General features: G+C 39.4%; 113 protein-coding genes and 2 pseudogenes (2 of these 115 cut by a window edge). 69 read left to right on the top strand and 46 right to left on the bottom strand.

Annotated elements, in window-relative coordinates; all coding sequences use genetic code 11:
* A protein-coding gene (locus tag F902_RS12145; protein WP_005203803.1) for a bile acid:sodium symporter family protein crosses the window boundary here: on the bottom strand, positions 1–858 show its 5' portion. Its footprint begins 15 nt before the window's first position; the window shows 858 of its 873 coding nt (coding positions 1–858); it begins with the start codon at positions 856–858; the stop codon falls past the left edge of the window.
* Positions 859–1,600: 742 nt separating this feature from the next.
* Between F902_RS12145 and F902_RS12140 the strand changes: the two genes are divergently transcribed.
* From F902_RS12140 to F902_RS12115, 6 genes are all read left to right on the top strand, one after another.
* Entirely contained in the window at positions 1,601–2,662 is a 1,062-nt protein-coding gene (locus F902_RS12140; RefSeq protein WP_005203802.1) for an HlyD family secretion protein, read from the top strand.
* Between the two features lie 25 nt (positions 2,663–2,687).
* The gene (locus F902_RS12135; RefSeq protein ID WP_005203801.1) at positions 2,688–4,235 is read left to right on the top strand and encodes a DHA2 family efflux MFS transporter permease subunit; all 1,548 of its coding nucleotides are present in this window, start codon (positions 2,688–2,690) and stop codon (positions 4,233–4,235) included.
* Between the two features lie 156 nt (positions 4,236–4,391).
* The gene (locus F902_RS12130; protein ID WP_005203800.1) at positions 4,392–5,213 is read left to right on the top strand and encodes a hypothetical protein; all 822 of its coding nucleotides are present in this window, start codon (positions 4,392–4,394) and stop codon (positions 5,211–5,213) included.
* The gene (locus tag F902_RS12125) at positions 5,210–6,796 is read left to right on the top strand and encodes a GH3 family acyl-acid amido synthetase (protein ID WP_005203798.1); all 1,587 of its coding nucleotides are present in this window, start codon (positions 5,210–5,212) and stop codon (positions 6,794–6,796) included. The genes F902_RS12130 and F902_RS12125 overlap by 4 nt, the downstream gene beginning before the upstream one ends.
* A complete protein-coding gene (locus tag F902_RS12120; RefSeq protein WP_005203796.1) occupies positions 6,793–8,124 on the top strand; it encodes a TolC family protein in 1,332 nt (443 codons plus the stop codon). Before F902_RS12125 ends, F902_RS12120 begins: the two co-directional genes overlap by 4 nt.
* Positions 8,124–9,290, top strand: coding sequence for a hypothetical protein (locus F902_RS12115; protein WP_005203790.1), 1,167 nt, complete (start codon positions 8,124–8,126; stop codon positions 9,288–9,290). Before F902_RS12120 ends, F902_RS12115 begins: the two co-directional genes overlap by 1 nt.
* 72 nt (positions 9,291–9,362) lie before the next feature.
* Here F902_RS12115 and F902_RS12110 read toward each other — a convergent pair whose 3' ends face one another.
* From F902_RS12110 to F902_RS12100, 3 genes are all read right to left on the bottom strand, one after another.
* Positions 9,363–9,833 carry an SRPBCC family protein gene (locus tag F902_RS12110; protein ID WP_005188300.1) on the bottom strand — a complete coding sequence of 157 codons (471 nt, stop codon included), beginning with the start codon at positions 9,831–9,833 and terminating at the stop codon, positions 9,363–9,365.
* Positions 9,811–10,170: an ArsR/SmtB family transcription factor gene (locus F902_RS12105; RefSeq protein ID WP_005203788.1), complete on the bottom strand. Its 360-nt coding sequence runs from the start codon at positions 10,168–10,170 to the stop codon at positions 9,811–9,813. Before F902_RS12105 ends, F902_RS12110 begins: the two co-directional genes overlap by 23 nt.
* Before the next feature lie 86 nt (positions 10,171–10,256).
* Positions 10,257–11,156: a DMT family transporter gene (locus tag F902_RS12100; RefSeq protein WP_005203786.1), complete on the bottom strand. Its 900-nt coding sequence runs from the start codon at positions 11,154–11,156 to the stop codon at positions 10,257–10,259.
* A gap of 89 nt (positions 11,157–11,245) precedes the next feature.
* Between F902_RS12100 and F902_RS12095 the strand changes: the two genes are divergently transcribed.
* From F902_RS12095 to F902_RS12075, 5 genes are all read left to right on the top strand, one after another.
* Positions 11,246–12,118 carry a LysR family transcriptional regulator gene (locus F902_RS12095; protein WP_026057452.1) on the top strand — a complete coding sequence of 291 codons (873 nt, stop codon included), beginning with the start codon at positions 11,246–11,248 and terminating at the stop codon, positions 12,116–12,118.
* A gap of 247 nt (positions 12,119–12,365) precedes the next feature.
* Positions 12,366–14,570 carry an OsmC domain/YcaO domain-containing protein gene (locus F902_RS12090; RefSeq protein WP_005203784.1) on the top strand — a complete coding sequence of 735 codons (2,205 nt, stop codon included), beginning with the start codon at positions 12,366–12,368 and terminating at the stop codon, positions 14,568–14,570.
* A 280-nt stretch (positions 14,571–14,850) separates the two neighbouring features.
* The gene (gene copM, locus F902_RS12085) at positions 14,851–15,162 is read left to right on the top strand and encodes a CopM family metallochaperone (protein WP_005203782.1); all 312 of its coding nucleotides are present in this window, start codon (positions 14,851–14,853) and stop codon (positions 15,160–15,162) included.
* A 107-nt stretch (positions 15,163–15,269) separates the two neighbouring features.
* The gene (gene fdx, locus F902_RS12080; RefSeq protein ID WP_005203780.1) at positions 15,270–15,611 is read left to right on the top strand and encodes an ISC system 2Fe-2S type ferredoxin; all 342 of its coding nucleotides are present in this window, start codon (positions 15,270–15,272) and stop codon (positions 15,609–15,611) included.
* Positions 15,612–15,716: 105 nt separating this feature from the next.
* Entirely contained in the window at positions 15,717–15,905 is a 189-nt protein-coding gene (locus F902_RS12075; protein ID WP_004653564.1) for a heavy-metal-associated domain-containing protein, read from the top strand.
* A gap of 99 nt (positions 15,906–16,004) precedes the next feature.
* On the opposite strand, the gene cueR is transcribed toward F902_RS12075, so the two are convergent.
* The 3 genes from cueR to F902_RS12060 all read right to left on the bottom strand — a co-directional run bounded on the left by cueR (position 16,005) and on the right by F902_RS12060 (position 20,667).
* Complete coding sequence (gene cueR / locus F902_RS12070) at positions 16,005–16,463, bottom strand: Cu(I)-responsive transcriptional regulator (protein WP_005203779.1); 459 nt, start codon at positions 16,461–16,463, stop codon at positions 16,005–16,007.
* Between the two features lie 10 nt (positions 16,464–16,473).
* A complete protein-coding gene (locus F902_RS12065; protein ID WP_005203778.1) occupies positions 16,474–18,957 on the bottom strand; it encodes a heavy metal translocating P-type ATPase in 2,484 nt (827 codons plus the stop codon).
* A gap of 177 nt (positions 18,958–19,134) precedes the next feature.
* The gene (locus F902_RS12060; protein WP_005203777.1) at positions 19,135–20,667 is read right to left on the bottom strand and encodes a flavin-containing monooxygenase; all 1,533 of its coding nucleotides are present in this window, start codon (positions 20,665–20,667) and stop codon (positions 19,135–19,137) included.
* A 115-nt stretch (positions 20,668–20,782) separates the two neighbouring features.
* On the opposite strand from F902_RS12060, the gene F902_RS12055 reads away from it, so the two are divergent.
* The 5 genes and pseudogenes from F902_RS12055 (at position 20,783) to F902_RS22650 (ending at position 25,683) form a co-directional block, all read left to right on the top strand.
* Positions 20,783–21,808, top strand: coding sequence for an AraC family transcriptional regulator (locus F902_RS12055; RefSeq protein ID WP_005203776.1), 1,026 nt, complete (start codon positions 20,783–20,785; stop codon positions 21,806–21,808).
* 103 nt (positions 21,809–21,911) lie between these two features.
* Positions 21,912–22,625, top strand: coding sequence for a response regulator transcription factor (locus F902_RS12050; protein WP_005203775.1), 714 nt, complete (start codon positions 21,912–21,914; stop codon positions 22,623–22,625).
* Between the two features lie 85 nt (positions 22,626–22,710).
* Entirely contained in the window at positions 22,711–24,174 is a 1,464-nt protein-coding gene (gene iaaH / locus F902_RS12045) for an indoleacetamide hydrolase (RefSeq protein ID WP_005203773.1), read from the top strand.
* Between the two features lie 179 nt (positions 24,175–24,353).
* A pseudogene (locus F902_RS12040) lies at positions 24,354–25,386 on the top strand (M20/M25/M40 family metallo-hydrolase).
* A 147-nt stretch (positions 25,387–25,533) separates the two neighbouring features.
* On the top strand, positions 25,534–25,683 hold the full coding sequence (locus F902_RS22650) for a hypothetical protein (protein WP_005203771.1): 150 nt from the start codon (positions 25,534–25,536) through the stop codon (positions 25,681–25,683).
* 52 nt (positions 25,684–25,735) lie between these two features.
* Here F902_RS22650 and F902_RS12035 read toward each other — a convergent pair whose 3' ends face one another.
* From F902_RS12035 to F902_RS12025, 3 genes are all read right to left on the bottom strand, one after another.
* The gene (locus F902_RS12035; RefSeq protein ID WP_005203770.1) at positions 25,736–27,118 is read right to left on the bottom strand and encodes a heavy metal sensor histidine kinase; all 1,383 of its coding nucleotides are present in this window, start codon (positions 27,116–27,118) and stop codon (positions 25,736–25,738) included.
* Positions 27,108–27,791: a heavy metal response regulator transcription factor gene (locus tag F902_RS12030; RefSeq protein ID WP_005203769.1), complete on the bottom strand. Its 684-nt coding sequence runs from the start codon at positions 27,789–27,791 to the stop codon at positions 27,108–27,110. The genes F902_RS12035 and F902_RS12030 overlap by 11 nt, the downstream gene beginning before the upstream one ends.
* Before the next feature lie 130 nt (positions 27,792–27,921).
* Positions 27,922–28,527, bottom strand: coding sequence for an HvfX family Cu-binding RiPP maturation protein (locus F902_RS12025; RefSeq protein ID WP_005203768.1), 606 nt, complete (start codon positions 28,525–28,527; stop codon positions 27,922–27,924).
* A 163-nt stretch (positions 28,528–28,690) separates the two neighbouring features.
* On the opposite strand from F902_RS12025, the gene F902_RS12020 reads away from it, so the two are divergent.
* From F902_RS12020 to F902_RS11965, 12 genes are all read left to right on the top strand, one after another.
* Positions 28,691–28,999, top strand: a complete 309-nt coding sequence (locus F902_RS12020) for an HvfA family oxazolone/thioamide-modified RiPP metallophore (RefSeq protein WP_005188347.1) — start codon at positions 28,691–28,693, stop codon at positions 28,997–28,999.
* Positions 29,000–29,068: 69 nt separating this feature from the next.
* Positions 29,069–29,929 carry an HvfB family MNIO-type RiPP peptide maturase gene (locus F902_RS12015; protein ID WP_005203766.1) on the top strand — a complete coding sequence of 287 codons (861 nt, stop codon included), beginning with the start codon at positions 29,069–29,071 and terminating at the stop codon, positions 29,927–29,929.
* Positions 29,880–30,638: an HvfC family RiPP maturation protein gene (locus tag F902_RS12010; protein ID WP_005203765.1), complete on the top strand. Its 759-nt coding sequence runs from the start codon at positions 29,880–29,882 to the stop codon at positions 30,636–30,638. The genes F902_RS12015 and F902_RS12010 overlap by 50 nt, the downstream gene beginning before the upstream one ends.
* Entirely contained in the window at positions 30,635–31,255 is a 621-nt protein-coding gene (locus F902_RS12005; protein ID WP_005203764.1) for an RNA polymerase factor sigma-70, read from the top strand. The genes F902_RS12010 and F902_RS12005 overlap by 4 nt, the downstream gene beginning before the upstream one ends.
* Entirely contained in the window at positions 31,249–31,428 is a 180-nt protein-coding gene (locus F902_RS12000) for a zf-HC2 domain-containing protein (RefSeq protein ID WP_004653549.1), read from the top strand. The genes F902_RS12005 and F902_RS12000 overlap by 7 nt, the downstream gene beginning before the upstream one ends.
* A 199-nt stretch (positions 31,429–31,627) precedes the next feature.
* Entirely contained in the window at positions 31,628–32,617 is a 990-nt protein-coding gene (locus F902_RS11995; protein ID WP_005203763.1) for an acyl-CoA desaturase, read from the top strand.
* Positions 32,614–33,927, top strand: coding sequence for an NAD(P)/FAD-dependent oxidoreductase (locus F902_RS11990; RefSeq protein ID WP_005203762.1), 1,314 nt, complete (start codon positions 32,614–32,616; stop codon positions 33,925–33,927). The genes F902_RS11995 and F902_RS11990 overlap by 4 nt, the downstream gene beginning before the upstream one ends.
* Positions 33,893–34,708, top strand: a complete 816-nt coding sequence (locus F902_RS11985) for a DUF1365 domain-containing protein (protein WP_005203761.1) — start codon at positions 33,893–33,895, stop codon at positions 34,706–34,708. Before F902_RS11990 ends, F902_RS11985 begins: the two co-directional genes overlap by 35 nt.
* A complete protein-coding gene (locus tag F902_RS11980; RefSeq protein WP_005203760.1) occupies positions 34,683–35,882 on the top strand; it encodes an SAM-dependent methyltransferase in 1,200 nt (399 codons plus the stop codon). Before F902_RS11985 ends, F902_RS11980 begins: the two co-directional genes overlap by 26 nt.
* Positions 35,883–35,916: 34 nt before the next feature.
* Positions 35,917–36,696, top strand: coding sequence for a DUF1295 domain-containing protein (locus F902_RS11975; protein ID WP_005203759.1), 780 nt, complete (start codon positions 35,917–35,919; stop codon positions 36,694–36,696).
* 8 nt (positions 36,697–36,704) lie between these two features.
* Positions 36,705–37,754: an SAM-dependent methyltransferase gene (locus F902_RS11970; RefSeq protein WP_005203758.1), complete on the top strand. Its 1,050-nt coding sequence runs from the start codon at positions 36,705–36,707 to the stop codon at positions 37,752–37,754.
* Positions 37,755–37,787: 33 nt separating this feature from the next.
* Positions 37,788–39,116 carry a sensor histidine kinase gene (locus F902_RS11965; RefSeq protein WP_005203756.1) on the top strand — a complete coding sequence of 443 codons (1,329 nt, stop codon included), beginning with the start codon at positions 37,788–37,790 and terminating at the stop codon, positions 39,114–39,116.
* Here F902_RS11965 and F902_RS11960 read toward each other — a convergent pair.
* From F902_RS11960 to F902_RS11940, 5 genes are all read right to left on the bottom strand, one after another.
* The gene (locus F902_RS11960) at positions 39,113–39,808 is read right to left on the bottom strand and encodes a response regulator transcription factor (protein ID WP_004806955.1); all 696 of its coding nucleotides are present in this window, start codon (positions 39,806–39,808) and stop codon (positions 39,113–39,115) included. The genes F902_RS11965 and F902_RS11960 overlap by 4 nt on opposite strands.
* 15 nt (positions 39,809–39,823) lie before the next feature.
* Positions 39,824–40,318 (bottom strand): chalcone isomerase family protein, encoded by a 495-nt coding sequence (locus F902_RS11955; RefSeq protein ID WP_005203754.1) that lies wholly within the window; start codon positions 40,316–40,318, stop codon positions 39,824–39,826.
* A 60-nt stretch (positions 40,319–40,378) separates the two neighbouring features.
* Positions 40,379–40,747 carry a hypothetical protein gene (locus F902_RS11950; RefSeq protein WP_005203751.1) on the bottom strand — a complete coding sequence of 123 codons (369 nt, stop codon included), beginning with the start codon at positions 40,745–40,747 and terminating at the stop codon, positions 40,379–40,381.
* Positions 40,748–40,781: 34 nt separating this feature from the next.
* Positions 40,782–41,348 carry a nuclear transport factor 2 family protein gene (locus F902_RS11945; RefSeq protein ID WP_005203749.1) on the bottom strand — a complete coding sequence of 189 codons (567 nt, stop codon included), beginning with the start codon at positions 41,346–41,348 and terminating at the stop codon, positions 40,782–40,784.
* 156 nt (positions 41,349–41,504) lie between these two features.
* On the bottom strand, positions 41,505–41,804 hold the full coding sequence (locus F902_RS11940) for a DUF3817 domain-containing protein (RefSeq protein WP_004806966.1): 300 nt from the start codon (positions 41,802–41,804) through the stop codon (positions 41,505–41,507).
* A 430-nt stretch (positions 41,805–42,234) separates the two neighbouring features.
* On the opposite strand from F902_RS11940, the gene F902_RS11935 reads away from it, so the two are divergent.
* On the top strand, positions 42,235–43,209 hold the full coding sequence (locus F902_RS11935) for an NAD(P)H-dependent flavin oxidoreductase (RefSeq protein ID WP_005203747.1): 975 nt from the start codon (positions 42,235–42,237) through the stop codon (positions 43,207–43,209).
* 118 nt (positions 43,210–43,327) lie between these two features.
* Here F902_RS11935 and F902_RS11930 read toward each other — a convergent pair whose 3' ends face one another.
* Together F902_RS11930 and F902_RS11925 are read right to left on the bottom strand one after the other, a co-directional pair.
* Entirely contained in the window at positions 43,328–44,572 is a 1,245-nt protein-coding gene (locus tag F902_RS11930; RefSeq protein ID WP_005203745.1) for a saccharopine dehydrogenase family protein, read from the bottom strand.
* Positions 44,573–44,608: 36 nt separating this feature from the next.
* Positions 44,609–45,505: an acetoacetate decarboxylase family protein gene (locus tag F902_RS11925; protein WP_005203744.1), complete on the bottom strand. Its 897-nt coding sequence runs from the start codon at positions 45,503–45,505 to the stop codon at positions 44,609–44,611.
* A gap of 426 nt (positions 45,506–45,931) precedes the next feature.
* Here F902_RS11925 and F902_RS11920 point away from each other — a divergent pair, with 426 nt between their 5' ends.
* Entirely contained in the window at positions 45,932–46,762 is an 831-nt protein-coding gene (locus F902_RS11920; protein ID WP_005203741.1) for an alpha/beta fold hydrolase, read from the top strand.
* Positions 46,763–46,974: 212 nt separating this feature from the next.
* Positions 46,975–48,213 (top strand): NADH:flavin oxidoreductase/NADH oxidase family protein, encoded by a 1,239-nt coding sequence (locus F902_RS11915; RefSeq protein ID WP_005203738.1) that lies wholly within the window; start codon positions 46,975–46,977, stop codon positions 48,211–48,213.
* A 173-nt stretch (positions 48,214–48,386) separates the two neighbouring features.
* Here F902_RS11915 and F902_RS11910 read toward each other — a convergent pair whose 3' ends face one another.
* The 3 genes from F902_RS11910 to F902_RS11900 all read right to left on the bottom strand — a co-directional run bounded on the left by F902_RS11910 (position 48,387) and on the right by F902_RS11900 (position 50,945).
* A complete protein-coding gene (locus F902_RS11910) occupies positions 48,387–49,421 on the bottom strand; it encodes a hypothetical protein (protein ID WP_005203737.1) in 1,035 nt (344 codons plus the stop codon).
* A gap of 176 nt (positions 49,422–49,597) precedes the next feature.
* Positions 49,598–50,404: a type 1 glutamine amidotransferase domain-containing protein gene (locus F902_RS11905; RefSeq protein WP_005203733.1), complete on the bottom strand. Its 807-nt coding sequence runs from the start codon at positions 50,402–50,404 to the stop codon at positions 49,598–49,600.
* Positions 50,405–50,531: 127 nt separating this feature from the next.
* Positions 50,532–50,945 (bottom strand): MerR family transcriptional regulator, encoded by a 414-nt coding sequence (locus F902_RS11900; protein ID WP_005203732.1) that lies wholly within the window; start codon positions 50,943–50,945, stop codon positions 50,532–50,534.
* A gap of 90 nt (positions 50,946–51,035) precedes the next feature.
* Between F902_RS11900 and F902_RS11895 the strand changes: the two genes are divergently transcribed.
* A complete protein-coding gene (locus tag F902_RS11895) occupies positions 51,036–51,731 on the top strand; it encodes a type 1 glutamine amidotransferase domain-containing protein (RefSeq protein WP_005203730.1) in 696 nt (231 codons plus the stop codon).
* Between the two features lie 96 nt (positions 51,732–51,827).
* Here the strand turns inward: F902_RS11895 and F902_RS11890 are convergent, their stop codons facing one another.
* On the bottom strand, positions 51,828–52,529 hold the full coding sequence (locus F902_RS11890; protein WP_005203728.1) for an FMN-dependent NADH-azoreductase: 702 nt from the start codon (positions 52,527–52,529) through the stop codon (positions 51,828–51,830).
* Between the two features lie 127 nt (positions 52,530–52,656).
* On the opposite strand from F902_RS11890, the gene F902_RS11885 reads away from it, so the two are divergent.
* From F902_RS11885 to F902_RS11840, 10 genes are all read left to right on the top strand, one after another.
* Positions 52,657–53,514, top strand: a complete 858-nt coding sequence (locus F902_RS11885) for a LysR family transcriptional regulator (protein WP_005203726.1) — start codon at positions 52,657–52,659, stop codon at positions 53,512–53,514.
* A gap of 151 nt (positions 53,515–53,665) precedes the next feature.
* On the top strand, positions 53,666–54,187 hold the full coding sequence (locus F902_RS11880; RefSeq protein ID WP_171061044.1) for a sigma-70 family RNA polymerase sigma factor: 522 nt from the start codon (positions 53,666–53,668) through the stop codon (positions 54,185–54,187).
* On the top strand, positions 54,188–55,195 hold the full coding sequence (locus F902_RS11875; protein WP_005203722.1) for a FecR family protein: 1,008 nt from the start codon (positions 54,188–54,190) through the stop codon (positions 55,193–55,195).
* A 196-nt stretch (positions 55,196–55,391) separates the two neighbouring features.
* Positions 55,392–58,550: a hemophilin receptor HphR gene (gene hphR, locus F902_RS11870; RefSeq protein WP_005203720.1), complete on the top strand. Its 3,159-nt coding sequence runs from the start codon at positions 55,392–55,394 to the stop codon at positions 58,548–58,550.
* A gap of 188 nt (positions 58,551–58,738) precedes the next feature.
* Complete coding sequence (locus F902_RS11865; protein ID WP_005203719.1) at positions 58,739–59,530, top strand: Slam-dependent surface lipoprotein; 792 nt, start codon at positions 58,739–58,741, stop codon at positions 59,528–59,530.
* Between the two features lie 83 nt (positions 59,531–59,613).
* The gene (gene hsmA, locus F902_RS11860; RefSeq protein WP_005203717.1) at positions 59,614–61,104 is read left to right on the top strand and encodes a hemophilin secretion modulator; all 1,491 of its coding nucleotides are present in this window, start codon (positions 59,614–59,616) and stop codon (positions 61,102–61,104) included.
* A 10-nt stretch (positions 61,105–61,114) separates the two neighbouring features.
* Positions 61,115–62,029, top strand: a complete 915-nt coding sequence (locus tag F902_RS11855) for an energy transducer TonB (protein WP_005203716.1) — start codon at positions 61,115–61,117, stop codon at positions 62,027–62,029.
* A 32-nt stretch (positions 62,030–62,061) separates the two neighbouring features.
* A complete protein-coding gene (locus F902_RS11850) occupies positions 62,062–62,661 on the top strand; it encodes a biliverdin-producing heme oxygenase (protein WP_085942818.1) in 600 nt (199 codons plus the stop codon).
* 28 nt (positions 62,662–62,689) lie between these two features.
* Positions 62,690–63,136 carry a YbaN family protein gene (locus F902_RS11845; RefSeq protein WP_032811535.1) on the top strand — a complete coding sequence of 149 codons (447 nt, stop codon included), beginning with the start codon at positions 62,690–62,692 and terminating at the stop codon, positions 63,134–63,136.
* 113 nt (positions 63,137–63,249) lie between these two features.
* A complete protein-coding gene (locus F902_RS11840) occupies positions 63,250–63,924 on the top strand; it encodes a YjjG family noncanonical pyrimidine nucleotidase (RefSeq protein ID WP_005203710.1) in 675 nt (224 codons plus the stop codon).
* Here the strand turns inward: F902_RS11840 and F902_RS11835 are convergent.
* On the bottom strand, positions 63,919–64,350 hold the full coding sequence (locus tag F902_RS11835) for a hypothetical protein (protein ID WP_026057453.1): 432 nt from the start codon (positions 64,348–64,350) through the stop codon (positions 63,919–63,921). The genes F902_RS11840 and F902_RS11835 overlap by 6 nt on opposite strands.
* 161 nt (positions 64,351–64,511) lie before the next feature.
* On the opposite strand from F902_RS11835, the gene mhpT reads away from it, so the two are divergent.
* On the top strand, positions 64,512–65,774 hold the full coding sequence (mhpT, locus tag F902_RS11830) for a 3-(3-hydroxy-phenyl)propionate transporter MhpT (protein ID WP_005203707.1): 1,263 nt from the start codon (positions 64,512–64,514) through the stop codon (positions 65,772–65,774).
* Between the two features lie 65 nt (positions 65,775–65,839).
* On the opposite strand, the gene F902_RS11825 is transcribed toward mhpT, so the two are convergent.
* The 4 genes from F902_RS11825 to F902_RS11810 all read right to left on the bottom strand — a co-directional run bounded on the left by F902_RS11825 (position 65,840) and on the right by F902_RS11810 (position 69,755).
* Positions 65,840–66,271 carry an SRPBCC family protein gene (locus F902_RS11825; RefSeq protein ID WP_005203705.1) on the bottom strand — a complete coding sequence of 144 codons (432 nt, stop codon included), beginning with the start codon at positions 66,269–66,271 and terminating at the stop codon, positions 65,840–65,842.
* 450 nt (positions 66,272–66,721) lie between these two features.
* Complete coding sequence (gene cydB / locus F902_RS11820) at positions 66,722–67,726, bottom strand: cytochrome d ubiquinol oxidase subunit II (protein ID WP_005203698.1); 1,005 nt, start codon at positions 67,724–67,726, stop codon at positions 66,722–66,724.
* Positions 67,719–69,161, bottom strand: coding sequence for a cytochrome ubiquinol oxidase subunit I (locus tag F902_RS11815; RefSeq protein WP_005203696.1), 1,443 nt, complete (start codon positions 69,159–69,161; stop codon positions 67,719–67,721). Before F902_RS11815 ends, cydB begins: the two co-directional genes overlap by 8 nt.
* Positions 69,162–69,305: 144 nt before the next feature.
* On the bottom strand, positions 69,306–69,755 hold the full coding sequence (locus tag F902_RS11810) for a DUF2946 family protein (protein ID WP_005203693.1): 450 nt from the start codon (positions 69,753–69,755) through the stop codon (positions 69,306–69,308).
* A gap of 294 nt (positions 69,756–70,049) precedes the next feature.
* Between F902_RS11810 and F902_RS11805 the strand changes: the two genes are divergently transcribed.
* The 3 genes from F902_RS11805 (at position 70,050) to zigA (ending at position 72,674) form a co-directional block, all read left to right on the top strand.
* On the top strand, positions 70,050–70,463 hold the full coding sequence (locus F902_RS11805) for a hypothetical protein (RefSeq protein WP_005203690.1): 414 nt from the start codon (positions 70,050–70,052) through the stop codon (positions 70,461–70,463).
* A 122-nt stretch (positions 70,464–70,585) separates the two neighbouring features.
* The gene (locus F902_RS11800; protein ID WP_005203689.1) at positions 70,586–71,341 is read left to right on the top strand and encodes a D-Ala-D-Ala carboxypeptidase family metallohydrolase; all 756 of its coding nucleotides are present in this window, start codon (positions 70,586–70,588) and stop codon (positions 71,339–71,341) included.
* 106 nt (positions 71,342–71,447) lie between these two features.
* Complete coding sequence (zigA, locus tag F902_RS11795) at positions 71,448–72,674, top strand: zinc metallochaperone GTPase ZigA (protein WP_005203687.1); 1,227 nt, start codon at positions 71,448–71,450, stop codon at positions 72,672–72,674.
* Between the two features lie 70 nt (positions 72,675–72,744).
* Here the strand turns inward: zigA and F902_RS11790 are convergent, their stop codons facing one another.
* The 5 genes from F902_RS11790 to F902_RS11770 all read right to left on the bottom strand — a co-directional run bounded on the left by F902_RS11790 (position 72,745) and on the right by F902_RS11770 (position 78,193).
* On the bottom strand, positions 72,745–73,590 hold the full coding sequence (locus tag F902_RS11790; RefSeq protein ID WP_026057454.1) for a siderophore-interacting protein: 846 nt from the start codon (positions 73,588–73,590) through the stop codon (positions 72,745–72,747).
* A gap of 140 nt (positions 73,591–73,730) precedes the next feature.
* Entirely contained in the window at positions 73,731–75,242 is a 1,512-nt protein-coding gene (locus tag F902_RS11785) for a hypothetical protein (protein ID WP_005203683.1), read from the bottom strand.
* Positions 75,243–75,590: 348 nt separating this feature from the next.
* Positions 75,591–76,148 carry a hypothetical protein gene (locus tag F902_RS11780; protein ID WP_017401901.1) on the bottom strand — a complete coding sequence of 186 codons (558 nt, stop codon included), beginning with the start codon at positions 76,146–76,148 and terminating at the stop codon, positions 75,591–75,593.
* 160 nt (positions 76,149–76,308) lie between these two features.
* On the bottom strand, positions 76,309–77,160 hold the full coding sequence (gene yghU, locus F902_RS11775) for a glutathione-dependent disulfide-bond oxidoreductase (RefSeq protein ID WP_005203678.1): 852 nt from the start codon (positions 77,158–77,160) through the stop codon (positions 76,309–76,311).
* A 115-nt stretch (positions 77,161–77,275) separates the two neighbouring features.
* Positions 77,276–78,193: a LysR family transcriptional regulator gene (locus tag F902_RS11770; RefSeq protein ID WP_005203676.1), complete on the bottom strand. Its 918-nt coding sequence runs from the start codon at positions 78,191–78,193 to the stop codon at positions 77,276–77,278.
* 110 nt (positions 78,194–78,303) lie between these two features.
* Between F902_RS11770 and F902_RS11765 the strand changes: the two genes are divergently transcribed.
* Both F902_RS11765 and F902_RS11760 read left to right on the top strand, forming a co-directional pair.
* On the top strand, positions 78,304–78,735 hold the full coding sequence (locus tag F902_RS11765; protein WP_005203674.1) for a CidA/LrgA family protein: 432 nt from the start codon (positions 78,304–78,306) through the stop codon (positions 78,733–78,735).
* Positions 78,736–78,745: 10 nt separating this feature from the next.
* Positions 78,746–79,429 carry an LrgB family protein gene (locus F902_RS11760; RefSeq protein WP_005203670.1) on the top strand — a complete coding sequence of 228 codons (684 nt, stop codon included), beginning with the start codon at positions 78,746–78,748 and terminating at the stop codon, positions 79,427–79,429.
* An 83-nt stretch (positions 79,430–79,512) separates the two neighbouring features.
* On the opposite strand, the gene F902_RS11755 is transcribed toward F902_RS11760, so the two are convergent.
* Positions 79,513–81,741: a TonB-dependent receptor gene (locus F902_RS11755; RefSeq protein ID WP_005203668.1), complete on the bottom strand. Its 2,229-nt coding sequence runs from the start codon at positions 81,739–81,741 to the stop codon at positions 79,513–79,515.
* 256 nt (positions 81,742–81,997) lie between these two features.
* Between F902_RS11755 and F902_RS11750 the strand changes: the two genes are divergently transcribed.
* The 6 genes from F902_RS11750 to F902_RS11730 all read left to right on the top strand — a co-directional run bounded on the left by F902_RS11750 (position 81,998) and on the right by F902_RS11730 (position 90,091).
* Positions 81,998–84,169, top strand: a complete 2,172-nt coding sequence (locus tag F902_RS11750; RefSeq protein WP_005203666.1) for a TonB-dependent siderophore receptor — start codon at positions 81,998–82,000, stop codon at positions 84,167–84,169.
* 271 nt (positions 84,170–84,440) lie between these two features.
* Entirely contained in the window at positions 84,441–85,127 is a 687-nt protein-coding gene (locus tag F902_RS11745; protein WP_005188475.1) for a hydrolase, read from the top strand.
* Between the two features lie 78 nt (positions 85,128–85,205).
* Entirely contained in the window at positions 85,206–87,080 is a 1,875-nt protein-coding gene (locus tag F902_RS11740) for an amidohydrolase (RefSeq protein WP_005203664.1), read from the top strand.
* 56 nt (positions 87,081–87,136) lie between these two features.
* On the top strand, positions 87,137–87,301 hold the full coding sequence (locus F902_RS22130; RefSeq protein ID WP_017401902.1) for a DUF1427 family protein: 165 nt from the start codon (positions 87,137–87,139) through the stop codon (positions 87,299–87,301).
* Positions 87,302–87,341: 40 nt separating this feature from the next.
* Positions 87,342–88,052 carry a YoaK family protein gene (locus F902_RS11735; protein ID WP_005203661.1) on the top strand — a complete coding sequence of 237 codons (711 nt, stop codon included), beginning with the start codon at positions 87,342–87,344 and terminating at the stop codon, positions 88,050–88,052.
* 65 nt (positions 88,053–88,117) lie between these two features.
* On the top strand, positions 88,118–90,091 hold the full coding sequence (locus F902_RS11730; protein ID WP_005203659.1) for an esterase/lipase family protein: 1,974 nt from the start codon (positions 88,118–88,120) through the stop codon (positions 90,089–90,091).
* A 48-nt stretch (positions 90,092–90,139) separates the two neighbouring features.
* On the opposite strand, the gene F902_RS11725 is transcribed toward F902_RS11730, so the two are convergent.
* Positions 90,140–90,565: an SgcJ/EcaC family oxidoreductase gene (locus F902_RS11725; protein WP_005203657.1), complete on the bottom strand. Its 426-nt coding sequence runs from the start codon at positions 90,563–90,565 to the stop codon at positions 90,140–90,142.
* Between the two features lie 10 nt (positions 90,566–90,575).
* Positions 90,576–91,211, bottom strand: a complete 636-nt coding sequence (locus F902_RS11720; protein ID WP_004807064.1) for a TetR/AcrR family transcriptional regulator — start codon at positions 91,209–91,211, stop codon at positions 90,576–90,578.
* A 100-nt stretch (positions 91,212–91,311) separates the two neighbouring features.
* On the opposite strand from F902_RS11720, the gene F902_RS11715 reads away from it, so the two are divergent.
* Together F902_RS11715 and F902_RS11710 are read left to right on the top strand one after the other, a co-directional pair.
* Positions 91,312–92,685 carry a flavin monoamine oxidase family protein gene (locus F902_RS11715; protein ID WP_005203655.1) on the top strand — a complete coding sequence of 458 codons (1,374 nt, stop codon included), beginning with the start codon at positions 91,312–91,314 and terminating at the stop codon, positions 92,683–92,685.
* Positions 92,686–92,742: 57 nt separating this feature from the next.
* On the top strand, positions 92,743–93,228 hold the full coding sequence (locus F902_RS11710) for a hypothetical protein (protein WP_005203654.1): 486 nt from the start codon (positions 92,743–92,745) through the stop codon (positions 93,226–93,228).
* Between the two features lie 105 nt (positions 93,229–93,333).
* Here the strand turns inward: F902_RS11710 and F902_RS11705 are convergent, their stop codons facing one another.
* Genes F902_RS11705 through F902_RS11695 form a run of 3 tightly spaced genes read right to left on the bottom strand, consistent with a single transcriptional unit; the run spans position 93,334 to position 96,196 of the window.
* Positions 93,334–94,245 carry an alpha/beta hydrolase gene (locus F902_RS11705; protein WP_005203652.1) on the bottom strand — a complete coding sequence of 304 codons (912 nt, stop codon included), beginning with the start codon at positions 94,243–94,245 and terminating at the stop codon, positions 93,334–93,336.
* Positions 94,242–95,126 (bottom strand): alpha/beta fold hydrolase, encoded by an 885-nt coding sequence (locus F902_RS11700; protein WP_005203650.1) that lies wholly within the window; start codon positions 95,124–95,126, stop codon positions 94,242–94,244. The genes F902_RS11705 and F902_RS11700 overlap by 4 nt, the downstream gene beginning before the upstream one ends.
* 17 nt (positions 95,127–95,143) lie before the next feature.
* A complete protein-coding gene (locus F902_RS11695) occupies positions 95,144–96,196 on the bottom strand; it encodes a sugar phosphate isomerase/epimerase family protein (RefSeq protein WP_005203649.1) in 1,053 nt (350 codons plus the stop codon).
* A 181-nt stretch (positions 96,197–96,377) separates the two neighbouring features.
* Here F902_RS11695 and F902_RS11690 point away from each other — a divergent pair, with 181 nt between their 5' ends.
* Positions 96,378–96,977: a TetR/AcrR family transcriptional regulator gene (locus F902_RS11690; RefSeq protein WP_005203648.1), complete on the top strand. Its 600-nt coding sequence runs from the start codon at positions 96,378–96,380 to the stop codon at positions 96,975–96,977.
* Here the strand turns inward: F902_RS11690 and F902_RS11685 are convergent.
* Entirely contained in the window at positions 96,974–97,672 is a 699-nt protein-coding gene (locus tag F902_RS11685; protein WP_005203646.1) for a DUF1826 domain-containing protein, read from the bottom strand. The genes F902_RS11690 and F902_RS11685 overlap by 4 nt on opposite strands.
* 287 nt (positions 97,673–97,959) lie before the next feature.
* Between F902_RS11685 and ppk1 the strand changes: the two genes are divergently transcribed.
* On the top strand, positions 97,960–100,038 hold the full coding sequence (gene ppk1 / locus F902_RS11680) for a polyphosphate kinase 1 (protein WP_005203635.1): 2,079 nt from the start codon (positions 97,960–97,962) through the stop codon (positions 100,036–100,038).
* Between the two features lie 80 nt (positions 100,039–100,118).
* Here the strand turns inward: ppk1 and F902_RS11675 are convergent, their stop codons facing one another.
* Positions 100,119–100,733: a TetR/AcrR family transcriptional regulator gene (locus tag F902_RS11675; RefSeq protein ID WP_005203633.1), complete on the bottom strand. Its 615-nt coding sequence runs from the start codon at positions 100,731–100,733 to the stop codon at positions 100,119–100,121.
* Between the two features lie 250 nt (positions 100,734–100,983).
* On the opposite strand from F902_RS11675, the gene F902_RS11670 reads away from it, so the two are divergent.
* The 3 genes and pseudogenes from F902_RS11670 to F902_RS11660 all read left to right on the top strand — a co-directional run.
* Positions 100,984–102,000, top strand: a complete 1,017-nt coding sequence (locus F902_RS11670) for an MBL fold metallo-hydrolase (RefSeq protein WP_005203631.1) — start codon at positions 100,984–100,986, stop codon at positions 101,998–102,000.
* Positions 102,001–102,015: 15 nt separating this feature from the next.
* A complete protein-coding gene (locus F902_RS11665; RefSeq protein WP_005203630.1) occupies positions 102,016–102,387 on the top strand; it encodes a hypothetical protein in 372 nt (123 codons plus the stop codon).
* Between the two features lie 195 nt (positions 102,388–102,582).
* Positions 102,583–102,792: pseudogene (locus tag F902_RS11660) on the top strand (hypothetical protein); the annotation flags it as partial.
* Positions 102,793–103,011: 219 nt separating this feature from the next.
* Here the strand turns inward: F902_RS11660 and F902_RS22645 are convergent.
* Positions 103,012–103,173: a hypothetical protein gene (locus F902_RS22645; protein ID WP_005203627.1), complete on the bottom strand. Its 162-nt coding sequence runs from the start codon at positions 103,171–103,173 to the stop codon at positions 103,012–103,014.
* Positions 103,174–103,688: 515 nt separating this feature from the next.
* Between F902_RS22645 and F902_RS11655 the strand changes: the two genes are divergently transcribed.
* Complete coding sequence (locus tag F902_RS11655) at positions 103,689–103,910, top strand: hypothetical protein (protein WP_005203625.1); 222 nt, start codon at positions 103,689–103,691, stop codon at positions 103,908–103,910.
* Between the two features lie 114 nt (positions 103,911–104,024).
* Positions 104,025–104,234 carry a hypothetical protein gene (locus F902_RS11650; RefSeq protein ID WP_005203623.1) on the top strand — a complete coding sequence of 70 codons (210 nt, stop codon included), beginning with the start codon at positions 104,025–104,027 and terminating at the stop codon, positions 104,232–104,234.
* A 234-nt stretch (positions 104,235–104,468) separates the two neighbouring features.
* Here the strand turns inward: F902_RS11650 and F902_RS22895 are convergent, their stop codons facing one another.
* Together F902_RS22895 and F902_RS11640 are read right to left on the bottom strand one after the other, a co-directional pair.
* Positions 104,469–104,648 carry a hypothetical protein gene (locus F902_RS22895; protein WP_005203621.1) on the bottom strand — a complete coding sequence of 60 codons (180 nt, stop codon included), beginning with the start codon at positions 104,646–104,648 and terminating at the stop codon, positions 104,469–104,471.
* A gap of 405 nt (positions 104,649–105,053) precedes the next feature.
* Complete coding sequence (locus F902_RS11640; RefSeq protein ID WP_026057456.1) at positions 105,054–105,983, bottom strand: LpxL/LpxP family acyltransferase; 930 nt, start codon at positions 105,981–105,983, stop codon at positions 105,054–105,056.
* 295 nt (positions 105,984–106,278) lie between these two features.
* On the opposite strand from F902_RS11640, the gene F902_RS11635 reads away from it, so the two are divergent.
* The 3 genes from F902_RS11635 (at position 106,279) to F902_RS11630 (ending at position 108,229) form a co-directional block, all read left to right on the top strand.
* Positions 106,279–106,917 (top strand): GNAT family N-acetyltransferase, encoded by a 639-nt coding sequence (locus tag F902_RS11635; protein ID WP_005203617.1) that lies wholly within the window; start codon positions 106,279–106,281, stop codon positions 106,915–106,917.
* 111 nt (positions 106,918–107,028) lie between these two features.
* Entirely contained in the window at positions 107,029–107,157 is a 129-nt protein-coding gene (locus tag F902_RS22985) for a hypothetical protein (RefSeq protein ID WP_005203616.1), read from the top strand.
* A gap of 193 nt (positions 107,158–107,350) precedes the next feature.
* A complete protein-coding gene (locus F902_RS11630; protein ID WP_005203614.1) occupies positions 107,351–108,229 on the top strand; it encodes a LysR substrate-binding domain-containing protein in 879 nt (292 codons plus the stop codon).
* Positions 108,230–108,327: 98 nt separating this feature from the next.
* On the opposite strand, the gene F902_RS11625 is transcribed toward F902_RS11630, so the two are convergent.
* Entirely contained in the window at positions 108,328–109,029 is a 702-nt protein-coding gene (locus tag F902_RS11625; RefSeq protein WP_005203612.1) for an SDR family oxidoreductase, read from the bottom strand.
* A 333-nt stretch (positions 109,030–109,362) separates the two neighbouring features.
* Between F902_RS11625 and F902_RS11620 the strand changes: the two genes are divergently transcribed.
* Complete coding sequence (locus F902_RS11620; protein WP_005203609.1) at positions 109,363–109,704, top strand: hypothetical protein; 342 nt, start codon at positions 109,363–109,365, stop codon at positions 109,702–109,704.
* Positions 109,705–109,869: 165 nt separating this feature from the next.
* Here F902_RS11620 and F902_RS11615 read toward each other — a convergent pair whose 3' ends face one another.
* On the bottom strand, positions 109,870–110,805 hold the full coding sequence (locus F902_RS11615) for an amidohydrolase family protein (protein WP_005203608.1): 936 nt from the start codon (positions 110,803–110,805) through the stop codon (positions 109,870–109,872).
* A gap of 123 nt (positions 110,806–110,928) precedes the next feature.
* On the opposite strand from F902_RS11615, the gene F902_RS11610 reads away from it, so the two are divergent.
* A complete protein-coding gene (locus F902_RS11610; RefSeq protein ID WP_017401905.1) occupies positions 110,929–111,795 on the top strand; it encodes a LysR family transcriptional regulator in 867 nt (288 codons plus the stop codon).
* A 168-nt stretch (positions 111,796–111,963) separates the two neighbouring features.
* Here F902_RS11610 and F902_RS11605 read toward each other — a convergent pair whose 3' ends face one another.
* Entirely contained in the window at positions 111,964–112,200 is a 237-nt protein-coding gene (locus tag F902_RS11605; protein ID WP_005203604.1) for a VF530 family protein, read from the bottom strand.
* A gap of 634 nt (positions 112,201–112,834) precedes the next feature.
* Positions 112,835–113,899, bottom strand: coding sequence for an alpha/beta hydrolase (locus tag F902_RS11600; protein ID WP_005203601.1), 1,065 nt, complete (start codon positions 113,897–113,899; stop codon positions 112,835–112,837).
* 335 nt (positions 113,900–114,234) lie between these two features.
* Between F902_RS11600 and F902_RS11595 the strand changes: the two genes are divergently transcribed.
* Positions 114,235–115,343, top strand: the 5' portion of a protein-coding gene (locus F902_RS11595) for an MFS transporter (protein WP_005203600.1). 73 nt of this gene lie beyond the right edge of the window; the window shows 1,109 of its 1,182 coding nt (coding positions 1–1,109); the start codon lies at positions 114,235–114,237; its stop codon lies off the right edge, out of view.

Raw genomic sequence — 115,343 nt, 5'->3', positions numbered from 1 at the left:
TTCCTGAGCGCCAAATCGTGTAATCAAAGTCCCAAAGATAGTCGCGAAAATATACATAAAAATTGAGTAGACCGCAGCAGGCATGGCAATGGTGGTACTCGCCATAATGGTGAGTGCAATGGTCATGGCCAGCGTACTATTATGAATACCAATCTCAAACGCGCATGCACGAGCTTGATAAGAGCTGATTCCAAACAGTCGTGGTACAAAATAACCGACACATAGACTAATTGCACAAAATAAGGCAGTTGCAAAGCCAATTTGCCCGATATATTCGATCAAGTTATTTCGTTCTTTTATAATTGCACCAAGGATGATAATGACAAGAAAAACCACCGCAAAGATGCGCACAGGGCGATTCAGTTTTTCTGCGGTATGCGGCGCATAATGACGGATTAGCATCCCAATACAAACAGGGACCAGAATGATGGCAAAGACTTGCAGTACTTTAGCAAATTGTAGTCCGACTTGTTGGCCTTCATTCATAAAATGCAGAATCGAGAAATTGACAATAAACGGTAAAAAGATGGCGGCAATAATGGCATTAATTGCGGTCAATGTAATATTTAGTGCGATATCACCTTTATACAAATAGCTGAATAGATTTGCGGTTGATCCACCAGGAGAAGCGGCAAGTAACATCAAACCGACTGCCAGAAGCGGCGGTAAAGCCAATATTTTACAAATTAAAAATGCAATGCCGACCAATAAAATAAGCTGACAAAACAAAGCAATGATCACCGCTTTGGGATGTTTGCTTACTCGTGCAAAGTCTTTGAGTGTGAGCTCCAAACCCAGCCCGGCCATGACAATCGCCAAGGCGATCGGTAGAAAAAGTGTGATTAGTCCAGAATCCATAAGCAGTCCTTCTTTTAGATCAATATTATTTTTCCAATTTTCTGGTTGTTTTGTCTGATCAGATTACAACTTACCGGTATCTAAGTTGATATAGTTCACATCTGAGCAAGACCTATAAACAGCAGTATTTAGCAATACTTTAAATTTTTACTATGCAAAGTAATGAATTAGCACATTTAGGTTATTAATTCTAATGATTTGTTTAGCTTAAATACTTTATTCACTTTTGCAAAAACTATTTGTGCGATAGTGCACAATTTGATTGAATTAAAATATGAAAATTAATAGGAGAAAAATCACTTTTTTTGCAAAAATTACATTTCTATAACGCTTCGGCTTTTTGGCATTTTACCATTTTTATGCTCATAAATAGATTAGAAAAGTAAGATGATTAAACTAAATGGTAAAAATATTAGTGAAGCTGAATTTAATAATTTATTTAAATTAAACAATAATATAGGTTTAATTTTTTACAAATGAAAACACGAATCATTTATGCTTGTGCTAGAATTTCACAAATCTTTAATAAAAGCTTTATACCATTCGAACAATTGGCAGAAATAGAAAAATGATATGAACAAATGGTCAATGACATATTATTCCATTAAGAATGATAATTTGCGCCAATTATTACATTGTAACTATTTATTTACACACAATTAAGTGAAAAGTTACGTGAAAAGATGACCATTTGACCGTGGCTCAAAATAAAAACTGTATATTACAAAATAGCGGAATAAATATGGATAACGTAGCTCAGCTCGAAACTGATACTAATTTCCAAAGTCGAAAAAAAATAACTTGGGTTGTGTTTAGTGTACTCATCTTATTTCTGATCTTAGGCATCGCGTATTATTTTTTGGTCTATCGATTCTATCAATCTACCGATAATGCCTATGTCCAAGCTGATGTCACTTGGGTGATGCCAAAAATTTCAGGTGAAGTTGTCGAGTTGATTATTAATGACAATCAGTTTGTGAAAAAAGGAGAGGCTTTGGCAATTTTAGATCATCGTGATTATCAGGCACGTTATGATCAGGCGAAATCAGTTGTCACCTTAAAACAAGCTGCACTTGGCGTGCAGCAACAGAATGAAAAGTCTGCAAAATCATCGATTAGTGAAGCCAACAGTGGTGTAGTTGCTGCCCAAGCAGATTTATCTCGCTTGAAAAAAGATTTCAATCGTTATCAAGATTTACTCAAAGACGGGGTGATTACCCGACAAAATTTTGAAGGCGTACAATCCCAATATTTAACGGCTCAGGCACAGCTCAGTAAAGCCCAAGCTGCAGTTAATGCCGCAGAGGCACAGCTCGGCAGTTTACAAGCCAGTCGTGCACAACTACTGGCAGATATTCAGAATGCCAATGCGACTTTGGATCTTTACCAGATTGATCTTTCATCTTCAAAAGTGATTAGTCCTGTTACAGGAAAAGTCGGCAGTCTTTCGATTCAGAAGGGTTCTCGTGTCTCACCACAAACACGTTTAATGGCAATTATTCCTGAGAAAAGTTTGTATGTGCAAGCAAACTTCAAAGAAACCCAAATCGAGAAAATGCATATTGGGCAGGAAGTTAAATTAAAAATAGATGCTTATCCAAGTCTGACCTATACAGGTAAAATCGAAAGCTTTTCCCCAGCATCTGGCGCGACCTTTTCACTCATGCCACCAGACAACGCCACAGGAAATTTTAATAAAGTGGTGCAACGTATTCCTGTGCGGATTGCAATTGATTCGAGTCCACATATTGACCTTATAAAACCTGGAATGTCCGTCAGCGCGACTGTTGATTTAAGAACTTAATCAGAAAAGTTTTGGATATAAGAAAATGAATAAACCGAACCAAGATGAGTGGAAGTTTGCGCCAAAAACAGCTTGGCTGATTTTTGCTGCCATGATTTTTGGTAATTTCATGGCAATTCTGGATATTCAAATTGTTGCAAGTTCTTTGAATGAAGTACAGGCAGGCATGAGTGCTAGCCGTTACGAAGTGACATGGGTGCAAACGGTTTATTTGATTGCTGAAATTATTGCAATTCCAATGTCCAGTATTGTCTCTCGTGTACTCTCGACTCGAATTTATTACACCATTTGTGCGATCGGATTCACGATTAGTTCTTTGCTGTGTGCTTTGGCATGGAATCTGGAAAGCCTGTTGGTGTTTCGCGCCATTCAGGGTTTTATGGGCGGCGGCATGATTCCTACCTCAATGACGGCGTTATACCTGCTGTTTCCTGAAGCAAAACGTGCCTTGCCGTTGGTGATGTTTGGCATGATCAGTACTTTAGGTCCAGCCATTGGTCCAACCATTGGTGGTTGGTTGACCAATAATTTCTCATGGCACTGGATGTTCCTGATTAACATCATCCCCGGTATTTTGATTGCGACGATTATTTACTCTGGTCCAAATATAGACCGCGCCAATTATTCACTGATTAAAAGCATGGACTGGTTCAGTTTGATTGGTATGGCCATGTTTTTAGGTGGTTTAGAGTATTTCTTGGATGAAGGGGCGCGACATGATTGGCTCGCCGATACAGGTGTGCGCGTTGCATTTATCATTTGCCTGATTGGTGGCATGATCTTCTTCTCACGCAGTTTTACCCAGCCTAAACCTTTACTGGATCTGAGTGTATTTAAGAACAAAAACTTCACTTTAAGCTGCATCATTACTTTTGTGATTGGTATGGCCTTATATGGCTTGGGCTATATGATTCCTGTATTTCTTGGGCAAGTCCGAGAAATGAATAGCAGTCAAATCGGACATATCATGATGGTGACAGGGATTGTGATGTTCTGTTTTGCGCCTTTCCTTGCATGGTTGATTCCAAACTTTGATACCCGAAAAACAGTGTTTGTTGGCATGATTTTGGCGGGTTTTGGCGTTTGGCTTAATTCACATCTCAGTATTCACAGCGATTATGACTTCATGTTCTGGCCACAAATTTATCGTGGCATTGGTCTGATGATTTGTTTGATCGTGGTCTCGCATCTGGCAATGAGTACGCTGCCACTGGCTAAAGTTGCCGATGCAAGTGGTATTTATAACCTGATGCGCAATATTGGTGGCGCTGTTGGATTGGCATTGATCAACTCATCGCTCGATTGGCTGACCGCCGTGCATGTGACGCAATTGAATCAGTATATGAACCCACAGAACTGGATTTTCATTGAAAGATTAGACCAGTTGACAGCGCAATATCAAGAAGTAGGCAGTAATGCTCAACAAATCGCGCTCAGTGTGATCTACCGAGATATTCATTACCAAGCACTGACATCAAGTTTCAATGATTTATTACGTATGCTGGCCATCATCATGTTTGTGGCGGCTTTCTTAACCATCTTTATGGATAGGGGGAAGAAAATGGACATGTAGATATTCAATGCTAGAGGGTTGTTTCATATAACGAAAAAATAATCGGGGCATCGTATACAACAACATACCCCGTCATAAAAAGAACAGTGATATGCGTTTTTATATTTCTTTATGAGATAGGGGAACGTGCATATCCAAATTTAGAGGTTGAAGCAGATGATTAATACAACATATAAACTGATTTCAAGATTCAATAATAAAGAATCTACCTATGGTCAATATGTCGAGAAAGAACAAATCGATATTGATCGGCTAAAAGTCATGTATTCGATTTACGAGCAATATTATGAAAATACCAAGTTTTCGATCTTTGCGGATGATTTCAAAAAGAAAAGTGGTGCCATCTTAATCTTTAACTCGGAAACTGATGAAATCGTTGGTTTTTCTACTGTTGTGGTTCAGCATTTTTATCTAAATGGTAAGGACTATACAGTGCTGTTTAGTGGTGACACCGTGATCCTTAGAGCATTTTGGGGCACTCGTACGCTACAAAGTACCATGCTCAAACTCATGATCAAATTACGAGTTAAATATCCATTTAATGAGCTGTATTGGTTATTGATTTCTAAAGGCTACAAAACCTATCTACTGCTTGCCAATAACTATTATGTGTATTACCCAAATATCAATGATGAGAACCAGCACCTTTCCAGTGTGATTGAACATTATTGTGAAAACTTCTTTGGTGAATATTATGACAAAGAAGCGGGATTATTGAATTTCGGAGATGACTATCAACCACTCAAAGGCGAAGTGGCGCCGATTACTGAGGAAATGAGAACAAAAAACCCCAATATTCATTTCTTTGAGCAAAAGAATCCAACATGGACGGTGGGAACTGAGTTGCCTTGTATTGGCCGCTTGGGGTGGAAAGATATCGCACGTTTCCCAGTTAAGTTAATGACCAAGCCTGCCAGTAAAGGTCGCTGTGAGGCGTTGTTAAAAAACTCAGTCAATCGTCGTGAGGTTCTACAATGAAGCATACCGAATTGCTGACTTCTGGTTCACATCTGATTTTAAAACAATGGTGCGATGTTTCAGACCGAGATTTTCAAAAGCAGTTTAATCATTTAGAAGCGACACAGCGTCAAATCCTGAATTCAATTTTGCAAAGTTCACATTTTGCAAAACAACAACAGGTAAAAGATTATGAGCAGTTTGTTGGTGCTTTTCCTGCTACGCGCTATGCAGCGTGGCGGGAGGACATCCAGCGTTATCGAGATCAGAAACTTCAACTATCAAGCAGTAAGTTGGTGCGTTTCCAGCCCACCAGTGGTTCGAGTGAACAAATTAAATTTATTCCGTATACTAAGCTGTTTTTAGATGAATTAGATCACGCGATTGCACCATGGATGGCCAGTCTTTATCGTAAGTGCCCACAACTTCGCTCAGGTACTCATTATTGGTCAGTTTCATGGTTGCCAGAAAGCCAGCGTGAAGTGCTAAAAGATAAAAATCTCAATGATGATAGTGCGTTACTGGGCATAGGTAAGCGCATTTTATCTAAATTTACCCAAGCAGTGCCAAGCAATGTCGCCTTTGCAGCCAATGCCGATGATGCTTTGTTTGCCACCATTTGTTATCTGGTTGCCAACCGAAATCTCGCCATGATTTCAGTATGGAGTCCAACCTTTGCTTTGCAACTTTTAGATCGTTTAGAGGCCATGCAGCAAGAGGTGATTGAAGTTTTAGAAACAGGTCGATGGGGAGCGCGCCAAGCTTCATTAAAAGAAGTCAAAGCGCCATTCAGTCCAGAAAGTGCAAAGTGTTTGATGGACAGTTCAAATGGTGAACACATTGATTTTAAAAGGTTATGGCCAATATTGAGTTTAGTGTCGAGTTGGGATACCGCAGGTTCCAAAGCTTGGGCAGAAAAACTAAAACAACGTCTTCCATCAGTACAATTTGAAGGTAAAGGCTTATGGGCAACCGAAGGTGTAGTCACCATTCCATATAACGATCATTATCCACTGGCTTATCAAAGTCATTTCTATGAATTTGAATATTTAGAAGGTGAAAAAACGGGACAAATCATTCCATCTTGGGAGCTGAAGATGGGGGATGTGGTCAGTCCAATTATCACATCAGGCAATGGTTTACTACGTTATTGCCTTGATGATTGCTTACGGGTGACCAGTTTTCTGGAACAAGTACCGTGTTTTGAGTTTCAAGGTCGCCGTTTTGGAGTGGATTTAGTGGGAGAGAAGCTTGCCCCAGAAACGGCACAACAGTTGCTTTCACAACTAAATGAAACCGACTCTAAAGCAATCTCGTTGTTGGCAATTGATACAGAACAGCAGGTCAAACCATTTTACTGCGTTCTGTTTGAGGGTGAGATTCATCACAGTATTGATGATGATTATATTGATCAGATTTTGCGTCAAAACTTTCATTATGAGCTGGCACGTAATCTCGGCCAGTTAGATCAGCCTCAGATTCGTCAAGCCAATAATGGTTGGAACGCCTACAAAAAGCTGGTGATGTTTGATGGCATCATCGAAGGTAATATTAAGCCTGAACCACTTAAGAAAGTTACCTTGAATAGTTTGGAACAACTATGAAGAAAGGGATGACGAAATTTAACCATCGATTTTTAAAGTCTCAATACGCGCTTTGTATGGGACTATTGTTGGCATCCAGTCTGGTGGATGCCATGACTTTAGATGATGCATTATCCGCCAGTTTAAGACATGAGAGCCAATTGGAGGTGAGTCGTTTAAGTGTCAATCAATCCACAGCAATGCTTGAACAGGCCAAACAACGTGATGGACTCAAAGTGAATTTGGTTGGACAACTTGATTATGAGCGGGTTGAAACGCCGACTAACGTCATGTTTCCAACTGAAGGAAACCGAAAAGGTCGTAGTTTGCAATTACAAATGGATTACCCTATCTACACATCAGGACGACATCGCTTGGGAATTGATGTTGCTAAAAATCAACTTTCTGCGCAGTCGCAAGGACTTTCGGATCAACGATCTGAAACGATTTTGAATACAGTCATGGTCTATACCGATGTACTGAAAAAGAAAGCAATTCTGGAGCTGAGAAAAAAAACCATGTCTAACTTACAGCGTTCGCTGTATGAGTCACAGCGACGTTTTGATGTGGGTATGATTACCCGTGCAGACTTGGCACAAGTGCTGGCTCAGGTGGCACAAGGTCAGGCCGATATTACGCAAGCCCAATCCAATCTCACGGTGAGTGAAGCACAGTTTTCACAAATTACGGGTCTAAGTGCAGATAATCTAAGCCCGGTTAAGCGTCTCCCTGAAATTTCTAACAGTCTGGATGAGATTTTGGCGCAAACCAAAAGTCATCCAGCTTTATTACGGGCCAAATATGAAAAGCAGGCAGCTGAAAAGCAATATGCCCTAACCAAGCGAGAACTATGGCCGACGGTTATGCTCACCAGTCGTGCGGGTGCGCAGCACGAAGCCAGTTATATTGGTTCCGAAAGTAATAATTACATGGTGGGTGTGCAACTTAATGTACCACTCTATGACGATGGTTTGAATCGCGCCAATACGCGTAAAGCACAAGCGGATGTTGATCTGGCCAACCAAAAAATTCGTAGTCTTGAACTGGATTTGAATCAACGTACACGGACCACCTATGCGCAGTTGCAGACCATCCGTCAGAACAAAGACGCACTACAAAATGCCATTGATGCCGCTTCAATTGCCTTTGTTTATACCCGTAAAGAATTTGAATTGGGCACCAAAACCACTTTTGATTTATTAAATACTGAACAAAAGTTATTGGATGTTCAAACTCAGAAAACGGTCAACGAGCAGGATGAAATTGTTTTTGTGTATCAGCTCTTAGACCAAATGGGACATCTCAATGATTTGGTGTCTACACAAAATACACAACAGGTGAATAATTAATGAAAACAAATCCACCAAATACTCAAAATAATTCGTTGCTTACCCGTGAAGCAACCTTGGCTGATGATCAAGCCTTACGTGAGCTGATTGCGGTGCCGATGACCACCAAAGGGGTGCAAATCAGTTTTCAGCGTGAACCCAGTTATTTTAAGGCTTCGGATATTCTGTATCGACATAAGCTGCATGTGGTGATTGAAGATACGCAAAGTCAGAAAAATGTCGCCTGTTATAGCAATGGTCATCGTCCATGCTATGTCGATAAAACAGTACAAAATGTACGCTATGCCAGTGATTTGCGTGTTGATCCAAACTATCGTGGTAAATCATTGGTCAAGGCTTTGGGTGTACATGTCAAACAAACCATGCATCAACCTGATTTTAGCCAGATGATCATCTTTAATGATAATTATGCTGCACGAGCGGCAATACAAACTGGAAAAACAGGAATTCCTGATTATTATGATGAAGGACTGATAGAAACACTAACGCTGACCCATCTTGGGACAAAGGCAAAAATTAAAGCCTTCTTAGATCAGAAGGCTCAAGCAGATACAGCGAACTGTGAAATTCAGTCACGTGCAGCGCAGCCAGAAGATATTACTGCTATGAATCGATTTATTGCAGAGATGTCGCAGCATTATAATTTTATCCCAGCATATAATTTTGAAGAATTACACGCAGGGCATCAGTATTTTACTGGCTTGAAGCTTTCGGATTTTCAGCTGTATTTTCAAGATGAGAAACTCGTCGGAATGTTTGGGTTATGGGATCAACATGGCCTTAAACAAACCAAAATCTTGCATTACAGTTCAGCGATTGGTGTACTACGTCCGATCTATAATTTACTGACCAAAGTCACTAAAGGCATGCCATTACCTAAACTTGGTGATTCCTTAAAATATCATGTGTTACACAGTTTATTGTGCCATCCACAGCAGTTAGCACTGCATCATTTAATGCTTGGAGATGCGCAAAAACTCTCTAAGCAACGCGGTGTAGGAATTGTCAGCTTTACCTTATCGCATCAAGATCCTCGTTTTCAGCTGAATCAGTTTTATAAAGGTGAACGATTAACAGGCATGCATGGCTTTATTAGTTTTCTGGGTGATCCACGTCCAAACTTTGATAAGAACTTGATCCCGTATTTAGAAGTTGGGCGAATTTGATTGGAGCAATAAAAAAACGCCTCAAAGTGCGTAAATGATTGGGCTTTGAGGCGTTTTTTATCTGTAAATAGATTAGGCTTTTAGTCCTTGAGCATACTCAACCAATTGATCAATCACTGTTCCCCAACCTTCAAAGAAGCCCATGTCTTCGTGTTGCTGGCGAGTTTCAGCAGTACGGTGTCTGGCAATTGCAGTATATTTGGTTGCTCCGTTACCTGCATCTTCAAGCAACAGAATCGCAGTCATAAATGGATTCTCAGCAGGTTTCCAGTCCTCAGTATAAGTATCGGTAAAGACCAGTTTTTTGCCATCAATCACTTCTAGGTAAACACCTTCATTCTTGATTTCATTGCCATCCACATCAAAGATGGTGTTGAATTTCCCACCCACTCGTAAATCAATTTCACAGGCTTTAATCGAGTGCGGGCGAGGAATAAAGAAGTGTTGGATGTGTTCAGGTGTGGTCCAGCATTCCCAGACCAGTTCACGCGGCACATCAATCACTCTTTCTAGTTTTAAATCAGTTTTTGGATCCAGTTTCATTTTCTCTTTTCCTTTTTAATTCGAGTGCATAACGATCAAATTGATTAAGTCGTTGTTCCCAGATTGCCCGTTGCTCACTTAACCAATTTTGCATGGGGGTGAATGCATCGGGTGTCAGAGCACAAGTTCTGATTCGTCCATTTTTTTCTGAATGAATAAGTCCTGCTTCTTCTAATTTATTTAAATGTTTTAGAAAAGATGGCAGGGCCATGTCATGTTGTTCAGCCAGTTCAGTGATCGATGCTGTCCCAAAAGACAGTCGCGTTAAGATATCTCTGCGCGTTTGATCACTGAGAGCACTGAATAACAAATCGAGTTTAGAATCATACTTAGCCATAAAGCTAAGTATTGCACAAAAAATATTCATCTTGCAATAAAAAACTTAGCTTTTTAGCTAAGTTTTTTATTGCTGTTTGTATAGCTCTATTTTTCCTGTTTATTGGTTAAAATAACACCAATAAAGCTTAGGCTGCCACCCACCAGCATTGACCAGGTGATGGGTTCATTCAGAATAAGAAATGCCAGTAAGACTGCAAATACAGGCACTAAATTATTAAATACGATGGTTCGAGATGCACCAATGCTGTGAATCGCCTCGGCATACCAGACAAAAGTCAATACAGTACCAAAGGCACCTAGAAATACAATTGATAACCCGCTACGAAGAGAAATATGCGGCAGAGAAAACTGCATAAATTCAGGCATAAGACTGATGAATAGAAATAATGTTCCCCAAAGTACTGAATACGTGGTCATGGTTAAAGCGGGTGCACGGGTCTGCTTAAAGCAGATTGTGTAAATGACCCAACTGAAGACCGCGCCACACATCATCATTTCACCTGTGCCAAAAGATTGAGTGAATGCAGCAAAAAATTTCCCTTTGCTCACGACGATCAGTGTGCCGATTAAAGCGAGGCATACACCTAAGTAATTTATTCTTTGAAGCCTTTCCTGAAAGAATATCCGCATCGCCAAGATGGTTAAAATAGGGGATAAGCTCACAAACAGTGCAGTTCTGCCTGCTTCAATTCTGGATAGAGCAGCAAAGAAAAATAAATTATAAGCAAGCACACCGGTCAATCCCATCAAGATGGCATAGACATGCTGTTGTACAGAAAGATTGGGAAATCCTCCTGTACTTTTCAACAAGATCAAGACCAGTAAGATCGCAGCAAAGCCAAAGCGTAATAATGCAGATAAGTTTGGAGAGAGTTCCGCAGCAACAATGCGTCCTGCGATGAAGGTACCACCCCACATCATGGCAACACAGATCAGCTTAAAATAAACAGTGGAGCTCGAAAGAGAAATGGCTAAATGACGCATGCAATTTTTAATCAATATAGAATTGAATCAAATCCTAAAACTAATTTATTTTTATAGTAAAATGAGTTTTTACTCATGAATGCATCATGATGACCCTGACCCAACTCGAAATATTTTCAAAACTCGCGGAACTAAAAAATTTTACCCATACTGCACAACTACTGAATATTTCACAGTCAGCGATTTCGCATGCACTTAAATCGTTGGAAAAGAAATGGGAAACCCAACTGTTTTATCGAAATAACAATGAAGTCGAACTGACAGCTGCAGGACAACGCTTACTGCCTTATGTAAATGAAATCTTGAATGTTTCTAATATTATTCATCAAGAAGTAATGGATCTAAAGGGTCTAAAAGCGGGAACTTTAAGGATTGGGTCCTTTGGCGCATCATCTTCCAATGTGCTGATTCCAATGATTTTAAAACAATTTACGCAGCAATATCCTGATGTTGAGGTGTTGATGCTAGAAGGAACTGATAAAGAGGTATTGCAATGGATAGATGAACGCAAAGTCGATCTTGGGTTTGTGGTGTTGCCTGAAACCCGCTTTGATAGCTTTGCTTTGCTGGAGGATATCTTTGTTGCTTTATTGCCTAAGGATTTAGAGATTGCACAAAAGCCAGCAGTGCAATTGCAAGAGCTGATTGATCATCCTTTTATCCTGACCAGTGCGGGCAGTCAAAACCATGTCATGGAACTGTTTAAGGCCGCACAACTCACGCCACAGATTAAGTATAACTTGTCGCAAATCCTGTCGATTTTAAATATGGTCAATCATGGTGCAGGGGTTTCAATTGTGGCGGATTTAGCCCTAGACAAAAATATTCTTCAGCTATATCCCAATGTGGTAAAACGGCCATTATCTCCCAATACCAAACGTTCAATAGGACTCGCGGTCAAAAACAAGCAACAGATGACACCGATTGCAAAAGCCTTTGTTGAGATTGCCATGCAGCTTTAAGTTTGGGTCAATATGGAAAAACCTGCTTAATTGTTCATAAAAAGGCTAGAAAAACAGACAAAAGTTATCAATTACACAAAATACTTCTATAATAGCGCCCATCAATACTAAGGTCAGTGTTTAGATAGAGTCATAAGACGACCTTAGCCACAGTTTTTTAAGTCCATTTGTGATCCACGATTCGGCTTATAGATTAATATTTTCAATCTTATGTACTTGCAAAACATAAGAATATTTAGGTGCTCGCATGGAAATCAAGGTTAATTATCTCGACAATCTTCGCCAAGAAGCGAAGTTTGATGACTTTACGGTAATCGCCGATCAGCCGATTCGTTATAAAGGCGATGGTTCTGCGCCAGGTCCATTTGATTATTTCCTTGCTTCATCTGCGTTATGTGCAGCTTACTTTGTCAAAGTGTATTGTGCTGCGCGTGATATTCCAACGGACAACATTCGTTTATCGCAGAACAATATTGTTGATCCTGAAAATCGCTACAAACAGATTTTTAAAATTCAGGTTGAATTACCAGCTGATATTTCTGAAAAAGACCGTCAAGGCATCTTGCGTTCAATCGATCGCTGTACGGTTAAGAAAGTGATTCAAACTGGTCCAGAGTTTATCATTGAAGAGGTTGAAAGCATTGATGCAGATGCACAAGCCTTATTGATGCCAAGCCTTGCCTCTGAAAGCAGCACCTACATTGCGGGTAAAGATCTGCCATTAGAAGAGACCATTGCCAATATGTCAGGGATTCTGGCAGGCCTAGGTATGAAGATTGAAATCGCATCTTGGCGCAATATCGTACCGAATGTCTGGTCCTTGCATATCCGAGATGCACAATCACCAATGTGCTTTACCAATGGTAAAGGCTCAACCAAAGAAAGTGCTTTAGCTTCGGCTTTAGGTGAGTTCATTGAACGTTTAAACTGTAACTTCTTCTATAACGACCAATTCTGGGGTGAGGACATTGCCAATGCAGAATTTGTGCATTATCCAGATGAGAAGTGGTTTAAACCGGGTCCAAATGGCGAATTACCAAAAGAAATTTTGGATGAATATTGTCTCGAAATTTATAACCCAGATGATGAGTTACTCGGTACGCATTTATATGATACCAACTCAGGGAATACGGAACGAGGTATTTGTTCATTGCCATTCGTACGTCAATCAGATGATGAGATTGTCTATTTCCCATCGAATCTGATTGAGAACTTATACCTCAGTAATGGTATGAGTGCGGGCAATACCTTGGCAGAAGCTCAAGTTCAATGTCTCTCTGAAATTTTTGAACGTGCGGTTAAACGTGAAATTCTGGAAGGTGAAATTGCACTACCCGATGTGCCGCAAGAGGTATTGGCCAAATACCCAAGTATTGTGGCAGGTATCCAAGGCTTGGAAGAGCAAGGCTTCCCAGTCCTTGTCAAAGATGCATCATTGGGCGGTCAATTCCCTGTGATGTGTGTGACTTTAATGAATCCACGTACAGGCGGTGTATTTGCCTCATTTGGTGCACACCCAAGCTTTGAAGTGGCATTAGAGCGTAGTTTGACTGAATTGTTGCAAGGCCGTAGTTTTGAAGGTTTAAACGATTTACCGCAACCAACTTTCCAAAGCAATGCCGTTACTGAACCAAACAACTTTGTTGAACACTTCATTGATTCAAGCGGCTTGGTCTCTTGGCGTTTCTTTAGTGCCAAATCAGATTATGACTTTGTCGAGTGGGACTTCACTAATGAAGGTGAAAATTCAAATGCTGAAGAAGCTGCAGAATTGTTCGGTATCCTTGAAGAAATGGGCAAAGAAGTCTACATGGCGGTGTATGAGCACTTAGGTGCAACCGCATGTCGTATCTTGGTGCCTGATTATTCTGAAATCTATTTGGTTGAAGACCTGATTTGGGACAATACCAATCGAGCGATCTTATTCCGTGAAGATATCCTCAATCTACATCGTTTAGATGACGAACAATTGGAAGCCTTGGTTGAGCGTTTAGAAGAATGCGAACTGGATGATTACACCGAAATCACCACCTTGATCGGGATTGAGTTCGATGACAATACGGTATGGGGTCAGCTAACTCTGCTTGAGTTAAAATTGTTGATCTATCTTGCTTTAGAGCAGTTTGAAGAAGCGAAAGAGTTGGTTGAGACTTTCTTGCAATACAATACCAACACGGTAGAACGTGGTTTGTTCTATCAATGCATGAATGTGGTGTTGGAAGTCTTACTCGATGATGAAATGGAGCTTGAAGACTACGAAACCAATTTCCGCCGTATGTTTGGCAATGAGCGTATGGATGCTGTGGTCGGTTCTGTTGAAGGTACAGTCCGTTTCTATGGTCTCACCCCAACCAGTATGAAACTCGAAGGGCTTGATCGTCATTTACGTCTCATCGACAGCTATAAGAAATTGCATAAAGCCCGTGCTAAGGCAGTTGGCTTAACTGGCTAAAACTCAATAAATATTGTTTTAAAAAGTGCATGTTGATCATGCACTTTTTTTTATTTAGAACCCATAAAATTTTGTTTTTGAGTCACTCAAAATTTTAATCAATTGATGGCTTGACCTTGCAATTATTGGAAGGACTACAGTGTCTTTCATAAAGGTCACTGTGCCACATAAGATAGAAACGCTGATCTATTGACGGTGTTACTGCCTTTATTTTCATCCATATAGCATGTCAATCACATTTGAAATGAATGTGATGCTGCTGAATAGAAAGGAAACAATAATGAGTGAACAACAATCGGCAATAACACCTCACCCAAATGATTCAAGTGATATTTATAGTCTCTCTACGCGTGCTTATATGGAATTAACCAGCCGTATGCAGGTTGATATGCAAATCAATTACACAGGCAATGCAGATATCGACTTTATGCGTGGAATGATTCCACATCATCAAGTGATCGTAGATATGGCCAAGCTTGCCTTGAAATATTGCTATGATCCAGAAGTTCGGATGTTGGCAAAAAATATTATTTTGGCTCAGGATATTGAAATTAAAGTAATCAATGCTTGGTTACAACGGCATCTATTATAAAGCCTTCGATCTTATTCTGGATTTGATGGTTCCATCCATAATGGGCTGAATCAAAACAGCCTTTTATGGATTACAGCTTTTCGTAATTAGATAGAAAGGTAGCGATTATGCCGAAGATAACCGTGCTTCCACATGAAAAAGTCTGTCCAGAAGGCAGTATTCTAGACATTAAAACGGGTGCAAATCTATGTAGAACTTTACTCGATCATGGGATTGAAATTGAACATGCCTGTGACCTTTCAGGCGCCTGTACCACCTGTCATGTCATTATTCGAAACGGCTTTGAAAGTTTGCAGGAAATGGATGATGTTGAGGCTGACTTGCTTGATCGTGCTTGGGGTTTGTGCCCAGAATCACGACTGTCTTGTCAGGTGAATATTCAGGATCAGCCTTTAGAAATAGAAATCCCTAAATATACGATCAATTATGTTTCTGAAAAGAAGGAATGATCACATAAAATATTGTTGATTTTAATGTGTAAAAGACTTGACCTTACCATTATGGCAACCTTTATAGTGTGTTTATCTTCTTAAATAACTGAATGGAGTTTTACGATGGAATTTCATGTCGAAAATATGACCTGTGGTGGCTGTGCGCGTGGTGTAACCCGTGCGATTCAAGCGGTAGATGCCAATGCAAAAGTGATTACTGATCCGCCTAACCGCAGTGTTAAAGTTGAAACCACAGCCTCACAGCAACAAGTAGTCGAGGCTTTATCAGAAGCAGGTTTTCCACCACGTTAATCTGTTCCTGAATAAAAAGCGGCTTAAATAGCCGCTTTTTTGTATCAATGGAATGGATAAAAAATAAAAGGCGATCATAAGATCGCCTTTTATGCTGTACTACTTACGCCCAGTGAGTGGGGACAGCGAGAGCAAATCATTATGATGATGGATGTCCTTCATTTCATGACTTGGCTCTTTTAAGCCTTCCAGAATCGGACACTCGGGGCGATTGTCACCCGCACAGCAATCAACCAAGTTCTGGAGTGTTTGCGCCATTTGCTGCAGGTCTTGGATACGCTGTTCTAGCTTATGGATATGTGCCTGAGCCAATTGTTTGACGTCGGCACTTTGTCGATTGCGATTATTCCATAAATCCAGTAAATCAGTGATTTCAGTAACCGAAAAACCCAACTCGCGACTGCGTTTGATAAATTTCAAACGTTCCACGTCATTCTCTGAATAAGAACGGTAGCCTGCATTGCTACGTCCTGCCGCAGGAATTAAACCAATTTGCTCGTAATAACGAATCATCTTGGCAGTTACACCTGAAGCTTGAGAAACTTTACCTATATTCATAAGATCCTCCTTAGCCTTGCACAGACGGCGGTTGGAAACGACGTAAACGTAGGGCATTACCAAGCACAAACACACTTGAAAGTGCCATCGCACCCGCAGCAAAAATCGGTGACATCAAGATGCCATAAGTAGGGTATAACACACCCGCAGCCACTGGAATCAATAGAGTGTTGTAGGCAAAGGCCCAGAACAAGTTTTGGTGAATATTACCAATGGTTGCTTTAGACAAAGCAATCGCATTGGCCACACCTTGCAAGTTCCCAGACATCAACACCACATCCGCAGATTCAATCGCTACATCGGTACCAGTTCCAATGGCAAGGCCGACATCTGCTTGAGCCAATGCTGGTGCATCATTGATCCCATCGCCCACAAAGGCAATATTGCCATATTTTGCTTTCAGTTCCTGCACGGCATTGACTTTACCTTCAGGTAGCACTTCTGCAATCACTTCATCAATCCCAAGTTTTTTGGCAATGGCATGTGCAGTACGGGCATTGTCACCGGTAATCATTGCCACTTTTAAACCCAGCTGATGCAGTGCTTGAATGGCAGCAGGTGTGGTCTCTTTAATTGGATCGGCAACCGCAATAATCCCTGCCAAAGCACCATCAATTGCCACATAAAGTGGAGATTTTCCTTCATCGCCCAAACGCTGTGCTGTATGGGAAAATGGAGTGATATCCAGACCAAGTTGAATCATATAGCGGTCTGCACCGATATAGATATTTTGGCTTTCATTCACGGTGGCATTGACACCCATCCCTGTGACTGAATCAAATCGATCAACTTTAGGCAGGGTCAGACCTTGATTTTTTGCCGCATCGACAATTGCTTTGGCAATCGGATGTTCAGAAAGTGACTCCACTGCGGCAACGAGGCTAAGCACATCATTAGGTTCAAAGGTGGATGTCACCTCAAAATCAGTCAGTACTGGATGACCTTCGGTCAAGGTCCCGGTTTTATCAACAGCAACCACTTGAGCATCTTTTAACAGTTGTAGTGCTTCACCTTTGCGGAATAGAACACCAAGTTCTGCACCACGCCCAGTACCAACCATAATCGAGGTCGGGGTTGCTAGGCCCATGGCACATGGACAGGCAATAATCAGGACCGCAACTGCATTGACCAATGCAAAAGTTAAAGCAGGTGAAGGGCCGAAAACTAGCCATACGAGGAAGGTGAGTAAAGCGGTAATCATCACTGCGGGTACAAACCATAAGGTCACTTTGTCGACCACGGCTTGAATCGGCATTTTAGAACCTTGTGCCTGCTCGACCAGACGGATAATCTGCGCCAACATGGTGTTGCCACCGACAGCGACGGCTTTAAAACTTAAAGTGCCGTTCTGGTTAATGGTTCCACCCACGACTTGGCTACCAATATTTTTCTCAACAGGAATCGGTTCACCTGTGATCATCGATTCATCGACAAAGCTTTGGCCTTCAATGACTTCACCATCGACAGGGATTCTTTCACCTGGTTTTACAATGACAAAATCACCTGCAAGTACTTGCTCGATTGGAATATCGATTATCTGATTATCTCGAGAAACATGGGCAACTTTTGCCTGTAAGCTGACTAAGCGTTGAATGGCTTCAGAGGTACGTCCTTTGGCTTTCGCCTCAAGAAAACGACCGAGTAGAATCAAGGCCACAATCACAGCAGCTGCTTCGTAATAAACGTTCACTGTGCCAGCAGGCAGTAGCTTTGGTGTAAAGGTTGCAACTAGTGAAAATAGATAAGCCGCCAATGTACCGACTGCAACCAAAGAGTTCATATCGGGTGCTAAACGGAATAAAGCGGGAAGACCTTTGAGATAAAAACGACGCCCTGGGATAATCAGCACTAAGGTGGTTAAAACGAATTGTAGGTACCAACTATTTTGCATACCAATGCTTTGTTCAATCAGATGATGAACACCCGGAATCAAGTGTGAGCCCATTTCCAAGATAAACACAGGTAAGGCTAGAATGGTTGCAATAATCAGGTCGCGTTTGAGTTCATTTCTTTCTTGATCTTTTTTCTCAAGTTGTTCACTTTGATCTGGAATAGATGCCTGAATTTCTTTGGCATCGTAACCTGCCTTATCAATCGCTGCGATTAAGCTTTCTATGCTGGCTATACCAGTTACCATGGCACGTTCAGTTGCTAAATTGACATTGGCAGTTTTTACGCCATTCACCGCATTCAATGCTTTTTCGACACGACTGACACATGAAGCGCAGGTCATGCCTTCAATCGATAATTCAACCTTATTCGCAGGGACGTCATAGCCTGTTTGTTCTATGGCTTGAATCAGCACTTGTTGGTCTACGGGCTTAGCAAGGGTGATATCTGCACGTTCTGTGGCTAGATTCACTGATGCAGATTGAACGCCGTCAACTTTTTTGAGTGCTGCTTCAACGCGTCCAACACAACTGGCGCAAGTCATGCCCTCGACTTGAAGGCTGACATTCATATTATTAGACGATGTTTTTGTTTGCGTTTCCATAAGTTATACCTATAGAGATAATCCGATTGCTTTCAGCATAGACCTTAACATTATGGGAAGGTCAAGCGGATTTATCAAATTTTAGGATTTTATGCAAACGGATTTGGGGTAGGCTCATGGATTGTCCTTTATTTCATTCAAGGACAATCCAAATGCAGAATGGTTTAATGAGGGAATTTAAACAGCTATTTTTTTGTCTTGATCGTCTATCTCAGCTTGTGACTGTACCGATTTTTGTACTTGAGTATAATTTTCCAGATCGAAGCGACGGGTGCGCTGACGATATTCCAATGTGAAGCCTGGCCAATTATTGGTATTTTTCCCTGTCGCAGTTTGATACCAACTGGTGCAGCCTTGAGACCACATGGTTGATTTCATGCGCTCCTGAATTTCTTGATTAAACTGTACTTGAATTTCAGCTTTCAGATCGGTGAAGGATAAATTGTTTTGGATATGGGCTTGAAGTGCATCCAGAATATAGTTCACCTGACTTTCAATCATATACACAATTGAGTTATGCCCAAGATTGGTATTTGGGCCATACAACATGAAGAAATTAGGGAAGCCGCTTACAGTTAAGCCTAAATACGCTTCTGCGCCATCGACCCATTGGTCTTTTAATCTTTTGCTATTGAGTCCTGTAATTTGCATGGGTGCCATAAACTCAGTTGCAGCAAAACCAGTTCCATAAATAATGGCATCGATTTCGCGGTGTTTGCCATCTTTATCGACAATACCATTTTCAGTAACTTCCTGAATTGCGGTATTGATGACCTCAACATTAGGACGAACCAAACTTCGATACCAATGGTTTGAAATCAGAATTCGTTTACAGCCAATCGGATAATCAGGCATCAGACGATAGCGAAAATGCGGGTCTTTGATTTCTTCACGGATATGCCGTTGAAAAATATATTCGGCCAAAGGAATTTCATTCAGCGTGGCGGTAAAGCTCTTAAGGCGAATCTCGTTATAACTATATTGAAATACACGATCAAGACTTTGCAAGATCGGTAGTTTTTGAAATGCTTTTCGTTCCAATGTTGAATAAATACGGTCTGGTTTTGGGATGACATAAGGTGCGGAACGTTGATAGATATCTAAATGAGCTACTTGTTTTGCGATCTCTGGGACAAATTGAATCGCACTGGCACCAGTACCAATCACAGCTACACGTTTTTCATTTAAGTCGTAGTCATGCTCCCAGCGTGCTGAATGGAAAGCTTTTCCTTTGAAACGATCCAGACCTTTAATTTTCGGGTACGCGGGGCGGTTGAGCTGACCCACCGCAGCAATCAGAAATTCTGCCTCAAATTTTTTCCCAGTTAAACTCTGAATCTGCCAAACACCTTGAGTGGCATCAAAATCAGCGCTGGCAATTTCAGTATTAAACTGGATATGCGGATCAAGCTGATATTTCTCGGTGCAATGTTTTAGATATTGATGAATTTCCTGTGATGAACCATAGCGGTTTTTCCAACCAAGATCTTGTTCAAAAGAAAATGAATATAGGTGAGACGGAACATCACAAGCAGCACCTGGATAGGTATTGTCACGCCAGACCCCACCAACATCATTGGCTTTTTCAAATAAGGTAAATTGTTCAAATCCAGCACGTTTGAGCTGAATGGCTAGCCCTAATCCACCAAATCCAGTTCCAATAATGGCGATACGAATATTTTTATTTGAAGATAATTGTTGTTTAAACATAACAGACTCAAGTGAAAAGTATCATGTATTGCTTGCAGAATAATCGTTTCATGCATTGATTTAGAGGATGGATCAGGACAAAATATTGTGATTAGCGGACATTGAGAAAATAGGTTTGAACTACTTATGGTCGTATCAACGTAGTATCCATAGTGTTCGTCTCATGGCAGATTTTGCTTCTGAACTGGGCGTGAGTCATATACAGATCCTCAAGGGAACAGGACTGGAGCAGCAACAGTTGCTTGATCCAAAGATGTTGGTGACTGCGCTGAAAGAATTACAGCTGATCCGCAATTTAGTCGAGACATTTAGCCAGAGACCCTCGCTTGGCTTGGAGGTAGGTCAGCGTTATCACTTTACCACCTTTGGTTCTCTTGGCTTAGGCTTGATCAGTAGTGCGAGTATTCGTGAGGCTTTGAACTTTGCTTTGGCCTATTTTCCTTTATCTTTTGCCTTTAGTCGGTTTGTGGTATCAGAACCACCCGAGACCAATAATATTCGAATTGATATAGAGGTAGATGAGGGAATCCCTCAAACATTACGGCAATTCATTATTGAGCGAGATATTGCCGCACTGATAACAGTCCAACATGATTTGATTCCAGAGAATCTCTGCCAAAAAGTAGTATTTTGCTTTCAGTCCTGTGGAGAACAACAGCCTTATCATGAATTGTTTGGGGTGGCGCCTGAATTTGGTGGATCGAAAAGCTTTATTATCTTAAATGCAGAAAAAATAGATCAAAAGCTGAGTATGGCAAATGAACTGGTGCTACATTCAGCTGAGCAACAATGCCGAGAAATACTAGATAAGCGGCAATCTCAAAAAAAATATGCTGATCAAGTCCAGCACATCCTTATGAATAGCAAAGGGAAAATTCCAGCGATGGAAGAGGTTGCAGATCGTTTATATCTAAACTCCCGCACCTTACGTCGTTATTTGTCTCAAGAACAAACCACATTTATTAAAATCAGGGAGGAAGCCCGAAAAATGATGGCAAACTCCTATTTGTCTTCAACACAAACTTCAATTGAGCAAATTTCTGAATGGTTAGGTTATGCTGAACCTGCCAGTTTTATTCATGCTTATAAACGCTGGTATGGCAAAACGCCTCATGCAAGCCGACTAAAAAATAAAGTGTAGAAAATAACGATTCAGTGGCATATAAAAGATAGACAAAAGGGAATAACAGTTCATCTTAATTCTAGAGTGGACAGGTGTCAGGAAGATAGAAAGGTAGCAGGCGATGCTTTTAGAACATGACTTAAGTCCATCCGAATTTAGTCTTTTGTCAGAAATATTATGGAAACTAGGTTCAGGAAAAGGACAGGAGAGTTTACGTGAAACAATCTTGGTAGATATTGCGACTCTATTAAGAGCCGATTTTGCTGCTTCTTATATTTGGGATGCAAAACAGCATCTATCCAAACAAGGCATTATGTGGCAAATAGATCCCAAAGCAATCCTAGAATATGACCGTATTTGGCAGCACGATGACCCAATTACGTCTCGGCTGCGGGAACGGCAACAAGCAACTTTCGTGAATGAAATCATTTCGATATCAGAACTAAAGAAAACGGATTATTACAATGAATTTTTACGACCTTATGGTCTGTATCATGGTTTAAATATCTATTTTGTTCGGGATGGGATAGATATTGGCGATTTGCGTATTTGGCGCGCCAAAGACTCGATTATGTTTAGTGAACGAGAGAAAAGGATTTTAAATTTACTCGAACCCTATATGACCCAAGCTTTACCCATAGATTTATCAACCCAATACTTTTTAACCCCACGGGAGCAAGAAGTGGTCATATTAGTGAGTAAGGGATTGAGTGATAAGTATGTTGCCAATTTACTGGATATCAGCTTCACCACGGTGAGGACGCATTTAAAAAGTGCCATGAAAAAAATGGGTTGTCATAATCGTACCGAAATGGCTGCATTGATGCATGCTTAATGGTCTCCTCAATTTTGAGGATATCTAATAAACTGAAAGCGGTACAAATTATAAACATTATTACTTAAATGGATTTTAAGTCACAATGTTAAATATCAAAGAAAAAGTACTTTTAGATCAATGTATTCATCTTGATAAAGCAACAATCAAGGAAATTACAGCATTGGTTGCTGAGCGAAAAGTTTCTTGTGAACAATTGGTAGATCACTATTTTGAAAAGATTGATGTGCAGCAGTCCCTCAATGCTTTTATTAGTCTTGATTATGCTACAGCGCTTCAACAGGCGCAATTTTGGGATCAATCTATTGCGGAAGGGAAACCTTGTCCGGCATTAATCGGGGTATTGTTGGCCGTTAAAGATAATATTCATGTTGCTGGTTTTAGCAATACGGCGGGAACACCTGCTTTAACCGAATTCAGACCCAAAGTAACGGCTCCAGTGATTCAAGCATTGATTGATCAAGGTGCGATTGTTGTGGGTAAAGCCAATATGCATGAATTGGCATTTGGCGTGACAGGTTATAATACTGCAATGCATATTGAGGGTGTGATTGGCACACGTAATGCGGTTAATCCTTTACATATTGCAGGCGGTTCTTCTTCCGGAAGTGCAGTCGCGGTTGCTGCAGGCATGGTGCCGATTGGAATGGGGACGGATACAGGTGCATCGGTCAGACTACCTAGTGCATTGAATGGCTGTGTTGGTTTTCGTCCCACGGTTGGACGCTATGCTCAACAGAGTATTACGCCAATCTCGCATACACGTGATACCGCAGGCCCAATGGCACATTCAGTATCCGATATCATCTTGATTGATCAATTGATTACTCAACAACAAGTCCCAGCTCGTATATCGACGCAACCCATCAGGCTTGGGCTATGTGCATATTTTTGGGAAAATCTGGATGAAGAGGTTCAGCAACAGGCTGATCAGGCACTACAACTTTTAAAAAATGCGGGGATTGAAATCATCAGTGTAGAAATGCCTGAGTTAGGGCAGCTGAATCATCGTATTTCATTTCCTGTAGTGATCTACGAGGGCAAATATGATCTGATTGAATATTTAAAAAACCATGAAGTTGGAATAGAACTAGATGCTATTGTGGAGCAAATTTCAAGCCCAGATGTACAGCAACTCTTTCAGCAGAATATTTTGCCTGAATTGATTGTGGATGAAACGGGTAAGTCTGTGGCGGTCGAAGCTTTATATCAGGATGCGATCACAACGGCTCGACCACAGTTGCTTTCACTCTATGAAAAAACCTTTAATGAGCACCAACTCAATGCTTTAATTTTTCCAACCTCAGCCATTGTTGCCCCATTGGCAAATGAGCAAGTGAGTTCAATTGAAAATTTCCAAAGGCTGATTCGCAATACTGATCCAGGAAGTAATATTGGTTTACCTGGGCTGAGTTTACCGATTGGCTGTGGCACAAAATCAAAATTACCTGTTGGATTGGAAATAGATGGTTTACCGAATACAGATCATGACATTCTTGTGCTTGGTGAAGTACTAGAACAGATTTTTAGCAGTTTAAATCATCGCTAAAATAACCTCGGTCTCAGTACAAAGCCTGTTTCATTGAGAACGGGTTTTGTCGGTCATTTGGAATAAGCCACGATATGTTCCTGCTTGGAGAACAACACAAGATACAAATCGCAATGGCAAATCACCATGCACAAATCTAGTATTAAGCCTACTTTATAAAAACGGTTTAAATTTGTTTTATGTTTTTTAATAAATTTTTAGGTGTTTGTGTTTTAACTAGCATGATTTGCAATCAGTGGTTGTCAAAAAAACGAGCCGCATTCCAAAGAAAAAATTGAAGATGTGAGTCAATCTGGTTTAAAACTGGATGCAGCACAGATGATGACGCATTTACATGCATTTGAACAAATTGCTAAACAGCATGGTGGTAATCGTGCTGTGGGTACGCAAGGTGGTCTAGCAAGTGCAGATTATATTTTAGATCAGGCCAAGAAAGCAGGTTTTAGTACAGAGCTTCAGACTTTTGAAAATCGGGAAAAGACCAAAGGCAAGAATATTATTGTGGAGATTCCCGGAGAATCAACACAAAGCATAATTTTGCTGGGTGCACATTATGATTCAGTCAAAATGGGACCTGGCATTAATGATAATGCTTCAGGTGTAGCCTTATTGCTCGATTTGATGACTCAATTATCGAGCCAAAAAGTAAAACCGAAACACACCATTCATCTGGCATTTTGGGATTCGGAAGAAGTCGGGATTGCAGGTTCTCAAGCTTATGTGGAGAAACTGACTGCTGAACAGTTAAAAGCCATTAAAGCCTATATCAATGTGGATATGGTCGGCACCAAAGATCCTGAAATCCTGATTACAGATGGTGATAAATCATCTATAGATGAAATGGGAAAAATGTTAAAAGAGCGTGGCATGCAGGAACAGGACTATAAACCACTGCTTGATGGTTTACGTAGTATTCCAAGCCATAGCGGTGATTTAGCATTAGAGAATACGCTTAAAGCATTTTTTAAAGCAAAAAATCTGGAAATTAAAGAAGATGTTGCAACCTTAACTGCCAGTGATACAGCACCGTTCTTAGGTAAAGTTCCGGTAACTTCTGTGATCTTGTTTAATGAGCAAATGAAAGGGGATGAGCTTGAGTTCGCGCCGTGCTATCACAAAGCATGTGACACGATTGAGCAGGTCGATCCAAAGTCAATGCAATTGGCAGGTGATGCTGTGATTCATTTATTAACATCTTTAGATCAAGACTAATATCCAATTAAGGGATCATCTATATTAGATCAACCGCTGTATTATTAAGCATTGATAAAAATGACAAAATTATCATTTTCAGGTCATGCTGCTGTTGGGCTGCCTGTTCTATCTTATAGAGAGTTAAGAGAGAGCAGGTAAATAGAAATGAAAGCATTGGTTAAACTCATCTTCATCCTATCGTTTGCATCAACAGCGAGCTTAAGTTATGCAGATGGTGGTTTAATGTTCTTGGAAAAAAACCAAGAACGTAATGCAACTGTACAAGGCAATAATGGCCAAACGCCATCTAAATAATTTTGAGTTTCACAAGGATCATATAACTTCTCCCAAGTTGTATGGTCCTTAATCATTCCGCTTTAAAAATCATTCTAAAGACAATATTTTCTCCTTCGATAAACACATCAATTTTCGCAGCGTGAATTTCGATAATTGACTTGGTAATGGCCAGTCCTAGCCCCGTACCATCTTCGGCCTTGTGTCGCGATGAGTCCAGACGATAAAAACGGTCAAAGAAGCGAGACAGCTGTAAAGGGCTTAAAGTTTGCATTTCAGCAGACACTTTATTTTTAATCTGAATGATCGAATGCTGAGGATCTTGGCTCAGTTTGACTTCTAAAATCGAGTCTGGCTCACCATATTTAATTGCATTCGAGATTAAATTATTAAAGGCTCGACGAATCATTGCAGGTTCGGCCTGAATAGATGCCTGACCTGTTTGCTTGAGCTGTATCTGTTTTTCTGATGCAAAGGCTTCAAAGTACTCAAACAGCACCCGCATTTCTTGCTTTAAATCGATTTCTTTTTTGTTTTTTAAGGCGAGGTTATGATCCGATTTTGCTAGAAACAACATATCTGAAATCATTTTTGCTAAATGTTCGTATTCTTCTAAATTTGAAAAGAGTACATCTTGATATTGCTCAATGGTTCTTGGCTTGGTTAAGGAAACTTGGGTTTGCATCATCAAATTATTGATCGGCGTCCTGATTTCATGGGCTAAATCGCTTGAGAACGCAGAAAGTTTATCGACTGAAACCTCTAAGCGATTGAGCATGTCATTAAATGCCGTTGCCAAAGGGGCGAGTTCAATGGGTATATTACTGAGATCAAGGCGATTGGACAGATTATTTGCAGAAATGTTTTCTGACAGTTTTGCCATTTTCCGAATCGGGCCAAGACCTTGCCAAGTGGCCAACCAACCTAAAAACATCAGGCCAATTACACCGAGTAGACCAATCATGAGCAACTGCTGTTTAAAGGAGTGCAGGAAGTAATAATTATCGGTGACTTCAATCGCAGCAATGATTTGCATGTTCTGATTGGTTTCGCCATAGCGAAGAACCTTATTGACCATGATGCCTTGATAACTCTGATCCTTATTCTTCCAATTAATCCATTGCCCATTTTGAGTTTGTATTAATTGGCTGAGATCGGTGTGATTATTCTTTTTGTTATAAATGGTCTGGCCATTGGCCAGTTTGATCTGAATCACCAGATTATCATGCCCAATCAAGGCCTCATCTAAACCGTCCTTAAAATTGCTAGGTTTCTGTTGGAATAGGTTTTCAATCAGCTGAATTTTGCCTTCAATTTCTTTTTGATTTTGTTGATAAAAATAATTGACCACATGCTGATTGACGAATATTCCCATAACGATCAAGATCAGAATCGTGAATAAGGTGGAAATAAAACTGATTCGAAAGCCGATTGAACGAAATAATTTAGTTCTCATCTTCGATCTCTAGGACATAGCCCATACCACGGATGTTTCTAATTAGTTTGGGGCTAAAATCGGTATCAATTTTATTTCTGAGCCTGCGAATCGCGACCTCGACCACGTTAGTATCACTATCAAAATTAATATCCCAAACCAAAGCAGCGATCAGTGATTTTGGTAAAACTTCACCTTGTCTACGCATAAACAGTTCAAGTAAGGAAAATTCTTTGGCGGTCAGATCAATGCGTTGTCCAGAACGCACCACACGGCGTTTAATCAAGTCGAGATGTAGGTCTGCAACGGCATAAAAGGTTTGCTCTTCTTTAATTTGCCCACGTTTTAATAGGGTTTTAATACGTGCAAGTAGTTCTGCGAAGGCAAAGGGTTTAATCAGGAAATCATCTGCACCGAGTTCCAAGCCTTTGACACGATCTTCGATCTGATCTTTTGCAGTAAGAAACAGCACTGGGAGGAAGGTGTTTACTTTGCGAATTTCGGTGAGGATTTTCCAGCCATCCAGCTTCGGAAGCATGACATCTAAAATAATCAGGTCATATTGTTCTGTCACAGCATGATGCAGACCTGAAATGCCATCTTGGCTCCAATCTGTCACATAGCCTGCTTCAGTTAAGCCTTTTTGGAGATAATCACCTGTTTTTTGTTCATCTTCAACAAGAAGTATTCGCATGCTTTCATCGAGCCCAAAGTTTTATCGTGCCATTTTAGCGTCAAAGATAATCAGATATTTATAAATGACAAAATTGTAATATTGCAGTCAGCTTCCTGACTTTATTCACGTTGAAACCATTTTGACAAAACTACTTCGAAAATTTTCGCTTTATCCAATAATCTAAACTGAAATAACGACCACCACCCAATACGATTAAAGCCAATAACATGATCAGATAAGTAACAGCAAACTCAATTCCATTATTTAAAATCACAAATGAGCCACTGGATGTTAGCCAGTCATAATGGCCATAGTTTTCTAGAATTCCCCGAGATGCTTCCAGTTTTTCAGCAGAGGCGAGTACTTGTGCATTGGCAAAGGGTGCATTGGGATCGGCTATCGCTTGCCAGCCATTTGGCAGATGTACAGTGAAAATGGCGACGAGCATGGTAATGATCAATGGAATACTAATCCACCGTGTCAAAAGACCAAGCGTTAAAAGCACAGCCCCAGCAAGTTCCGTCGAGGTTGCCAGTGCTGCCATGATATGCGGAAAGGGTAAACCCAAGCCCCAATCGCTATTGCCAAACCATTCCACCGTATCTTGAAAATGCATCAGTTTATTTGTGCCAGCCATCCAAAAGATCGGAACGAGATAACAACGTAAGGCAAGTGCCGCGATGCCATCCCCATGTTTGAGTGCTGAGCAGATGTTTTGATAGTGCTGAGTAAGAGGATACAAAAAGTTCTTCATGATAATTTCACACCGAATAGGATTGAATGATCATTAGTCGGGTGAGTATTCAATTTCTTACATAAATTTTTTTTTATTTGCACTGTAATAAATCGAGATTTACGCCGTCTAACTTTATGTACCTTTGTACAAACCGAGCATTTACCTTAAAAGGAATAGAAAAATGAGCAAACTTAATTCGATGACTTCAGTTGCAGCGTTATTAGCACTCTCTGTTGCTGGCGTAACCCAAGTGACTGTTGCAGCAACGACAACGACGACAGAGGCCCATGCAAGCAAAGCTGCTGATGGAAAATGTGGTGAAGCGAAATGTGGCGCCAATAAAGCCAAACAACAGCAAAAATCTGCTGAAGCTAAATGCGGTGCAGCAAAAAAAGCAGCAGACGCGAAGTGTGGCGCAGCCAAGAAAGCTGCTGATGCAAAATGTGGTGCAGATAAAAAAGTGGCTGACGGCAAGTGCGGGGCCAAATAATCCCTTCAATCATGGATGATGTCGGTCTAAAGCTTAGGTCGGCATCATTCTAATCATAGGAGTTTCACCATGGCTGAATTGGCTGGTGTAGGTCTGGGTTTAAGACGTGAGTTTATTGATGCGTTTTTAAATGCAAATACTCATCCAGATTTTATTGAAGTTGCTCCTGAAAACTGGATGGGCTTTGGTGGTCGGCATGCCAAGCTGCTTGGACAATGTGTTGAGAAAGCACCTTTAATTTGTCATGGATTATCTTTATCCATTGGTGGACCTCATCCACTCAATATTGAATTTATCCAGCAGGTTAAAAATTTTCTACAACGCTATCAGGTGCCGATTTACTCAGAACATTTAAGTTATACCCATGATGGAGGCTATTTATATGATTTATTACCAATCCCGATGACAGAAGCTGCTGTTGATTATGTGGCGGAGCGTATTTTGCGGGTACAGGATATTTTAGGGCAGAGGTTGGTGATTGAAAATGTGTCTACCTATTTAATGCCCAATGCAGAAATGCGTGAAGCGGAATTTGTACGTGAAGTGCTGCTCAAAGCAGACTGTGAATTGCTGCTTGATGTAAATAATGTCTATGTAAATAGCATTAATCATGGCAGTGATGCTTATGCTTTTATTGATGCGATGCCCAAAGATCGGATTCGTTACTTACATGTGGCAGGTCATGAGCAAGTTGAAAAAGATCTATTGATCGATACACATGGCGCAGCAATCAGTGATCCTGTTTGGCAACTCCTTCAATATACCTATCAAGTTTGTGGGGTTAAGCCGACTTTACTGGAACGTGACTTTAATATTCCATCTTGGCAACAGTTACAAAATGAATTGACCAGTATTAAAAAAATGCAACAGGAGGGTCGTGATGAAGGCAAGACAAATATCCTTTCATACCACGCAGCGACAGTTCTGTGACTGGATTCGTGATCCCGAGTTAGAGCCACCACAAAACTTTACTGTGCATCGCATGCAGGTTTATCGTGATTTGTTGTTTAATAATGTCTGTTCATTTATCAACTTGGTCTTTCCTGTAGCGCGTAGCATCTTACCTGAACAGCAGTGGCAGAGCTTATTGGCAGAATTTTTTCAAAAATCACAGTGTCAGTCGCCGTTATACAATGATATTTCCTTGCAATTTCGGGAATATCTCACGGAACAACAACATCCGATATTACAACAATATCCTTGGTTGGCAGAGCTATTGCAGTATGAATGGTTAGAACTTTATTTGGACACAGTCGAAATAGAAAGTCCTACTCTGACAAAAGATAAAAATTGGCAATTGATTACCCAAGTTTGGATACTGGCCTATCAATATCCCGTTTATAACTGGACAACGACAATGAGGCTTGAACAGGTAGAACCTGCGCCAAGTGCTATTATGGTATGGCGAGATGATCTAGATCAGGTCTGTGTTGAACCTTTGTCACCTTTATTCGCCATGTTGCTTGAACAACTGAACCAAGCGAAGTTAACTGAATTCGGTATTTATCAACTTATCAAGACTGTGCTTCCTGAGTTTCATGAACAGGAAATTCAACAACAAATCTATGCGTTAAAAGCCTTATTAATTCGGTTAAGATTAATTCATATTCCTTATAATAATGAAGAGATACAGGGATGAGTTCAGCTTCAGCAAAAAAACATGATGATCTATTCAATCAATTGCACAATCCTGCTTTTTTGCAAGATTTAAGGCAACAGATGCTGAAATTCGCAATTTTACAACTGTCTTCAATACAGCAAGCTGAAGATGTGGTTCAGGAAGCACTGACCAGCGCGTTTCAACATCTGGACTCATTTAGCGGACGGGCGGCTTTTAAAACTTGGGTGTTTGCAATTTTAAAAAATAAGATTATTGATTTGATTCGGCAGAAATCTCGTTTAGTCAGCATGAGTGAGTTGTTTAAGGATGAAGAAAGTGAGCTGAGTATAGATGAGTTATTTGATGCTTCAGGGCATTGGCATAAATACGAAGCGCCACAAGCATGGCAAAGCCCTGAAGAAATGATGGAGCAGCAAGATTTCTGGATTATTTTTGATGCCTGTCTAAACCATTTACCTGCCAAATATGCACAGGTATTTATGCTACGTGAGGTGATCGAGCTGAGTTCCAATGAAATTTGTGAGAAGCTGGAACTGACGGTTTCACATTTTAATGTACTAATGTATCGCAGCCGAACTCGACTACGTGAATGCTTAGAAAATAAATGGTTATTGCAGGAGGATTGCTCATGTTGACATGCCGCCAAGCCACCCAATTATTATCCGAGAAACAGGATAGAGCATTGCTGTTACGAGAGCAGAGTAATCTGCAATTGCACTTATTTGCTTGTCGTTCTTGCCGTCGTTATGGCAAACACATGAAAACTTTAAGTGTGTTATCAAAACAATTTAAAAATGTTGATCATTAAGCTTTTAAACTACTCAGTTTAGGCTATATTAATATGCTCTAGGGAATATAAGAGATTAATTTCTAAAATAATATTTTTTAAGTTTTTTGCACAAAGATAAAGAATAAGCGCTAGGCCTGAATGCTATGGGCTTCACATAAATTTCATATCGAATTGACTAAGATTATAAGCATAAGAAGAGATGGGTTAGGAACAATCAATGTTAAAGTTTTTTCTGGGATGGATAGACAGTTGGTCAATTACACATTCTTCTGAATTAACAGAATTCGAAGCGTCTAAAACCAGCAAAGATACTCAGATCCAATGGTTGCGAATTATTCCGTTTATTTTATTGCATATTGCTTGCTTAGCTGTGTTTTGGGTGGGCGTTTCATGGTTCGCTGTCTGGTTTATGGTTCTCTTCTATATGATTAGAATGTTTGCAATTACAGCATTCTTCCATCGGTATTTATCACATAAAACATTTCAAACATCACGCTCAGTACAGTTTATTTTTCTTCTGATTGGGACCATGAGCGCACAACGTGGTCCACTCTGGTGGGCGGCACATCATCGTTATCACCATCGTTTCACCGACACTGAACATGACCCACATTCATCGACACATGGGTTTTGGTATAGCCATGTTGGATGGTTCTTGAATCAGCAGAACTTTTCCACTCGCAAAGAAATTATTAAAGATTGGCTAAAATTCCCTGAGATTGTTTGGTTAGACCGTTTTAGTTTTGTCATTGTTTTAATAACCGCTTTTGCGATTTATTTGCTAGGCGATTGGTTAGCCTTTGCTTATCCCAATTTGGGTACTTCAGGACCACAGTTGCTGGTTTGGGGATTTGTGGTTTCAACGCTGTTATTGATTCATGCGACTTTATGTATTAATTCACTCGCTCATCTTTATGGGCGCAGAGATTTCAATACCAAAGACAACAGTCGTAATAATCTGTTTTTGTCGATCATCACCTTAGGTGAAGGTTGGCATAACAACCATCATTATTATGCAGGAAGTACACGGCAAGGTTTTTTCTGGTGGCAAATTGATGTCACTTATTATGTCCTAAAAGCGATGTCTTTCTGCGGACTCATATGGGCAATCAAGCCTGTGCCTCAACGGATATATGATGCACATAAAATCCATCTAGACAGTTTGAAAAATAAGATAGAAAAGAACAGTGACGGGGGTATTTTATGAAAATTGCAATCGTCGGCTCTGGCATATCTGGATTATATGCGGCTTGGAAGTTATCAAAACAGCATCAAGTCACCATCTTTGAAAAAGAAAACTATTTTGGTGGACATACCGATACACATGAGTTTCGGATTGATCAAAAAAAAGTTGCTATAGACAGTGGTTTTATTGTTTTCAATCGCTATAACTATCCACTATTTAGTGCGATGCTTGCCGAGCTTGGCGTCAAAGCACAGAACAGCGACATGAGTTTTTCAGTCAATAATCAGGTGACAGGACTACAATACAATCCTTCCAAAAAATGGTCATTATTAACGAGACCACAAAATTTTCTAAATAAAAACTTTCGTTTAATGCTGTCGGATTTAGTTCGCTTTTATCGAGAAAATAAAGAGATTGCTGTTGATGAACTTGATACAAATTTAAGCATTGAAGAATATCTCAATAAACATGGTTATTCACAAGTCTTTAGAGATGAGCACTTATATCCAATGTGCGGGGCACTCTGGTCAAGCCCTGTGGAGCAGATTGGCAAGATTCCGTATAAGTTTGTCGTGAGTTTTTTTCAGCATCACCGGATGTTGCAATTAAAAGATCGCCCACAATGGCAAACGGTCAAAGGCGGATCAGCATCTTATATCTACGCGATTCAGCGTGAATGCCCAACGCTGATTTGGAAGAAAACTGAAGTACAACATGTACTAAGAAGTGAAAATCATATTTCAATTATAACTGCGCATGGGCAGGAGCAATTTGATTGGGTGATTTTTGCCAGTCATGCCGATGATACTTTAAAGTTGCTTAAAGAGCCTTCCGAGAAAGAGCATGACATATTAGGGTGCTTTGCTTATCAAGATAACGTGATGGTCGTCCATGCTGATAGATCAATCATGCCAAAATCCCAATCGCAGTGGGCCAGTTGGCACGTACATGTGACAGCTCAAAAAGAGGCTTCGGCGGATAGCGTTCATTACGGGTTTAGCTACTGGATGAACAGTTTGCAGAATCTGGACTGTAAGACGCAGGTTTTTTCTACGCTCAATCCAAATATGCCAATCGCCAAAGATCATATTTATGTTGAACGACATTATCGGCACCCTGTGTTCAATCAAAATGCGATTGCAGCACAATCTCGTTGGCATGAGATAAACGGCTACAAGCGCAGTTCATTTTGCGGTGCTTACTGGGGATGGGGATTTCATGAAGATGGTGCGAGAAGCGCTGACCGCGTCGTGAACCATCTGATGTCAATTGCTGATGAAGATATGGGGGGGATGGATGTTAGAAGCTCAACTTGCAATTGCGAAAGCTAAAATCAGGCATCGCCGTTTTAGCCCCAAACCTCATCAGTTTGAGGCGACATTGAGCTATTTATATTTTGATCCAGATCGAATAGCGGAAAACCTCAAAGAATCAAGGTTATGCTCTACAAATCATTGGAATATTCTCAATATATCTGATCAGGATTTCCTTAAAGGCTATAGCGGTAATTTACGTGAGAAAATAACAAAAATTTTATTGCAGCAAGCAGACACGATTTTGACCCCACAATCAGAAATCCGTGTCTTGGCTTTACCACGAAGCTTGGGTTTTAGTTTTAATTCGGTTGTGTTCTATTTCATTTTAAATCGTCAAAAACAGCCTGTCTTCATACTGAGCGAGATAACCAATACACCTTGGAATGAACACAAGGTTTATATACATGATTGCCAGCAGAAGTTGAAAAATCATAGTCCTTATGACAGTTATGAGTTTGATTTCGAGAAAAGTTTTCATGTCTCGCCATTTATGCCAATGGATATTCAATACAAATGGAAATTTAACTTCTCTAATACTCAAAATGTGATTCATATGCAGCTTTATCAAAACCAACAATTCATTTTTGATGCAACGATGCGGTTTGGATTAGCGCACATCACACTTCCTTCACAGCTTAGTCGTTATGCTATTCAACATATATTTGAACCTTTCAAAATGTTAGCTTCAATTTATGTACAAGCATTTCAATTATGGCTTAAAAAAGTTCCATTTTATCGACATCCCAAAAAGAATAAGGATTTAGAACGAGATGATAAAAACGCTAATTTTTGGTGAACAAGACACACTTCCATTGGTTTTACGCGGCTTGCTGAAACTTCGACATGGACAAATTCACTTTCGTGGTGAATGGAATGGAACTGTCGGTGAAGTTTCTGATCTGGAAGTAACTGTAGATATTCATCACAAAGATCTAATTGATCTCATTTTTAAGAATGGTGTGCTTGGTGCCGCGGAGGGCTATATTCGTGGCTATTGGAGTAGTGAAAATCTGGTTGAATTGATTCAAATATTGGCAAGAAATCGCGACGTTTTGGATAAGATCAATCAAAACCTTATATCACAAGCCAGCCAATTGTTATTAAAAGCATGGTATAGATCCCGCAAAAATTCGTTGGCAGGCAGCCGTAAAAATATTGCGGAGCACTATGATTTAAGTAATGAATTTTTCAAATTATTTCTTGATTCTTCCATGATGTACTCTAGTGCAGTGTACAAGCACAAGGAGATGACGCTAGAGAAAGCTTCTGATTATAAAAAAGAGTTGATCTGTCAGAAGTTACAACTTAAACCCATGGATCATCTGGTTGAAATCGGTAGTGGCTGGGGAGGTTTTGCTATCTATGCCGCTCAGCATTACGGCTGTAAAGTAACCACGATTACCATCTCACAAGCGCAATATGATGAAGCAATCCAAAGAGTTGCCGATGCTGGTCTAAGCCATCGAGTTAATGTCCAACTTAAGGATTATCGGTTACTAGAGGGGAAATTTGATAAGTTAGCTTCGATCGAAATGATTGAAGCTGTTGGTGAGCAATATTTATCTAATTACTTTAATCAATGTAGGTCTTTATTAAAACCAAATGGCCTAGGTCTGATTCAAGCCATTACGATTGAAGATGCACGATATAAAAAAGCACTACATAGCGTAGATTATATTAAGCGCTATATTTTTCCCGGGAGTTTTATCCCATCTATCAGTGTGTTAACACAAGCGGCTTCAGAGCAGAAGTTACGCTTGAAACATCTGGAGGATATTGGCCAAAGTTATGCTGAAACCATTCATCAATGGCGGGAACGTTTTTTAGATGCCAAAGCACAAGTTCTTGCTTTAGGTTTTGATGAAAACTTTATTCGAATGTGGGACTTTTATTTGTGTTATTGCGAGGGCGGCTTTAAAGAAGGGGTCATTAGCGATGTACAGCTTTTATTTGAAGCAAGTCCTTATTAATTATCCACTGATTTAAGGTATCAAGGAGACAGTGATGTTATGGCAATTGTTTTTACTTGATGCTGTGCTCATGAGCATATGTTGGTTATGGGCAAGCCACAATCATCGTGCTGGCATAGTGGATGTTGCTTGGAGTTTTTGCATCGCGCTGAATATTCTGATAACTGCATGGTTAGTAGATGATGCACTGGTAAATGTCAGGCTGTTTATTGGGGTATTCAGTTCAATCTGGTTTATACGTTTAAGTTGGCATTTATGGCGTCGGTATCAAGCGGAATCAGTAGAAGATCGCCGATATGCCAATATGCGTCGTGCGATGGGGAAATATCAACATATTGGTTTTTATTCCTTTTTTATGTTTCAGGCGGGTTTGGCAATCTTATTTAGCATACCGATGTGGACTTTGCTTCATGTGCCGAGTTCTGTCTGGAGTCCACAAACCCATGTTTTTTTGATCATTGCGGGAATTGTTATGCTGATTGCATTTCTAGGTGAAGTGGTCGCAGATCAGCAATTGTTTCATTTCAAGCAACAAAAACAAAATGATGGCAAAACCATGGATCAAGGTCTGTGGCGTTATTCGCGGCATCCCAATTATTTTTTTGAATGGATACACTGGTTTGCATATCCAATAATAGGACTTGCAGCAGGGTTATACAGTCTATGGATATATCCAGTCTTGATGTGGCTATTTTTGTATTACATCACCGGTATTCCATTTAGTGAACAACAAGCATTAAAAAATCGAGGTCAGAATTATCTCGATTATAAAAAACGAACTTCAATGTTTATTCCGTGGAAACCAAAAGAGTAGGTACGCACATGGACTTTATTATTAATCAATCATTAAAACTTGTGGAAAGTGGTTTAGTACCTGATCAGGCGATTCGTGCAGCAATTCGTGCTCTCAGTAAGAAGCGTTTGATTCAAGAAGGTCGCTATGACCCCGAACAAGGTGCTCAACGTTATATGGATGTGCTGAATATGTTGAAGCATAGCCAGATCGCAATTGAAACCGATAAAGCCAATGAGCAACACTATGAATTGCCCACGGCTTTTTTTGAGGCGGTTTTAGGAAAACGACTTAAATATAGTGCCTGTTTCTTTCCACATGATCGAACTGGATTAGATGAAGCTGAAGAGTTCGCATTGCAGATTTATAGCGATCGTGCCCAGTTAAACGATGGGCAACATATCTTGGAATTAGGGTGTGGCTGGGGTTCGTTTACGCTGTGGATGGCAGAGCGTTATCCAAATGCAAAAATTACGGCTGTTTCCAATTCAGCGACGCAACGTCAGCATATTTTGTCCAAAGCTGAGAAATATGGCTTGATGAATATTGATGTTATTACCTGTGATGTCAATGTACTGGAATTGGAGCAAAACGCATTTGATCGTGTTGTTTCAGTCGAAATGTTTGAACACGTTAGGAACTACCAAAAACTTTTTGAGAAAATCCAAGCGTGGCTCAAAGCGGATGGACTGTTATGGTGTCATATTTTCTGTCATCGTTTCTTGCATTATCCTTTTGAAATAAAAAGTGAATATGACTGGATGTCGCGATACTTTTTTACAGGTGGATTGATGCCTGCAAGTTCGACATTTTTACACTTTCAACAGCATCTGGAATTGTCGCAACATTGGCAATGGTCTGGAACTCATTATGAAAAAACAGCAAATGCATGGCTGGAAAACATGGATCGTAATGCTGAACAATTAAAACCACTTTTTGAAGAGGTATATGCACAAGATGCGGCGGCATGGTGGCAACGTTGGCGTATCTTTTTTATGGCTTGTGCTGAATTGTTTGGATTTGAGCAGGGGCAAGAATGGATCGTTGGTCACTTCCTGTTCAAAAAGAAAGTCGTATAATTAAAACAAGCAGTTGTGTAAATAGGCAAGATTATGTTTAAAACCAATAAAAGCGATGCCAATAACCGTCCACTGAGTCGGATGTTTAATCGTTATTATTGGTTGCAAATTGGACTGATCGCGCTTTCGATTATTATTGGGATTGCATGCAGTGCCTGGGTGATCAAAGGCTCATTGCTTAAAACTGCACTTGAACAAGAAATGGAGCATTACTGGATGCGTGTTGATCGTAATCCAAATGCTGATTTACCCGATACTAAAAACTTATATGGCTACCGTTGGAAAAGTGAAAAACCACCTTTAGCATTTCAAAATCAATCGCTAAAACCAGGTGTTCACCGAATCTTTGTCGACGGCAAAGATCGTATGACCGTTTATGGTGAAAAAAATGGGCAGCATGTGCTACTGGTTTTTGGTGAAAGCAATGTCAATAAAATCGTTTGGATGTTTGGTTTAGCACCGTTAATGTTCAGTCTTATTGTGCTATATAGCATCTTATGGTGGTCAAATCGGCGAGCCAAACGTTATTTTTCGCCAATTACCCGTTTAGCGAATGCCTTAGAACATATTGATTGGGCACATCAGTATAAGGAGGTATCTCCATTCCAAGGAATCAGTACCAATGGCAATATGGAAGCTGAATATTTAAAACAAGCATTAGAAAAATACCATCAAGTATTGAGTGAGTTTATTAACCGAGAGCGCGAATTTACAGGCGATGTCAGTCATGAGTTACGGACACCATTGACGATTTTAAAAGGCAATGTGCAGCTGTGTCAGGTCAAATACGGTGAAGATAAATCACTACATCGTATTTCGAATACCATTGATGATATGCAATTACTGGTTGAAACTTTGCTAGCAATTGCACGTAATACAACCAATACATTGATTGCAGAGCATGTGAAGTTGTCCAATATCATCAGCGATTTAGTCAGAGATCTGGAACCTGTCAGTCAAGGCAAGGGCGTACAGATTTTTGTACAAGATGATGCTGAGGAATCAGCACGATGGATTTATCCTTCAATGACTAAAATGGTGTTGAGCAATATTTTACGAAATGCACTGAATTATTCTCAAGGTTCTAATATTCATATCATTCAACGCAAAAATAGTATCCTAATTGCTGATAATGGGATTGGTATTGCAATGCCAAATGATTGTAAGGTTCAGGAGTTAAATAGTTCACAACTTCAACTTACCGCCAAAGGTCACGGCATTGGTTTACAGTTGGTTAAGAAATTATGTACCCAGTTGGGCTGGCGAGTTGAGTTGTTCGACCGACAATATTATTTAAATACACATCCTCATCTGCAATTGGAAAATACAACAGGCTTAATCGTCGTCGTATATATAAATTAATGTGCTGTCATATCCAAAGCAACTTTTAGACCTACACCAGAAATGGTATGAATCAATTTTTCCTGAAAAGGTTTATCAATCATCTTTCTCAAATTGTAGATATGGCTACGTAATGCGTCGCTCTCAGGCTCTTCATCGCCCCACAGCTCGATAATAATTTCTTGTTTGGTAATCACTTTGGGAGAGTTTCGCATCAAAATTTTTAACAATTTGAATTGAATACGAGGGAGTTCAATTGATTGACCTGCGCGTGTTATGGTTTGAGTCGCACTGTCTAGAATCAGATCGTGAATTTGAATTTTACTGCTTGATACTTCACCAAGAGATCGCTTAATCAGTGCACGCACACGCATGACCAGTTCATTAAAATCAAAAGGTTTGACAAGATAGTCATCTGTTCCAGCACTAAAGCCTTTTAATTTGTCATCGAGAGTATCTCTGGCTGTTAACATCAAGATCGGAATATCTTTGCCTTGGTCGGTTCTGAGCCATTCACATAAGTCATATCCTGAACCGTCAGGTAAATTGATATCGAGCAAAAGTAAATGATAAGGGTGTGTTTTTAAAAAGTTACGGGCGGCATCGAGGTTACGTGCATGATCTACAACAAAGCCATGTTGTTCTAGAAATTCACAAACCGTGGCAGCAAGTTCATAATGATCTTCCACCATAAGAATAAATTGATTGTTCATAATAATTAGATCAAGTTATTGATTTAGTAATTGTTGCTTTAATTTAGCATTAAAAGGTGAGCTTCCAAACCATATTTTGAAATATTGATTCGCTTGTGGGTCTGTGATCGAACCTAACAATTTCTGATTCAGATAGAGCTTTAATTGTTGGTTCATTTGATTATAGGCTAAAGAATATAAATCACCTTTTTTTACAGGTTTGTACAGTTCAGTAATTTGGTTTAATACAGAGTCGTTAGCAAAATTGCTAATATTTTTTTTAAGATAATAGTTGGCTGCTTTTTTGAATGCCCATTCTGGAATATTTTGGTCGTAAGAAAAATCTAATTGAATATTTTGACTTTCCCAATTCTGATGGCAATTGTCAGCATAGTAGCTGACAGTGCCAACTGTTTTTGTAGTAACGACTAAAGGTGCTGTTTTGCATTTCTGTATATTTGCATGAGCCGGATTAGAATTTAATATAAGAAATAAAAAACTAAATCCCAATTGCATAAAATAATTATTCATTTTTTCACCTAGATGCTACTGTTTAGTCAGTCTGTTTTATTTCTATATATTGAGTCATATTTAATAAGTGTAGAAGTTCAGACCACGTTCAATCCTTTGAATTTCATAGCTTGCATAGCCCAAATTGGTTTGATCACGGTCTAAAATTGCATAGAGGAAAACACTATGGTTGGTTTCTAGTGGTGTAATAATGTGGTATTGATGATCCGTACTCATGAGCACACTTTCTAGAAAATCATGAGGACTAATTTCATCCATTAATTTTTTCTGGTAGTTAAATAGATTCACACCTTCAGTCACCGCGAAATCAAAATTAAAAAACTCTTCACCTATAGTTTCTAAAATAGAACCATCAAAAGCATCGACTAAGGCCAAGATAATTAAACCTTCAATCTTATTTAATTGTTCTAATAACGAAATATTGTTCATAGTTTATTCTGCACTTATTTGCGTAAATCTTAGACTATTTCTTAAAGGGGAGAAGCAAAGAATAGCCTGTTCCGATATATGGAACAGAGCGATATAAACCATTCGCTGGGTCCCAATAGTCTTGTTGAAATATGATGAGATGTTCAGCATTCACTTTGATTTGGCTAATGCCATAGGAAGACATTGTTTTTATTCGACCAAACATTTTAAAATCATAGGTCATTTGCCAATGAATATAAGCAGAGTCATTTTTATGGGTTGCACTAATTAATTTTACCGATACCTTACTGACATGTTTATTCATTCCCTCAAAATGCTTCATCAGCTCTTTTTTAGTTGAGAATTGAGAGAGTGTGTCATTTATGTATAAATTATCAGCATAGAGTTGGCTTGCATTTTTTACAAAATTTACTGTGCCCATACTATTAAATGCGGAAACAAAATCCTGACCAATCATTTGAGCTTGTGCATCACTTAAGGGGATTCCACGGATTTGTTGATTTGCTTTCTCATAATCAGCGGTATAACTCGATATGCTTTTACAAGCAACTAAGGAGAGTAAGCTCAGTGTTGAGATAGCCAGTGTTTTTATAACATTCATATTGATGATCTCACTCCTTTTAAAATTATAATAAAATTTGGAATGTGAACCAGATGTGAAATCACGCATTGATTTGGTATGAATAGTTTTTTTATTTTTAAAACAATAAAAAAGGAAATCATTAGATTTCCTTTCTTCAGTATCAATTTAAGAGCCTTATAGTTTGGCTTGACGTTGTGCGATGTATTTTTCGTTAAAGAAACCACCAAATGGAATAAAGGCAAGCACAAATAATCGAAGCAATTCTACGCCAGACCAAAGTGAAGCGGTACGAACCAGGTTCCAAAGGTAGAATAAAAATGCCAGACCATGAATCGGGCCCATAATCTTTGTCGCAATCGGTAAATCAAATGCGTACTTGAGTGGAATCGCCACGAGGAATAGCAACAATAAAGTGACGGCTTCAAGCACAGAAGCGAATCGCATCTGTTGCAACTTCTTTGTCATTGCGCTCATAAAATAGCTCCAGGAGATTGATAAAAGAATAAAAATTAACGAAGCATACCATCTTTGAGAGCGAGCGCATTAATATTGTTGGTAACGATTCTTATTTAATCATGCTGATAAAAAGGGGAATCGTATGGCAGAGAAGTAAAAGAATTTTCTACTGATTTAAGGTATGACCATGAGAGGCAAGAATCTTTGCTGATTAAAATTAAGTTAGATAGACAGGTAATATGCTGATATTTAATTCAATAATAGGTTTTTCATTCAACTGCTTTGTCATTTTACTTACTAAACAGACGTGAATGTAAAGTTTATGCAACTTGTTGCATAAAAACTTTTATCTGGATATGATGAAGTGAATTTTAAAAAGTGAAATGCTTCTTATTTCCAAAAAAGGCTTTATCTATTTGAAATAATGAGTATCTAAAGGATAAAAGTAATGTCAAAAATTCCAGAATTAATGAAAAACCTGAGACTCCCTGTAATTGGTTCACCGTTATTTATTATTAGCACGCCCAAGCTGGTGTTGGCGCAATGTAAAGCAGGTGTGATTGGTTCGATGCCGGCATTGAATGCACGACCTGCCGAAAAGCTAGAAGAATGGCTGAAAGAGATTACTGAAGGAATTGCTGAACATAATGCCTTACATCCAGACCGACCTGCGGCACCTTTTGCAATCAACCAAATCGTGCATAAAAGTAATAATCGTTTGGAACATGACATGGAATTGATTGTCAAATACAAAGTACCGATTGTGATTACATCACTGGGTGCAAGAACAGAAATCAATGATGCGACACATAGTTATGGTGGTGTCGTTTTGCATGATGTCATCAACAATACCTTTGCTAAGAAAGCGATTGAAAAAGGGGCTGATGGTTTGATTGCAGTGGCTGCAGGTGCTGGTGGGCATGCGGGCGTCAAGAGTCCATTTCCATTAATTCAGGAAATTCGTGAATGGTTTGATGGACCTTTGGCTTTGTCTGGTGCGATTTCTACTGGTGATGCGGTTCTTGCGGCACAGGCGATGGGAGCAGACTTTGCTTATATTGGTTCAGCATTTATTGCCACAGATGAAGCCAATGCAGAAGACGCTTATAAGCAAGCGATTGTCGATCATAATTCAGATGAAATTGTCTATTCCAACCTATTCACTGGTGTACATGGCAACTATCTGGCACCAAGTATTCGTGCGGCGGGGCTTGATCCAACCAATTTACCTGAAGGCAATCTGAAAGATATGGATTTCAGTACACCGAATGAAGATGGTACACAGCATAAGGTCAAACCATGGCGTGACATCTGGGGATGTGGTCAAGGTTTAAATGCAATCAAAGCCACCACCTCAGTCGAAGAATTAGTGAGCCGACTTGAAAAAGAGTATCTCGCTGCAAGAAAACGTCTCATGCTTTAAGTTTTAAAATCAGGCCTTAATTTCTAAGGCCTGATAAGTTTTATGATGCTGTTTTTAACAATGAGTATTCACTTATTGAAACGGTTCCCTCAGAAAGTCGAGTTAAAAACAGAAGATTTTAAACCTGCTCAAAAGTAAGCCCAGCATGTTTTGTTAAACGTTGAATAAATCGATCATCAAACATGGTCGCAGGTGTCCAAAAGCCACCTTGAGGCGTAGATTTTTCGCCATCTTTGGTATGGTCAATGGCAAGACTCAACGCTGCTTGTCCCAACATTTTGCCTGTAGAGCCATAACCAGGATCACGGTCACCAGTTACTTTGATTTTTAGGCTTTGTCCTGCATCGGTTTTACCCACAAAACGTAAGTCAAATCGTCCTGCCAATTGTTGCTCCGGCGTAGGGCCTTCTCCCGGCTTTGGTAATAGATAACGTTCCATGACTTGGCTAATCGGTTTACTGACCGCAGCGAGCATAAATGCACCGAGACCAGAGACGACAGCTAAGGCTTTTAAACGTCCTTTTAGCCCTTCACCAGTCAAAATCGCTTCGTTGTAGCGAAAGTTGTTGCCATAGGCATTACCGGATAAAGCATTAGAACGCTGTACCACACGTTCATTTACAGCAGCCATGACAAAAGGCGCAATCCATGCATTAAAATCAGGATCGAATTTGGCACTTTTGATATAAATCTGTCTTTGGGTATTGCCATGATCTGCGGGGCAGAGAATGTATGGATTAAGTAGATCTTTACGCAATGCAGGATCAGCCGCAGCCTCTTGAATCACATTGATCAAACTAGCGACTGTACCACCCGATGCACCACCTTTTAAGGTTTTAACCCGCATGGAAACTTGAGTGGCAGGCGCATTAAACTGCTGTTGTGCTTGTTGCTGCAGGTAATAAACGCCCATATCCGATGGAACTGAATCAAATCCACAGCAATGCACAATACGCGCACCTGAGAGTTGTGCTTGCGCTTCATACTTGGTGATCATGTGTTTAATCCACTGGGTTTCTCCAGTCAGATCACAATAATCTGTTCCGTTATTCACACAGGCTTGAATTAACGGTTCACCATACAAAGCATATGGGCCAACCGTTGAGACGACCACACGTGTTTGTGCACAGAGCGCATCGAGTTCGGTTTGATTATTGGCATCGGCAACCAAGATCGGGACAGCTTGGCCAATAGGGCCAAGCGCATCTTTGACCTGTTGTAATTTCTGCTGTGAACGTCCAGCAATTGCCCAACGGATCTGTTCTTTTTGAGTGGCAAAATATTCGGCCAAATACTGAGTTAGAATCTGGCCGACGAAGCTAGTCGCACCAAAGACCACAAGATCATAATTTAATTTTGTCATTACTTGTTTTTCCTTAACGATTTGATGAGTTGAATATTAAAGTGCTTTGGGCAAATGGAGAATGACTTGTGTGTCTTGAACCACGTCTAAACGAAGAATCTTCGACGCACCAAGTTCATCTAATAATTGACTCAAAGGACCACCATGACGGACTAATTTGACTTTTCTAGGCAGAAGTTTTTGTCCAAAAGATAAGACATTAGATTGAACCAAGGTTTGCTGCCATTTGCCATCAACCAGATGTAACATCGTCGCTTGACTCATATGTGATTCAGATTTTACTGAATGCAAATTGGGTGTTGGGGCAAACAGGCTTAAATCGATTTTGCCAGATGTATCTGTTAGGCTCGCATTCACGTCTTTGGAGCTGATATCGACCTTAATTTCAGTGAGCCATTTAGGAAGTTGGTAACCATAAACACCACGGACCCGCGCAATTTCTGTATCTACAGGTAGCGCTAAAACATGTGCGTAAAAATGGCGTTGACGAATTGAATTGATGAGTTCCAAAGCATGCGGAGTGCGTGCATTGGGCTTACGCACCACAATTGCAACAGAGACTTCATTATATGGATCGTTATCACAAACAGAGTATGTAAAGAAGGTAAGGGCGACCAGCCCATAGCCAGGAAAGGCCTGTAAAGGTTCTAAAGGAGCGGGTAATTTTTTCTGGAGTTGTTTAAATGGTGCTAACATCAACACTTGCACATTGCCACTACGATAATAAAAATTGGGTGCCCAAACTGGACCAACTCTCGATTCAACCCATTGTTTAGGCGTTTTGCGAAAGAAATCAATATTGCCAGCGGCAGGATCTTGTGCAACTTGATCTAAATCGGGATTCATTCTAAACCGGTCATAATATCCACCTTTGGGAACATTGACTTTTTGTTGCCCAAACTCAACTTCAGTAAACTGTTTATTGCTTTGCATATTCGTAAACCTTTGATTGACCAAGTCATTCAAAATGCCTGCCAATGACAAGAACATTTCTTATATCTGAGTTCACTATAAGATTAAAGTGAACTTTAATGTCAAGCAGCAAAATTTGATATTTGATAAGTACAAAGCTGGTTCGTTGAAACAATGTAAAGAAAATAAGTGCTGAAAACATTTAACTTTGTGAAAAAAATCATTGATCTCAATGAGTAAGTCTATTGATCATTCGTTTATTTTTAATCATTAAATTACATTTTTATTATCAGAATAGGACTAAAAGCATTGACCTTAAAGCGAACTTTAATCTTAGTATAGAAACACTATCCACACGGATGGTACTTAAAAAATGTAGTTATAAGTAAATTAATTAGAACATAGATCATGAATCGACAGTGTAAATCTTACACAGGAGAAACAAAGATGGCATTCGTTACGACAAAAGATGGTGTAGATATTTTTTATAAAGATTGGGGACCTCGCGATGCACAGGTCTTATTTTTTCATCATGGTTGGCCACTCAGCTCAGATGATTGGGATGCCCAACTATTATTCTTTTTAAATGAAGGTTTCCGTGTTGTCGCACATGACCGTCGCGGGCATGGTCGTTCCAGTCAAGTCTGGGATGGGCACGATATGGACCATTATGCAGATGATGTTGCAGCTGTAGTGCAGCATCTTGGGATTAAGAATGCGATTCATATTGGCCACTCAACAGGTGGTGGTGAGGTGGCTCATTATATTGCACGTCATGGTGAAGCGAATGTTGCCAAGGCCGTTTTGGTGAGTGCGGTACCACCTATTATGGTCAAAACAGCCAATAATCCTGACGGTCTACCTAAAGAAGTCTTTGATGACTTGCAAAATCAGTTATTTAAAAACCGCTCGCAATTTTACTATGATTTACCAGCGGGGCCTTTCTACGGTTTTAACCGTCCAGATGCAAATCCATCTGAACCTGTGATCTGGAATTGGTGGCGTCAGGGCATGATGGGTGGCGCAAAAGCACATTATGATGGCATTGTGGCCTTTTCCCAGACTGATTTTACTGAGGACCTGAAAAAGATTTCAGTCCCTGTATTGGTAATGCATGGTGATGATGATCAAGTTGTACCTTATGAAAATTCTGGGGCATTGTCTGCCAAATTGGTACAAAACGGAACTTTAAAAACCTACAAAGGTTTTTCTCATGGCATGTTAACCGTGAATGCCGATGTCATTAATCCAGATCTATTGGCATTCATTCGTGCGTAGGCGGCATTGATTTGATTCAAAATCCCATTCAAGAATAGAGGCATATTTGCCTCTATTTTTTATTTTAAGCATTTTTTTGATATTGGTATCACTTGTTAAGTTTATGATTTTATTTTGATGATTAGAAAAGATTAATAAAGTTTGATCAAACCTATTGACATTAAAGTTTACTTTAACCTTAGAGTAAACCCATACTCAATGAGGTAATCAAAATGAAAGTATTTGAACAATTAGTTTTCCCAAATGGTTCACATATCCCCAATCGCATTGCAAAAGCTGCAATGGAGGAAAATATGGCGGATTTAAACCATGCACCATCTGAAGAGCTGATGCGTTTATACCAAGCTTGGGCGGATGGAGGTGTAGGTTTGATTATCACAGGTAATGTCATGGTGGATCGTCGTGCTATGACAGGACCCGGTGGTGTCGTTCTGGAAGATGAAAAATATTTGGATACATTCAAACGCTGGGCGCAAATCGGTCGTTCGAAGGGTGCACAAGTGTGGTTGCAAATCAATCATCCTGGCCGTCAAATGCAATCCAATTTAGGTCAAGAGACTTGGGCGCCTTCTGCGGTTGCCTTAGATTTAGGCAAAATGTCAGATCGTTTTAATACCCCGATTGAAATGAACCAAGACATGATTAATGAAGTCATTCAACGTTTTGCCAACACTGCACGTTTAGGAGAAAAAGCAGGCTTTACTGGTGTTGAAATCCATGCGGCACATGGTTATTTACTCAGTCAGTTTCTTTCGCCACTCAGTAATAAGCGTCAAGATCAATGGGGTGGTTCTTTGGAAAATCGTGCACGTATTTTGATTGAGATTGTTAAAGCGGTGCGTGCTGTGGTTTCAGACAGATTTACAGTGGCGGTGAAGCTGAACTCGGCTGACTTCCAACGCGGTGGTTTTAGTGCTGAAGATGCACAGCAAGTGGTTATGATGCTCAACGAACTGGCTGTTGATCTGGTTGAGTTATCTGGTGGTAGTTATGAAGCACCGGCAATGCAAGGTCAGGCACGTGATGGTCGTACCTTGGCTCGAGAAGCTTATTTTCTAGAGTTTGCTCAAGAGATTGGTAAAGTTGCCAAGATGCCTGTAATGGTGACGGGTGGAATTCGTCGTAAACAAGTGGCTGAACAGGTCATTGAAAGTGGTGTCGATATGGTCGGGATTGCCACAGCTTTGGCAATCGATCCAAATCTCCCAAATGAGTGGAAGCAGGGGCAAAATACGGCACCAGAGTTGAAAGCAATTACATGGGAAAATAAAACCTTAGCTTCACTCGCCAATATGGCCACAGTGAAATTCCAGTTACGTAAACTCAGTCTTGGTAAATCAACCAATCCAAAAGTTTCTCCACTTTGGGCGTTGATTTTGCAACAATCAGCAATGACATGTCGTACGCGCCAATATAAAAATCGGATGCGTACATATTCATTTGCATCTTAAGCTGAGCAACAAGTTGCCAATACTTAGCTAATAGATTGAACAACAGCCAATTGCAGAACAATCTGTAATTGGCTTTTTTATGGGCAAGCAATTAAAAACATTGGAAAGGAAAAAGTGGTTTCTGATCATAAAAAATCCGCTTTATTCAGAAAGCGGATTTTTTTCTCATATATCTATTTTGTATTTTCTTTAGCTTGATCTAATGCTGGAAAATGAACGGGCATATTAAGTGCTAATTGAGCATCTTTTACTACATCTAAACGTAATATCTTGTTTGCACCTAAGTCATCAAGTAATTTGCTCAGCGGGCCGCCGCTGCGAACAAGTTGCACATTTTTAGGAAATAGCTTCTGTCCAAATGCAAGGGTATTCGATTCCACAGAAGTGCTGTGCCATTTACCATCAACCAACTGATACATAGTTTTGGTTTCAATTCGTGATTGCGGCTTTACCGTTTTTATTTTAGGTAGAGGCGCTGTCAGACTTAAATCAGGTTTGCCATCGGTATTAAAAATGTGGGCTTGCAGCTCATGGCTACCAATCTTCATATCAATTGGTGTTAACCATTTGGGTAATTGATAACCATAAACCCCACGAACACGTGCAATCTCAGTATTTACAGGTAATGCCAGTACATAGCCATAATATTGATGCTTTCGCATAGAGCTAAGTAATTCAGTACTATTGAAGCGATGTGCACCAGGTTGGCGCACCACAATGGCGACAGAAACTTCATCATAGGGATCTACATCACCCACGGCATAAGAGAAGAAAGTCAGTGAAACCAAGCCATAACCAGAGAGTGGCTGTAAAGGTTGAAGTGGAGCGGGGAGCTTAGCTTTTAATTTTGCAATAGGCGCTAACATCAATACTTGAACATTACTGGTCCGATAATAAAAATTAGGTGACCAGACTTTACCTACTCGGGTATCAACCAGCTTTTTAGGAATTGTACGGAAGTAATCAATATTGCCTGCTGCAGGATCTTTTGCAACTTCATCTAAGTTTGGATTCATGCGGAAGCGATCATAATAGCCACCTTTAGGTACAGCGACTTTATAAGGTCCAAATTCAACGATTGTGGTTTGTGCAATATTGGTACTACCACTAATTTGAGGTGAATGGGTTTCAGTTGCATAAGCTGGCGTAGCAAGTATCAAACTTAATGATATTGCAGATATGCGATGTAAATGAAGCTTGTTGATCATGATTGTGTTCCTCCTTTAGGTCTAACTTAAATGCTAAGATTAAAGTTAACTTAAAGGTCAAGCATTTTTGAATAAATATAGGGAACGAATCATTTTCAAGTGTAATAAGACAAAGCTAAATTCATGTAGATGTTAAAAAAACCAGATAATCAAATCTGGTTTTTATAGAAAAAAGTCTAATTCAAACTATTTAAGCGCTTAACGACTGCCTCTGCAATTTCTTTACTGGATTGTGGATTTTGCCCCGTGATAATCCGATCATCAGCGATTACATAAGAAGTAAATGGAAAGAAAGCTCGTTTATATGTTGCTCCTTGTTGTACTAATCCATCTTGCAACGAGAACGGAACTTGAGACTTGATCCCTGATAAGGTCTCTTCAATATTGGCAAAGCCTGTAACCGTACGGCCTGCAATGAGGGGGTGACCCGTTGAGGTTTGAAGCGGCAATAATCCACCTACACCATGACATACTGCTGATATAACACCGCCTTGCTGATAAATCTTTTCGCTGATCTGTTTTAGGCCTTGGTTGTTGGGAAAATCCCACATGGTGCCATGTCCACCCGTGTAATAAATCGCTTTATAGTGGGAAGTATCAATGGCATTGGGTGCTAGTGTATTGCTTAAGCGTTGCATGAATTGGGGATCAGCCAAGTGCTTTTTTGCTGATTGATCAACATAAATTGGCTTAAGACTACGTTCATCTAGCGGTACAGCACCACCTTGTGGACTGACAAAATCCATGTCATAGCCAGCTGCTTGTGCAATGTCATAAAAATGGGTGAGTTCAGTTAGCCATAATCCTGTCGTATCTGATCGAGTTGGATAAGCTGAGTGGTTGGTCATCACCACCAAAATTTTGCCTTTTGGCTTAGCTTGTACGTGTTGTTGAGCAGCTTCGGTTGCATAGGTCATATTAGTTATGAATATAAGCATAAAAATGCCAATCAACCACTTTGCAAAGTTCCAAACTTTAAACATGACAGGTTCCTCATTTGATACCTGAGGTTGATGCTATGTTTAAAGTGAGGTTTAAGGTCAAGTACTTTTGCGCATTTCTTGATGAGTAGTTGTTGTGATGATGGTTTAAAAATTGATTAATGACGTATTAAGCTTTGTCGTTGGTATAGTACAAATTGAGCAAACGCTGTGCATTTTCTTCGCAGGTAATTTCATCTGGTTTGCTATTGATCGCCACAATCATCATTTGCAGATTTTGCTTACTCACTGCCAGTTTTTGCTCTAGTTCTTCAATATCTTTGATCTTGCTTTCGAGCAAGCCAATGAGAATGTCATGATTCCATGAAGAGACATTCGATGGTAAAAACGCTTTAATTTCTGTCAGAGAAAAGCCAACTTGCTGTGCTTGTTGGATCAGGAATAGCTGTTTGAGATCATTTTCACTATATTCCCGATAGCCATTTGATTTGCGTTTAGCCTTCGGTAACAGCTTGATTTGCTCATAATAACGAATGGTTGGGGTGCTTAAACCACTTTGTTTAGATAATTCACTGATATTCATTACTGATTTTCTCTTGACATTAAAGCAAACTTTAAGCTTATAGTGATGCAAAAGCAAGATTAAAAATAAATCAAAAAGTAGAGGTGAAAGATGTCAAAACGTATTCTCCATGTGGTAACCAACATCTCTAAATATGAGGGTATCGATCGTCCAACTGGATTATGGTTAGGGGAACTGACGCATGCCGATGATGAGTTTGAAAAGCAACATTATCTTCAAGACATTGTCAGCCCAAATGGTGGGCATTCGCCGATCGAACCTAAATCATTAGAACGTTTTGTTGCCGATGCTTCTGTGCTTAAACGTAAAAATGATCCTGCTTTTATGCAGTTATTGGAAACCACCAAAAAGCCCTCTGAGATTAACTGGCAAGATTATGATGCAATCTATTACACCGGTGGGCATGGGGTGATGTGGGACTTCCTAGACAATGCTGAATTGCAGAACATCAGCAAAAATATTTATGAACATGGTGGCATTGTTGCCAGTGTCTGCCATGGTTATTGTGGATTGCTCAATGTTCAGTTATCAAATGGACAATATTTAATTCAAGGGAAAAAGCTGACAGGTTTTGCATGGTGTGAAGAAGTATTGGCTGGGGTGGCAAAGAAAGTACCTTATAACGCTGAAGAACTGGCAAAACAACGTGGCGCACTTTATCAAAGAAAATTCATTCCATTTCTACCCAATGTGGTGCGTGATGCGAATCTGATTACAGGACAGAATCCATTTTCTGCACGTGTTACAGCATTTGCCATAATTGATGCTTTAGAAGCTAAATCATGAATTTTTCATCAGTAAAAAAGTTAAAGAGAACATGGATAAAGTGATCGATAAGAATCACGCTATCCATTAATCTTCTACTTATTTTAGATGCCGAAATTATTCATATTCCACATGCAACGCGCTGTTCCGTTGCTGAAAAAGTGCTAATTCTGTTGCGAGTGTTTCTGCTTGATTGAATGCATTGTCTAAAGATTTTTGATGGCGAGTATCTGCAAATTCTTGGTATTCAGATGCAATTTCATCAATATGCTCAATCCCTAAATATTTGCTGAGAGTGCGCAGATGCGGCACAAGATGGCTTTGATTGGCGCGAATACCATCTGTGTCAAAACCAAATTCTCCACTTGACGTGATAATCACTAAGCGTTTACCTGACAGTAAAGGTTGGAGTGGAAAGTCGCCACGTGCAAGGTCAAAGTCAAAGGTTTTATTGATACGGATAATTTGATCAAACCACGCTTTTAATTGTGCAGGCATACCATAGTTATACATCGGTGATGCAATCACAATGAGATCGGCTGCTGCAACTTCGGCAATCAATTGATCAGATAAGGCTAAGATTTCCTTTTGCGCGGTTGTTCTTTTTTCTTCAGGGCTAAACACAGCACCAATCCAGTCTTGATTAATAAAAGCGGGTGGATTCATGCCTACATCACGATAAATATACTCATCTATGACTTGTTGCTGTTTTAAAGTCTCAATAAAGCGTTTCGCGATATTTTTGGAAATGGAATTATGACTTGGATTCGGGTTGAAAGCTGCTCGAACACTGGCATCAATATGTAATAGGGTTGTCATGATCGCTCACTTGAGGAATGAAAAGATAAACTCATCTTAAGAGGTCGTTGCAGGCTGGACAAATCAGTAAATTACAGTTATGAATGAATTAAATTCATCTATAAAACTTATTTATGGAGTGTTGAAAATGCAGGTTTCCTTACAAGCATTGAAAGCATTTGAATCTGCTGCTCGCCTAGGCAGTTTTAAATTGGCTGCGGAGGAGTTGTCCTTGACACCAACTGCAATTTCTCATCACGTCAGCAATTTGGAAAGCCGTTTAAATGTAGACTTGTTTTATCGGCAGGTTCGAAAAATCAGCTTAACCGAGACAGGCGAGAAATTAGCGAGTGCGATATCAAATGGATTTCGTACCATCGAAGATGCTTTGGAGGAGGTGAGTACCGCCAGCCGGGTGATTAAGATCACCACAACGTCATCCTTGGCAGCAATGGTTTTGATTCCAGCCATGCAGACTTTTTCACAACTCCATCCAGAGATCGAGCTTGAGATCTCTACAGGTGAAAGTTTGGAAAATCATCTATATGCGCTACCAATCCGCTATGGTGCTGCTTCATCCGTTGCTGCATCAGATATTATTAGATATGAGTCATTTAATGGGTTTGCGGCAGCAAGACTAGATATGAGTGTCTGGACTGAACAAGCAATTACACTATTGAGTACAGAATGGAAAAATAAGAATTTACCAAAATCTCCATTACCAACATGGCTTGAACAAAATGGTTTAGCGCGTTTGAATATTCAGCTCAAAAACTTTGATCAAGAAATTTTTGGTATCCAAGAGGCACTTGCCAGTGATGGATTGGTATTTTGTTCAAGCACATTAGTTCATCGTTTAATCCATGCGAAATTGCTGCAAACGTTGCCAACACAGCCCGTACAATCTGAGCTGTGCTATTACATTCCAAATAAAGAGCAGTTAAAACGCCGAAATAGAAACATGAATGAACTGATTTTGTGGGTAGAAGCATTGTTAAATCAATAAATTATTGCTTGCTACTGCATTCTTGGAGCGATGTATTATGCACGCTATGCTTATAAAAATAACAGTCAACGAAAGTTTGTGTGATTCTTTCTTGATTTTATAAATGATAATTATTATCATTTAAACACACTTTGTTTTGAGTCAGATGATCGTGAACAAAACCCCTATGCTTGTAGATCAGTTATACAGAAACCATAGAGGCTGGCTTCATCAATGGTTGAGACAGAAAATAGGCAATACTGATCAAGCTGCTGACTTAGTACAAGACACCTTTATCAAATTACTGCAAACACGCGATGAGCTGCTGGGCATTAAAGAACCTCGCGCTTATCTTACTTCAATAGCAAAAAACTTACTCATTGACCAAGTCCGTCGCAAACGCATTGAACAGGCTTATTTAGATGGCTTAAGCCAGATGGAATACATGCTGGATGCGGTTGCTTCGCCAGAAGATCAAATGCAGATTATTCAGGCACTCGACCAAATGTGTAAGGCATTGGAAGATGTCTCTGCAAAAGCACAGCAGGCTTTTATCTTGCATTATCTAGAAGGTTATACCCATAAAGAAACAGCAGAACAGTTGGGTGTTTCAACCAAAATGATTCAAAAATATTTAGCAAATTGTTTGATTCGTTGCTATCAGGCGCGTTTAGAAATGGATTTCAATACTTAAATGGCAATCAATAAACAAGATCATCATCAACTGGTTGAGGAGGCTGCATTATGGATTGTGCAGTTAAGTTCAGATGATGAGCCGACACGAAAAAATGCACAATTAAAGTTTAATCAATGGAAGCAACATAGCCAACAACATCAAAAAATTGCAGCTGACATCGAGCAGTGTATTCGTTCAATCCAAAAAGTATCTCAAACAGCGCAGCATAAAAAAGTGGTTCAATCAGCACTTAAAGCAGGTTTAGGGTCTGCAAAAGCGTATAAGCATGTTCGTGCGGGGAGCGCATTTGTCATTGTATTCTTTATCTTCAGTGGCAGTTTCCTTTATGTGTCTGATACCTCTATTGCCTATATCGGTGCTGATATTCAAAGCGATTCGGCGCAGTGGACAACACAAACCTTACAAGATGGTTCGCGCTTAATTCTACGGGGCAAGAGTGCAGTCAATATTGATTTCCAAGCAAAGCAAAGAGTGGTCGAATTGGTGCAAGGGCAGGTTTATGTTGATGTTGCCAAAGATCCAAATCGCCCATTTTTAGTCAAAACCAAACATGGGCAGATTCAAGCGCTTGGAACGGCATTTAGTGTGACTTTTAGGCCTTCGGCAACAGAGTTAAAAATGTTGCATTCGCGAGTTCGTGTACAAGCCGCAGCGAATGAATATGCCAACCAGCAAGTGATTGTAAGTGCGGGACAAGCCGTCAGTATGAATCAAAATGGCGTACAGTCACTGCCCGCACTGAATATTTATAATGAACAACAAAAATGGAATAAACATCAATTGATGGTAGAGGATTTACCGCTCGATCAGGTGTTAAAAGAATTAGATCAAAACTATAAAGGCAAAATCTTGTTTAATGCCGAAGCATTGCAAGATATCCAAGTAAATGCGGTGTTGCCATTAGACCAAACACAAGATGCACTTAAATTATTGGCAACAGTATTTCCCAACTTAAAGGTATATCAAATTACACCTTATCTCATTGTTATTTCATTAAAAAAATAGTTGGTATATTCATTGTCAAATGAACGTATTTTAAAAAGTTTTTATTTTTTTTAAATTTAGGTTCCACTTTTTTAAAAGCTGTTCGTCATAGTAAGTAGAAGCAATAAATTTGGGATCATTTTATCTTAATAGGTTTAATGATTCTTATTTACATTTACTGGGGTGGGCAAGAATGAAGAAAGTCGGAGATGGCCAAATGCGAAGTCGGAACTTATTTCGGTTCTCAACACTCGCATTTGCTGTACATACAGCGTGTATTGCGAGTTTAGCTTTACCGATGCAACATGCTTATGCAGAAACCGTTGCGGCAAAATCTTATAATATTCCTGCAGGAACTTTGGCCAATGTATTAAATCAGTTTGCTGAACAATCGGGGACTTCAATTGCCATTGATGCACAGCAATTAAAAGGGCAATACAGTTCAGGATTAAAAGGTAACTTTGCATTAGAGCAAGGTTTTCAGCATATTTTAGCATCTTCGGCATTCTATGCAGTCAAAGTCGGTCAAGGTTATACACTGGCAAAAAAGACAGCTAAAAATAGTAATGCACCTTCAAGTGCCCCAGTAACTGCGATGAATCATACATCTTCGACTCAAGCTCAAGATGACGAAATCTCTGTTCGTTTGACCCCACTTGTGGTCTATGGTCAAGAAGATCGTGATACTCAGGGCAGCAATCGAGTCTATGATGCCAATCGATCTTCTGTTTATGCAGGCAAAGACTATATTGAGCGTTTTAAAGGCACCAATCCTGCTGATGTTTTGCAAGGGATGGTTGGTGTTTATAGTGGTGATGCCCGTAATAGTGGTGCTTTAGATCCGAGTGTACGTGGTGTGCAAGGGGTAGGTCGAGTGCCATTAACCATTGACGGTACTGAGCAGTCGATTGCGGTGTGGCGTGGCTACAATGGAGTGAATAATCGGAATTATATCGACCCTAATCTGATTGCGGGCATTGAAGTCATTAAAGGCCCATCACTTGAACGGAATACCACAACTTCAGTCGGTGGTGGAGTTGTGGTCAAGACCTTAGAAGCGGATGATATTGTTCGTCCAGGTAAAACCTTTGGCGCAGAATTAAAAGTAGAAGGTTCTACCAACGCCATTGATCCTTCATTGCCCGACATGAGTAAAATCGGCAAAAACTATAATGATACGACGCCGTGGGAGGATATTAATGGTCAAAAATACGATCCAGATATTTATAAAAAGAACCGAACTCGCAATGATAATTCTAACTTCTCGGGAGATGATTTAGCGGGCCGACTCGCATTGGCAATGAAACAGGATAAATTTGATTTATTGGCTGTTTATGCTGTTCGTGAACGTGGCAACTATTTTTCAGGTACACATGGCGCTGGCTATTACAAACGGGCTGAGCCAAGTAATAGTCTTGATTTTATTCCTTATTTTGCACATTCCTATAAGCCTGGCAATGAAGTACCCAATACCTCAAGCCAGATGGAGTCTTGGCTATTTAAGGCAGGTTATCGACCAAGCGATGATCAAGCGCTGAAATTCACTTATCGAGATACCAAAAATAGATTTGGTGAGATCATGCCTTCACGAATTGAATGGGGGTTAACCCCTGAAATTGGTGTGCCGCAATGGCCACTTAGTAATATTCGTTCTAAGGCCTATAGCTTAGAATACAAATATAAACCTGAGAATAATCAGTGGATTGATTTTTATACCAATATTTGGCAAACCGACACTGAAAGTGAAACCTACACACGAGGCGGATGGCCAACGATTATTGATTTTAGAGATAATCGTCTGATCAATACGGCAATCAGTCATTCAGACAATCGACGCCAAGGCATTACTATCAGTAATAAAGCACAATTATCTGATCAGCTCGATTTAACTTTGGGGGGAAGCTTCTTAAAAGAAAAGCTTACTTCTGATGATATTTATGGTGAATACGGTCCAAGTTATTCCTTATATCAAGCTTTACCTCGTGCCGGACGTCGTGAAGAAAAGACCTTTGATTTTAATTTCAACTATCGACCAGCTTCTTGGCTAAGCTTTGATGCGGGTATGCGTTATCGCTCTTATTGGGCCTTTGATGACTTCTTAAATAAATCAATCAGAGATGGTATTGATCCCGCGTTAAATCCGTTATTTACCAAGAAAAGTAAAGTCAAAGAATACAACTTTGAATATCGAACCATGCCTGAGAGTTATGATGCTCAGCAACAACGTATGCTAAACCTTTTAACGCAACGTTATGCAGCCAACAATCCTGATTGGGATGGCCGTTTAGAAACGGTGCCTGCATCAGAAACGGCTTTGTACAGCCGGATTTGGTCTCAGAAAAATACACTCTCTTGGAAAGCTGATGAAAATGGTCATTTGGCTCTAGCCGATAATATATTAAACCAACTGAATGCCTTAGGGCAGAAGTATGTGGTGATCGGGAATGGTTTCCAGCCTGTTGTAATTGAGCAAACGCCGATTGAATCGGCTCAGAAAGTAAAAGACAGTGGTTGGGCACCTCAACTTGGCGCATCCATTCATTTGACTGAAAATAATCGGCTTTATGTACGCTATGCAGAGGAATATCGCTTACCAAGCTTATTTGAAAGTACGGTCGGCTTCTCGGCGATGATGCCATCTCAAGCAATTAAACCCGAACATGCGTTTAACTATGAAGTGGGTTATGTTTATGACATGCGTAACTGGCTCAGCTCAGCTCGCAATGCCGATATTAAGTTGGCTTATTACTACAACAAAACCAAAAACGTAATTGAGCGTAATCAAAATCTGATTTTTACCAATATGGATGAGCAAAAGCTTTCTGGTATTGAGTTGCAAAGCCGTTTTGATAATGGTGCTTTCTTCACTGATTTAAGCATGGCTTATAACCTCAAGAATGAAGTCTGTGACAGTAATAGTGCCATTAATAAAATGATTAATAGCGGCACAGTACAAACAGATCAAGGTATTCAATTCCGCGATGCTTATCAACGTTGCGTCGATGATGGTTTTCCAAACGGTTATTTGGTGACGATGTCGACACCTGAGCTTAGCGCACATGCTTTATTGGGCGCGCGTTTTCTAGATGAAAGATTGGAGCTTGGTGCGCGAGCAACTTTCTACAAAGGCTATGAAAGCCCATTACGTAAAAATAATGATGCTGGTATCAATAAAGGCTATTACCTCAATGTGCCTCTCGCTTGGGACGATACGTGGATTTTTGATGCCTATGCACGCTATCAAGTTGATACCTATAACACAGTTGAATTTGTAGGTAACAACCTTTCAAACCAATTTTATATCGATCCACTCACTCGGAGTGCAATGGCTGCACCAGGTCGTACTTTGAAAGTCAGCTGGACCACCAAGTTTTAACACAGAATTTAATTCCAACCTTCACATTAGTCGGAATTAGATAAACGTAAATAATGATATTGAATGATTATTATTTACAAAACCAAGGAGCAGTTATAGATCTTACTGTTCCTATAACTAAACAGATAACGATACCGTTATCTTTATTGAAACAATAACTTAGCTTTAGAAAAATGGAGTAACAATAAATGAAAATCTCTCAACTGTTCATCGGTCTTGTTGCATGTTCTGCTGTGTTTGCACATGCAGGTATTGATGGTGCTTCAAGTAATGAAAACAATATCATTATTGGTGCTGCTGCAAATGCAAGCCATCCAGGTGGTGCAGCAGCCGTTTCTGTACAAGCTGCTGGTTCACCATATAATGCATTTACAGGTTTTAGCTCGCTAAAAGGTTTGGCACAAGCGTTTTCTGCACGCGGTACAAGCAATACCGATGTTACTGTCGGTAGCAAAACTTTTAATATCTCGCATATTCCTGTTTCGGCAATGCCGCCTTCACACAGTGCCTTAGGTAATTTCAATTTTGGTCAGGTGGGCACACAGGAAGTCTATTTTGGTGAATGGTGGAAAGCAGGCGATACAGCTGCGAGCGCAAGTCATACTGTTTATTACGCAGGTGACAATACCAATACGACAGTACCAACTTCTGGTACGGCGACCTACACCGTTGCAGGGATTAATGGTTCAGCAACCAATCTGTTAAGCGGTAATTTGACTGCTAACTTTGGTGCAGGCACTTTACAAGGGTCATTAACTGGAACAGGGACTGCTGTTTCAAGCTTAAGTTTGAACGGTGTGACATTTAGTCCAGGTACTGCTGAATTCAGTGGCGCGGCAAGTGCAAATGGTACAGCTGGGGTAAATAATTCAGGTATCGTTCAAGGACACTTCTTTGGTGCAAATGCTGCAGCTTTAGCGGGTATTGCCGAGTTTAATAATGTTTCATATAACACTGCATTTGGTGGTGCGAAGAACTAACTATGGCGAAAGGAATCTACAGCAGTAGATTCCTTTTTCTTGTTTATGACTTGATGATTTTTACTTTTGTTTTGCGGTTTTTTATGAAAAGAACATTGCTGTGCTGTTTGATTTTATTGGCGAGTTCATCACTTTATGCAGATGATGAGACACAACTTCGCCTGAATCAAAACTTGGATCAGAATTTATTACAACAACAGCATCAATTACAGCAACAAGGGGCAATTCGGAGCACGGATGAACTACCCAATATTGTGATTAATGGACAAGTATTTGAAGTTGAAAAGAACCAAGATGATCTGGCAAAAGCTTTATATTTGGCGGTTATGCAAAAGCAATGGGGCAATGCGGCAGTCTATCTAAAGCATTATCAACAATATGATGGCTATGACCAAGCTTTAACAGACTTTGCCGAGGGTGCATTGGCTCGCGCTCAAGGCCAGCTCAAGATAGCAGAGCAAAAATTCCAAAGTAGTTTAAATAAACAACCCAATAATCTGATTTGCGAACTCGAGTTAGCGCGCGTGCTGTTTGAACAGCAGAAGAACAAACAAGCAGCACGCCTTTTTACATCCATTCAAAGCAAATTGGGGCAGAGTGATCGTGGTGTGATTCCACCTGAGGTCGAGCAAACAGTTAATCTGTTTGTTAAGGCCCTTGATCAACGTGACGCATGGCAAGGCAGTGTCGCGATAGGTCCATCCTATGCCACGAATCTAAATAGTTCTTCTGAACAAAGTAAAACTTGGATGTTGTATGGCCTTGACCAAAAAGGCAATGTGATCCCCATTCAGGAAATTACCCGTGGAAGTCCTAAAGCTGAGTCGGCAACGGGTATGGACTATGAAGCCAGTTTAATGAAACGCTTTTCGTTCTATGGCAATCATGGGGTTTCCTTACGTGGTTTAGCGTATGGACAGTCTTATGATGATCATGCTGACTTTAATGAATCCACACTGAATATCAATGCAGGCTATAGTTTTTTTGATTTAAAAAATCAAATCACAATTGCACCGCTATTTGAGCATAAACGTTATGCCAATGATGGTTTGTACAATGCTTGGGGGGCACGTGCGGAATGGATGCGATTTATCTCCACCGATAAAGCACTCAAGCTTGAAGCTGAAATCAAAGATTTAAATTATCAAACATATAAAACTTTAGATGGTAAAGAAAGTTCAGCCATGCTGACCTTTTGGAAAATTCTACCTGAACAATGGACATTGTTTGGGGGCGTGGATGTCTTAGATCATGATACTCAAGAAAAATACATGGCAGCCTATCAGCAACAAGGTGTTCGTTTAGGTCTGAGTAAACCGTGGAGTGTTGGCTTTAATACCACCTTGTTCAGTTCCTATCGTTGGCGTCAGTTTGATCGTTACGTGGCAGCATTTGAGACACGTCGTCAAGATTTTGAGCAAAACTACACCTTTGTGTTGCAAATGCCTCTTTTCAAGTTCTATGGCATGACGCCGAATCTGACTTATCGCTATAACCGTAATAACAGTAATGTGGATTGGTTATATTCCTATGACAAACACAATGTCAGCCTAAAACTTGAGCACCGTTTTTAGGGGAATGGCGATGAAATCAAAATTCTTCGATCAGCACGATGTTCTTGCTAACACAGCACCAATGGTTTGGTTTTTCACGCGCGCTCACCAAAAGTGGATCACAGTCATTCTGGTTTTGGTTTTGCATCTATTCGGACTGTGGTCATTGAGTCGTCTTATTGAGCCTTATACTTTGGCAGCTTCACCCCAAGTGAATGCGTTGAAAATTCATTTTATCTCTTTATCAGCGTCAGAGAATGCATCTCCTCAAGCAACAGCAAAAGTTGAAGTGGCCCAAACATCAACAATCCCCGCACTAGAAAAACAAACAAGCACTCGCGCTGTTCCGACCAATACTGAAAACACAGAACAAAAAGTGATAACCAGTCAGAGTGCTATGCATGAAGTGTCCAAGCAAAAGACTAGTCACAAAGTTGAAACTTTAGCAGTGAAGTCCACAGCAGAAATAGCAGCTCAACCTTCAAAAAGCAAAGCGACACAGGATACCCCATCGGATCAATTATCGCAGATATTGACAGACAATCCACTAAATTCGAAACAACAAATTGGACAGACTCAATCCCAGTCGGGTGGTGTAAATACAGCAGCCACGCAACAGGAATTGGCTCGTGCACCTGAAAGCCAAGTTGATCGAGATGAACCTGTTCAAGTCAGCAGTGTTGATGTATTGAGTTTTGGTCAGCTTGCTTATGATGATCGGGAACTTAAACAACAAAACCGTGTGGTGGAATTGCGGCTACGTATCAATGAAAACGGTCATCCCATCGAGATTCAATTAAAACAAAGTTCAGGGATTAGCAGTCTAGATCAGCGTGTTCTACAGGCTGCTCGTCAGTCCAAATTCAAACCTTACAAAATCAATGGTCGTGCAGTGACCGTTGTGGTGGATTTCCCAGTGCAACTCAAACTCAGTCGGAGTCGTTAACCGATGAGTCCTATTCTTTTTCTAGGAGAATAATCATGAACGCAGCAACAGAGCAAATGATTGCCAATCGCCTTTCTCAGCGTCTAAAGCAAGAAACAGCGGCAGAACATGAACGCATGCACCAGCTAATGGCGCAAGCAGATGTATTTTCAAGCAAGGAGAAATACGCCCAATTTACCTTGTCGCAATATTATTTCCAGCAGGAAATTGAGCATCTTTTTGAACAGGAGGGGGTTGCTGGACTGATTCCTGATTTAGGCATCCGTGGCCGCTCACAACAAGCCTTTGATGATTTGCAAGATTTGGGTATTCAGCCCGCAGGTCAGACATTACAAAGTGCTGAAGTCAAATTGCCTGAAGCACTAGGTTGGATCTATGTGTCAGAAGGCTCAACTTTAGGTGCCGCATTTCTGTTTAAACAAGCGCAGAAGCAGTTAGGTTTCTCTGAAACATTTGCAGCGCGCAATTTGGCGGCTTATCCAGAAGGTCGAGCAAAAGTGTGGAAACGTTTTGTTGAGGCACTTGATGAGGCTGATTTTGACCAAGTGTTACAAGATCGTGTGGTGCAAGGCGCTTTAGATGCATTTGGCTATTTTGGAAAGGCATTAATCCAGCTCGATGAGTTGAAATAAGCGATCAGGCAGTAACAGCTTATTCGGTATGGAGAACATTAATCGCATGGATAATCAAATGAAAACAGAGACCTTATCACCAACACCACAGCCAGCAAGCAAGTTAGCGCGTTCAGTGTGGTGGCGATTATTGTTTATCTGTTTGGCTTGGCTATGTATCGGTTTAGGGATTCTTGGCATTTTTATTCCAGGGCTACCAACGGTTGATTTTATCCTGTTAGCAGTGTTCTTTGCAGCCAGAGGCTCTGAAAAGCTCCATCAATGGTTTCTCAACCATCGTTTTATCGGACCGATTATTCAAGAGTGGCAAGAAAACCGACGTATTCCCAAGAAAGCAAAATATATCTCTACCGTGAGTATGAGTATTGCTGCGGGTATTATGATATGGACCATTCCACATCCGTGGGTGGTCTATCCACTGATTGCCTGTATGGCAGCAGTATTGGTCTGGATGTGGATGCGAGATAAAGACTGAGAGCATAGTCAGACGAGAATATCGACCATTGAGCAGGCCACATCGGCTTGCTCTTTTATCACTCGGTATAATAAAATTATCTCAATATTTGCTTCGGTTGTAAGATTGCTCTGATGTACAAGGCTATATTCTTTGATATTGATGATACTTTGTTGAATTTTAGCGTTGCTAACCGCGCTGCATTTATTCAATCTTTTGCTGAATTTAATTTAGATCATGATGATGCTACTTATTCAACCTATAAAACCATTAATCATCATTTATGGGAAAAGCAGAAGTTAGGTCAAATTACGGTACAAGATGTCATTAATAATCGATTTAAACAATTATTTCGGGCATTAAACCTTGAACTTAACCATGACCATTTCCGTGATACCTTTCAAGGCAATTTAGCCAAACAGCATACGCTTGAGGCTGGTGCAGTTGAAGCCATTGGTTATTTAAGTCAAAAATATAAGCTATTCGCTGCATCCAATAGCATTCTTATTCAACAAAAAGCTCGTTTAGACTTGGCTGGCTTATTGCCACATTTCTCTGATTTATATATTTCAGATGACATTGGCTATGAAAAACCAGATCAGCGTTTTTTTGAAACCTGTTTGCATAGAAGCCAGATTGCAAAAGAAGACGTGCTGTTCATTGGGGATAGCCTTGAAGCGGATATGAAAGGTGCTGCTTCTTGTCAGATCTCGACCTGTTGGTATAACCCAAACAATTTACCCAATCAGTTGCAATTAAATATCACACATACCATTCAGCATTTATCTGATTTAGTAAAGATTCTATAAATCGATGCGATCTGGCTGGTGGGATTTAAGATGAATCAAAATCAGCCAGTAACAGACCGCTGGAATGAGGGCGATAAGCAAGGAAAAAATATCCGCATAGACCAGCCACCATTGCTTTGGGAGTTGGCCTGTATGAGCCCACGCTAAAAGAGTAAAAAAAGGTGCCGCAACGACGAATGAGCTTAAGCAGATTGTCAGAAAATTCAGATACTGATAGCGGTTTAAGACAAGCGAGAACAAGAATGAAAATGGAACGGTCAAAAGGCAATAAGCCAAATAAACCAGAAGATGCCCGACAATAACTGCAAATATTGAACTGAATTTAAACGCATTGTTCATGAGAATAAATAGCATAGCCATCAAGCAGAGTAAGGGAACTGGAGCTAATAATAGCGATTTAAAAATGATCTTTTTCTGATATTTCAAATCAAATCCCTCAAACCACGAAATTATGAATTGCATAATTTTAATACATATTGCGTAACTATATTCGCTCTGCTAGTCTTTTTAGCGACTTAAAGGATATTTAAATCGATATTTGGAATTTTAGATCGATAAACTGGAAGAATCAAAAAGGGAAGATAACAATGTTAAAAGAGACCAATAGAGAGGCAGGCGCTTCAAAACAAGCAATCGTGATTACACTCATCCTCTGTTTCATTTTTGCCATTATTGAAGGATTTGATCTGCAATCTATGGGGGTTGCTGCACCACGGATGAAAGCAGAAATGCTGTTAAACAGTACCGAGATGGGCTGGGTGTTTAGTGCCGCCGTTTTAGGCACATTACCTGGCGCACTGATTGCAGGTCGAATTGCTGACTCGATTGGCCGCAAAAAAGTATTTATCACTTCGATTGCAATTTTTGGCTTGATGTCTTTAATGACGCCCTTTACCAAAGATTTGAATTCCTTACTTTTAGTTCGATTTCTGACTGGACTCGGCATGGGTGGGGCTTTGCCCATCGTGATTACCATGGTTTCAGAAGCGGTACCTGAAAAGTATAAAGCGACGGCTGTTAGTGCGATGTATTGTGGTATGCCGATAGGCGGTGTTTTGACTTCCGTGGTTGCCTTGTCTTTGACAGCAGATCATGAATGGCGACATATCTTTTATATAGGCGGGATTGCACCTTTAATTTTAGTTCCTATTCTTATTTTCTTTTTACCTGAATCAAAAGCATATCTGAACAAAATCCCTCAGGTCACTACACAAAAACCAAGTGTGTTAAACGTCCTTTTTGCCAAACCACGTGTCGTGGTGACGTCTAGTCTATGGCTCAGCTTTTTTGGTACCTTGTTGGTTTTAGCATTGTTCCAAAACTGGTTACCGACGTTAATTTCAGGACTGGGACTCGATAAGCAACAAGCCAGTTATATTCAGATTGGTTTTAATTTAGGTGGTTCTATTGGAGTATTGATTTTAGGTTTGATGCTGGATCGACTGAATAAATTCTTAATTGTTGCCAGTGTGTATGCAGGTATTCTGGTTTCATTGATTGGTTTGGCCTATTCCAATAGCGCATCGAGTTTTATCTTGTTTGCTACAAGCTGCGGGATGTTCGTGATTGGCTGTCAGTCAATTTTATACACCTTGGCTGCCATGTATTATCCAACTGAAATGCGAGGCACAGGAGTGGGGGCTGCGGTTGCTGTAGGACGCTTAGGTGCTTTTGCAGGGCCTTTAGTTGCAGGTTATCTACTCGGAACAGGCCAAAGTGAGATTGTGGTGATTGCTTCTAGTATTCCTATGATCTTATTGGCTGCAATCTCTGCATTAATTTTACTGCGTAAGCCAGAACATTCAGTTACTCGGAAAGAACCTCTAGGCACAGTGACATCTTCACTTTAAACATAGCATAAACCTTGACGGTAAGAACTAGAACTAAACCGTCAAGGAGCAGTGCCTAAACAACTTTAAAATTTTAGTTTTTTTAGACCACGGTTAATACCGTTTTGTAATGCAGCCTTAATAATTGGGCCAATCAACGGAATACGGCCTTTAAAGCTAATGGTGTAATCCAAGCGAGTGCGATCACCGCCTAAATCGGTAAACTTCATAACGCCACGATGTGCTTTAATTGGACTAATACCACTGGTGATTGCATATTCGATCAATTCATTTTCTTGGTAAACCAAGTTAGTTTCAACAAATGAAGGCGCTAAAGGAATCGAAAGTTTACGTGCAGAACCCACGCCATTTCGCGCTTCTTTACCATTACTGATACGCGTGATTTTTGCGGGTGCAAAAATCTTGTTGAGATTTTCATGTTCACTGAGAACTGCAAACACCTTGTCTATGGGCGCATTGAATTCTTGTATTATTTTGACCTGTTGTGTTTTTAACATATTGGAACCTTTTCAAATAATTTGACATGATGGATTGTCAGTATGTTGATGTTAGCATGCTTTATATACATCCTGAATTTACCTTTATCGGAAATTCACATGCTTTTTTATACAGCTCAGTCATGTCGATTTTCAGATTGAGCATAGTCGTAAGATTTTATTGGAATCGACTTGGCACGATAGTTGCCCAACATTTATAGCTCTATGAAAAAGTAGATAAATCAGTAAAACCAAGTTGTTCTGCGACCTGCGTGAGGCTTAAATTCCCTTATACCAATAAAAAAGACTATATCGAGATATAGTCTTTTTTATTGGAAGGAAAAATGTCAGCTTAATAAGCGAGTTTTAACAATACTCTAAAGAACATAGCAATCGCCAATAAACCTAAAAACCCAGCGAGCCAAAGTACGATAAACCATTGTGTTTTAGATAGTTTCATTACGCTGCCTCCTAGTGATAACCTGTATCTCCAACCCGTACTTTATCTCTAAACACCCAGTACGACAGGATGGTATAGCCAATAATGATCGGAATCAGAATTACGGCACCAACTAAAGCAAACTTCTGGCTGGAATATGGTGCAGCAGCTTGCCAAATGGTGACCGAAGGCGGAATAATATTCGGCCAGAGACTGATTACAAAACCCGTAAAGGCCAAGAACACTAAGGCCAAGGTGAAGATAAACGGTTTTAACTCTTGGCGTTGTTTACAGGCCTTTAAAATCAGGAATGTAAACAGCAAGACCAAGATGGGTACTGGGCTAAAATACAGTAGATTTGGTAGGGCAAACCAACGTGCTGCAATTTCCGGATGAGTCAGTGGGGTATATAAACTGACCCCAGCAAAGACCACAAATAGCAAGATGATGAGTTTAGGCATCAACGCATACATCTGGTCTTGTAATTCATGATCAGTTTTCATAATCAGCCAACCACAGCCCAAAGCGGCATACATGGCAACCACACCCAGCCCCGTAAATAAGGCGAAAGGCGTCAGCCAATCCAAGCCTGAACCTGAGAAAATACCATTGGTCGTTTGGATGCCTTGAATATAAGCACCTAAAATCACACCTTGCAGGAAGCTGGATAGAATCGAACCCCAGATAAAGGCTTGATCCCATAAGTATTTGGTGCGATTGGCTTTAAAACGAAACTCAAAGGCAACGCCACGAAAAATCAGGGCAATTACCATCAGCGTAATCGGCATATATAAAGCCGATAACACTGTTGAATAGACCAATGGAAAGGCAGCAAATAAGCCTGCACCCCCGAGTACCATCCAAGTTTCATTGCCATCCCAGACTGGTGCGACGGTGTTCATCATCACATCACGTTCTTCGCTATTTTTGATAAAGGGGAACAGAATTCCGATTCCGAGGTCGAAGCCATCCAGAATGACGTAGATCAGGACACCGAGACCGATAATGCCGACCCAAATCAGAGATAAATCAATCATGGTGCTTCTCCTTATTTGGGTCTTGCTGATCAATGCTTTCATCAACGGCACTTAAAGGACGCATTGGGGTTTTGAAATGCCCATGGCCTGCTGGTTCAAGATCCACAGCTTCAACAAATTGCGGGCCTTTATGCATCAGTTTCAGCATGTAATAGATCCCGATTCCAAACACAACACAGTACACCACCACAAAAATAATCAGGGTCAGACCCACTTGTTCGGCGGAAACAGGTGAAAGTGCATCTTTGGTACGCATTACCCCATAAACCACCCAAGGCTGGCGGCCAACTTCGGTGGTAAACCAACCTGCCAGTACCGCGATAAATCCTGATGGCCCCATGACTAAAGCAAAGCGGTGAAACCATTTACTATCAAACAACTTTCCAGTTTTTCTGAGCCAAGCACCAGTGACGGCAAGCAAAAGCATGAGCATACCTAAGCCAACCATGACACGGAAACTCCAGAATACAATGGTTGAGTTTGGTCGATCTTCTGGGGCAAAGTCTTTTAAACCTTTGACCGTGCCATCTATAGAGTGAGTTAAGATCAGGCTGCCTAGATTTGGAATTGCAATGGCATATTTGGTGCGTTCTTCTTGCATATCAGGAACACCAAATAGGTAGAGTGGCATGCCCTCATCATAATTGGTTTCCCAATGGCCCTCCATCGCTGCAAGTTTGGCAGGTTGATGTTCTAAAGTATTCAAACCATGTGCATCCCCAACAAAAACTTGCAAGGGTGCTAAGACCAGAATGAGCCACATTGCCATCGAAAACGAGGTTTTGACCAAGGCATCACGGCGACCTTTGAGCAAATGCCAAGCCGCTGTTGCCGCAACGAGTAGCGCTGCAACCATGAAGGCCGCAATTGCCATATGCACCAGTCGATAAGGGAAAGAGGGATTGAAGACGATTGCCCACCAATCGGTTGGCACAATAATGCCATTCTCGATCGCAAAACCTTGAGGCGTTTGCATCCAACTGTTGGAGGACAGAATCCAGAACATGGAGATACAGGTACCTATCGCGACCATTAAGGTGGCAAAGAAATGGGCCTTGGGACTGACACGCCCCCAACCGAACAGCATGATACCCAAGAAGCCCGCTTCCAAGAAGAAAGCACTCAGGACTTCATAAGTCAGTAAAGGGCCCGTCACACTTCCTGCAATACGGGAAAACTCACTCCAGTTTGTGCCGAACTGGTAGCTCATCACCACACCAGAAACAACCCCCATACCAAAAGCAACCGCAAAGATTTTGACCCAATACTTAAACAGGTCTTTATAAATTGGATCTTTAGTCCGTAACCAACGCCACTCTAAAACAGCCAAGAAGCTGGCCAAACCGATAGAAATCGCAGGGAAAATAATATGGAAGGAGACGGTAAAAGCGAATTGTATTCTTGCCAATTCGAGTGCAGTAAAACCTAAAGTCATGACAGCACCTCATCTTGTTGCTGATGAGATAAACTTGAGGTTGAATAAAGCTCTACCCAATTAAGCGTATGATTAGAAAAAGAAAACATGACGATAATCTCTTGAATAAAAGTTTTTCAAAACTAAAAAGTTTTGAGCTTCAAGTCAGAATGAGATTAAGAGAGGAGGTGCTCGACCTTGAGGAGTGAGAAAGAGTTGTTGAAGCTGAAAGAAAACATGGAAATAGTTTTCAATAAAAGCCAGAAATCGAACCTGAATTCGGACTAGAATTTGCTTTAGATCGACATCTGGTAAAGGCAATACATGGCTATACACCACACAGTATTGACACTGATGGTTTGCATCATGGTGGTGATGGTGACTTGCCGACGTTTTAACTTCAGCTGAAAAAGCTTGATGCTCATGTACAGTATCATGTTGAGCAGCAATATGATGATGGCTATGGAGCGGAGAGGCAGAATGATGGTCTTGTAATAAAATTTGGGTAATAGTCTCACATACTGGAGAAACTTGATATTTCTCTGGCAGCAATGGCTGTAAGAACACAGCGATTTGTAAAAAGATTGCATAGAACCCAAGCAATCTTCCAAGCATCAACACCCGATTGATCTCTTTATGGAAACCATTGGAGAAATACTATAACAAAGAAATCTTTTTTTTAAAGAGGATACTTAATTATTTTTAATGAATAATGATAAGTTTTTTACATGAATAAATATTAAATTTCATCACTATAGCCGTATTTTTGTGCATTTTACCGTTAAATTTTGCTTAATAATTTTAAGGATTTTTTTATTTTTAGGCCTCAAATGTTTAGTTTTAGCGTTTATTTATTAGCAAAGCAAAAATAGCTAACATGTTATCAATTTAAAAATATAGATGATGAGAATGAAAAAAGGCTTAAAGCTAGATCATGATACGCTTTTTATGCGGTTATTCTTCAAATCTTCGCCTGAAGTTACGGATGAAGAAGTGGAATATTACCGTGAATATCCTGATCAAATTGATGAAATAACAGCTCCAATCAATATCCATAAATTTTTTCTCTGGGCTGGTGCATTTTTAGGCATTGTGATTGTTGCGATTGCAAAATTTCTTAAATATTCAGGTGCATTGAGCTTTTTATCAGAGGGCATCTTTGAATTTGTCATTGATATCATTTATGAAAGTGGGATCGCACTCATTGGTGCTGCGGTAACCGCTTATATGCTTGGTGTCGTGTTGAATAAGCAACAAGATAATGCTGCAAAGTGGCGTGAAGAAATTCGTCGAAGAATAAAAGGAGATCAGACTCAGCCCTAAGCATCTAAGAGTTATTTGTTTAATGTTTGAGCTTGCACCATTAATTGTTATGTTATAACATAACAATTAATGGTAATAAAATTGCCATCTGTACTTTGATGACTGGGTGGTGGTGTATCGACATGAGGAATATTTATCTTTTAGGTTTTATTTTTTGTGTTTCAGCATGTCAATACAATACCCAAAACCCTAAACAAACGGTTCATCCTATTATTAAAAGTTCATCTTTTACGAATAAGATCAATAGTATTTCCAATTTTTCACAACAAAATACGGCTCCATCTTCATATTTAAAATGGTCAGGCCAAATTGAACATCAGCTACAGATAAAGGCCTATAAAACTTTTTTAAAAAATAAGGGGCTGGTTTTTTATATTCCTGACTATGAATTTCTACAGACTGCTAAGGATTGGCAAAAGTGCCATGCCAATGAATATGAAGTTCCTCATCAAGAACTTTGGAACAACATTATTCCAACATTGAATATTTTGAATCAGTTGGTTGAGCAGCAAGTGATTCAAAATTTCACAGTGACCTCCGTTTATCGAAATAATTTATTAAATCAGTGTGCTGGTGGAGCTGGAAGTTCAAGACATGTTTTTAATGCTGCTTTAGATTTCCGCATTGGCAATCAAAACCCAGATGCTAAACAGCAAATATTCATCCAAGAAACGAAACTGAAACTTTGCCAATTTTGGTTAGATCACGGTGAAGCGCTGAATATGGGATTGGGTGTCTATGAATCAGGCCAAATTCATATTGATGCTGCTGGTTATCGTACATGGGGGGTGGATCATCGTTATACATCATCACCGTGTATGAAAGATTTTTCTAATTCTGTTCTCTCACATCTCAACACGATGGGTAAAACCGAATGAAAGCAAAACATGCCAATTCTCAATCCTAATCATTAAAGAATATTAGGTCTAAATCTTCCATGCTTTTAAGTATGGATTCTAAAAAACTTAAACAGTGAGAACGCCAATGAATCATTCTTTAGCCACTCCATCAAAACTTCCTGTAACGGTATTATCAGGTTTTTTGGGTGCAGGAAAAACGACGCTACTGAATCATATTTTAAACAATCGAGAAGGCAGGAAAGTTGCTGTAATTGTTAATGATATGTCTGAAATTAATATTGATGCTGCTTTAGTTCGAGAAGGTGGAGCAGAGCTATCACGAACAGATGAGAAATTGGTTGAGATGAGTAATGGCTGTATTTGCTGTACTTTGAGAGAAGATCTATTACTTGAGGTACGCCGTTTAGCCGAGGATCAACGTTTTGACCAATTGGTGATCGAGTCAACAGGTATTTCTGAGCCTTTACCTGTTGCTGAAACTTTTACTTTTGAAGATGAAAATGGTATCTCATTAAATGAATTTGCCCGACTAGATACAATGGTGACCGTGGTTGATGCTTATAATTTTCTAAAAGACTATAGTTCGCTAGACAGTTTACAATCTCGAGGAGAATCATTAGGGGAAGAAGATCAACGGAATGTCGTCGATCTCTTAATTGATCAAATTGAATTTTGTGATGTAATCGTATTGAATAAAGTCGATTTAGTCGACAAACAAGAAAAAGCCAGACTATTTGGAATTCTCCATTCACTTAACCCAAGAGCAAAAATCGAAACATCAGAATTCGGACAGGTTGATCTTAAGTCTGTATTGAATACGCATTTATTTGATTTTCACCAAGCAGCTCAAGCACCAGGATGGCTAAAAGAGCTTAGAGGGGAACATCAACCAGAAACCGAAGAGTATGGTATAAGCAGCTTTGTCTATAGTGCTCGACGACCATTTCATCCGCAACGCTTCTTTGATTTTGTCCAATCTGAATGGCCAGGGGTGATTCGTTCAAAGGGCTTTTTTTGGCTAGCGTCTCACCCAGAGTTTGCAGGCTCTTGGTCTCAAGCCGGTGCTATGGCGAGACACGGGGTTGCAGGTTATTGGTGGGCAGCTGTACCAGATGAACATTGGCCAGAAGATCAACACAGTCGCGAAGCTATAGAAAAGAAATGGGACGATCTAACAGGAGATGCCAGACAAGAAATTGTTTTGATTGGAATGGAAATGAATCAGTCTGAACTGATTCAAAGTTTCAATGCTTGCTTATTAAATGATGAAGAAATGGCACTAGGGGCAAATGCGTGGAAAAGCTTTGACAATCCATTTCTAGAATGGGATGAAATGACTCAAAACAACTAAATTTAGTACTGATAAGTATCGATAAAAAACAAGAGAGTTTTAAAACTCTCTTGTTAAATCTCTAACGTTTTTATACAGGCATATCTAAATCATCAAATGTTTCTAGTGTTTTTCCTGCTTCCAAATGCTTTTGATAATATTCCAACCGAACTTCATCTAAAATCGTACTTGAAAGACCAACATTCCAATAACCTGTCACTTGTACATCTTTTTTAGGTAGTGACTTTTCCTCTAAAAAGAATTTGCGAATTGCTCTGGCTTCATTCCGTTCGCATGCAGCCCAAACAACTAGGTCATTTGTTTCTTTAAATTGGTAAGCAGCTTTTAGCAACAGCCCCATTTTTCCTGCTTGATCTTGGCGTTCTCTTTGCAGTAAATGTATTTGAACATTTTCTTGATTTGGGAGGTATTCGCAAATATTGGCATCATGACTTTCAACAAAAATATCTGCAGTTATATTGTTTTGCCAATGTTGCAAGATTGAATAAAGCGCAGGGAGAGCGGTTTCATCGGCAAACATCACGATATGCTTTTCTGCCTCAAAATCTGGAACAAAATGTGGTCTTGGTCCAATCAGCTGCGTTTTTGTTCCTACCTTGGCTTGATGTATCCATTGCATTGCAGGACTCTCATCTTCATGTTCAATCAGATCAATTTCTACTTCGTGGTGATCACGATTAAATGAGCGAATAGTATAAACACGGGTTAAATTTTCAGAAACTTCGATACGGACAGCTAAATTTGGCTTATCCCACATATCTGGTTGATTTGTATTAATTTTAGCATGAACTCTTAAAATGCTTGGGAATGGCCTTGAAATTGCAGTAATTGTCATCTCGGTCTGTTCGAGATTTCTCATATGATCGTTTTGTTTGAGTATATTGTTATCGTTTGAAACCACTTTTTGCTTAGTCATTGTCAATTTACCAATCATAATTAAGTGAAATTTCATTAATTATGCATGGTAATGATAATTATTTGCAATAAATTTAGCATAAAATAAGAGCGAGAGAATGCATTCGACATTTTCTCGCTCAGCTTAAAATAACTTTTTTGTTAGAACTTTCCTCTTATCCAACCATATGCAGCTGCAAAGGGTAAAGCCGTTCGCGCCAAGTAAGGTACATGCCACAAGCCACCATGATTGGCATTTTCCATAATCAAATCTAAAGGATGATTTAACTGTTTGGTTGGATTGGTCGCACTTTCTGGATTATTTAAATCATGTACCCAAAGCGCTGCCATGATGGCATTGGTCGTCTCTGGACTGAATGTTTCTACTTTAAATAAATCTGCACCAGCAAAGGCAGCTTTGAGAATTGGATTTTTAACCACGGAGTGTGTTGTCGTAGAGGGTGCAATATTGATGACCGTTTTTTGGCCACGTGCACGGCTGCGTATTGCAAACCATTGTTGTAGGCGTTTAGCAAGGGCGTAGTTCGGCCCTTGTTCAATGACCATACAATCGGAGATACCGTACTGTTGACCATTATCAGATTGGATTAACTGCTTTGCATTTGGTTTAAAGAAGTTAGTCAAGGAAATATTGTGAATAGATCGAGTGAGTAACTTTTCTATCATTGGACGCTGTTGAGTTTTTTCTTGTATGGAGTTCACTACAGCTTTTGGAATCGCATAAATATCAGTTGGCGTCAGCATAAACATGATACTGCTGTCCGCTTTTTGTTTGCTCACTTGCTCCATAATGCTAATCATAGCGATTGAAACACGGACATGTTTTTCACCATCTAAATATGCAATACCTGCAAGGTCTAAGGTTTCTGCAAAGGTATTCAGCCAATTCGCAATTTCTGGAGTTTGGGTTAATAGGTTGGCACCGAGCTGTTTCTCTTTATTGGCTAAGCTGATCTGTGGAGCGATCAATGTCGCGTTACCTTGCTCAACTGTTTGAGTAATTTTTTCCCATATTTGAGGATTTGGTAAATCAATCGCAATAATATTGGCACGCCATTTTGCCAACCAACTGAGAGGACCCGCTTCAGAAGCTGCACCGAACAACACCATCGTCCGTGACGATAGATCAAACCATTCAGGGTGAGCTTGGAGTAGGCGTAGTGCTTTTGCATGGCTAGGTTCGATAACTTTTTGATTTTCCCAGCGATCTATTTGTTCGAGTAATGCTTGTCCCTGTAATTTTTCTCCATTGAAAGGAATATACCAAGGTTCAATCGCAGAATTACCTACACCTTTTAAAACATAGTTATCAAAAGGTTGGTCTTTAATATCAGACATTGCTTGTTCTAACGTCGATTGTTGACCAGCTCGGTTAAATGTAAAGAGATTTTTAGCTGCATCTAGACCATTTTGGGCAATAAGTAATGGATAATGTACTGAGCTAATTCCTGTTTTTACAAGTTCTTGAAAGTAAGTTGGATATTTTTTTCTCCAATTTTTTTCTGCTTTAAGTTGTGATGCAAGTGGAGAATCAACGCTACTCAATGCGGCATATAGAATTTTCTTTGCTGTATTTGTCGTACTGGGAGCCTGTTTGCCGGATTGAATTGGAAATTGTATCCCATCATTTTTAGACTGTAATATATTACTCAACTCACTGCTCCCATCTATTGAATCCAGAAATCCTAGGTCAGGATGTCTCTATGCTTTTTCCATTCTATCTTTCAGAATAAAGCCAAATCCTGAAATACAAAATAGCGAAAATAGCGCAATTGATTGACTTTTTTGAATAGAGAAAATGTCGCAATAAATTTGTTGATTGGTTGAAAAATCTTTTTTATACAATTTGTTATGATGAAATATGTGCTTTTATATTGATTACATTGATAGGTAAAATATTACTTTATACATACTTAAGTTGCTTTAATGAATAAGCTATTGCAGTCAGATGAGCATTTTAAATCAAGGGCTAATAGTCACCCTATGCAGAATAATCGGCGCTCATTTCAAAGAGGATGAGGCTGATATAGCCATTGTATTGGCACAATTATTTTTCGCATACTCAACAAATTCCTCTAATCTCATTGTCTCAGCTTTCACTTTACAGCGATATATTACCCCATACATTGGATGTTTTTGCTCATTGGTCATATAGTAATTTTTAACATGAACAAAAGAATAATAATGGAACAGGGTAGAGTTTTCATCGCCGTCATAGACATATTGCGTACCTGTAAAATGGATCTGTAAGGCTTTGGTTTGGTTCATTAATTCATCTAAATTATCCATAACTTCATGAGTACAGATGTCGAATGCTTTTGTTTCTTTTTTATCAAGATTTTTTAAGTAATCACCAACGCATTGTCTGATATACGCTTCATAAATCATTCCGTTTTCTTTCTTAACCGAAAAATATTGATAGCTTTTATTGGCAAGTGTCTTTATTTGGTTCTTTTCAATAATTTCTTTTCCATTGATTGTAATTAATGATTCTTGTAAATCTTTATCTAACAAAAGCGATAAGTTTTTTGCTAAACAAATTGATGAACTAAGACCCATACACATCAATAAGGGGAGGATTCAAAAAGACAATTGATACAGGTTCATGGGTACACCATACAAGATATTGCTTAATTTTTAGTAAGCTATTTCTTTCATTGAGTTGCATCTAAATTTTTTATGCTAGCGAACTAGCATAAAAATTAGGCTTAAATCTTACTTATTGAAGTTTGTCTTGCGTATGGGTATCAAAGTCACTTGCATCATGGCGTTCATGCAGTTGGGTTTCCAAATCCCCAAAAGTACGGTTAACCATTCGCCCTCGTTGCACGGCGGGCCGCGCTAGAATGGCATCTGCCCAGCGCTGTACATGTTTATATTGATCTACAGCTAGAAATTCATCTGCATTATAGACCCAACCTTTCACCAGACTACCGTACCAAGGAAAAGCTGCAATATCCGCAATGGTATATTCAGTTCCTGCCAAATATTCATTTTTCGCTAAATGTTGATCTAAAACATCCAATAAGCGCTTGGTTTCCATAGCAAAGCGATTAATGGCATATTCAATTTTCACAGGTGCATAAGCATAAAAATGTCCTAAACCACCACCAAGGTAGGGTGCACTTCCCATTTGCCAAAATAGCCAATTTAGGCATTCAGTCCGTGCAGCGATATCAGTTGGAATAAAGGCTTTAAATTTTTCGGCTAGGTAAAGCAAAATTGAACCTGATTCAAAAATACGTAATGGTGGATTTTTGCTATGATCAACTAATGCTGGGATTTTAGAGTTGGGGTTAATTTCGACGAAGCCACTGCTGAATTGTTGGCCTTCTCCAATTTTAATCAACCATGCATCATATTCGGCATCTTGATATCCCAAGGCCAATAGTTCCTCAAGCAGGATCGTCACTTTCTGGCCATTTGGCGTTGCCAATGAATACAATTGAAGCGGATGTTTACCAATAGGTAATATATATTCATAGCGGCTGCCAGACGTAGGTTGATTTAAATCAGATTTTTCTCCAGTCCATTGCCAAACTTGCGGGGGGATATAGTTTGAATCACTCATTGTTATTTGCCATATGATCAACAGATCATTCTAGTCTAGGCGAGCTGACCCAAGATTGGGTAGCTTTTTTGTGGCAAAGCTTTATCCATTTTTCTGAGAATGTTATTCCTCTTTTTCACTGCTCTAACTTGGGCCTAATTTTTTGAAAATGTTGATGAATCACACTGAGCCATGCTTGTACTGCAGGAGAGACAGGAAGGTTTTTTTTCCATGCCATGGCCAAATGCCATTGAATGTTGGGCTTTTCCAGCGGGATTGCTGCGAATAATTGGGGATCAAGCATATCGGTATAATATTGTGGCAGTAGGGCAATACCCATACGTTGTAGTACCATATCAGCCAATAAATTCCATTGACTGGTACGGCAAGCAATCGTTGGATAAAAGCCGTGCTGTTGGCAGGCATCAAGAATGATGCTGTTGAGCGAAAAATTTTCAGGAAACATCAGAAAGGATTGCTGTTGCAGTTCTTCCAAATTTATTTTCTTCCGGTTTGCCCAAGTTGCATCTCGTCGCAATAGCACCATCAGTGGGTAATCACACAGTTCAATACTGTTGAAAATTTGATGGTCAAAGGGCTGTAATAACACACCGACATCGAGTTCATTATTCAACAAGGCTTGCTCGATCCCTCGAGAACCGACTTCAAGAAAAGCAAGTTCGATATCTGGCCATTGCTGATGATAATCAAACAGGGCGGTGGTGAGTAGTTGCGAACCGAGTGGAGGCACACCGAGTTTTAAGGTGCCTGTTTTTAATTGTTGGTAATTTTCGATTTCCAGAAAGATATTTTGTTCGGCTTGCAATAATCCTACTGCATGTTGATAAACACGCTGTCCAATTTCAGTCAGTTCAACCTGTCTTTTTCGACCATATTCAGGTTTTACAAATAATGCGACCTGAAGCTGTTCTTCTAGCTGTTGCAGTATTTTACTGATGGTCGGCTGTGTCAAGGAAAGCTCTTCAGCAGTACGGGTAAAGCTTTTGCTGTTTACCAAACTGACAAAGCATTGCAATGATTTTAGTGAAAGCATAACAAACCTAAAATTATTCCATTTAGGCATAATTTTAACATGAATAATTCATATTATATCGATGTACAGTGGATAAGATCATCCTGTTGTTCACCATCTGATGTCGTTAAATGAGTACCGAAGCTGTTTCTAGATCTCTCCCACAAAATTCGCTCTTGGCCTTAGTGAAACAAATTTTGATTCTTACTGGATTCTGGTTGGCAGGTTATGTCTTAAACCAGAAACTCGGTATCCCAATTTCAGCAGGCATATTGGGGATGTTTCTATTGCTTTTCTGCCTGTTTTTTAAAGTCATTAAGATGGATCAAGTGGCAATGGGCGCGACCTTTGTCTTAGGGGAGCTATTGCTGTTTTTTGTACCTGTGGTGGTCGCTGTCGTGCAATATAAAAGCCTGTTTATGACCGAAGGCTGGCAAATTGTATCGAGTATTGCCATTGGTACTATTTTGGTCATGTTAAGCACCTGTTTAACCATCCATTATTACAACCGCTTAAAAAGCTACCTACAGACACGTAAACGTTTTCAGCATAAGCACATCTAAGGTCATTAATATGAATATTTGGTCAATTGTTTGCTTGATCTGGACGCTGCTTGCATACATCGTGGCAAAGCGTATCTATCAAAAGCATCCTCAACTCTGGTTATCTCCTGCGATTAGTGTGCCCGTACTCACGATTCTGTTGATGGCAATCTTTGGAATTTCATATCAAACCTATGCACAAGATACGCAGTGGATCGTAAATTTACTTGGGCCAGCAACTGTTGCCTTCGCCGTACCAATTTACCGTTATCGGGAAACGATTCGTAAAAACTTGGGTGTTTTGTCGATTGCGATTGTGGTTGGGATGAGTGTTGGTGTGATGTCTGCTTACCAGATGGCAAAGTTATTTCATTTTAGCCCTGAAGTCACCAATAGTTTGATGGCGCGCTCTATCTCAACACCTTTTGCCATGATTTTAGCAGAAGATATTCATGGTTCAGCCGCTTTGGTTTCTTTATTTACGGTGATTACAGGCTTGGTTGGGATGATTTGTGGCGATGCCATTTTAGCCATTACTAAAATCCGTTCCAATGTGGCAAACGGCGCAGCATTTGGTAATGCAGCACATGGTTTTGGTACGGTAAGAGCACAGCAACGTAATAGTGAAGAAGGTGTGATCGCAAGTTTAACCATGGTGATTGCGGGTATTTTGATGGTTTTGGTTGGGCCATTTGCGATTCATTTATGGATTTGATACAGCCAATTAATGAAGTATTAAAGCTGAAGAAATTCAAAAAGGTAAAGATAGCCGCTTTTGAGCGGCTATCACTTTTTAAATTACCACTTATGGCTATAAGACACTTTAAGTGTTATGCCGTTCGCTAATAAGTGACTGGTATTATTACTATTTCTCATCAGTTGACTATAGAGCGGGTAATACTGATTATTAAATATATTTTCTAAGCCAATAGTCATTGTGTCCTTTTTATTTAGTGCGAAGCTGCTGAGTAAGTCTGCAGTTGTATATGACTTCACATCATAACGACCAAAACTATTCACACCATTTAAGCGGTAATCTTCTGCACCGAAATAAGTGGCTTGTAGACGGTTGGTCCAGGTATCGGTCGGACTATAAGAAATATAGCCTGTGACTTTTAGCGGTGGGATACGATAGCCTGTCATATCTTGCTCGGTATTACTATTCTGCGGTGTTTCACGACCTTTCATCCAAGTGATACTACCACCAGTTCCCCATACCTTCGCATCGTCAAGATAGTCAAGCGTTGCTTCAACACCCGTCACTTTTTCTTTGGTTCTGGCCAACACTAAACCATTGTTAAAAGACTGAACCCCGCCTAGATCTGATTTGGAATGGAACACCGCTAAACTAGAACTAAAATTCTTAAAATGACCATTCCAACCAAGTTCATAATTATCCACTTTTACTGGCTCTAAAAATGAAGAAGCTAAGTTAAAGCCCATGTTAGCATTTCGAATGACAATACCAACATCAGGTAATTGGAAACCTTGGTTAAAGGAGGCGTAAATCGAGTGTTCATCGTTTGGTGCAAAGCTGACATTCGCGTTGTACAGCCAAGCATCTGCTTTAACTTTTCCACCTTGCACCGTATATGGATTGGCTTTGCCAAGTTGGGACAATGGAATAAAGCTGTCAATTTTGGCATAGCTGTCTTCATAGCGTGTACCTACTTCCGCTGACCATTGGTCACTGAAACGGTGCTTTAATTGCGCAAATCCACCGATACTTTGAGTGGTGAGTTCTGGTAAATAAATCAGTTTTCCATTTTTGACAAATTCCAGACCACCAGACTGATCATAAATTTTAGGGTCAAAAGTATCTAATGGCATTTCACTTTTTTCACGGCTAAAGTCACCGCCCCAAACAATTGAGGTGTCACCTAAGAACTCAAGTGGTGTATTGACCGTTAAACGGCTACCCAGCACATTATTTTCTTGGTATACCTGATCCACTTGTCCACCGCGTGTTGCCACTTTACGGGCATCAAATGGAGCAAAACGAGTAAAGAAATCTCGGTAATAGACTTGAGCATCTACTTTGTTGCCAAAAAAATCTTTATTGGAATAGGTCAAATTGTAGATTTGATTTTCGTTCTTATTCTGGTCGTTTAGTTTAAGTCCCTTGATTGCTTTAGCAGGAACGCTTCCCGCAGGGAGTTGGGCTACGCTCGGATCAGATGCATAGTCTGAGTCTTGTTCAGCATTATAATAATTTGCAGCAAACTGAAGATATTGATTGTCATCGATGTGGTAACCAAGCTTGGTACCGATGCTATAGGCATCTGCATCAAATAGATCCCCTTGGCTTGGTTCAGGCGCAACACGTCTTCCACGTGCATCGTATGGACGGCCAATACGTTGATAACCAAAGTCTAGTGCATAATCGAAGTTATTTAGGCTGCCTGAAAAATATTGATGGATGTCACCACTCAAGGCATCGGAGCGAAGATTAGTTAAGCCACTTTGCAGTCCAATCACTGTTTTTGCTGTAGGTTCACCACCTGCAGCTTTTGTGGTAATGGAAATTGTACCTCCAGCTGCACCGCTACCATATATGGCATTACTGCCACGGATGACTTCTATACTGCTAATACTTTCAGGATCAATTGCAGAAAGGCCTCTGGAGGTATCTCGGGTTAAATTCATGGGTACACCATCGACTAAGATCAGTGCATTACGACCACGTAAAGTTTGCCCATAATCGGTAATGGTACGACTTGAATCAGATAAACCTGGGACTATTTTTGCTAGTACGGTGGCAATATTTCCTGAAGAGGAATTTTTCAGAAGTTCAATTTGTTTTTCATCTAATTTGGTGACTTGCTTTGCCGAGGAGGAGAGTTCATCTGCACGTGAAGCTGTAATGGTAATGGTTGGCAGTACTTCTGAGGCTTTCTCAGAATTCGCAGTTTCTGTAGGTGAGGCAGCAAAAGATGAGTTGGATAAAAAGATAAATCCACCTATTGATAAAAGTGGAATGAGGTGTTTGACTTCATTTTTTCGGTTGAACAGTTTATCTTTTATCATCTTATTTCCTTTGATCTTAGCCTGAAATTACTTTTAAATTGACGTGGTTGTAATTGAGAATCATTCTACATTAAAAATATGAAAGCTTATACTAAACTCAAGCAACACTTATCTCTTTCATTGATTTTGTATCGAAAAAATTTATAAAAAATTGAGATATGTTGCATAACATGCTTGTTCAATTTGGGAAAATTGTGAATACTCAAGCCCGTAAAATTCATGCTGTAAGATTATCTTTTGGGGTTAGACAACGACTGTGAAAACGTATCCATTTTCTCGTTTACAAAAAGCATTATTGGCGGTTGGTTCTTTTTCATGTTTTGGGCTAAGTTCCATATCAGCCTATGCTGAAACTGAAGGTGATACACCGCGATTAGCACCCATTACAGTAAAAGCCCAAACAGCAGGGGCTTCTTATTATCAACCGACTGTTAATTTATCGGGTTTTACGCAACAACAGCTTGCTGAAATTCCAGCATCAATCAGTACAGTAACTGCGGCACGGATTGCAGATCAACATGCTAAAACATTAACGGACATTATCAAGAATGATGCAGCGGCAGGTGATGGCTATGCACCAATTGGTTATTACCCAAATATTGTCATGCGTGGTTTTGCCTTAAATTTGGGCTCTAGTTATTTACTGAATGGTAACTTGCTGCGCGGTGAGCAAAATGTTGCACTTGAGAATAAAGAACAGGTTGAAATTTTAAAAGGTATTAGTGCCATTCAAAGTGGAATGTCAACGCCTGCTGGTGTGGTTAACTATGTGACCAAACGTCCCAAAGAGATTCGTTCTATCACCGTGGAAACAGACAGTCATGGCGGTAATCGTGTAGCCGCAGACTTAGGTGGTTTGCTTGGTGTAGATCAGCAATTTGGCTATCGAGTCAATCTTGCCAAAGAAGAAATTCATCCCTATGTCGAGCATGCTAATGGACAACGTTGGTTTGGTTCCGTTGCTTTGGACTGGAAAATTTCAGATCGTTCAAAACTCGAATTTGATCTCGAGTCACAACGTCAACGCCAGCGATCAGTTCCGGGTTACCAATTACTTGATGGAAAAACAGTACCTACAGATGTTGAGTGGGATCGTTTATTGGGACATCAAAGCTGGGGTAAACCAGTCATTAATGAAAGCATAAATACTGGTTTAAAGTATAGCTACCAAGTAAATGATGACTGGACAGCAAATCTTTCAGCGTCACAAAGTCGAGTGGTGGTTGATGATTATTCGGCATTTGCTTGGGGGTGTTATAGTGAAATATGCCAAACAACGGGTCTAGGAAATAGCTTTGATCAAAATGGTAACTATGATATTTATGAGTTTCGCAGCCCTGATGACAGCTATCTAACCAATCAATTTAAAGCTGGATTAAACGGTAAGTTCGACACAGGGACATGGCAACACAAACTCAACTTAGAGTTATCACAAAGCTATAAACGCCATGCACAATATGATGCGATTAATGAGTTAGTGGGTACGGGAAATATCTATACTGATCCTATTCAATATACACCGAGTGATAAGAAGCTAGGTCAGCATTACAAATCATTAAATAGTCAGCAAACAGCCTTGAATGTATTAGATCAGATTGATTTTAATAACAATTGGTCAGTTTTGGCAGGTGGAAAGCTTTTGCATTTAAATGAAGATGCTTATGATGCGGAAGGCAACAAAATCAGAGACACTAATTTTAATCGCTTTTTGCCGCAGTTTGCAGTGATGTATCAGCCTTGGCAAAGTACTCATGTATATGCTTCCTATGCCAAAGGTCTGAGTGATGGTGGACAAGCGCCATGGTATGCCAACAATGCATTTGCCACATTGGCACCAAAACATTCAACTCAGTATGAATTAGGTGTTAAGCAGCAGTGGCAAGATTTACTCTTTACAGCAGCCTTATTTAATTTAAAACAGGACAATCAGTATACCGATACAGCGAGTAACTATGTTACCGAAGGTAAACAACACAATCTTGGTTTGGAGTTCGGTGCACAAGGACGCTTAAGTCAAAATTTAGATATCACTTCTACTTTGGCTTTGACACGTTCACGTTTAAAAGATATTCAATCGGCTGAATATCAAGGGCATCAAACTCAAAACATACCTGCTGTGCGCTTTGCCAGTTATCTATCTTATCAACTACCACAAGTGGAAGGCTTACGCTTATTGGCTGGTATGCAATATAGCAGCAGTAAATATGCAGAGAAAACAGGTACTGTAAAAGTGTCAGGCTATACAGTGTTTAATGCAGGAACAGCTTATAACTTCCGTGCTTATGGTTATGACAATAACTTGAGATTAAATGTAGATAACCTATTTAATAAAAAATACTGGCGTGATGCAGGGAGTTTCTTCGGGGATGATTACATATTCCTTGGCGCACCTCGCACGGCACAGTTGTCATGGAGTGTAAATTTCTAACTTATTATAAAAATATAGACATTCTCTTCATCTATAAAAGATAAACCAAATATTTTGAAAAGACCAGTTAAGCTATTTGCTGGTCTTTTTCTTTAATGCTATACAGAAATAATCTTTATCAGTGTTTCAATAAGTAGGAAATATCACGTAAATTCAATATTTATGTTTTATAAATAGAACAATTCGTCTCAATAATACTGCTGTGTTCTTTTTCTTAATTTGCAATATTAATCCTGTGTTCAGAAAACATCGATAAACAAGGAAATTCAATATGAGCCATTCAAATTTAGAACTATTGACTGCACAAAACTGCCAAATTATTTTTATCGACCATCAGCCGCAAATGGCATTCGGCGTACAGTCGATTGATCGTCAAGTACTAAAAAACAATACAGTCGGTTTAGCAAAAGCTGCTAAAGTTTTTAATATTCCAAGCATCATTACGACCGTTGAAACAGAAAGCTTTTCAGGTCATACCTATCCCGAACTCTTAGATGTATTTCCTCAAGCACCATTATTAGAACGTACTTCAATGAACTCTTGGGATGATCAGAAAGTGCGTGATGCCTTAGCAAATAATAAACGCAAAAAAGTAATTGTTTCAGGCTTATGGACAGAGGTATGTAATAACTCATTTGCTTTAAGTGCGATGCTCGAAGGTGGTTATGAAATTTACATGGTTGCAGATGCTTCGGGTGGTACCAGCAAAGAAGCACATGACTATGCAATGCAACGAATGATCCAAGCGGGTGTCATTCCAGTGACATGGCAACAAGTTTTACTTGAATGGCAACGTGATTGGGCAAAACGTGATACTTATAATGCCGTAATGGATATTGTTCGGGAACATTCAGGTGCCTATGGGATGGGTGTCGATTATGCATATACCATGGTACATAAAGCAGCAGAACGTACCACTTCACCACACGAAGTATTGGCGCCGATTGCAGCGAAATAATTAAAAATGGTGGAGGCATGATATGCCTCCACGACCTAAAACTGAAAATAATAAGGCTAGGCTCGGAGGGAATGACGGATGTCAGACGTTCAATTGATTTTAAGAAATGCCAAAATAACCACCCTTGATGAACAGAGTTCAGAGGCGCAAGCGATTGCAATTGCTGATGGAAAAGTTGTAAAAACGGGCAGTGATGATGACATCATGCGCTTATCAAACAGTACAACCAAAGTGATTGATTTAAATGGCCGTCGAGTCATTCCTGGTTTAAATGATAGCCACTTGCATATTATTAGAGGTGGTCTGAACTATAATATGGAGTTGCGTTGGGAAGGTGTTCCTTCACTTTCAGATGCATTAAGACTGTTAAAAGAGCAAGCAGAGAATACACCAGCACCACAATGGGTTAGAGTCGTGGGCGGGTGGACTGAGTTTCAGTTTGTGGAAAAAAGAATGCCCACTTTGGACGAGCTAAATCAAGCCGCGCCAGATACCCCCGTATTTGTCTTACATCTTTATGCCAGCGCGATGTTGAATCGCGCAGCACTTGATGTGCTGGGCTTTAATAAAGATACACCAGACCCACCAGGTGGAAAGATTGAGAGAAATGAGAGGGGTGAGCCGACAGGACTACTTCTCGCGACACCATCCGCAATGATTCTCTATTCTACTTTAGGAAAGGCACCAAAACTGCCGCTTGAAGATCAGGTCAATTCTACACGTCATTTTATGCGTGAACTAAATCGTTTAGGCATTACCTCCGCAATTGATGCGGGAGGTGGTGGCCAAAATTATCCTGATGATTATGAGGTGATTCAGTCTCTGCATAATAATGATCAAATGACAGTTCGGATTGCTTATAACCTATTTGCGCAAAAAGCAGGAGAAGAACTTGATGATTATAAAAAATGGACGGAGATGACATTCCCTGGTGATGGCGATGAATTACTGAAGGTAAACGGCGCAGGGGAAAACCTGACATGGTCAGCAGGAGACTTTGAAAATTTCTATGAACCACGACCAGATTTACCAGAAAAGATGGAAGCTGAACTAGAAAGCATTGTTGAGTTGTTGGCTGAAAAGAAATGGCCATTCCGCATTCACGCCACCTATGATGAAAGTATTAATCGTTTATTGAATGTCTTCGAACGCGTCAACGGTAGACAGCCTTTTGCGACGCGTTTCATTATCGACCATGCTGAAACGGTTTCAGATCGAAATATTGAGCGGATTGGTGCTTTGGGTGGGGGTATTGCGATTCAACATCGCATGGCCTATCAAGGAGAAATCTTTGTTCAGCGTTATGGTTTGGATGCAGCAAAATCGACTCCGCCTGTGAAAAGAATGCTGGAATTAGGCGTACCCGTTGGTGCGGGTACTGATGCTACACGTGTTGCTTCATATAATCCGTGGGTCTGTTTAAGTTGGTTAAGTACAGGCAAAACAGTGGGTGGTTTACCACTTTATGATGAACAAAATCTATTGGACAGAAAAACAGCGTTAAAGCTCTGGACCAAAGGCTCTGCATGGTTCTCTGGAGAACATCAGCATAAAGGTGCGTTAAGTTCAGGTGAGCTTGCCGACCTGATTGTGCTTTCAGATGACTATTTTGCTGTGGAAGATGATGAAATTCAGTGGATTGAATCTGTCCTGACCGTGATGAATGGCAAAATTGTCTATGCAGGCGCAGAGTTTAAGGATCAAGATTCATCGATTCCACCAGCATCACCAGACTGGTCACCAGTCAAACGTTTTGGTGGGCAATGGCGACGGTCAGAAAATCGCAATGCACCTTCGTTATCACCTTTACAAAGTAGCTCGGCAGCGTGTGCGTGTTCTAGTAGCTGTGGTATGCATGGGCATAGCCATGCATGGATGTTGGATGTGCCCATTAATGACAAAGACAAAAAGTCTTTTTGGGGTGCATTGGGCTGCTCTTGTTTTGCTTTTTAACTTGGATCCGCAGATAGATTTCACTTTATTTTAAGTGAAATCTAGGGAAAAGCATGATGAAAATGTATTTGATCTCTTTAGCTGCTGGGCTTTTGGTCGGTGTCATATATTACTTGTTGAATGTTAAATCATCAGCACCACCGTTAGTGGCATTGTGTGGCCTGTTAGGAATGGTCATCGGTGAACAATTACTTCCTGCGCTAAGAAATTTGATCAGTTGAAATTTAGCCGAATATAGGCTTGTTTTTTAGGAATTAGAAGATGGATGAGAATATAAAAAAACAGCCCTTGAGCTTATGGGACAGTTGTCGAGATCCTGTATTACTCACTGTCGTTGGCGGTGCAATTGATACCATAGGTTTTATTGCACTGTTCGGCTTTTTCACTGCACATGTGACAGGAAACTTGGTACTGGCTGGTGCCGCATGGGTGAGTGGTGGGTCGGGTATCTGGATTAAACTTGCTGCGATCCCATTGTTCATTGTGACGGTGGCGATCACCAAATATTGTATCGATCGTAGTGCTCAAAAGAGTAAGACGCTGAGTTACCTATTTCTTGGTGAAGCCATTTTTTTAACGGGCTTTATGCTGTCTGGGCTTTATTTCGAGCCGTTCAACAATGCAAATAGTCTTACAGTCGCACTTACAGGTGGTTTGGGTTTAATTGCCTTGGCAATTCGAAACACATCAAGTAAAACGCTAATTAAACACATTAGTCCAAGTACAATGATGACAGGAAATACCACCCAGTTAGGGATCGATATTTCAAATTATATGAGACAGACCAGTCCTGAAAATAAACGGAAATTGTTGCAAAGTTTAAGCATTGTTGTTGGTTTTATTGTCGGTGCGTTTTTGGGGGCGATTCTTTATGTTTACCTCGATTTTTGGAGTGTCGCTTTCTTTATCATTCCTGTGCTTTATTTGGCTTATCTTGCAGCTCATCATCGTTTTGTTCAACCTGAAACATAAACGGACAGAGTTAGATATATATTCAGTGCTTTGTTGTTGAATCGTGATGAATGAGGTTGTATCGCATGATAATCAATAGAAGAACGCTAATAAAGGGCATTGTTTTGCTTTGTCTCTTTTACAGCTTATCTGCCTGTCAGCTCGTCAAACTTCAACAACGAAGTTTGAGTGCATCCTTGACCGATAAAACTCAAAGCATCTTAACGAGACCTCAATTAAGCGATGCTTCACAAAATACCTTGCTTCTGGCTGGTATTCCAGCCAATGAATGTATCAATCAGCCCGATAGATGTATACAGACTTTAGAAAAAAAACTAACTGATAATAATGAACAGCGTTATGCTGCAGCCAGTGAAGTGTATTTGGCTCAGGCTTTACGGTTAAGTGAAGAAAAAAGATGTCATGTATCGTTGTTGGAAAGACAGCATTCAACGAAACAAAATCAGTGTTTAGATCAAGTACTGACTTTACTTGATCGAAGTATCCGTTTTAGCTATGCCTATTTATTCGAAACGCAACACACACCTCAACAGCGTATTTTTGATCAGAGGCAAACGCAGGTTCGGCTTTTTTATAACGTGGCACTTTCACGACTGATCACGACGGCTTATTTACGCTATCAATTCACTCAGTTTCCAAAACAATTACTCATTAATCAGCATCGTTATTCTTTTAATTTCGATGATTATCCAGAATTAGCAACGACAGATATTCAATTACTGCAGTCGAGCTACAATATGCGTTTTTCTGGATTTTACAGTGTCAATCGTCGAGATGGCTTTGGTTCTGAATTTGTGTTGGTTGCAAAGAATAAGCAGCCATTCAACTCAGATTATGTTTATGATCCAGAAACCTTTTATGCCGCTCAGGAAAATCCATATATTCACACAGCAAGATATTTATCTGTTACTGCTGTAGCACAACCATTGAAACAGACCCAAGTTGAAGATTTACTTCAAGATGCTGCATTAGAAATCAAGCTGATTGATCCTTTTCACCATGATGAGGTTCAGGTCGCGGGTGGGAATTATTTATTGACAGCGAATTATTCAGCACCATATGGTCTTTGGTTAGCAGAAAATAACTTAGGTGGTACAGGCTACAAGAGCTTGATCGATCGTAAAGAACAGTTGAGCATGCCACATTTATTCATGTTGGAGCCGTATCAAGCGAATAAAAAAATTATTATCTTTGTCCATGGCTTAGCAAGTAGTCCCGAAGCATGGATTACTCTGACGAATGATATTTTAGGGGATGATAACTTACGTAAGCAATATCAGGTTTGGCAGGTTTTCTACTCTACCAACATGCCGATTTTAGAAAGCCGCGCCCAGATTTATGCCTTGTTGAAACAGGCATTTTCAATGCATGATCCTAAAGATGCTGCAATGTCGGACGCTGTTCTGATTGGACATAGTATGGGTGGTATTATTAGTCGTCTGATCATGGGGCAGGGTGATATCCGTCAGCAGGCTGTTGAAGCCATCAATAATGAAAAAGCGCATGATTTTATTTTCTCACCCGCCGTCAGTAAGCGCTTTATCTTCCGTCCAATTGATCAAATTAACCGTGTGATTTTTATTGCAACACCGCAAAAAGGTACTGCCTATGCAGATCGCTGGTTTACACTCGCGTTACGCAAAGTTATTCATTTACCCAGCAAGTTTTTAACTGCAGCCGAGGTTGCGGTCAAAGAAAAGAAAATTGACTTACAGCAAATGAAAAATAATCTTTCCTCAGGCATCATTGAAAATGGACCCAGTGATTTAAGTTATCAGTCCAAATTTATGAAAATGAGTCAGGATGTTCAACCAATAAAGGGTTTAGCGTACCATTCAATCATTGGTAATATCACACAAAGCCAAGACCCCAATAAAATGACAGATGGGATTGTGCCATATACTAGCTCACATTTAGAGGGGGCATTATCTGAAAAAATAATTCAAGGTGGGCATTCGATTCAGGAGAAACCAGAAGCGATTTTGGAGTTAAGACGAATTTTAAAATTACATGTGAAACAGCATCCCTTGCCACACTAATGATTTAGAATCCAAAAATTTGATGATGGGAACAGTAGTCTCTAAATTTTAGTTATCTCTTAAGATTGCTTCCCCTGTGCGCGGATTGGTGAGGGTCACATTTTCTAAAGCACGAATCAACCAAGACTCTTGCTGCTTGGTCAATACGGCAAGAATTAAAGTATCTACCTGATGTACACCAGCAGGGTGAGCTAGACCTGCTGTTAATCTGCTCCAAAAATGGATCATCACCACTTCATCGGTGATTGGACTCAACTCTATGATTTCATTCTGAAGCGTCGAATCTCGATAGATGGTTTCATGAATAGGACGATGTAAGGCAACAATTTCTTTTATACCTTTTACATAGTGCCCAAAGCGATTTACAAAACTTGCATCCTCACAAAATAGCGAGGCAAACCCAGCTATATCATGCTCATTCCACGCAGTTTGGAATAAATATGGGATTTGTTCTGGGACAGTTGCTTTAGCCATGATCTTTTCCTTAGCTCAATCCCTTGATCAACGCACTGATCGTCATTTCTTTTAAGGTATTCGGATTTCCCCAAGGATATTCTGGAATACCAATCAGACTTAAGGTAATCCCTAACATACTACAGAGTAAAACGTTCTTGATTTCGTTCGCATCACCTGCACGTATTTCACCACGGGCTTGTGCTTCCTTAATCGCACGAGTGTAAATTTCTAATTGCGGAACTGCTTGTGAAGCATCGACAAAATAATGTTCCTCAGCATTTTGTGGATGATCTTCAATGAGGAAAATTGCTCTGCAATCATTTGGTCGATTTAACCAAAAATCAACTTGAGCAGTACACAGCTTTTCGAGTCGTTCTGATTCAGGACTGTTGTTGTAGCATTCTTCCAGCTCAAGCATTAAATCTAAAAAAATCACTTCCCAAATATGGTGCAGTAACTGTCTTTTACTCGGAAATAAGGTGTACAGCGTTGCGGGTAAACAGTCTGCTTGGGCTGCAATTTTACGCATAGATACACCTTCGTATCCATGTGCTGCAAATAGGTCTCTGGCCGCCTGAATAATCACATTGCGATTGGCTTCGATTTGTTCCTGACTGCGAGGAGGACGTCCACGGCGGGGGGCTTTTGTTTGATTATTTTCCATAGCTATTGATTTTAGTGAACACGTTCCATAAAATCAAATTTAATTTTAATGAACGCGTTCATTAAAATATGGATGATAATTTTAATAGCAGGAAATAATGATGGATACTCAAACAACTGAAAAAACCTGGGATGTAATCGTGGTCGGTGCTGGTTTGGCAGGTTTAAAAGCAGCACTGGAATTAAAGAAAGTGGGTAAAGATGTATTGCTTTTAGAAGCGCGTGATCGTGTCGGTGGGCGCTCAAAAGCAGGTGAAATTTATGGAGAAACCATTGATCTAGGTGGGCAGTGGGTTGGTCCGCAACAAAAACTGTTATTGGCACAGGCTCAAGAACTGGGTGTCAAAACCTATCCTCAATTTATCAAAGGCGCGAGCTTGGTTAGTCGTAACGGTTTAGTCAAATCATATCGCTCCAATATCCCCAAGCTCCCAATTGCTTCACTGCTTGAAATCGCACTACTTGAACGTCGCTGGAATAAAGAAGCTCAAACATTGCCGAATGGTGAACCTTGGTTAGCAGCACATGCAAAGCAATGGGATGCGGAGTCGGTTGAAAGTTGGTTGTTAAAGCATGTACGTACAGACGGTGCGCGAGACTTTATGCGAACCATCGTAGGGGCTCTCTTCTGTTGTAATACCTCTCAATTGTCCTATCTGTTTTTTCTCGAATATTTTAGACAAGGGCATGGACTTGAAGTTCTCATCTCAACAGAAGGCGGAGCGCAGCAAGATAAATTCATCGGTGGTGCATGGCAAATTTCCAAACTGATTGCAGATCAATTACAAGACCATTTAATCTTAAATTCATCAGTTTTAGCTGTTGAGCAGCATGCCGATCATGTCAAAGTTGTGTGTAAAACCCAAAGCTATAAGGCAAAAAATATCATCATTGCCACACCACCTGTACTTGCATCCAAAATTCATTACACACCACCGTTACCTACAAAGCGTGAACGCTTATTACAAAGTATGACCATGGGTGCTGTGATTAAAGTTCATTTGGCCTATAGCAACGCTTTTTGGAGGCAACAAAACTTAAATGGTGCTGTGGTTGCGACAGATCGAGCTGTCAGCGTTGTGTTTGATCAATCTCCAGAAGGGGCAAATCATGGTGTTTTACTAGGCTTGATCGAAGGTGATTATGCAATTGAATTAAGTTCGCTGGATGTTGAAGCACGTCGTCAACGGGTCATTGCCGATTTTGTTTATTACTTTGGCCAACAAGCAGCACATCCTTTGGAGTATGTGGAACAAGACTGGCTCACTGAAGCGTGGTCTCAAGGGGGATATGTTGCACATATGCCACCAGGGGTGATGACCACTTATGGCGATTGTATCAGACAGCCTGTCGATCGAATTCATTGGGCGGGTACAGAAACAGCAACCGAATGGAGTGGCTATCTAGATGGTGCTTTACAGTCAGGTATACGCGCTGCCAAAGAAATTATTCACAAACAGACCTTAAGTCTGTGATTATTCAGTAGACACCTTGAATTACATGACCTTCATTCTGATGAGTAAGGAATAAATATGCGGTCTCAACAGTTTCTAAATGGAATTCACTATGAATTGCAAAATCGTGCTTTTGCGCTTAGCGCAATTGTACGTATCGCCAATCGCGTACAGGGAACACAAGAATATATTTTCTGGAGTGCCTATGAAAAGTTAGAACGATTCAATACACCACATTATTTTGCATATGCAGAGAAGTTAGGCCTCGATGCAACACCATCTTTTTTGACCAAGGCAAAAGCATCAATGATTAGTTCAACGCCATCATTCTTATTGGATGAATTACTTAAGCTGGTTTATGCAAAAACCAAAGTTTATATGGAGGATTTAAAACAAGTCCATGCTTTAGGAGCAGATGCAGATCGTGAGTTTCTAGACTATATGCTTGCACAAGAGCAAGTTCAAATAGAATTGATGGAACTGGCAATCAAAAAACAATATCGTGAAATTCCGCCTAAAATTGAGCAGTTTATCCAGCACTATCGAGATAAGAAACTGGTTTAGAGCGTGTTTTATTCTTATGAGTTGAAAGTAAATCGTCCTATAGCTGCATCGATATAGGACGTTTAAACAAATAAAATGGTTAAGTCATTAAACACATACCATTATTTAGATTCGGACTTTGTCATATATTTCTTTCGCAGCTGGTGTGATCGCTAACATATGGATAGCACCATGAATCATGCCTTCTAACAGGTGGAATTTCACACTGACACCAGCTTTTCTCAATTTCTCTGCATACTTTTCACCATCATGTCGAAGTGGATCGTATTCACATACAAAAATTGTGGCATCAGGTAAGTCTTGTAATGAATGCGCAAGCAAAGGGCTGACAAGCTCATTTACTTTGTCTGCCTCAGCATTAACATATTGATCCCAACAATACGCCATGGTTGTCGTCGTTAAACCAAAGCCTTGTGCATATGTTTGATAAGAAGCGTTAATCATGCTGGCATCTAATGCTGGGTAGAACAGCAGTTGATGACTGATTTTAATATCAGGATGTTGTTTTGCCAGTAGGCAGGCCGCTGCTGCAATATTTGCTCCAGCACTGTCTCCACCCACTGCAATACGATTTTTATCAAGACCAAATACCGAAGCATTTTCCTGAATATAAGACAGTGCCGTAAAAAAATCGGTTAATGGTATTGGGAATTTAACTTCTGGCGCTAAACGATAGTCGACGGAGAATATCACTTGCACCATTGATTCAGCCAATAAACGACAAGCACGGTCCCATGCATCTAGGCTGCCAAGACACCATCCACCACCATGAGCAAACACCATCGCTGGGCGTTGTTGCACATGTTCTAAAACATAAGGAACATAAACACGAACTTCAATTTCTGCTTGATCCTCAGTCATCACCCTAAAGCTGTGTTGATAAGATGAGTCTTGTTCAACGCCTTGTTGTAGGATAATCGATTGATTTACCTGTGCTCTCAGTTCATCCAATGTGTTTGCAGCGGGTAATGCAGACTGAGACTTAAGCCAATTTTCGATTTCAATATCTAAAGTCATCTTGCTTTTTCCTGCTGTAAAAAATTAAGAATCAATGAACAAAATACTTCTGGTTGTTCTTCCATAATGAAATGACCACAATCTTTGACAATCGCACTGGATAACTGAGTACTCACTTTTTTCATGGTTTCATAAGGTGCATCATTTGTCGCATGCTCTGCACCGGTTGCGAATACGGGCATATTTAAAGTTTTGGTTTCCCTAATTTTATTCTGACGAATAGTTTCAGGGATGGCGCGATAGTAATTAAAACCTGCTGTTAAACGCCCTGAAACCTTATAAGCCTCTATATAGGTTTCAGCAGCAACTTTATCTCGATGCCATGACCATTTATCAAAAATATAATTGAGATAGGTTTCTTCACGGCCCATCACTAAAGCTTCAGGCAAATCGCTAATCTGATTAAACATAAAATGCCAGAGAAAAATATTCTGTTCAGGTGGAACAAAAATTGGGGGCGGAGGAGCCAACCCCGGAATTACAGCTTCTGTGACCGCAAGACGAGTGACTGATTCAGGAAAATCGCAGGCGAGTGCATAACCAACCCACATTCCGATATCATGCCCAATAACGGCATAGCGATGATGTCCAAGTTTAGACATCAGACTCGATAGAATGGCTGCAATATGTCCAGTATCATAATGACCATCAAGTGGAGCTGAATATCCCGTCCCAGGTGGATCAACCGCAATCGCTTGATAACCATGCTGAGCCAACTCAGCCATGACGTGTCGCCATGCATACCATGTTTGTGGCCACCCCGAAATCAGTAAAACAGCGGGCCCATTGCCTACAGATACGTAATGTAATTTTTTAGCTTCAATATGGATGTAGTGATGATTAAATTGATTTGATAATTTTTCAGTGTGCGTCGCCATCATTATTTCTCGTTCTACGCTTAAATGCCCAATAATTGGTTGATTTGTGATTGATTCACTGGTGCAGCTGCAAAGTCATCAAATATTTTATCGGTAACATGGATAATATTTTGTTTAATGAATTCAGCACCTTCACGTGCGCCATCATCTTTATTTTTTAGACAACATTCCCATTCCAAAGTCGCCCAACCTTGATAGTTGTTATGTGCTAATTTTGAGAAAATCGATTTAAAATCAACTTGACCATCACCTGTAGAACGGAAACGACCTGCTCGATCGCCCCAATTTTGATAGCCACCGTGCATGCCTTGACGACCTGTCGGTGTGAACTCGGCATCTTTTACATGGAACATACGAATGAAGTCTTTGTAGATATCTAAGTATTCTAAGTAGTTCAGTTGTTGAAGAATAAAATGACTAGGGTCGAACAGTATCTGACAACGCGGGTGATGATTGGTGCGTTCTAAAAACATTTCAAAGCTAATCCCATCATGCAGATCTTCACCAGGATGAATTTCATAGCATAGATTGACATCGTATTCATCACAGGCATTTAAGATTGGAGTCCAACGGCGAGCAAGTTCATCAAAAGCTGTTTCGATCAGCCCTTCAGGGCGTTGTGGGAAGGGAAAGGTATAAGGCCATGCTAAAGAACCAGAGAAAGTTCCCATCTCATGTAACCCTAGACGCGCAGACGCTTGAACCGAAGCTAACATCTGTTGTTCAGCCCATCGGGTTCTTTCTGTTGGTTTGCCATGCAAATATGAGGGTGCAAAACCATCACATAAAGCGTCATAAGCAGGATGAACCGCCATTAACTGACCAAAAATATGCGTGCTTAACTCACTAATTTGTAAACCGTTTTGATCTAAAACACCTTTGATCTCATCACAGTAATTCTGACTTTCCGCTGCTAAATTGACATCAAATAATCGTTTATCCCAAGCAGGCAGTTGAACAGCCTTGAAGCCATTGTCCGCAACCCATGCTGCAATACTTGCTAAATTGTTGAATGGAAAAACATTATCACTGAACTGCGCGAGATGAATACTTGGGCCTTTGATTGTTTGCATCTTTGAAACTCAATTAGTTGTCGATCGACAAACAATAGGCTGAATATTATTTAAAAACAACTTATTTTTTCAAATGAATGTCGATAATTGGGTTTGGATACAACAAATCATATTGATTTATTTGCGAAAAATATTTTTCCGATTAATAATAAAAAACACTAAATTTGAAAAAAGAAACACTATGGCGGGTCGACCAAGAGAGTTTGATAGAGAAAAAGCGTTGGTCAAAGCACGGGATTTTTTCTGGCAGCATGGCTATGAAGGAACATCCATGTCAGATTTAGTTGAGGTTTTGGGTATTGCTTCAGCGCGTATATACAAAGCATTTGGTTCAAAAGAAGCGCTTTTCAGAGAGGCGGTTAAACATTACGAAGAACATGAAGGTGGCTTTGCAGTCAAAGCATTGCAGCAGCAAAATATCAAAGCGGTAATGACCCAATTATTTCAAGAAGCGATCAAGTTATACACTCAAACAAATCACGCTTATGGTTGTATGGTTGTCTCTTCGGCAAGTATATTAAGTGAAGAAAATCAAGACCTTCTCGTCTGGATGAAACAGCAGCGTATTCAGCGTGTTGAAGGTCTGATTCAACGTTTTGAGCAAGCTAAACGGGATGGTCAATTGCAGGAGGATGCCGATCCTGAACAATTAGGGCAATATTATGGGCTGGTTTTACATGGCTTATCTGTACAGGCAAGAGATGGTTATTCAGAACAAGTGCTATTATCAAACATCAGTCTGGCACTTAAAAATCTAGATCAATATTTGGTAAAACCTTAGCAAATCAATAGCAGCCGATACTCGCCGTCCTTCTCAGCAGGTGCTCGGTGCACACATGGTGGGACTTGTTGCGTTGGATGATCAACTGCTAAACGCCAAAGATGTCCTACGCCTAAATTCACTGGGTTTACATCTGGCTTAGGTTGATAATGCAAATCAAAGAAATACTCTGAGAGGAATGTTTCAAACTCAGCATCTGGACCATCATATAATTTCTTGAGTTGGTCTCTTATTTCTGGGATCAAAATCTTTTGTTCAACTTGGTCGTGAGCCAGAATATCGCTTGCAGGACCGTAATATGTACATAAAAAAGTATCTGTTTCGATAGGTGAGCGATCCACATGATATGAATATACATCGGTTGAAATAAAATCGAGGTCTTCGTCACGCTCATAACTTTTAAGTAAATTCAGGCACGGCGATGCGCCTAAATCAGTCAGTAGCTGTATATCAGTTAATATCCTTTCTCTTGCAAAATCGCCTTTTTCTGAAAGTTGTAATGCCAAAAGATTCTCAACAGAAACCTCTGTAATATTCTCTTTTAATTCAAGTTTATTCACAACTTCTTCAAAATCACCAACCAAATTTCTATACCAGCAAAGGGCATTCATATCACCTTGAAAATGGCTATTGATAAGCTCAGAAAAACTAGAAACCGTTTTAATTTGGGTATTGTCAGAAAAGGGATTTTTCATATCAGAATTAAAAATAGATCATAGCTCATTATACAAGTAACTTTAGAGAAATGTCGTATGTACATTTATATTCAGTAAGCTTAACTCTTATTTAATGGTTTTGATTTATGCTATTGATTTTTTAATAATTTATTTTTATAAGTGATTTTATATATATTCTAGATAATTGAATAAACAAATGGGATTTTCATTAATCTGCAATGTAATCGGCACAAAATAAACAATGGAAAAATTTACGTCTAATCGCGTATTAGAAAAATCACTTTTAATAAAATATAGAGTAACTCATGACTTCTATGCATGCACTAACAAATGGTCAGGAACACTGTTTGGAAACTTATATAAATCGAGAGTTATCATTATTAGAGTTTCATAAACGAGTGCTTGCACAGGCAAAAGATGATGGGCATCCACTACTAGAACGCCTTAATTTCTTAATTATTTTTTCTCGCAATCTGGATGAGTTTTTTGAAATCCGTGTTGCAAGCCTAATACAACAAATGAATTTGTCGACTCAGAAGGTAGGGCCCGAAGGAACCGCTCTCACGGACGTATTACAACAAATTTCTAAAGTCGTTCATGAGGCAGTTGAACAACAATATGAAATATTAAACCATTCCATTCTCCCTCAATTGCAAGGTCATGGAGTTCATTACATCCAATATGCTGACATCCTAGAAAAGCATAAGGCATGGATTAAAAATTATTTTTTTAATGAAGTACAACCTGTTGTCACACCGATTAGTTTAGATCCTGCACATCCATTTCCTCGATTGGTTAATAAAAGTCTGAATTTTATAGTGACTTTAGAAGGAAAAGATGCATTTGGACGAGAAATTGATTTAGCCATCGTACCGGCACCGAGATCCTTACCTCGATTGGTCAAATTACCACCTCAAATTTCAGGTAATTCAGAACATTACATTTTACTCTCTGCGATTATTCAGGAACATATAGCAGATTTGTTCCCTGGCATGAAAGCAACAGGATGCTATCAATTTCGTGTGACACGTAATGCCGATTTAACCGTATCTGAAGATGTTGAAGACTTGGCGATTGCGCTCAAAGGAGAATTATCAGCACGACGTTTTGGGCGCGCCGTTCGATTGGAAGTCAATAAAAACTGTCCTGAGCATATTGCCGATTATTTGTTGGAACAATTTGAGCTAGAGAAAGAACATTTATATTTTGTTGATGGTCCTGTCAATTTGGCTCGTTTCATTTCCAATTTTGATTTACCAGAATTACGATTTCAACCTTACCAACAAAAAATCCCAAAAGCGCTCTATACCAAAAAGCCAATTTTTGATGTGCTGCAAGCAGGCGATGTATTGTTACATCATCCATTTGATAGCTTTGCCCCTGTGATCAAGCTGCTCAGAGACGCAGCCTATGATCCCAAAGTACTTGCAATTAAACAAACGTTGTATCGGAGTGGTGCAGACTCTGAGATTGTCAAAATTCTTGCAGAAGCAGCAAGAAATGGCAAAGAAGTAACAGCCGTTATTGAATTAAGAGCACGTTTTGATGAGGAATCAAATATTGAAGTAGCCAATGTACTTCAAGAAGCGGGTGCAGTCGTTGTATACGGGATTGTTGGTTATAAAACCCATGCAAAAATGATTCTGGTGGTACGTAGAGAACAAGATAGAATCAAACGATATGTGCATTTAGGTACTGGAAACTATCACGCGACCAATGCAAAAATTTATACCGATTATGGCCTATTAACCAGTGATGATGAGATTTGTGAGGATGTACATAAAGTTTTTCAGGAGTTAACAGGTATGGGGAAAATGGCAAAATTAAAAAAACTTTTCCATGCTCCATTTACCCTACATTCCCAACTTATTGAATTAATACAACAGGAAATTGAAAATAGTAAAGCAGGTAAAAAAGCGCAGATCATAATCAAAGTAAATGCCTTGACTGAACCTCAACTGATTAATGCACTTTATAAAGCATCGCAGGCAGGTGTACAGATTGATTTGATTATCCGTTCAATTTGTTGTTTAAGACCACAAGTGAAAGGTCTTTCAGAAAATATTAGAGTCCGATCAATCGTGGGACGTTATTTAGAACATACCCGTGTTTATTATTTTTACAACGATGGTGACGTTAAGTTGTACTGTGCCAGTGCGGACTGGATGGGGCGAAATCTGTTCTCTCGAATTGAATGTTGTTTCCCAATTGAAGATAAAAAGCTAAAAAAACTTATTATTGAAGATGGCTTAAAGAATTATTTGAAAGACAATTGCAGAGCATGGGAGCTTCAAGCAGATGGAACGTGGTTACAATGCCAGCCTAAACAAGATCAATCAGTGCATATCGCGCAAAGATATTTGATGGATAGAGAGATTGGCTGAGTATTACTGAGTCGCTGAATTGTGATGACGCTAATTTTAGAACAACAAGCAAGGGCACTAAGCACCTATATCTGATCGATTCAAATTTTAGTCAGATAACGATATATCGATCGGATAATGGCGTTTCTTAGCTCTTGCGGCTTCACATTGACTGGGGGTTCAAGCACTGCTGCATGAATGAGTGACTCTAATAATTGTAAGATCATCCAAACAATGAGCGGTTTATTTTTTTCTACGATCTCCTCTTGATGTAATTCAACTAAACGGAAGATTTCTTGTCGAATCCCAGTTTCATCTTCAACGCTATTGATATCAAAGAAAGGGAGTTTCTTTTCAAGCAATTTGTGCAACTCAGGTTCAAATGAATGGGCAGCAATAACACCATCAACCAAAGACTCGATTCGTTGTTTTAAAGTTTGGGCATTTTGGCTATCGATCACAGTCCGCAGAATATCCCCAATGTGCTGCGTATGCTTTTTATGCAACGCTACAATGAGTGAGTCTTTATTGGGAAAGTATTGATATAACGACCCGATACTAATACCAGCGCGCTCTGCAACTAAATTCGTATTAAATTTTGCATAATCCGTTTCTTTCAAAATTTCTGCCGCACTTTGTAAGATTGCATCGACAGTCACTCTTGATCGACCTTGGCTCGGTGCTTTTCTCGGTTTGAGTGCTGATTTCATGATCATAAGTAGACAGCCTAAATGTGAGCATTAACTCACTTTTATCAGCAACGATCAATATAATTGCTACCTAAAAATATGAGTAATATCTAAACCATCTACAAATACACAATAGAGATGAATTTTAATTAATTGATTTTATTTAATTTATATTCAGATCTCCGACCATGGCTAAATGCGAGTATCTAATGTGAGCTTTTACTCATATTATGAATTCATCCTATGACTTCTTCAAATTATTGAGGAAACTGAAACAATGAAGATCAAACTATTTCTCACTTTTTCCCTCATAGCATTAAGCGGTTTTAATGCTTATGCAAATAGCAATCAGATTCCAGAGAGTCGTACTCAGTACCAGCTCACGGCTGCACCAATTGTCCAAGTAGAAAAGAAACTTCAAATTGCCTCTGGGGTATGGCTTATCCCTGACCCATATATTAATTATGTGCCTAACATTGGAATCATTGAAGGAAAGGATGCCATCCTCGTTATTGATACGGGTATGGGCCTAAGCAATGGTCAAAATGTCTATCAAGTGGCGAAAGACATTGCTAAAAATCGAAAGATTTATCTTACAACCACCCATTTTCATCCAGAGCATCAGTTTGGAGCTTCTGAATTCAAAGACGCGACCTATATCATTAACAAGAAACAAAATGATGAGTTAATCAATAAAGGCGAAGACTACCTAAAAATGTTTCGAGCTTTTGGGAAGATCGAAAAAAATGCACTTGAAAATGTAAAGCTCCGTTATGCAGATCAAACTTATACAAATCGGCAAGTCCTAGATTTGGGAGGCCGACTGGTTACACTACAACAGATGCCTGCACACACTCGTGGTGATCAAATTATTTATGATCAGCGTTCTGGTGTCGTTTTTATGGGGGATCTATACGAGAGAGAGTTCTATCCGATTATGCCAGATGAGGACTCGAAAGGGAGTCAATGGATTAAGGTGATTCAACAAACGATTGATATGAAGCCAAAGATTGTTGTACCTGGCCACGGCAAGCTTTCAACAGTTAAAGATTTACAAGAATTTAAGCAACATATGCTTCGAGTAAAAAGCTTGGTCAAACAGCAAATTGATTTAGGGCTTAACCAAAATCAGATTATTAAAAAGATATCACCTACGATTTATAGAGAATATCCTCAGTGGAATAATAGGGTGTTTCTCCCATTCCAGATTGCAAATTTTTATGCCGAGCTTACAAAACAATCAATCGTGTTACCTAGCTTAGTTAACGAACTTCAGTCTGATCCTGCTAAATAATTTTGGGAGTATGGCATGGAATTAAATTTAGAAAACTTCCCGATAGTGGAAGTGAGTCATCTTCAGCAAGGTAGTTTAGCTGAATTTATACAGCAGTTAGATCAGTTGCTGCAGCGCAATCAACCTTTCGTATTAATCCGCAATCTAAAATCCAAATTCAATGAACCATCGCCATCACAAGCGCAATGGAAACAGACCATTCAGTGGATCAAAGCAAATACGCAAGCATTATCCATCGTGAAAGGGTGGATTGAGATTGCGGAAGAAAAAGTTGATCCAATGTATTTAGATCGGGATCAAAAAATCTGGAAAATATCGTTCTACCAAGTCCCAACGCAAGAAGAAGCAATCCTGCTGAGTCAAAAGTTATTGTCTTCAACGTTTTAGAATGATTTCTAGAAAAAGACCAAGGAAGATAAATAGATTCTTCTCTTGGTCTAAAGGTCTCATTTAGTTTTCAATAATGTTCTTTAGCCATTCACGAACGCCACTTTCAATGTCTGGTGGCATTTGGTCTTTAATCTCAACTTCTAGATCTTCAATAATGACATTACATTTATGAAAACATTCGACTCCACTTTTTTTGCTGATGATACAAATGGCTATGCTCAAAGTAGCAGGTCAGATATATCAGCCAATGAAAAAGTACAGCAGACATGGATCAATTTTATATATTCTCTGGTAGCACCAATTGATCTGGGTCTAGAATATATCAATGCTCAGCGCGAAACCTTTGCTGGTGAAAAATATCGCGATAACCGTATTGGAATTATGGCCAAGTATACGTTTTAATTTTAATTCGTCGTTCTTAGCTATCTTTAAATTAAAATAGCCCCTCAGATCTGAGAGGCTATTTCTATCTTCTTTAATCAATGAATGAATGCAATTAAGCAACTAGATAAATCAAAGTGATAAAAGTAATGAATAGTAAAATAAATCAGTGCACTGATTTATCCTCTATATGAACAGAACCTCAATACATAAGAATATTAAAGTACTGATAATCATAAATTATTTATTATTTGGGTCTGGTTCTTGTGAATCCTCTGGTTTTGAAGAGTCTTCTGGTTTTGGAGTAGGTTGAGGGGTGTTTACCTGAGTATGTTCATTTGCTTGTAATAGTGGTGATTGATCATGGGTCACTTTTTTGGAAAACTCTTTAAAATCAGACATTTTTATCTTCTTTGTTTCGTTATGGAAACCCCATACTACGCTGTTATTTTATTTACACTACAGCAGCTTTAAGAGCGATTTGTAGGGATATGTAGATGAATTAAAGAATATATCTATTAAATATTTCTTAAATAAAATCAAATAAATATTATTTGTTGATTGCTATCGCTTAAAAACCATTACTAGGCCTCAAGAATTTCAAGGGCAAGTACACAAAGATCACAAATCTTATTTTTAAATAAATCCAATTACTCAGGTGTGATATCTATTGAAAAGTATTTCTAGTGAAGAAAGCAAAAAGCTATCTTGTCTGATGATTGTCGTAATTCGCTCACAGTCAGTTGAATAGCTCAAAAGGCTAAGCGAATGTTACAGATCAAGCTGGATAATGCATGGGTGAAAACCTGCCAAATATTACCTATTGAAGCTAAGCTAGGACCTCGCCAAAGCTCTACATAAACAGCCCGATAAAGCAGATGTATATATGATAAGGTGAGCATTCAATCTGAGTGGTGATGATATTGAAATTATGTATTGGTGGTGATTTAGATGGAATGACGGTAGATTTGAATAAAAAAAACTTTAAAGCTGGAGAGATCGACAGTAAAAAGACTTCAGAGTACTTTAAGCAGATTTATGTAAAAAACGATAGAGTCTACAGCTTTTGGATCTGTCAGGATTTGAGTGCCGATGAAGTGACAAGTCGCGTTGCGGATATTCTTGGTAAGTTAAAATAGTTAATTAATTGCTGAACTTGTTCAGGAATTTCATTAATTACTGCTGTTAATAATTTAACGTTTGTATATATGTGCAGCTAGGCATACTATGATTGATTAAATTGGAGCATATTGATGCTAAAAGACATTACAATTATTGATTTCCAAGGTAAAGAAAGAAGGGCGCAAGCAAGCTACACCGAAGTAAAGACGACTAATACAATTCAATCAACTCGGGTACAGAGCCCCAAAGTTGAATATATTTTGATAAAAGGTGAGATTATTTACCCGACATTGAATTGGGTTTTTAATAGCTCCGATGGTAATAGCTATTATATCGAGTAAAACATGACCCGCTTTGGCGGGTTTTTTAATGAGTAAATTTTATGAACGAAATCAGTTTTGTGACTTAGCCCGCATATCTACAAAATAGATTTTTGCTTCAGATCCTCAACGCTATGATCACTAAGCGTTAACCTATAAAAAATAGAAGTTAACTGATCATACCTTCTATCTATTAGGATATTCGCTGAGATGAATCAGAATATCCATCTGGGGTATGTGATGTTAAAGCTTTTGCTATTTATTACAATAAATAGCCCGAACTCCATCAATAACATGCTCATATCGCAACAGCGTATACTGAGAATTATTCTCAAAAAATTTCCAAAACTCCATAATTGGGTTAGAAAATTCTTGATGTGTGAAGTCCTTTTGAAGTTCAGGTTGTTTTTTTATTATCTTAAACCCGATGAACATGTCGTATCCTTACTTTGTTAGGAATCTATACTAACTTAAACTCAAGTAAAAGTATGTCTAATCTCTCAAATATTGACAAGTAGAGTGTAGCCTAAGCTTATATTGCTATTAGACAAGCTCTAAATGCGGTGAGGCAGAGAGAAAACATACCTAGAATCTGGTCCATAGACTAATTTTAATCTGGTGATGGTCTACTTGCTCATTTCAGCAAAATTCCAAGCCATGGTTTTCAAGTTTGGAATGAAGACCAATGTGTTTTTTCTATTCTTGACCAAGGTAAAAGACCACAAGTTGCTTTTACCAGACTGTCATTTAATTAGTTTGGATCAGTGAAAAAGCTCACGTTATGTGAGCTTTTTTGTTTTCTTATAAAATTTAAATCTTTTGATGTATTAGATTAGAAAATTAATACAGGCTTTTTTCACCTTTGGGCCGAGTTTTGAATCTACGATGGAACCACATATATTGCGTAGGATACATTTTTATTTGGTTCTCAATCACAAGATTGACTCGTGTTGCATCCTCAACTTCACAGTCACTTGGAAAATTTTGCAAAGCAGGCTCTAGCAAAATATGGTATTGGGGGTTACGAATGTCACCCGTGCGATAAAAAAATAAAGGAATTGCCGCTGCTTTGGTAATTTTAATTAACCGTCTATGTGCTGTTACTGTTGCTGCTTGTATATTGAAGAAAGGAGCCATCACCCCTTGTTTAAGTCCAAAGTCCTGATCTGGACTATACCAAATAGCATGTCCATGCTTTAAACTTGAGATCAATCCTTTCATATCATCTTTAGAAATCTGATTCTGATAAATTGTAGCTCTACATCGACTAATAAGCATATCTAAGAGAGGATTATTTTGAGGACGATAGACAACATCAAGTTCAAAAAAGCGACCACAAATATAGCCACCTGCATCTAATAAAGTAGTGTGTGTTCCTAAGAGCAGAACGCCATTTTCTTTAGCATTTTTAAGATGTTCTAAACCATGAATATGCATCCTTTTTTGGAACCAACGAGGGCTATACCAAGCATTCAATGCTTCAAAGAGTCCCAACATCATATTGAAAAAGACTTGTTTTGCATCTGCTTGTATTTCTTGTTTGCTTTTCTCAGGAAAACACAGTTCAAGATTCCTAATCGTTGTTTTGCGTCTAGATTTGAGCGCTTTCCAAGCCAGTGTTGAGAGGATATTTGCAAGTCGCCACTGTATCGCCCATGGAAGAATTGCAAACATCATTAAAAGAATTAAAGCCATCCATATTCCCCAATACTTAGGTAATAGAAATGACCAGTGAAACTTTCCTGCCCTAAATTTCCGTGTATACGTCATAGCAGCTGTTTCTTAAGAAAAACTGATCAGCCTAACATAAATGAATTACTTCCATTGATTTATTTAAATAGGGATCACTAAGCTAAATCACGTATCGTACTTTCATCGTTGCGTTGTCAACAAAAGAAAGATAGGTTGCCATACTGACCTAGGCAGAAAATTCATGTGATGTCTTGTAATTGGCAGGATAGGCTATACTTCTTGTAAGACCTTCATACTTACTTGGCACAGATGCCAGCAATGTTGTATATCCCTTAAAAATCAATTTTTTATTGAAATTAAATGAGTGAGAGTAATGAGTAGTAATTTCTCTTTAGAGTATGAAGTGGCAGATGAATTAACTGATAGTGATTTGGACAAAATAAACCAGATGATCGTTTCTACTTGGGATTATAACTCATGGGTCCCTGAAAAGAATGTAAGACCTATGGCAGAATTTTTTTTGGGTGAGGTGATCATAAGTTCCTCGCGCATTTTTGTAGTTCGTGATAAAGACGAAATTGTTGGAGTAATTGCTGCATCAATCATAAATAACATTAGACAGAAGGCTAATGCGAAAATAAGAAAATATAGAGCTCTACAGGAAATAATTTCAGACAAAAGAGTAGAAGTTTTTGAACATTATCTGGATACATTGATATTAAATGAAAAATTACTTCTTGAAAGTGGTAAAACCTTTGCTGCGTCCTTGAATTTTTTTATCTTAGATGAACGATATCAAGGTTTAGGAATAGGCAATAAATTGTATTCTCTTTTTATTGATTATCTGCAAGATAAGAAAATTAAAGACTTTTTTCTTTTCACTGATAACAGTTCAAACTTTCAGTTCTATGAAAGAAAAGGATTATTAAAGATCGCAGAAGAGAAATATAGTTGGGGTGGAGATGTTGAAGATGCAGAATTGTATTACCTATACGAAGGACAAGTAAAATGACGAATGGAAAGGTTTATATACAATTGATAAAAGCTTTGATTTAAATCAAGTAGGGTGTAAATCATTGTTTATATTCAAACATCGGCTATCCGTCTTGAGACTGGCATTCGTATGTATGTTCGTAGAGCACATGAAGAGTCTGATTGGGGACGATTTATATGCCGCGTTGCTTTGGGCGTAGACCGTGATGAAGCCTATAAGATTGCAAGAAGGGAATTAGCTCCTTTATTAGAGCTATAACCATTGCATTAAAAATCAAAAGTCTATCATCAGATAACATTTTAGATAACAGCTTAAGTTCGTAAGAAATATTAATGATGTGGGGCATCCTAAAAGGAATTAAAAACGCTCTTATTTATTAAAAATAATTTAATGGCTTGTATACAACTCACAAAAAAATTAGAGTGTAGAAAAACTACTTTCTTATGTGTTTATGGTATCTCGTAGAAAACTTCCATCTTTAAATGCCTTACGTGCATTTGAAACAGCAGGGCGGAAGTTAAGTTTTCGCGCTGCTGCTGATGAGTTGGGAGTGACCCAAGGTGCAATCGCTCAGCAGGTTCGAGCATTAGAAGATTATCTAAAGGTTATTTTATTTCAACGGCTCCCTCGGGGACTATCTTTGACGCCAGAAGGAACAAAGTATTTGGTCGATATAACTCGTGCCTTTGATATTCTGACTGAATCAACAGAATCACTATTAGAGCAGCCAGATCGTGTAACTATAAGCGTGACACCAACGATTGCGACCAAAATGTTAATCCCTCGATTAGGTGATTTACATGCAGTACTGCCTGATATCAATTTATGCACGCTTGCAACTGAGGTTGTGTCAGACTTCGATCGTGATCAGGTTGATATCGCGATAAGGCTCACCCAAAAATCATTTCCAGAAAATTTAGAAACACGATTATTGTTTCATCAAGAGCTTATTGCTGTAGCAAGTCCTGCTTTCATTCAGGATTTGACGCTGCCTTGGAAACTTGAACAGTTGATCAACATGCCACTGCTACACGATGCCCATGATCATTGGCCAAACTTTCTGAATACTAATGCGAAGTTATCTGGAGCAGTCTTTAATCAAACTACGCTAGCATTAGATGCTGCTTTGTCTGGGCAAGGGGTTGCTTTAGCATGCCGTGCATTTGTGGATGCTGATATTAAGTTAGGAAAACTCGTACAAGTAACTTCGGATACAAAAACTGTTGAACCAAGTTATTATCTTGTCAGAAAAAAAACCTCACATTGCAATAGCACAGTCGATAAAATTTGGCAGTGGTGTATCGAATATTTAGGCACTGAGCAAAAATAAAAACTTATATTTATCATTATGATGTGATTATTTTTAATTTTAAAGGGACAATATAATATGTAGATAATTTATCCCTTTAAAATTTTGATTAAAAATCATTATACAGAGCGAGTTAAGCCGCCATCTACTCGGATATTTTGTCCTGTGATATAAGCAGCACCATCCGACACAAGAAAAGCAACTGTCGCTGCTATCTCTTCTGTTGAACCATATCGTTTCATTGGAACGCTGTGAGTGCGTTCATCTGTTTTTGGCAGGCTATCAATCCACCCAGGTAAGACATTATTAATACGAATATTATCAACAGCATATGTGTCTGCACAAATCTTAGTAAAAGCTGCTAATCCAGAACGGGCAACGGCAGACGTTGGAAATAGTGAACTAGGCTCAAATGTCCACGCACTGGAAATATTAACAATCACGCCGTGTTTTTGTTGTTGCATAATCGGAATCACTAAACGAATAGGGCGTACAGCATTGAGAAAATAAGTATCTATACCATCATGCCAATCTTGATCTGTTAATTCTAAAATTCCTTTGCGCGGACCATGTCCAGCACTGTTGACTAAAACATCTATACGTCCCCAACGAGCAAGCGTTTCATCAATAAGGCGTTGTATATCATCTATTGATTGATTAGATCCAGTAACACCTAGGCCATTCAGTTGATTCGCAAGGATTTCACCTTTGCCTGATGAAGATAGAATTGCAACTTTGTATCCATCTGCTGCTAGTTTTTTAGCGACAGCTGCACCCATACCACTTCCTGCAGCCGTAACAATAGCGACTTTCTCAGTCATGATTTTTACCTCTTAATGTCATTCGGAATATGAAAGAGTTAACTAATTTTAAAATAATATTAAAGTTCAACAGTGTGCTGAGCAAACGATAAATTTTCGTTAAATCCAGTAGAAAATCTATAGGCTTGATCTGTAAAAGATATAGAAAACTTTTTAGGTATTTTTCATGCTAAATCGACAGGATTGTATTTCATTTAAACAAGCTCAAGCCACACAGATGAGGACTATGTGTAATCCTGAATAGGTGCTGTTACAACATGTATAAATAGCTAGATTCTCTTATGAGATTGTTCCAGTATAGATTTAGACACTCGAATTTTCAGGGCAATAATCATGGCATTAAAATATCGTATCTTATTAAAATATCTTGCTATTTTAGGTTTTTTTGCAAGTTCTGCCGTAATGAGCAGCATAACTTTTGCAAGTTCTGAGCAGGCATGGAACAAACATGATCAGGAAATAAAAACGGCTTGTATAAAAGCGAGTCAACTTAAAAATGCCAAGACAGCGAGCAATGTTATGCTGTTTGATGATCGTGTTGGATATTCGGCACTCCTGATTGAAGGAAAATATCCTCAAGCACATATGAAAAACAAAACAGGTCAAGAGCTTTGTTTATGGAACAAGACCTCGAAGAAAGCTTATTTAACTGAAGCAAACATAAAAGTACATTGAAGTTAGTGCCACGTAGACCAGTACTTATGATACTTAGAATAAGCTGCTGCATTAAAGATGCATGCAAAAACACTGTAATTTAATTAGAATATTCTTTTAATAGGTAAAAAAAGGACCAATACAACCACTGATAATTATATTGATCCTAGATATTTTTTAGTAGAATTAACGTAATCGTTTAAATAGCTTTAATGCATTTTCACGATTTATATCTGCTTGTTGAGTACCTTGATAATTTGGATATGAATCAAGATCACGCGCAAAAGATGAACTTACAGGTACTGATGCATGAGGGAAATCACTGCCATACAAAATGTGGTCTTGTTGTGCGAAGCTTAACAGGGTTTGTAAAGCAACATGTCCGCTTGATAATGCTGTATCAAAGTAAAATTGACGTAAATCATCTAAAATCTCATTCTTTGTCACTGATGCATTGAGAGTAGGATAAAGCTCTGCAACTCGGTTTGCGATGAAAGGTAAAAAGCCGCCAGCATGTGATAAAATTACTTTAACATTTCTGTATTTACGTAAAATACCATTTGCTACCATATGCACTGCAGTACGGGTCGTATCAAATGGATAATCAATTAAAGGGCTTGGTAAACCCGTTAACGGATCAATAGATTTGGATGGATGTATGAAAACAACTGCATGTCGGGAATCTAGTTCTTTCCAAACAGGTTCTAAACTTTCATCACCTAGATATAAGCCATGATAATTGGAAAATAATACAACACCATCAGCGTTCAGTTCATCAAATCCATATTTAATTTCATTAAGAGAAGCATCAATATCTGGTAATGGTACAGTAATAAAATGACCAAAACGTGATGGATTTTTTTGAACAAGTTCTGCAATATACTCATTAACATGACGCCCCATATCTGAAGCTTCTTTACCTTCCCAACTCATAACACTTGGAGCTGAAAGAGATAGCACACCTGTTTGAATATCATTGTCATCCATAAATTTTAAAGCAGATTCTGGAGACCAGTCAGGAATACGCCAACCTGATGGATCACCGCCTTGTTTAATAAGTGCATTCTTCCAAAAAGATGGAATAAGATGTTGATGTACATCAATACGATTAAAGTTTTTCATTTCTTAATTACACTCTGTTCTTTATCCTGGTGTTTTAAGTATAAAACCATGATCTGATGTGATAAATTATTGAAATGGATAATCAGTTTAAATAAAAAGTTTCTAATGGATGTATTTCGGAGTATGACCGTATTTGTTCGGTCAGTTGAGTTAGGCTCTTTTTCAGCGGCTGGAGATGCTTTAAATATGTCTCCTCAGCTTGTGGGGAAATATGTTTTTGCACTTGAAAAGCATTTAGGCGTTAAGTTATTAAATAGAACAACAAGAAGTCAAAGCCTTACAGATATTGGTTTAAATTATTATGAAAATGCTAAGCGTATTTTATCTGATTTACATCAAACTGAATCTCAAGTAGCAGATAATCGGCAAGTCCCTAAGGGGAATTTACGTATAAGTGCACCTGTACTATTTGGAGTACATGCATTAACACCAGTTTTACCAGAATATCTTTCTCAAAACCCTGAAGTATCAATTGAGCTTTCTTTATCAAATAAATATGTAGATATTGTTGAAGATGGATTTGATATTGTTTTTAGAACAGGGGACTTAGCTGATAGTACTCTGATAGCTAGGCCTTTGAAAAAACGAGAAATGGTATTATGTGCTTCTCCGAGTCTAATAGAAAAAATTGGTGAAATAAAAAATCCAAAAGATTTGATAAAAGCTCCTTGCATTGCATTTACACCTCAAACTTTAAAAAAACCATGGGTTTTCTATGATGTAGATGGAAACAAAGAATCTATTTTAGTTTCAGGTCCATTAACTATAGATAATGGTGATGCATTATTGTTAGCAGCAAGATCTGGTTTAGGCATTATTTTACAGGCTCACAAATTAGTTGAAGATGACTTAAAAAATGGAAGCTTAATAAAGTTATTACCAGACCACTCTATTCCGGAGAAGCCATTTTATTTGGTATATCAGAGAGATAAACACATTACACCAAAACTTAAAAGTTTCATTGACTTTGTAATCTTAAATTTTGCTTAGTTTATTTCTTGAGAAAACCAACCCAGCTTTATTTAATAAAAACTGATTGATTATTCAAATGCATTGCTGCAATTTATGCAGGAAACGATAGACGATATTTGCCTCATATATACAGACATTGACACCATAGCAACTCGGACTTGACTAATAGGCAAGTCAACTTGATAGCTACGATTTCTGGTTGGTTTTTTGGCGTAAGACATACAAATATAAGCTTTCTACTTTTTCACGTGCCCATGGTGTGGTACGTAAGAATCGCAACGATGACTTAACACTTGGATCTATGCAAAAACATCTAATTTCAATTTTACGACTTAGGCCTTCAAAGCCACCGTAATAATCCAATAACTCATCCAAAATGTCAGCAAGTTTTTTGCCGTGTAGAGGGTCATTGGAGGTGTTCATAATAGATCAACTATATTTGGGGAGACCATCATTATAACCTGAGCTCGTTGAAAAATGAGAGGGTTAGCATTTAAGCGTAATTAACATAGAAAATTACAGCTTATCTTCCGATTGATGTGTGCTGAAATAGCAGGAGACATTCACTTGGGTGATTCTAGGCAGCCGACTTGTAAAAGTCTTCTGCCATTTATGGAATGAGAACTCGAAGGCAGCAACGTAAATCTCTACGATCTTATGTTCACCTAGAATCTAATTCACAATCAAATTTATTTTTAATAAGTAATTAAATTAATTACTTAGAGTATTAAAATAATAGCTTATAAAATATTTGGTTCATGAACCTAGCTATGAATGCATATTTTCCTACTAAAAAGGTCTTAAGAATAGACAAAATATGTCTAGGAGAGTGGTTGCAGTCCACCTCTAATTAAAAGGTGTCTACAAAATCAGTGGCTATTCAAAGTGTCCAAATTGGGGAAGATATAAAGTAGTACAGATGGTAAAAATCTGCCTAATGCAATCAGAATAAGGCTTACTTTATATTTCGTTCTCATCATGGTTGGGCAATAATATGGGCTTTCAATTAAAAAAGCCAAGTCGATTTTAGTCTGCTCAACTTGGCTAAATTATAAAATTACTTTAAGTTTTTAGTAAAGAAATCAGTTAGTTTATCGAAAGGAATTAAATCAACTCGGTCATAAAGATCAACGTGTCCGGCACCCTTGACGTAATATAGCTCTTTAGGTTCACCAGCACGTTTATAGGCATCTTCACTGAACTCTTTGGAATGTGCCTGATCGCCAGTAATAAATAGCATTGGACGAGGTGAGATGGTTTCTATGTCATTAAATGGATAGAAGTTCACAAATCTAACTTCACTTGTTAAAGCTCTATTTTGAGTTTGCTCCAAAGTTTGACCTTTAGGAATAGCTGCTCCGCGCGGTGTTCGATAAAAGTTATGAAATTCACTTACAATAGGGTCGCTATTGGCATCGACTGTTTTAGGTAAATAGTTTATCCATTGTTTTCCTTTACCTTGAAACTCTGAATAACGTTGTTCTGCTGCTGTTTCTAGCATTTTTTTACGCTGCTCAAGCGTCTGCGAGTAATTTAAACCGTTACGTGTTACAGCTCCCATATCATACATGGCAACAGTAGCAATAGCTTTTAAACGAGGATCAAGTTTTGCTGCACTGATTGCAAAGCTACCGCTACCACAAATACCTAATACACCAATACGATTACGATCAATAAAAGTTTTACTACCTAAATAATCTACCGCAGCATTAAAGGCTTCTGTATAGAGTTCGGGGGCAACTAAGTTGCGAGGTTGTCCCTCACTTTCGCCCCAGAAAGGTAAATCAATTGCTAAAGTGATAAAGCCTTGCTCTGCCAATTTCTGTGCATAAAGCATTGAGCTTTGTTCTTTCACCGCTCCCATTGGATGTCCCACAATAATTGCAGGAGCTTTAGTATTCTTATTTAAATTTTTAGGAATCACTAAATTACCGACAACATTCATGTTGTATTGATTTTTGAACGTAACTTTTTGAATCGTGACCTGACTACTTTGATAAAAGTTATCTGCATCTTTTGGCATATCTGCCGCCATTGTTGAAGTGGAAGAAAATAAGCCTATTGCGGCAATAAGGGTTGCTGTTAGAGTCGCATTACGAAATTTCTTTATATGTGATTGCATGATTCCTGCTTCCTGTAAAAAGATGATTCATGAATTTAGGGATTGAAATGAGTTTATCTATTCTTTCAGAGAAGTATTAGCCTAAAAAAACAGCATAGACTTATGAATAATATTCATTAATAAGAGGGCATAAATTTTAAGTGGTTGAAAATAATGTGTTTAAATAAAAATTATTTGATTTTTTAAAAGTGTAAGTGCTAAGAACTGCGAAAAATACGATGTTTATACTTTTATGATTCATGAATTATATACATAACTCTATTCAGCTTAAGCTACTTATTCCAGTTGATCTTTATTTTTATAATTGCTACTCCAATTTCGAGTAGAGATAGTCAATGCTTAACCCTGAAGAAAAAGAAAGCCTCGTAGAAGCTCCTGCCTACTGGAGTGGGGTTTTTGCAATGACCTTATGTGTTTTTGCCTTGATTGCATCAGAGTTTATGCCAGTGAGTTTACTGACACCGATTGCAACAAATCTGAATGTTACTGAGGGTTTGGCTGGACAAGGAATTGCAATTTCAGGTGCTTTTGCTGTCATAACAAGTTTGACGATTTCTCGCTTAGCAGGAGATATGAATCGTAAAACACTTTTGTTAGTTTTAACGGCTATTATGGCAATTTCAGGTGCAATCGTGGCACTAGCCCAAAATTATATAGTTTATATGCTAGGTCGGGCGTTGATTGGTTTGGTCATTGGTGGTTTTTGGTCGATGTCAGCTGCAATGGCAATGCGATTAGTGCCGAGCTCACAAGTACCTAAAGCATTAGCAATTTTTAACAGCGGTAATGCATTGGCAATGGTGATTGCTGCTCCTTTAGGAAGTTATCTCGGCTCAATCATCGGTTGGCGAGGTGCATTTTTATGCTTAGTTCCTGTAGCTATCATCGCTTTTATTTGGCAATGGTTGAGTTTGCCCTCAATGCCAGCTACTTCGCGTCAAACAGAAAAGCAATCATCCATTTTGGGGTTATTGCGTAATCCAGTCGTTATGATGGGTATGTTAGCGATCAGTTTATTTTTCATGGGACAGTTTTCTCTTTATACCTATGTGCGACCATTTTTAGAAACCATAACTCGGGTTGATATTTCGACCCTGTCACTTATTTTACTGGGGATTGGGGTAATGGGATTTATTGGTACTGCCGTAATTAATACGTTCTTGAAACGTCGTTTTTATGCAACTTTGATCATTATTCCTATTATGATGGCTGTTATCGCATTGTCACTCGTATTTTTTGGAACTTGGACGATGGTAGTTGCAGTATTACTTTGTTTATGGGGGGTCTTAGCAACAGCAGCACCTGTAGGATGGTGGGGATGGTTAGCACGTACCTTACCCAATGATGCAGAAGCAGGTGGTGGGTTAATGGTGGCGGTGATTCAACTTGCAATTGCTTTAGGTTCAACACTGGGTGGAGTTTTATTTGACCATAGTGGTTACCA

The sequence above is a fragment of the Acinetobacter higginsii genome, assembly GCF_000369525.1.
Taxonomy (GTDB): domain Bacteria; phylum Pseudomonadota; class Gammaproteobacteria; order Pseudomonadales; family Moraxellaceae; genus Acinetobacter; species Acinetobacter higginsii.
The sequence above is the reverse complement of the archived record's forward strand: the minus strand, read 5'-3'. Positions and strand labels throughout refer to the sequence as shown.

What these genes read in the sequence shown, in the direction of transcription:
- ppk1 (WP_005203635.1), top strand. Translation starts at nt 97,960, where the DNA reads ATGACTTCTATGCATGCACTAACAAATGGTCAGGAACACTGTTTGGAA.
- F902_RS11975 (WP_005203759.1), top strand. Translation starts at nt 35,917, where the DNA reads ATGTTATGGCAATTGTTTTTACTTGATGCTGTGCTCATGAGCATATGT.
- F902_RS22985 (WP_005203616.1), top strand. Translation starts at nt 107,029, where the DNA reads ATGTATGTTCGTAGAGCACATGAAGAGTCTGATTGGGGACGATTTATA.
- F902_RS12075 (WP_004653564.1), top strand. Translation starts at nt 15,717, where the DNA reads ATGGAATTTCATGTCGAAAATATGACCTGTGGTGGCTGTGCGCGTGGT.
- F902_RS12010 (WP_005203765.1), top strand. Translation starts at nt 29,880, where the DNA reads ATGAAGGCAAGACAAATATCCTTTCATACCACGCAGCGACAGTTCTGT.
- F902_RS11670 (WP_005203631.1), top strand. Translation starts at nt 100,984, where the DNA reads ATGAAGATCAAACTATTTCTCACTTTTTCCCTCATAGCATTAAGCGGT.
- F902_RS11780 (WP_017401901.1), bottom strand. Translation starts at nt 76,148, where the DNA reads ATGGGTCTTAGTTCATCAATTTGTTTAGCAAAAAACTTATCGCTTTTG.
- F902_RS11760 (WP_005203670.1), top strand. Translation starts at nt 78,746, where the DNA reads ATGAATATTTGGTCAATTGTTTGCTTGATCTGGACGCTGCTTGCATAC.
- F902_RS11950 (WP_005203751.1), bottom strand. Translation starts at nt 40,747, where the DNA reads ATGAACAATATTTCGTTATTAGAACAATTAAATAAGATTGAAGGTTTA.
- F902_RS11920 (WP_005203741.1), top strand. Translation starts at nt 45,932, where the DNA reads ATGGCATTCGTTACGACAAAAGATGGTGTAGATATTTTTTATAAAGAT.
- F902_RS22895 (WP_005203621.1), bottom strand. Translation starts at nt 104,648, where the DNA reads ATGTTCATCGGGTTTAAGATAATAAAAAAACAACCTGAACTTCAAAAG.
- zigA (WP_005203687.1), top strand. Translation starts at nt 71,448, where the DNA reads ATGAATCATTCTTTAGCCACTCCATCAAAACTTCCTGTAACGGTATTA.
- F902_RS12090 (WP_005203784.1), top strand. Translation starts at nt 12,366, where the DNA reads ATGGAAATCAAGGTTAATTATCTCGACAATCTTCGCCAAGAAGCGAAG.
- F902_RS11770 (WP_005203676.1), bottom strand. Translation starts at nt 78,193, where the DNA reads ATGCTTTCACTAAAATCATTGCAATGCTTTGTCAGTTTGGTAAACAGC.
- F902_RS11855 (WP_005203716.1), top strand. Translation starts at nt 61,115, where the DNA reads ATGAAATCAAAATTCTTCGATCAGCACGATGTTCTTGCTAACACAGCA.
- F902_RS11800 (WP_005203689.1), top strand. Translation starts at nt 70,586, where the DNA reads ATGAGGAATATTTATCTTTTAGGTTTTATTTTTTGTGTTTCAGCATGT.
- F902_RS11705 (WP_005203652.1), bottom strand. Translation starts at nt 94,245, where the DNA reads ATGACTTTAGATATTGAAATCGAAAATTGGCTTAAGTCTCAGTCTGCA.
- F902_RS12005 (WP_005203764.1), top strand. Translation starts at nt 30,635, where the DNA reads ATGAGTTCAGCTTCAGCAAAAAAACATGATGATCTATTCAATCAATTG.
- F902_RS11935 (WP_005203747.1), top strand. Translation starts at nt 42,235, where the DNA reads ATGTCAAAAATTCCAGAATTAATGAAAAACCTGAGACTCCCTGTAATT.
- F902_RS11845 (WP_032811535.1), top strand. Translation starts at nt 62,690, where the DNA reads ATGGAGAACATTAATCGCATGGATAATCAAATGAAAACAGAGACCTTA.
- F902_RS11990 (WP_005203762.1), top strand. Translation starts at nt 32,614, where the DNA reads ATGAAAATTGCAATCGTCGGCTCTGGCATATCTGGATTATATGCGGCT.
- cydB (WP_005203698.1), bottom strand. Translation starts at nt 67,726, where the DNA reads ATGATTGATTTATCTCTGATTTGGGTCGGCATTATCGGTCTCGGTGTC.
- F902_RS11790 (WP_026057454.1), bottom strand. Translation starts at nt 73,590, where the DNA reads ATGACTAAGCAAAAAGTGGTTTCAAACGATAACAATATACTCAAACAA.
- F902_RS11655 (WP_005203625.1), top strand. Translation starts at nt 103,689, where the DNA reads ATGATATTGAAATTATGTATTGGTGGTGATTTAGATGGAATGACGGTA.
- F902_RS12020 (WP_005188347.1), top strand. Translation starts at nt 28,691, where the DNA reads ATGAGCAAACTTAATTCGATGACTTCAGTTGCAGCGTTATTAGCACTC.
- F902_RS12035 (WP_005203770.1), bottom strand. Translation starts at nt 27,118, where the DNA reads ATGAGAACTAAATTATTTCGTTCAATCGGCTTTCGAATCAGTTTTATT.
- F902_RS11700 (WP_005203650.1), bottom strand. Translation starts at nt 95,126, where the DNA reads ATGATGGCGACGCACACTGAAAAATTATCAAATCAATTTAATCATCAC.
- F902_RS11735 (WP_005203661.1), top strand. Translation starts at nt 87,342, where the DNA reads ATGGATGAGAATATAAAAAAACAGCCCTTGAGCTTATGGGACAGTTGT.
- fdx (WP_005203780.1), top strand. Translation starts at nt 15,270, where the DNA reads ATGCCGAAGATAACCGTGCTTCCACATGAAAAAGTCTGTCCAGAAGGC.
- F902_RS11865 (WP_005203719.1), top strand. Translation starts at nt 58,739, where the DNA reads ATGAAAATCTCTCAACTGTTCATCGGTCTTGTTGCATGTTCTGCTGTG.
- mhpT (WP_005203707.1), top strand. Translation starts at nt 64,512, where the DNA reads ATGTTAAAAGAGACCAATAGAGAGGCAGGCGCTTCAAAACAAGCAATC.
- F902_RS12050 (WP_005203775.1), top strand. Translation starts at nt 21,912, where the DNA reads ATGCTTTTAGAACATGACTTAAGTCCATCCGAATTTAGTCTTTTGTCA.
- F902_RS11915 (WP_005203738.1), top strand. Translation starts at nt 46,975, where the DNA reads ATGAAAGTATTTGAACAATTAGTTTTCCCAAATGGTTCACATATCCCC.
- F902_RS12135 (WP_005203801.1), top strand. Translation starts at nt 2,688, where the DNA reads ATGAATAAACCGAACCAAGATGAGTGGAAGTTTGCGCCAAAAACAGCT.
- F902_RS12025 (WP_005203768.1), bottom strand. Translation starts at nt 28,527, where the DNA reads ATGAAGAACTTTTTGTATCCTCTTACTCAGCACTATCAAAACATCTGC.
- hphR (WP_005203720.1), top strand. Translation starts at nt 55,392, where the DNA reads ATGCGAAGTCGGAACTTATTTCGGTTCTCAACACTCGCATTTGCTGTA.
- F902_RS22645 (WP_005203627.1), bottom strand. Translation starts at nt 103,173, where the DNA reads ATGTCTGATTTTAAAGAGTTTTCCAAAAAAGTGACCCATGATCAATCA.
- F902_RS12060 (WP_005203777.1), bottom strand. Translation starts at nt 20,667, where the DNA reads ATGTTTAAACAACAATTATCTTCAAATAAAAATATTCGTATCGCCATT.
- cueR (WP_005203779.1), bottom strand. Translation starts at nt 16,463, where the DNA reads ATGAATATAGGTAAAGTTTCTCAAGCTTCAGGTGTAACTGCCAAGATG.
- F902_RS22130 (WP_017401902.1), top strand. Translation starts at nt 87,137, where the DNA reads ATGAAAATGTATTTGATCTCTTTAGCTGCTGGGCTTTTGGTCGGTGTC.
- F902_RS11930 (WP_005203745.1), bottom strand. Translation starts at nt 44,572, where the DNA reads ATGACAAAATTAAATTATGATCTTGTGGTCTTTGGTGCGACTAGCTTC.
- F902_RS11965 (WP_005203756.1), top strand. Translation starts at nt 37,788, where the DNA reads ATGTTTAAAACCAATAAAAGCGATGCCAATAACCGTCCACTGAGTCGG.
- F902_RS11980 (WP_005203760.1), top strand. Translation starts at nt 34,683, where the DNA reads ATGATAAAAACGCTAATTTTTGGTGAACAAGACACACTTCCATTGGTT.
- F902_RS11995 (WP_005203763.1), top strand. Translation starts at nt 31,628, where the DNA reads ATGTTAAAGTTTTTTCTGGGATGGATAGACAGTTGGTCAATTACACAT.
- F902_RS11650 (WP_005203623.1), top strand. Translation starts at nt 104,025, where the DNA reads ATGCTAAAAGACATTACAATTATTGATTTCCAAGGTAAAGAAAGAAGG.
- F902_RS11765 (WP_005203674.1), top strand. Translation starts at nt 78,304, where the DNA reads ATGAGTACCGAAGCTGTTTCTAGATCTCTCCCACAAAATTCGCTCTTG.
- F902_RS12125 (WP_005203798.1), top strand. Translation starts at nt 5,210, where the DNA reads ATGAAGCATACCGAATTGCTGACTTCTGGTTCACATCTGATTTTAAAA.
- F902_RS11810 (WP_005203693.1), bottom strand. Translation starts at nt 69,755, where the DNA reads ATGCTTGGAAGATTGCTTGGGTTCTATGCAATCTTTTTACAAATCGCT.
- F902_RS12140 (WP_005203802.1), top strand. Translation starts at nt 1,601, where the DNA reads ATGGATAACGTAGCTCAGCTCGAAACTGATACTAATTTCCAAAGTCGA.
- F902_RS12110 (WP_005188300.1), bottom strand. Translation starts at nt 9,833, where the DNA reads ATGAAACTGGATCCAAAAACTGATTTAAAACTAGAAAGAGTGATTGAT.
- F902_RS11825 (WP_005203705.1), bottom strand. Translation starts at nt 66,271, where the DNA reads ATGTTAAAAACACAACAGGTCAAAATAATACAAGAATTCAATGCGCCC.
- F902_RS11985 (WP_005203761.1), top strand. Translation starts at nt 33,893, where the DNA reads ATGTTAGAAGCTCAACTTGCAATTGCGAAAGCTAAAATCAGGCATCGC.
- F902_RS11640 (WP_026057456.1), bottom strand. Translation starts at nt 105,983, where the DNA reads ATGACGTATACACGGAAATTTAGGGCAGGAAAGTTTCACTGGTCATTT.
- F902_RS11715 (WP_005203655.1), top strand. Translation starts at nt 91,312, where the DNA reads ATGGATACTCAAACAACTGAAAAAACCTGGGATGTAATCGTGGTCGGT.
- iaaH (WP_005203773.1), top strand. Translation starts at nt 22,711, where the DNA reads ATGTTAAATATCAAAGAAAAAGTACTTTTAGATCAATGTATTCATCTT.
- F902_RS12000 (WP_004653549.1), top strand. Translation starts at nt 31,249, where the DNA reads ATGTTGACATGCCGCCAAGCCACCCAATTATTATCCGAGAAACAGGAT.
- yghU (WP_005203678.1), bottom strand. Translation starts at nt 77,160, where the DNA reads ATGAGTGATTCAAACTATATCCCCCCGCAAGTTTGGCAATGGACTGGA.
- F902_RS11945 (WP_005203749.1), bottom strand. Translation starts at nt 41,348, where the DNA reads ATGAATGTTATAAAAACACTGGCTATCTCAACACTGAGCTTACTCTCC.
- F902_RS11610 (WP_017401905.1), top strand. Translation starts at nt 110,929, where the DNA reads ATGACCGTATTTGTTCGGTCAGTTGAGTTAGGCTCTTTTTCAGCGGCT.
- F902_RS12030 (WP_005203769.1), bottom strand. Translation starts at nt 27,791, where the DNA reads ATGCGAATACTTCTTGTTGAAGATGAACAAAAAACAGGTGATTATCTC.
- F902_RS11605 (WP_005203604.1), bottom strand. Translation starts at nt 112,200, where the DNA reads ATGAACACCTCCAATGACCCTCTACACGGCAAAAAACTTGCTGACATT.
- F902_RS11725 (WP_005203657.1), bottom strand. Translation starts at nt 90,565, where the DNA reads ATGGCTAAAGCAACTGTCCCAGAACAAATCCCATATTTATTCCAAACT.
- hsmA (WP_005203717.1), top strand. Translation starts at nt 59,614, where the DNA reads ATGAAAAGAACATTGCTGTGCTGTTTGATTTTATTGGCGAGTTCATCA.
- F902_RS11690 (WP_005203648.1), top strand. Translation starts at nt 96,378, where the DNA reads ATGGCGGGTCGACCAAGAGAGTTTGATAGAGAAAAAGCGTTGGTCAAA.
- F902_RS12105 (WP_005203788.1), bottom strand. Translation starts at nt 10,170, where the DNA reads ATGGCTAAGTATGATTCTAAACTCGATTTGTTATTCAGTGCTCTCAGT.
- F902_RS11885 (WP_005203726.1), top strand. Translation starts at nt 52,657, where the DNA reads ATGCAGGTTTCCTTACAAGCATTGAAAGCATTTGAATCTGCTGCTCGC.
- F902_RS11925 (WP_005203744.1), bottom strand. Translation starts at nt 45,505, where the DNA reads ATGCAAAGCAATAAACAGTTTACTGAAGTTGAGTTTGGGCAACAAAAA.
- F902_RS11600 (WP_005203601.1), bottom strand. Translation starts at nt 113,899, where the DNA reads ATGCAATCACATATAAAGAAATTTCGTAATGCGACTCTAACAGCAACC.
- F902_RS11740 (WP_005203664.1), top strand. Translation starts at nt 85,206, where the DNA reads ATGTCAGACGTTCAATTGATTTTAAGAAATGCCAAAATAACCACCCTT.
- F902_RS11840 (WP_005203710.1), top strand. Translation starts at nt 63,250, where the DNA reads ATGTACAAGGCTATATTCTTTGATATTGATGATACTTTGTTGAATTTT.
- F902_RS11910 (WP_005203737.1), bottom strand. Translation starts at nt 49,421, where the DNA reads ATGATCAACAAGCTTCATTTACATCGCATATCTGCAATATCATTAAGT.
- F902_RS11685 (WP_005203646.1), bottom strand. Translation starts at nt 97,672, where the DNA reads ATGAAAAATCCCTTTTCTGACAATACCCAAATTAAAACGGTTTCTAGT.
- F902_RS11960 (WP_004806955.1), bottom strand. Translation starts at nt 39,808, where the DNA reads ATGAACAATCAATTTATTCTTATGGTGGAAGATCATTATGAACTTGCT.
- F902_RS11905 (WP_005203733.1), bottom strand. Translation starts at nt 50,404, where the DNA reads ATGTTTAAAGTTTGGAACTTTGCAAAGTGGTTGATTGGCATTTTTATG.
- F902_RS11720 (WP_004807064.1), bottom strand. Translation starts at nt 91,211, where the DNA reads ATGGAAAATAATCAAACAAAAGCCCCCCGCCGTGGACGTCCTCCTCGC.
- F902_RS11955 (WP_005203754.1), bottom strand. Translation starts at nt 40,318, where the DNA reads ATGAATAATTATTTTATGCAATTGGGATTTAGTTTTTTATTTCTTATA.
- F902_RS12120 (WP_005203796.1), top strand. Translation starts at nt 6,793, where the DNA reads ATGAAGAAAGGGATGACGAAATTTAACCATCGATTTTTAAAGTCTCAA.
- F902_RS11625 (WP_005203612.1), bottom strand. Translation starts at nt 109,029, where the DNA reads ATGACTGAGAAAGTCGCTATTGTTACGGCTGCAGGAAGTGGTATGGGT.
- F902_RS11745 (WP_005188475.1), top strand. Translation starts at nt 84,441, where the DNA reads ATGAGCCATTCAAATTTAGAACTATTGACTGCACAAAACTGCCAAATT.
- F902_RS12015 (WP_005203766.1), top strand. Translation starts at nt 29,069, where the DNA reads ATGGCTGAATTGGCTGGTGTAGGTCTGGGTTTAAGACGTGAGTTTATT.
- F902_RS11970 (WP_005203758.1), top strand. Translation starts at nt 36,705, where the DNA reads ATGGACTTTATTATTAATCAATCATTAAAACTTGTGGAAAGTGGTTTA.
- F902_RS11890 (WP_005203728.1), bottom strand. Translation starts at nt 52,529, where the DNA reads ATGACAACCCTATTACATATTGATGCCAGTGTTCGAGCAGCTTTCAAC.
- F902_RS12130 (WP_005203800.1), top strand. Translation starts at nt 4,392, where the DNA reads ATGATTAATACAACATATAAACTGATTTCAAGATTCAATAATAAAGAA.
- F902_RS11695 (WP_005203649.1), bottom strand. Translation starts at nt 96,196, where the DNA reads ATGCAAACAATCAAAGGCCCAAGTATTCATCTCGCGCAGTTCAGTGAT.
- F902_RS11665 (WP_005203630.1), top strand. Translation starts at nt 102,016, where the DNA reads ATGGAATTAAATTTAGAAAACTTCCCGATAGTGGAAGTGAGTCATCTT.
- F902_RS11805 (WP_005203690.1), top strand. Translation starts at nt 70,050, where the DNA reads ATGAAAAAAGGCTTAAAGCTAGATCATGATACGCTTTTTATGCGGTTA.
- copM (WP_005203782.1), top strand. Translation starts at nt 14,851, where the DNA reads ATGAGTGAACAACAATCGGCAATAACACCTCACCCAAATGATTCAAGT.
- F902_RS11615 (WP_005203608.1), bottom strand. Translation starts at nt 110,805, where the DNA reads ATGAAAAACTTTAATCGTATTGATGTACATCAACATCTTATTCCATCT.
- F902_RS12115 (WP_005203790.1), top strand. Translation starts at nt 8,124, where the DNA reads ATGAAAACAAATCCACCAAATACTCAAAATAATTCGTTGCTTACCCGT.
- F902_RS11710 (WP_005203654.1), top strand. Translation starts at nt 92,743, where the DNA reads ATGCGGTCTCAACAGTTTCTAAATGGAATTCACTATGAATTGCAAAAT.
- F902_RS11900 (WP_005203732.1), bottom strand. Translation starts at nt 50,945, where the DNA reads ATGAATATCAGTGAATTATCTAAACAAAGTGGTTTAAGCACCCCAACC.
- F902_RS11730 (WP_005203659.1), top strand. Translation starts at nt 88,118, where the DNA reads ATGATAATCAATAGAAGAACGCTAATAAAGGGCATTGTTTTGCTTTGT.
- F902_RS11940 (WP_004806966.1), bottom strand. Translation starts at nt 41,804, where the DNA reads ATGAGCGCAATGACAAAGAAGTTGCAACAGATGCGATTCGCTTCTGTG.
- F902_RS11630 (WP_005203614.1), top strand. Translation starts at nt 107,351, where the DNA reads ATGGTATCTCGTAGAAAACTTCCATCTTTAAATGCCTTACGTGCATTT.
- F902_RS12100 (WP_005203786.1), bottom strand. Translation starts at nt 11,156, where the DNA reads ATGCGTCATTTAGCCATTTCTCTTTCGAGCTCCACTGTTTATTTTAAG.
- F902_RS11620 (WP_005203609.1), top strand. Translation starts at nt 109,363, where the DNA reads ATGGCATTAAAATATCGTATCTTATTAAAATATCTTGCTATTTTAGGT.
- F902_RS11675 (WP_005203633.1), bottom strand. Translation starts at nt 100,733, where the DNA reads ATGATCATGAAATCAGCACTCAAACCGAGAAAAGCACCGAGCCAAGGT.
- F902_RS11755 (WP_005203668.1), bottom strand. Translation starts at nt 81,741, where the DNA reads ATGATAAAAGATAAACTGTTCAACCGAAAAAATGAAGTCAAACACCTC.
- F902_RS11815 (WP_005203696.1), bottom strand. Translation starts at nt 69,161, where the DNA reads ATGACTTTAGGTTTTACTGCACTCGAATTGGCAAGAATACAATTCGCT.
- F902_RS11635 (WP_005203617.1), top strand. Translation starts at nt 106,279, where the DNA reads ATGAGTAGTAATTTCTCTTTAGAGTATGAAGTGGCAGATGAATTAACT.
- F902_RS12095 (WP_026057452.1), top strand. Translation starts at nt 11,246, where the DNA reads ATGACCCTGACCCAACTCGAAATATTTTCAAAACTCGCGGAACTAAAA.
- F902_RS11875 (WP_005203722.1), top strand. Translation starts at nt 54,188, where the DNA reads ATGGCAATCAATAAACAAGATCATCATCAACTGGTTGAGGAGGCTGCA.
- F902_RS22650 (WP_005203771.1), top strand. Translation starts at nt 25,534, where the DNA reads ATGAAAGCATTGGTTAAACTCATCTTCATCCTATCGTTTGCATCAACA.
- F902_RS12065 (WP_005203778.1), bottom strand. Translation starts at nt 18,957, where the DNA reads ATGGAAACGCAAACAAAAACATCGTCTAATAATATGAATGTCAGCCTT.
- F902_RS11895 (WP_005203730.1), top strand. Translation starts at nt 51,036, where the DNA reads ATGTCAAAACGTATTCTCCATGTGGTAACCAACATCTCTAAATATGAG.